Genomic DNA, 115,343 nt, shown 5'->3' on the forward strand with positions numbered 1-115,343 from the left:
CGAAAATTACTGCATTGGTATGTAGGGGACGCAAACGCCCAAAATGTGAGTAGGGCTGGAAAAAATCGTTGAGTTCCGGCCACATAAGTTGGGCGGCCAAGAGAACCCCAACACCCATACCAACGATCCCCCATACAACAGTCATAATCGTAAACTGGCGTACGATTTTGTAGTTGTATGCTGGCGGCTCAATTGCCAAACCATTGCTCATAATAGTGTCCTATTAAGTGTGAAGTGCAAAAATTGAATGAAGATGGGTACAGCGAGAAACATGCCGCCCCCCACAGTACTAAACCGTAAAAACCACAATGTGAAGAATTATAGGTGTTGAATCAGGTGCTGGCCTTGATTCGAGTCAAAATAGCCGTGCAATACCGCTAAACCACCCGAGAATAGAGTCTTAATGTATTCCATAAAAAAAGGCGCGTTATCCGGCTAACGCGCCTTTTAAAAATTACTCAGCGCAAATAATCACAATTACAGAAGCTTACGCCCCTTCTGAGCAGCAATACGCATGCGCAAGGCATTAAGCTTAATAAAGCCCGCCGCATCTTTTTGGTCGTATGCACCGGCATCATCTTCAAACGTCGACATGCGCGCATCAAACAGACTATCGCTAGAACGACGACCAACAACACTTACAGAACCTTTATACAACTTTAAGCGCACATCACCATTAACCGAAATCTGGCTCTCGTCGATTGCAGTTTGCAACATGTGGCGCTCTGGGCTCCACCAATAACCGTTGTAGATAAGCTCGGCATACTTGGGCATAAGTGAATCTTTAAGGTGTGCCACTTCGCGGTCAAGCGTAATAGACTCTATAGCTCGGTGCGCGCGCAACAAAATTGTTCCGCCTGGTGTTTCATAACAGCCGCGAGCCTTCATACCCACATAGCGGTTTTCGACGATATCGACACGACCAACGCCGTGAGCGCCACCCAACTTGTTCAAGGTTTCGAGTACGGTTGCAGGCGACATGGCTTCGCCGTTAACGGCTACAACATCACCTTTTTCAAAGGTTACCTCGATATATTCCGGCTGATCTGGCGCCGCTTCTGGCGATACTGACCAACGCCACATATCTTCTTCGGCTTCTGTCCAAGGGTCTTCGAGCATATCGCCCTCATAGGAGATATGCAGCAAGTTTGCATCCATAGAATAAGGCGACTTCTTGCTTGCCTTGGCGTAATCGACAGGAATGTTGTGATCTTTACAGTACGCCATCAGCGTTTCACGACTGGTAAGATCCCACTCGCGCCAAGGCGCAATCACTTTAACGCCTGGTTTTAAAGCGTAGGCGCCGAGTTCAAAGCGCACCTGATCGTTACCTTTGCCGGTCGCACCGTGAGAAATTGCATCGGCGCCAGTCTCATTGGCAATTTCGATCAAACGCTTAGCAATAAGCGGCCGAGCTATAGACGTACCCAACAGGTACTCGCCTTCGTAAATCGCATTGGCGCGAAACATTGGGAACACAAAATCGCGTACAAATTCTTCACGTAAATCTTCGATATAAATTTCTTTAATTCCCATCGCCTTAGCTTTGGCGCGAGCAGGCTCGACTTCCTCACCCTGACCGATATCGGCCGTAAAGGTCACCACCTCACAGTCATAGGTTTCCTGCAGCCACTTAACGATAACGGAAGTATCGAGGCCACCAGAATAGGCAAGGACAACTTTATTGATGGATGATTTTTCAGACGACATGAGTGCTCCACAGCTGGAAACGCCAGCGTTTGCTAATTCGAGAGAGAATTGGCCGCAAGGGCCGGTGGCGGATTTTAAAGGTATGGGCTGCCAAGTTCCAGCGCTTTACGGCGATTCACTTTCGGCAAGGCTGTTTTTCGGGATTATTTTCCGAATAAAGGGGAATAACGGTACTTGCAAGGTGTTGAGGTGAAAACCTGTGCTTACTTGGGTGGATCCACCCCCGCCATACTATTTGCGGGTTTAGTGTTCGGCTGCGAGGCTTCTAACTTTTCTAGGCGTACGGTTACACGACGATTTTTCGAACGCCCATCCCAACTACCATTCGAACTAGCTGGGTAGCGCTCACCATGCCAACGTATTACCAACTGCTCGGCAGGAATGCCCTTGCTAATCAGATATTGACTAACAAGCTCTGCCCTAAGCTTACTGAGCTCCAAGTTATCGGCGCGATCACCAACCGTATCGGTATGGCCGTCGATGTAAAATTTTTGGATCTTCGGGTCGTGCTTAACCAGTGTCACTATCTTATCCAAGTGACTCCGAGCGGTTGCATTTAAATACTCGGCATCACCGTTGCGAAAATACACGGCTGTTCGTCTAAGCTGATCAAAATTGGCAGGTAACAGTCCGGCCAAACAGCTCAAGTAGTTACTATATTCGTGTCTAAAACCGATCGTCGTGACCGCCAGTCGAGCTTCGGGCGACTCTCGATACCAAGCTGGGTTGGAGATTTCGATTTCTCTACCATCGCTAAGGTGCGACAACATCAGCTCGGCCCGCTTTGAGCCCAGCCACAACGGACGAGTGCCCTGCTTCATGGCCACCGCACCTAAGTTGATACTTTCCTGTTTGGGCCTCCAAACCGGCGTTCGCGCCACCATAGCGGCATCGCCTGCAGCAAAACGTGCCGTCTTAGATCTAAGATACGCCCCAGACGCTTCACCTGCGCGGGTACGAAATACAATATCGCCAAATAAGGGCACGGGTTGCTCAAGGCGGCATTCAAATACCGAGGACACCGTTTTCCATTCGCCAGGGTTAATTCCGGTGGTGTAGGTTGTGGCTTGCAACAGCGGAGTCGATACCAATAGCACCACGCCGAGTAAAAACCGCACGGCGATGTTTTGATTCTGATTGCGTTTTTCAGTCACTTTTCCAATCACGTAGCGATCTCTAATTCTAGATGTAGGTTGGATTTTCTCGGTCTAAGCCTGCGAGACCTCTATCTTCATACTGTCGGCAAACTTGAATGAAACTTTAGATCTCTCTCGTACCACCCGCTCATCCCCCACTTTCAAGCAGGACAAGGTCGCTATTACCCATAGATTGTCTCTTAGTTGTGATCCAGCCATGCATCCGATGCCAAATTCCGGTAGCATTCACACCTATCCTGCCGCAAATCCACGCTTAGCCATTACTTCGCATTGGTTTCTGATCGGCCTTCACTCCCCAACCCCATTCGGACGACCGTAACCCGCCGCCATGACAACCGAGATACCGCAAAACCTAACCTTAATTAAGCCCGACGACTGGCACATACATCTTCGCGATGGCCAAGCTCTTAAGACCACAGTTCCCCACGCGGCAACACATTTTGCGCGAGCCATCGCCATGCCAAACTTGGTGCCGCCCGTTACCAATGCCGAACAAGCGCTTAGCTACAAAGCCAGAATTATTGCGGCTCGGCCACCCGGCTCCCAGTTTGAACCGCTGATGGTTCTGTACCTTACTGACCTCACCAGTAGCAAGGATATACGTGATGCCCATGCCGCAGGGGTTGTCGCCTGCAAACTTTACCCCGCCGGAGCCACCACCAACTCCGATTCAGGCGTCACCGATATTCGCAACATTTACCCCGCGCTAGAAACCATGCAAGAACTCGGAGTTAAGTTTTTGATTCACGGTGAGGTTACCGATAACAATATCGACATCTTTGATCGTGAAGCGGTTTTCCTAGAGCGCACACTCCAAACTATCGTCACCGACTTCCCAGCACTCAAGGTTGTGTTGGAACACATAACCACGGCAGATGCAGCAGCGTTTGTGCAAGAATCTGGCCCCAATGTCGCCGCAACGATTACGGCTCACCACTTGCTATTTAACCGCAACCATATGCTTGCCGGTGGGATTCGACCACACTACTACTGCCTGCCTATTCTAAAACGCAGCACTCATCAGGCTGCACTTATTGAAGCCGCGACCAGCGGTAGCCCTAAGTTTTTCCTTGGTACAGATTCCGCTCCTCACGCCCGCCAGAAAAAAGAGGCCGCGTGTGGCTGTGCTGGCGCCTATACCGCGTTTACCCCGCTGGAACTCTACGCAGAAGCATTCGAAGATGCGGGCGCGCTAGACAAGCTCGAAGGTTTCGCCAGTTTGTATGGCCCAGCTTTTTACGGCCTAGCGCCAAATACGACTAAGGTAACCCTGCACAGATTGAGCTGGCGCGTACCCGAAACACTCGCCTACTGCGATGAAACCTTAGTACCACTGCGTGCGGGCGAAACACTGCGCTGGAAATTGATCTAATAAAAAGAGCTTGATGTGACAGAAACAAATACTGAAGTCAGCAACACCGAAATAAAACCCGCCGCGGAAGCACCGGCGAAATCACCGCTCGCTCAGCGTTTTCGTGGTTTCTTACCGGTTATTATCGATGTTGAAACCGGCGGTTTTAACTGCGCGACCGATGCTCTATTAGAAGTGGCCGCAGTAACGCTGCGTATGGACGATGACGGACTGCTCCACCCCCACGAAACCTTCGATTTTCATGTAGAACCCTTTGAGGGCGCCAATATCGAGCAGGCGGCACTAGACTTTACCGGCATTGACTTGGAGTGTGAGAACCGCGCTGGCGTGCCGGAAGACTATGCCTTGGGCGAGATTTTTCAGGCGGTACGTAAAGCGGTTAAAGCTGAAGGCTGTAATCGAGCCGTACTGGTGGGACACAACGCACATTTTGATTTAGGCTTTATTAATGCGGCGTCTAGTCGCTGTGAGATGAAGCGCAACCCGTTTCATCCCTTCTCCTGCTTTGATACCGCGAGCCTTTCCGGTTTAGTGTTTGGTCAAACCGTATTGGCGAAAACCTGCATGGTAGCGGAAATTGAGTTTTCTAATCGCGAAGCCCACTCGGCCGCCTATGATGCCGAAAAAACGGCAGAACTCTTCTGTTTGATTGTTAACAAATGGAAACAGCTGGGTGGCTGGCCACTTTAGACTCGCTAGTCGTCTTCATCCAAAAACTGATCTGCCCGACCTCGTAACTTGCGCTTGTGGCGAATCGACTCAAACGGGTCGGTTTTTGCTGCGGCCGAAGGCACTTCGTTTGCTCGACGACTCTGAAATGTGTCTCTGCCAGCCATCTTCGCCCGCTTTTCCACCTCGACCTTAGAGCGCGTTCGCGCCACAACGAAATAAAATATCGCCGTTAAGGCAATCAGTAAAACCCACTTAACCACGTAGGACAACGCCAAATACCTATCCACACCCGAGTTTTTCACGTAGTCCAAATAGTCGCTATGTAATGTGGCAACCATAAAGTAGCTGGCAAACAGCAGCGCAACAGCGACTATCAGACGACTGTAGCGCTTCCAAATTAATGCGAGAAAAAATGTATTAGCGATAAATTTCACAAGGCTACACCCAAAAACTCAGACCAAGCGCAGCCAGTAGTGCGTAGATGCCTTTAGACTTAAGTTCACTGACCAGTTTATCTTCTTCATCCTTTACCACGGCCTCTAAGGCCACCTCTGATAAAGCTTCGGGCTCTTTACCGCTGGCATAAATTCGTGCGCGAGCGCGACTAATCGCTTTATCTCGCAGACGTACACGATATTTGTCAATTAAGGTTTCGTAGCGTTGTTTTATGGCGTTCATAGTTATCCAGTGGTTCCGCTGCCATTATTACAGCTTGACTTGTCATTTTAGGGCTAGATTCACAGCGAAGGAACCTCTAGATTGTAAATCGCCCTAGGAGCACGAACTCCCCGATACAAGTTCATAGCGCCTTAGATCAAAGCTTAGACCCAATTTCAGACGAAAAAAAACCGGCATAAGCCGGTTTTTGACAACGCTTTGAAACTTAAAGTTTATCGGCGTTTTCAGAAAGATAAGCTGCAACGCCCGTAGGGGAAGCATCCATACCTTTATCGCCGTCTTTCCAGCCAGCTGGACACACTTCACCGTGCTCCTGGTGGAAGGCCAATGCGTCAACCATACGCAACATTTCGTCAACGTTACGACCTAAAGGCAAATCGTTAACAACCTGATGACGAACCAAACCGTCTTCATCGATCAAGAACGAACCACGGTAAGCAACACCGCCTTCAGATTCTACATCGTAGGCCTTACAAATAGCGTGCGTCATATCGGCTACAAGGGTGTACTTAACTGGGCCAATACCGCCATCATTAACAGCGGTGTTGCGCCATGCGTTGTGTGAAAAGTGAGAATCGATGGAAACACCGATCACTTCTACACCGCGCTTTGCGAACTCGGCGATGCGATGATCGAAAGCCAATAATTCAGAAGGACATACAAAAGTGAAGTCCAACGGGTAGAAGAAAACAACCGCTTTCTTACCTTTCGTGGCTTCCCCAAAATTGAAACTGTCTACGATTTCACCGCTGCCCAATACAGCTGGTGCTGTAAAGTCTGGTGCAGATTTACCGACTAAAACGCCCATGGTTGTCTCCCTGGAAGTGAGTTGATGTTGTCGTGAGATGGATACCCGCGTTACGCGAAACTGTGACTGACCGCCCCGCTTTGTACAAAAACAATACAATCAAAGCAATGCAATTAATAGCGAGCGGTAATGATACACGCTGGCAGACCGCATTTTCATTAAATTTCTAAATAACTTCAATAAGATCACAAACGATAACGCCCTACTTATTCACATAACACCAATTTGGCACTCCTTTCCCTGAAAAACGGACTATGAATCTAATTGACAATCATTCTTGTTCGCAGTAAATTATCCATTATTCATAAAGGTAAGCGGTGCAGCTGGAACGTCATCACCTTATTGCGCCGTAACTAGTAGGTCACACACCACGAGTAACACACTATGTACGTATGTTTATGCAAAGGTATTACCGACACCCAAATTCGTGACGCCGTAGACAACGGTGCCGAAAGTTTGCGTGCCGTGCGTAAACAGCTTGGCGTCGCCAGCCAGTGCGGTAAATGTGCCTGTCTCGCCCGCGAAGTCATCACTGAAACACTCGCAGCAACAGAGAATAGCAGCCAAGGGTTATACTATTTAGCAGGTTAGTTTTTATTCAGTCATTCCCCGTAGTGCCCGCCAGTCAAAATACCGCTGTCACCCTAAACACCTACCGTTGGATCTGCCTCGTGACGTTTGACAAACTTCACGCCGGTGCGCACACTTCCCCCCATCCCCCACCCCTAAAACAAGGAGCGCTCCTATGAAAGGCGACGCCAAAGTTATTGAATTTCTGAACCTTTCCCTCAGCAATGAACTGGTTGCCATTAATCAGTATTTTCTCCATTCCCGCATGTACAAAGATTGGGGCCTAAAAGAGCTGGCCGAGCATGAATACGAAGAGTCCATCGATGAAATGAAACATGCGGACAAACTAATTGAACGTATTTTGTTTCTGGAAGGGCTGCCAAACTTGCAAGATCTAGGTAAGTTAATGATCGGCGAAAACACCCAAGAGATGCTCGCCTGTGATTTGAAGCTTGAGCTAAAAGCGATTCCAGATCTGCGGGACGCCATCGCTTACTGTGAAACTGTACGTGATTATGTATCACGCGATTTGTTTCAGGAGATACTCGATGACGAAGAAGAGCACGTCGACTGGCTAGAAACACAGCTCAGTCTTATCGAGAAAATTGGAATTGAGAATTACCTGCAGGCAAAAATGAGTAGCTAATCGCTATCAACACTATTTCTAACGAGTTGTTAGAGGTAAAGTTAACCGAAACTGGCTGCCCCCGCCTAAAACCGAGGTTGCAGCCAGTTCGCCTCCCATTACGGTTGCAAAAGCCGAGCAAAGCGACAGCCCCAAGCCAGATCCTGTGCCCGAAAGTCTACCGGTGGAGGTCTGCTTGAATGCTGAGAACAGCAAACTGACTTCGTCCCGCGCTATTCCTGGTCCAGAATCAGACACCTCAAACCTTAAGGTGTTTTGCTCAACCCACACACGCAGTTTGATTTGCCCCTTAAGCGTAAATTTTACGGCGTTTGATAACAGGTTTATCAAGGTTTGCTTAACTAAGCGAACATCGAGCTCACAGTGTTTAGGTAGATTATCCGCATACTCTGTCATTAGCGCCAAGTTCTTTTCTTCACAGGAATAAACGAACAAACTCACCACATCGTCTACCAGCTCACGAATTTCAGCCACTTCTAAATTGAGTTCAATTTCCCCCGACTCCAGCTGAGTGAAATCCAAAATATCGTTCAACAGCGACAGCTGGTGCCGTGTGGCGCTGGTAATGGTGTCTAATTTTTTATTTTGCGCGTCGCTAAATGTTTCTTTACGCCTCAGTAACTGTGTCACACCCAAAACGATATTCACGGAGTTCCGACATTCGTGACTGACTCGGCTTAGCATATGCGTCATAACATCGTTGGCATGCTCTAACGACAGCTGCTGCTCGTGAACTTGCTGCAATAATTTATGAGATTCAATTAACCGACGAGCGCGCGCCAATAGTTCGTCGATGGCGAGCGGCTTGGACACATAATCGCTCGCGCCGATACGAAAGGGTTCAACGCGCTGCGCCTGAGATTGATAGCTAGACATTACCAGAATCGGTGTACTGGCTTGAGCGCGTGACTGGGTGCGGATACGGCCGATAAGATCCAACCCTGTTAGCTCTCCTTCGAGGACCACATCGGTAATAATTAAGTCGAAATCTTCCGTCTCAAACAATGCTAAAGCCGAATGCGCGTCGGCGCAGATTTTTACTTGTAAACCAATTCTTGAGAGTACCGCTTCCACCATTCGCTGTTGTGATGGCGAATCCTCGACTAACAACACCCGTCCCTCTATCGGATGGCGGGCTCGAGAAAAGTTATGGATAAACGCTTGGAAATTAGGCAGCTGCTGCAAACTAAAGGTTTCGTTAAAGCCTGAAGCAAAGGCTTTTTCGATAAGCGCCGGCTGTGAACGCTCGGTAATCAGTAGAACCGGGCACTCTTGCCATTTAAGCTGGCCACGTATTTCGCGGCATAACTCAAAGGCAGAACCGTCGTCAAAGTACTGCGCAAGGCACACCAGATCAAACACCCCCGCATCCAAAAGCTTTCTTGCACCCACCAAGTCATTAGCATAATCATGATGGCAGTCATACTCACTGCACAAAGATTTTAGCTTCTCGATTACCTCACCGGCTGCACCGCCAAGAAACACCCTCACTATGTTTTCCTTATTTGGACTAGAGCTGGGCAGAAGCCAAGCTATGACTAAGCCAGAATCAACGAATACATAAAGAATAGCAAAGCGTCGCGCGAAAGCAGGTTTAATTGCTGAGCTAAGGCTCAAGTACAGAATTAAGGTTAAATTGCGGGGTACAGAACGGTGTGGAACTAGTTAGACGGTGGGGAACTGCTGAGCATCTCGGCAACCGCTTGAGATAATGAGTTTAGGCGAGCGTTACTCGGTAGATATTGAAGTGCCACATTGAGTTCGGCCTGGGCTTGCGCAGCGCCCTCGTGTCCCATTAGCTGCCAAATATGGCTGGCAAAAGCATCGACTAAACGCACCATACCCTCACGTGCAATGCGGTTGTCTTCATCTCGTTCCAATACATTAGTGTAATAATGGTAAGCGGCGTCACCAGCCGGAATAAAGTACGCCTCCTCATCCATTCGCGCCTGCGCTTTTTCTAGGTCTCGCGCAATGGCTCTACGTGTCCACTGAATCGCGGAGATCTTTTTGTTGAGCGCCAGTGCGTCGGAATGATTCGGAGCAACCTGCAACAGTTGCTGTAATTGCTGCTCTGCAGCCATCAACTGGTTGGCGCGATAACGCTCGCTGGCCTGCACAAACACCATCGCAAGTGCATTATCTACCCCTGCCAAAGCCTCGGCGTGTTGGGGCTCTATGGCTAGTACCGCTTGATATTGTTGAATCACATTTGGCGTTTTCGGGTAAATCAATGAGCCATCTTGCAGCAATGATTGCGCTTGACGCAGGTACTTATCAATCAGTACCCGTTCATCCACCCAACTCTCCAACGCCGCAAACTCAGAGCCAGACCATGAGGCAAACATCGGCTGCAACTGGCGTAAACGGGCCTTCGCAGCAGTAAGGTCCCCCGCCTCGGCAAGATCTCGCACCTTGCCAAACTCGTTAACTTTAATGAGGTCTAGAGCTTCTTGTGCTTTTAGCTCTTTCGGAAACTCGGCCAACAAGGCGCGATATGCCGCCACCAAATCCCCCAGATAAGTACCGTCTTGCGCGTATAAATTGTTGAGCGTATGGATTTTGGCGTAATAGTGCTCAGTTAAGGTGTTGATGTTCGCAGCTGCGGGGGCTGGAGAAGTGGCTTTGACTGAGGGTTTAGTCGCTGTGGGCTTAGGCTTAATAACCGCGCTCGCCTCTCCGTTATTGGTGCTTGTGCGATCTGTAACCTTGCTGGGGACTGGATTTTGCGCTTTCGGTTTTGGATTCACAGCAGATGAATCATTCGAAGCATCGCTATCCGGCTCGAATAGGTTACGCGTCCAACTCATCGCCGACCCGAAGGTATCCAGCACCAGGTGACCACTCTTTTCGATCCAAGGCTTTACCAATGCCGGTTGATACTGGTAACCCACCCAACCAAAGGTTGCCACGATAACGGTCAATAACAGCACGTAGGGAATAAAGCTGCGCCCAGTATTTAAACCGGCATCCTGATCGTCGTAAACAACGGTAATTTTCTCGCGGCCGCCACTATAGTTGAAGCTCTCATCTAGATCACTTCCCCCGCGCATTGGCTGTGTTATGGCGTTGCGGTCGTTCGCTGGACGAGCCGCCTCGGCTGCATTCGAATCAGCGTAAGCGATAGATTGCTCAAGTAAACGGACATCAAGCCGCTCGAGATCTGCAATTAATTGTGCCGCCACCTGATAGCGTGACTCGGGCTTTTTCGCCAGTAGACCGTCTAATATAGGCTGTAATGCACCCATTCCATCAGGTAACAACGGCACCGGTTCGGTAATGTGTTTAATGCCAATAGCGACCGCCGACTCAGCATCAAAAAGCACTCGGCCGGTGAGTAGCAAATAGAACACAACCCCAAGGCTGTAGAGATCGGAGCGGTGGTCCACCTGCTTGCCCTTCGCTTGCTCGGGGCTCATGTAATGAGGAGTACCGATAGCGGTACCCGTTTGGGTCATACTCTGGTCGCTTTCCGCCGCACGAGCAATACCAAAATCCATCAAGATGGCGCGCCCGTCCGAAGAGTTAAACATTATATTTTCGGGTTTAATATCGCGGTGCACGTACCCTTTACTACCGGCATAGTCGAGTGCCCGTGCGATATCGATAATGGTATTAATTTTTTGTTTTAGGGTAAGAAATTTGCGGGCTGTTTTTAGATCGTCGCCCTCAATGTATTCCATTGAGAGGTAGTAGATTCCCTCGTGTACCCCCACATCGTAAACGGTAACGATATTCGGGTGGGCCAATTGGCTAACAATACGGGCTTCGCGGAAAAAGCGCTGGCCAAAAGTATCATCTTCACCGAGCGCGCGTGACATTACCTTGAGCGCAACCTGCCGCTCAAATATTTCCTGCTCGGCTAGGTATACCGTGGCCATACCGCCTTTACCAAGCGTGCATGCCAACTTGTAGCCAGGGATGGTTACTGCCATTCAGTAATTCCGCGTATTTAGAGTCGGTTTAATCGCTGCCTCAAGATCGTACTACTTACTGGTGCGACTTTTTTTGCGACCTGCTTTGTACCATAAATATAAACCACTTACTGCCAAAACCATAAAAATGCCGGCGACCGCATCCATTAAAAAAGGGCCTAGGCGACCCAAAAATCGGCCTGCGTGTAAGTCTTGAACAAGTCGCGCCCATGTAATATTAGTCCCCAGGTAAGCGCTCGACATCAATTGTTTTAACTCCTGAGAAATAACCACAGGTTGTGGCCACTTTTCCGACGTTTTTGCCAAGTTACGCCAATCCAGGCTATCGAGGTTCGCCCAGTAAGACGCGTTTGCTGTTTTTATACACAGCCCGCGAGCATCAGACTCACTATTGAGTTCACTGGATAATTCAGCACTATCGGTTGTTGCCCCGCATGTCTGTGCGGCAATGATCGGTGTTGGCAGGCCCTGTAATCGCGATACCGATTCAACTAATTCATATTCAGCCGTATACAGCAGCAACTGCTCGGCACACACCACAGCAATAAGGTCTTGCAGCGACACAGCGCCCACTAACGCGGTGTCGCAGCGCCCAACAGGCTCGCCACCTCTGAAGATTTGCGTCCCCAGCTGGCTGATAACCACGTCAAGCCTATGTTCTGAAGCATGCTCTAGCTGGAAGCCGACAGCCTGCGGAATCGAGACGCCATACAACTTGAGTAATAGTGGTGAACGAACAAACTGTTTGGAAAGACTTAGCTGATCGCTATGATTTAACAGAACGCCCGTTACCGATAAAAACACGATACATAACGCGCTAACAATACCGACTCGTCGATGCCAGAGCGTAACTAGGCGTTTGTAGGAAGATTTTGTACTGCGAGAATCAGAAGAAGCAGCCATAGATTAATTAACACGTGAATCTTATCGGAAGAATACCACCAAACCGTAACAATGGGCCTGCGTAATTCTAGTTTGCTAGCGCCAAATCATGAAGATAAAGCGCTAAGGTTGCGATTTTCTTTACTGCGCGCACCGACAGTGTTGCACCGGTTATACCGTCGATGGATTTGTTCAAATCGAGATTTTTTTGGTCTTGGGTATTCTCTTCATTGCGACTAAGTGTTGCGGCAACAAATTGATCGGTAAAAAAGCCCTGTTGAACTTCTCCGCCACGGCTCTCTCGATAGGCCAAAATTTGCACCTGCTCAATAGCCCCGTTGTTTACGACAACACCAATGGTGATTGGCTGTTCTTTGCCGATTTCATCTAAAATCCAAGCGGTACGCTTAGTGTCTCGCCAATAGCGAATACGCAGCGTTTTTATTTGGTAATCCAACTGCGAATCGATTTCTGCTTTGCTGGCTTTGTTTAACCACAGTGTTTTCACCACTGGCGGAGTACTAAAAACGCTCGCAATAAAGTTATTGGCGGCGCTAGCCTCAGTTTGCGGCACCATATCGGCTTTCACTATAAGGCTCAGCGTCGCAAACAACAGACCTATGACTATAGCTCTCAACTTGACTGTGACTATCACGCGAAGCGCAAGATTCAGAGTATCTGAGCCGTTTAGATTGCAGCCTTTAGCGACTTCTGTTGTGATTGCCATTATTCTCTTCGTTGCACAGCCCTTGGGGCTAAAAAAGCCCTGAGGGCATTGTCGACGTTAGTATTGCCGTCTGATTTAAGGAGGGGATACTAATGCAAACGAGAATTAGTATCAAATAGATCTCGTCGATTTCAACTTCGCTCGATTGTCACTAGATTCACCTAGCCGGAAACTCGAGCCAACATAGTGTCGCATTCCCGAATCAGCATAGGTCGATTCGCTTCTCCGCCACTGGAGAAACGCTGTTCTAACGCCTCAATACCGCGGTCAATATTCTCTTGGAGATGGAGCGGGACCATACCTTCAAGCGTTCGACCACTAGCTACAAGGGTATCGACCGCTTCAATGGCCGCTTGTTGCTTCAGGTGAAAAGCATCTGTTCGAGCACGTAATTGTGGGCTGCGACCGTAGCCGATCTGATCGCATAAACGGCTGTAGGCAAGTGCCTGCTCGGCAATAACATAGGCGCTAACCGCCTGCTCGGTCGCTATCGATTGGGTTGCATCGCGTCGAGCCGCAACCAGGTCTGCGGCACTATCGATATCGTAATCCGCATCGTACAGCGCCAGCGCTTGTGTGGTTACAGCCAGTTGGGCCGCTTCGGCATCTAAATAGGCATCGACTTTTTGCGCTGCGCTCTGTTGCTGCTGCGCCATAATTTCGGCTAACTCCCCGGTAAGCAACTGGGCAACGTCTGAGCGCCCATTAAAGGCCGCGTAGGCCGCAGCAGACATGTCTTCAATACGAAAGTTTTGGTCCACTCCCGCGTCAACCAAAAAGGCGATGGTGTCGATATTGGCGTTGTTTTGCAGCGCAATCTTCAACAGATTATCGCCGTTGGCGGTGGTGGCCATTAATGAAAACCCCCGCTCGCGCATTTTTTCCAGCAGGGCTCGATCAAAATTGGTTGTCGCAAGTAATTCCAATAGGTTTTCCGGGCTTCCCAAGCCGCGTCCGGCCGATAAAATCGCCATAGCCGCCACAAGGTTGTCGGTTTGAAACGCTTTGGCAAGCGGGGTTAGCTGGTTTGCATCAGTTACATCTAACGCTGCGCCCGCTTTTATTGCTGCGCCTAACAAGGCCTGCTGGCGTGCGGCGATAACAAGATGTACCAAATAATCGCCACGCTCATCAGCAAGATTAATATCCGCGCCTCGGCGCTGAAGCACCTCGACCTTGTCTGGCATTAAGCGTTCAGCTTTATAGCTCGCCAATAGTGCGCCACTACCGTAGTGATAGGGTAAGACTTGAATCGCTAGATACGCCCCTGCCGCGAAGATGACCAAACCAATCACAAGCGACACCGCTAGTGCGCGCGTTTTTTGTTTACGCACGCCCCAATAAAGTTGCTCGTAGGGGTTAAGAAAGGAGTAAACAATCGTACCTATACCCACGACTGCCCCGCCCAAACCAATCGCTAAGCCTGGCCAAAACAGGGTGTTTAAAAGTCGATAGGCAATAAAGGCCGAAACCAGAATACCTAGTAGCGGCAGAATTAGGGCCACCAAAGGAACCCTGGTGCGCTGAGTTTTGGGGAGGCTACTAGGGAGTAGCTTTTCTAACAACTGGACACAGCTTGCGCGAGCGCGACTATCGTGAAATTCGATTAGCTGACGCCCGCCCTTCCCGTCTAGAAGTAAGTCGATACTGCGCCCGTCGTGCAGCCAATCGATGCATCTTAGCTGTGCAAAGGTAATGACCTTTACGGCGTGCTTGCCGAGAACTCGAACAGGATTGATACGTTTAGACAGTGCCAGCTGTAATTTATCGACCTGCTCCGGCGCACAACTGCCAATCAAAATTCCCGTTTTTGCCAGCACCACTAAGTTGTCGTGTTGCAACGTGGTATTTAGCCAATATTTCATCTTATAAAGCCCTGAAAACGTCGTTTATTATTTTTATAGAGTCATACCACGCTGCGGCTTAGTGTTTGCTAGCGCAAATTTTGATACTGGATAAAACAATAGAGGCAGGCAAACTCTTTTGGGTAAGCGCGAGCGCTGTTAGCCGCGCATTATTCCACACAAGCGGAGAATTTACTCAACTTGAGAATCAATCTGGTTAACGTTTTCGAGGGATACCACGCGGTGCTGTGCCGCGTGGCGAACTCTGTCACAAAGTGAATGGCCAAGCGATTGCTTGGCCAAGGGTTGCAAAATATTGCTAAAGATGGACTACCGTTACTGTGAATTACAGGTTGATGGCGCGATACAACTACGATTGTTTTCCCAGCCCCAACCGCTCTGCGTGGTTTCACACATAGGGTATGAGGTACCGTACCAATTACAGGTTCCACCGCCACCCGACGAGCTGCTTGACGAACTACTTGAGCTAGAACTCGACGAACTGCTACTCGACGAACTGCTAGAAGAACTGCTCGAGCTTGAAGAGCTGGAGGAACTCGATGAGCTGGTTGATCCGCCAGTTGAAACGACACCGTAGGGAGCAGGCTGACCGTTACAGGTAGAACGACCAATACAGCTTTGCGAGTTTTCCCAGCCCCAACCGCTTGAACTGTTATTACACAAGGGATAATTGCGTCCGTACCAATTACAAGCTTCAGAGCCTCCAGCCCCAGAGGAACTGCTACTTGAAGAACTGCTACTTGAAGAACTGCTGGACGAAGACGAGCTAGAACTGCTGCTGGACGAAGAACTAGATGAACTTGAACTACTACTAGAACTACCGCCAGATCCACCCTCTAAAAACGCGTCCATTATAGTGGTAGGCCGACGGGTATTTGGGTTCCAAGCCCCCATAGAATAACCTTTCCAATCATAGGATTGCGGCTCCCAATAAAACACCCCAATACCGCGACCATTGTTAACCTGACGCACCTTGCTAATAACATCGGCGACTATGGCTTTGCCCTCGCTGTGATCCCAAGGTACACCCACCTCGGCAACCATAACCTCAGTGTTATAACGCGACACCATATCGTTCAAATTACTTAAGCAGCGACTATTGGCGGTACGCCAATCCATATTTTCAGCGTGCGTAGGGTAACTTGAAGCGCCGACGACATCCCAACTGGCGCCATTATCTCGTAGGCCGTCGAATATCCAGCGAAACAAGCCGTTGTCGTGACAGTTGGAAATGTGCACAACCACTTTAGCGCTGGGGAACACCTCTTTCACGGCATCGTAACCACTATTCACCAACCAGGCGAAGTTACGCATATTGGTAGAAGCGCGGCCGTCTTCCCACAACATACCGTTGTTGGTCTCATTACCTACTTGTACCCACTCAGGTGTGATCCCAGCGTTTTTCAATGCGGTTAGAGTGTCGTGAGTATGTTGCCAAACAGCCGTCATCAGCTCATCAAACGAATAATTACGCCACGCGCTCGGCTTGTTTTGCTGGCCAGGGTCGGCCCAGCTGTCGCTGTAGTGGAAGTCGATCAAAATCCGCATACCGGCAGCTTGAGCACGACGTGCCTTGGCAATGGTATCGGCAGTATTGTTCCAACCGCCGTTCGGATTAACCCAAACGCGCAAACGAATCGAGTCCATACCGTGATCTTTAAGAATACTGAAAAGATTCTGCTCGTTCCCTTGGTCGTTGTTAAAGCGATAGTTCGAGGCCTCCATTTCCGTTAGCCAGCTGATATCGGCACCCTTGGTAAATGCTGCTGCACCCACCGAGCCGAGTGTTAACAAGCCAAGCGCCAAGCCGGCTGCTATCCACCGAACGCCGGAAGACCTTATTGATGTATTTTTTCGGTTCATGATGAACACCTTTCGTGTCTGTAGAGATAAATACAGGTGCTGCCATAGGTGGTAACCAAGCAATAAGCTCAACACTCGTCACCACCCGCGATCCTGCGCGTTATTGTTATGTTGGTAGCATCTAGCGCGGTTTATACAGCCTTTAAGCGGCAATAAAAAAACCGACGAAAAATTCACGAGTAGACGCTATTTAGCGAGGGTTTACTAAAACAAGGAAAACGTTTACCCTACGCATTAGTTGGATTATAAGCATAAAACTAGCGCCTGTTAAGGTAAACGTATAAGTCGTACTGTGAAGGCGTTCAAAGGATTGCGGTTAAGCTCGGTTTTAACCTATCTAACTAGATACCAAGCCTAACTAAACCGTGCGCCATATTAGCCTGCAGTTACCGACACGGCAGCAGCAATCAATAGCGCAAACACGCCAGCAGTGGCTTCACCGCTGACTACAATAAATAGAATGAGAGCACGAGGGGGACCCCATGCATAAGAATAAACACATGACTTTCGCCAACACCCACGCCAGCCGATGCGTTTTGGTCGCTACCTTAGGCCTCTGCGGCGCGGCATTAAATGTTCACGCTCAGCAGGCCGACGCGCCGCAAGATTCATCGCCAGCGGTGGAAGAAGTTATCATTCAAGGCACCTACCAAAAAAGCCTGCGCTCAGCGCTCGAACTAAAGCGCAATTCCGATAGCGTGATAGAAGCCATTTCTGCAGAAGACATAGGCCAGCTGCCTGACACCTCGATAACCGAAAGCTTAGCCCGCCTCCCTGGCGTCGCCCAGGATCGCGATCGCGGTAACGGCAGCCAAATTTCAATTCGCGGCATGGGCGGCCAGCTGGGCTTAACCACCCTAAACGGTCGCGAAGTGGCGACCGTAGAAGAAGACCGCAACGTTCGCTACGACCAGTTCCCCGCCGAGCTGATTAACGCCGCGCAAGTCTATAAGACACCGCAGGCGAAGATGATTGAAGGCGGGCTTTCCGGCACGGTAAATCTCGAAACCATCGCCCCTCTTGACTACGACGAGCGACTTATCGCGGTTAATGTGCGCGCCTCGCTTTACGAACAAGGGCAAGATATAGACGATGCCTATAACAGCGGCTTGGGCCATCGCTTCAGCCTCGCCTACATCGATAAATTCGCTGACGACACCCTAGGCGTGGCCGTGGGAATCGCGGGCCAAAGTCAAGCCATCGCAACCCAGCGCGCCGAACTATGGAACTATGGCGACACCTGGCACAACACACAGTGGAACGATACCGAAGGTAAAAACTTTAACGCCCCTTGGGGCGGTGCCGCTTTAGTGCGCGGTGGTAAAGACTCGCGGATCGGCGCTATGGGCGTGATCGAATGGGAACCCAATGTCAACTTCAACTTAAACTACGACCTGTTCTATTCAAAGCTAGACATAGACGAAGAGCAGCGCGGCTTTGACTTCAATATCGACTCAACCTACGAGCGCCAGTGGCTTATCCAGAATTCAACAGCGACCGGTTTCAGTAACTCCGATGCCGATGCCGAGGATGTATTGGCCGCAAATGTGGGATTGAGCTCCCTGCGCAGCCTTAACGAACAATTCATTCAAACCGATGAGCTACTTAGCCAAGGCTTGACACTTGCGTGGACACTGGACCAGTGGACACTCGGCGCGGATCTATCTCACTCACAAACCAACCGCGACCGCCGCTGGCACTCGCTGCGCACCAGCAATAGCTCCAGCGATATGCGCGGAACCTTTGCCGGAAACAGCGATGACCGCATGACCTTTGCACTCGATGCAGGTATCGATCTCACTGACCCCAGCCAAAACGCGGTTGAATCCTTAACGGTTCAACCCTTGGCATCAGGCAAGGACACCATTACAGCTATAGACCTGAGTGGCACGCGCGAGTTTGACGATGGCTTTTTCACTTCGTTGGTGGTCGGTGCACGCCTATCCGATCGCGAAAAATCCCTCGACGCGCAAATTTGGGACCAACCAATATCACAAAACGCGGGCGAGCCCATTCCTGCCAACCTTGTTATCGATTCAGGTTCATCGAGCTATTGGTCTGATTTGCCGAGCTACATGACCCTCGACCGCGAAGCGGCAATTGCCTACTACTTTGGTTCAATTGCCAACCCCGCAGTTGGCGACAACGATGACCAGCTTGCCAGTTGGCGCGTAACCGAAAAAATTAATGCCGCCTATGCGCAATTAAATTTTCGCAGCAACTGGGGTTCCGTTCCAGTTAGCGGTAACATCGGTTTACGCGCAGTCGAAACCAAAACAGGCGCACACGGTAGTCAAGTGCTATCGACAAGTGTGTGGGTAGAACAGCCCGAAGGTTCCGGCACTTGGGTAGAAGTACCCGCCTCCGCCGAAGCTGTCGACTTCTCCCATAGCTATACCGATATTTTACCCAGCTTAAACGTCAGCTTTGAGCTAACCGACGCAACGATGGTGCGCTTCGCTCTGGCAAAAACCATTGCTCGTGCGCCACTCGACTTCCTCAGCCCTGCGGTCGACATAGGTCAGGATCAATGGGCGCCGAACCCCGGCGAATCCGGTTCTGGCAACCCAAAACTCGAACCCTTTCGAGCCAATCAATTAGATTTAACCTATGAGTGGTATTTCGGCGAGAGTAATTCACTTGCCGCAACCCTCTACTACAAAGACATGGATACCTACATCGCGCGCCAAGCTGGTGCCGAAACCATCACCGTAGACGGCACAGACTACAGCTTATCAATGCCGGTTAACGGCGAAGGTGGCTATATTCGCGGCTACGAGTTGCTATATCAGCAATCGTTTGATTTTCTACCAGGGGAATTCCTAAAAGGCTTAGGCGTATACGCCAACTACGCCTATGCAGAATCGGATATTCGCCAAGGCACACCGCTTAACGCCGAACCTTTTGGCTTAACCGGTTTATCAAAGCATGTAGGTACCGCAACCTTGTGGCACTATATGAATGGGTTTGAAAGCCGGCTTTCGTATAATTACCGCAGCGATTTCCAGCGTGATATCAACCGCGTAATGGGTGAGGAAGGGGTAAACTCGGCCGAGGGCTATTTTGATCTTAGCCTCTCTTATGAGATCGACGAGTCCCTAAAAGTGATGCTGCAAGTTGGCAACTTAACCAACGAGCCCTATCGCGTTTACGGTCTTGAGTCGAACAATGCTTCGCACATTAACAAGTACGAAGAATTCGGCCAACGCTACAGCCTAGGCTTTAGCTGGAAGCTTTAATGCCGTTAACGAATTACTTAGTATGCTATTAACTTATTTCAGCAGGCTGTCGATTACATTAGCCATAACAGCAGCGATCACCTTATCGCTCTAGATTTTAGCTAAAGAAGTAATCGATTTATCGGCCGGGAAACCGGCCGATTTTTTTGATGACGCCAGACTCAAAAAGTTATCCCGACAGCAACTATAGTCAACCGCTGTTATGTCCAACTGCGTTGTGCTAAGACGATGTAAAACCAACATGAAACACGACTATGACTACTTACAACAAATGTAAACTCAACACAGTATTGTTAAATTTAACTAGGCCGTTAATCGTCGCTAGCGCCTTATCTATTTTACTGAGCGCTTGCGGTGCGGGCGGCACACGTCAGCAAGATGCTAACGCTAATAGCCCCAACACAAACGTTGAAAATACAAACACCAACAACGCCGGAACTGAAACAACACAAATTAGTATTCCAACAGACAAGCCCTTTTATCTAGGTGCAGATTTGTCTTATGTAAACGAAATGGAAGATTGTGGCGCGAGCTATCAATATCAAGGTGAAGCCATCGACCCCTACCTGCTGTTTGCACAAGCAGGCGCTAATATCGTTCGCGTAAGATTGTGGCATACACCGGCTTGGACAAATTACTCAACCTTGGCCGATGTTACTCGCACGATTCAACGTGCCCATGCCGCCGGCATGCAAGTTCTACTGGACATCCACTACTCCGACACTTGGGCAGACCCAGAGAAACAAATAATTCCAGCCGCGTGGGAACATTTATACAACGACACCGACGCACTTGCCGCAGAGGTGTACCAATACACCTACGACACCCTACAAAGCTTGCAAGCAAGTGACAGCCTGCCGCAAATGGTACAGGTAGGAAACGAAATCAATCGCGAAGTTATGCAGCTGCCCAACAATAACAGCAATGAAAATAATGACACTAGCGAGCCAATCAACTGGGCCCGTAACGCCACTTTAATAAACAGCGGCTTGCGCGCTGTAAGCGACTACAATCGCAACCACAATACAGTGCTTAACCGCGTGCTACATATTGCCCAGCCAGAAAATGCCTTATTATGGTTCGATGCCGCATTTGCCGCGGGCGTTACTGAATTCGACACCATCGGTTTAAGTTACTACGCCCAGTGGTCCAGCTATCCAATAGAACAAGTTTCCAATGCAATAGCCACACTGCGTTCAAAATTCAGCAAACCCGTAGTCGTTGTTGAAACCGCCTACCCTTGGACACTCAATAATTTTGACGACGCGAATAACGTGCTCGCCGAAAATGCATTAGTCGACGGCTATTCCGCCACGCCGGAACATCAAAAAAAATACCTGTTCGACCTACTCAGCGAAATTGTTGACGGTGACGGTAGCGGGTTAATTTATTGGGAACCCGCATGGGTTAGCACGCAGTGCAAAACTCAGTGGGGAACCGGTAGCCACTGGGAAAATGCCAGTTTCTTTGATGCCAATAACAACAATGAAGCACTGCCCGCGTTCGATATTTTTTCGATAATACGCAGCGCTCAACAATAAATTTTGACCTTAGCGAAAACTTTATAATATGACTATTTTTAAAACTGCTTACCGCCCGCTGTTCCCCCTACTAGCATTACCTTTGATTACGCTATCACTAACGCTATCCGGCTGTGGTCAGTCGGAGCACAGCGCAGGGAATACGAAAACCGACATTAGCATCAACAGTCAGAATAATGCGGCGAATATAGATGAAAGCAATTACATTGCTCGCCAGAATTTCAATAGCGGCTGGAACTTCTTTAAAAGTTCAAGTGCTGCCACACTAGAAGATGCACTCAACCAACAGGAATGGCAGCCCGTAAACCTTCCGCACAGTGCCAATATCGAACCGCGCATTGTTAACGATCAATGGCAAGGCGATGCCTGGTACAAAAAAACTATTAGTTTCAACCCGAACGCAGAAAACTGGAAAGGCAAGCGTATTATTCTCGACTTTGAAGGCGCAATGACCATTGCTGACGTTTGGCTAAACGGTAAGAAAATTACCCACCATAAAGGCGGATACCTACCCTTTTCGGTTGACCTTAGCGAGCACTTAACAAGCGGCGACAACACCCTGTATGTGCAGATCGACAATCGCGACAACCAAATTACCGGGCCTAAGCCACTAGCTCAGCTCGACTTTAATATGTACGGCGGCCTCTATCGCAATGTTTGGCTACGGCTCGAAAACCCTATTCACATTAGCGACCCAGTTGCCGCCCAAACAGTCGCCGGCGGCGGAATTTTTGTTCGCTACAACAAAGTAAGTAACGCACTCGCTGAACTAGACGTTCAAACACACCTTCGCCTGCACTCGGAAAACCAACAACTAACGACCGGGCAATCAATAACCGTTGAACAGCGCTTGACCTACAAAGGGTTAGAAATTACTGCGAATAAACAACAACTCAATATTAGCGCGGCAATGCTAGACAATGGCCAACTGACCCTAAGCCAAACGCTTACAGTAGAACAGCCACAACTTTGGTCCCCGTCTACGCCCAACTTGTATCAATTGCACACACGAGTGTTGGCCGGTCAAGACGTCAGTGATATCGAAACAACCGAAATTGGTATACGTGAATTTAAACTGGTTGATGGCAAACTTTACATCAATGGTAAACAGCAGTTTTTACGCGGCGTAAACCGTCACCAAGAATACCCTTACCTCGGCTACGCCATGTCCGACGCCGCACAATTTCGCGACGCCGAAAAAATAAAAGCGGCGGGTTTCGATTACGTTCGCCTATCTCACTACCCGCATTCAAAAGCCTTTATGCAAGCCGCAGACCGCCTCGGCTTGGTATTAATTGATGCGATTTTGGGCTGGCAATATGTCAATCCCGATCCAGCCTTTAGCGCACACGCGGTACAAACCTGTCGCGACTTAATTCGCCGCGATCGCAATCATGCCTCGGTTCTCGCCTGGGAGTGCTCACTGAACGAATCGGCAATGGATGCCGAACTCGTTGCACAATTACATAACGCGGTACACCAAGAACTCCCCGGCACACAAACGTTTTCCGCTGGCTGGCAAGAGCCAGGGTTTGATATCTATCTGCAAGCGCGACAACACCGTCTAGGCCACGAGCTAAAATCAACACTCCCCTACGTGGTTTCAGAATATGGCGACTGGGAATACTACGCAATGAATGCCGGCTTAAATCAAGACAGCTGGGGCGATTTGCTGCAGGAAGAACGCTCTAGCCGGCAGCTATTAGGTGCAGGCGATAAACGCCTGCAACAACAAGCCGCCAATATCAGCGAAGCCCACAACGACAATTTCAACACCCCCGCATTTGCCGATGGCTACTGGGTAATGTTCGACTACAATCGTGGCTACGCCGATGACTTAGAAGCCTCTGGCATTATGAGTATCGAACGACTGCCAAAATTTAGTTACTACTTTTTCCAGAGCCAACGTGACGGCAGCGATTTTAGCGGCCCTATCGGGCCCGGCTATATGGCATACATCGCCAGCCACTGGACGCCGCAATCGGCAACCCGTTTCAAGGTGTACAGCAATGCCGATAAGATTGAGCTCTATCTAAATGGCGAGCCGATAGCCACGGCAGAACCAGATCGCAAAAGCTATCCAAATCTAGCCCACGCTCCGTTTAGTTTTGATCTGGACGCCTTCACCCCAGGAACGTTAGAAGCACGTGCGCTGGTCAAGGGGGTCGAAGTCGCACGCCACAGCGTTTCTACCCCAAAGCCAGCGGTTGCCATTAAGGTGTATAGTGAACACAGCTCACTGGCAGCGCAGCCGAACGATACCCTTTTTGTGTATGCAGAACTGATCGACAAACAGGGCGAAAACAGCCACGAGAGCAATCGTAAAGTTGAGTTTAAACTAAGTGGCGATGCGGAATTAATATCTCCAGAGACAATAGCAAGCGAAGATGGTATTGCCACAGCATTAGTGCGACTCGGAAAAAACCTAGGCTCGATTAAAATCGAAGCCATCGATTTGGACTCCGGCGCCCGCGGCCAACTACAGTTCGATTAATGACGTGATACTTATATGGGCTTGAAAAAAAGCCTCAGGAAACTACGTCTCAAGAAACTAAGCCTCAAAAAACTAAGCCTCGGCAAATTTAAAAACCTATGTCGCCAATAAAAACAACTCGTGATCACCGGCGACACAGCAACAATCTGCCTAGAGTTGCACTAGGCCTAGGTTACTTTAGTGTATTTTTTGCGGGGCAAGGCATTCCCATTCTCGCCGTGCCCTACTACCAAATGACCCTCGGAGTTGATCCGTTTTGGTTGAGCGTCGCCATGGCGCTACCAATTCTTATTGGCGCTCTGTTTGCGCCTTTGGCGGGCTACCTATCTGACCACACCCATTCACGCTGGGGCCCTAGGCGCCCTTATATTTTTTGCGCCGCAGCTGCCTTAGGGCTTAGTTACAGCTCAATATGGATGGTGCCGGTCAACTGGAACGGTGTTGCACAACTGGCTTATTTTTCCGGCGGTGCCATGCTGTTTTATATCGCCAATGCATTTTACACAGTCCCTCTCACCGGCCTTACCTATGAGATGTCGGACAACTCAGATAAACGCACCGAGCTAATGGCGTTTACGGCTTATTTTCTAAAATTCGGCTCGCTGATTTATCAATGGGTTTTTCCGCTAGCGCAACTTAGTATTTTCACTAGCCTTACTCAGGGTGTGCGCTGGGTTGGCGGGCTGCTCGGCTTGGCTGTGTTTTTCTTAATCGGGATAATTCCGGCGCTGGTTGTACGTGTTCCCTTGATAACTAAGGCCCTAACACAAGAAGGATCCAGCGCGTACAAAACGTCGCAGGCCTTATACCACCAACCGCTCAAACACCGTCTGCAAGCGAGCTTAACTGCTGTAGCCCAACAACCGGCAATTAAACTATTGATTGCACTTATCATTTTACAAATGGGTGGCGCAGCTTACGCCGCTAGCATGGACTACTACCTGCTGGTCTATTTTGTATTCGATAGTAATCTAGCCGAGGCGGCCGCAGCCAAAGCCGTGCTCTCCACCGCCTATGCATTGATGAGCATAATTTACCTTCCAATCATCAGTTATGCCGCCAAAAAGTGGGGCAAGCTAACAACACTGAAAGCGGTATACCTGTTAACTATGTTAGGTGCGCTGGCAAAATGGTTTATATTTACCCCCGGCGCGGGTTACAGCATTGTCGTCGATGCTGTTTTTTGCAGTGCAATCTGGTCGGCTATGGTAGTGCTAGTACCGGCTATGATGGCTGATATCAGTGCGAAACATACCGCAACACATCAACAAAACCGCGCCGGCTTATTCGCATCAGTACACAATTGGACCCTCAGTATTAGCAGCCTAGCGGCGCTATTATTGGCAGGAATAAGTTTAAAGCTCATGGCATTCGATGCCTTGCTTACAGAACCGCAACCAGCAACAACATTGTTGCAAATGCGTATTATTTTAGTGGTAGGTACATTTGTATTTAGTGCGCTGCCTTGGCTTCTGTTAGTGTATTACCAACGCCACCGAGCAATGGTTACACAAATCTGGGAGCCTGGCTCAACAACCTGTGTTAACGCTAATTTTTAGCCCTACAGTGAAATTTTCTTAGTTATGGTAACAATTAAAGATGTCGCCCGCGTTGCTGGCGTCTCCACAGCAACAGTCTCCCGCGTTGTTCACGACGGCGGCCAAGTTGGTGACGCCTGCCGTGCGCGGGTTAAAAAAGTAATTACCGAACTCGGTTACCGCCCCAATAGCAATGCGCGCGCGCTGGTTAGCAAGAGTAGTGAAACCATCGGAGTTGTCACACCAAAGCTGTCGATGACATTTTTCGGCTGTTTAGCTGCCGGAGCCGAAACCACCGCGCGCGCAAAAAACTTTAAACTCCTAATGAGCAACTCCTTGTACGAAACGCAATCCGAACTGGACGCTATCTACTCGCTACGCGAGCACAGCTGCGATGCTATTGTTTTGCATAGCGAATATTCCGACGAAGAGACACTTATTAAATTAGCGAAAGATATTCCCGGCCTCGTTATTATCAACCGATTTATACCGCAATTGGCAAATCGTTGCGTGTGGCTGGACAACGAAGCCGGGGCACGGAAAATTACCGAATATCTACTCAGTCACGGCCATAAGGATATAGCCGTGGTCACCAGCATCTACGCCAACAACGACCCCGCCACACGCTTAAACGGCGTAACCAAAGCCTTAGCGGAAGCAGGTTTAGAGCTCGCCAAACACAATATCGAATCGGCCACCGCTAATATGCGCGGCGGCGAAGATGCCGTAAAAGCATTGCTGGAAAAGGGTTGTAAATTTACCGCTCTGATTGCCTATAACGATTTAATGGCAGTAGGAGCGATGAACGCCCTACAAGACGCTGGAATAGATGTGCCTGGAGAGGTATCTGTGGTTGGTTTCGATAATCTATATGTAAGTAAAGCCTGTCGTCCCAACTTAACAACAATGGAATACCCAATTGAAGAAATGGCAAGTTACGCAGCTAATCTAGCGATAGAATTAAGTCAAGGCGGAAACCAAACGGCAACCAAAACACACTTATTCGTACCCTCGCTTGTCGAACGACAATCCGTAGCACTAGCGCGATCCACTTAAATTAGGTATGGCGCTAACTGCGCCTGATCCATTTTCCAATAACGTTACAAAATCTTGGTGAGCCAACGGACGGCTAAATAAGTACCCCTGAAATAACATACAACCAGCTTGCACTAACGCCCGTTTTTCTTCTTCTGTCTCGACACCTTCGGCAACTATCGAAATACCCAAGCTTTGCCCTAGTGCAATAATGGTTTCCACTACCGCACGGTTACCTGCGTCACTATGTAAATCTCGTACGAACACTTGATCTATTTTTAACGAATCAACCGGAAAGCGGCTCAAATATGCCAGTGATGAATAACCGGTACCGAAATCATCAATAGAGATATGAATTCCCAAAGCTGACAGCCGTGCAATTTTAGTCACCATATCCTCGGTGTTTTTAATTAACGCACTCTCGGTTAATTCTATTCCCAGCAAGTTCGCCGACACCCCAGTGGCATTGATAATGCCAATCACCTCCTCGACAAAACGAGGCTGATTAAACTGTACGGCACTTACATTAACCGACAGTTTCTCAAAGTCATTATCAATAATTCCGCGCACTTCCATTTCACGCAAATGATTACAGGCTTCCGTTAAAATCCAGAAACCTAACTCTAAAATCAACCCGGTTTCTTCTGCAACGAGAATAAACACTGCTGGCGAACAGTCTGCGTGATACCAGCGAACCAGTACTTCGGCACCTACGCATGTACCCGCGTCTGTATATTGTGGTTGATAGACTAGATAAAACTGGTCACAACGCTTCACGTCAACCTGCAACTGCTTTTCTATCTCCAGGCGTCGTTCTAATTCTTCCGACATACTGCGATCATAAATAACAAATTGATTAGGGCCGCGAGATTTTGCAATATACATCGCCGCATCCGCATTGCGCAAAACGGCATCGGCATCCATAGCGACCTGAGGATAAAATTCAACACCGATGCTTGGAGTTATCTGCAAAAGGTGCTCATTTGCTTTGATAGGCAAAATAAAGACTTGCTGAACTTGCTGCAATATCTTCCGCAGGCACACTTTGGCGTCCGCATCGCTACAGCGCTCTGGCGTTAAAATAACGACAAATTCATCACCACTTAAACGCCCAACAAAATGCTTACGGCCAACCACAGACACCAGCGCGTTCGCTACTGCACATAAAAGTGCATCACCAACGGCATGACCAAGCGTATCGTTGACTGACTTAAAACGATCCAAATCGACAAAAAGTACCGCCCCCATCTTTTCAGTAGCCGCAGCATGGTCAATAGCCGTTTGCAGGTGTTTGAGCAGCAAACGGCGATTAGGCAACTGGGTGAGCTCATCGTGATTTAGTTGGAAACGTATTTGCTGTTCCGCTTTATCCCGCGCAGCTATAGCTTGAAGGAGTTGTTCGTGCTCAATTGAGGCCTGACAACTGACCGTTAATCGTTGAACGATGGGGACTAACAAATTCAAAATAGTCTGATCAAGCGGTTGCTGCATTCGATGTAATGAAAGTAAGCCAAAATCGCCTAAATTAAAAAAATACACGTACTCAGAATCAGTATTCGCTGAGGGGGTACGCTGGTGTACGCTATAACTGGAATTTGCAGCGCGCAACTTACTAAACGTATCGTTAATGATGCTTTGATCTAAACCGAACTCAGTAACAGGTAAATTTAAGAAAGATGTCAGCAGCTCATCATCGGCCTGTACCGACAAGTTTACCGTCTGACGTTCGCTGCTATAAAAGTACGCGTGTATTTCCGCTAAACCTAAACGCCGCATACACACTCTAGAAAAGTGTTTTAACATTGGCCGCAACAGCAAGTTCAACCCTATCGCCATACCTAATTCATGCTGAATAGAAATTAGCTGCAGAGTATTTTTCATGTTAAAACACCGCGATAACCGTAGATTTATTTAGAAGATGTATCGCGCCATTACGGCTCGTGCTTATCTCGCCAATCGTAAGCGCTCCAAACGCTATGCTTTCAGGATCTAGCTGCGCAATAATAGCTTCCAACTCCTCATGAAAACTCTCCCCCATAAACAAACAACGGCTAATACAATCAAAAATAACTGTCGTAACATTGGCCGAATCATTGCGATTGTCCTTGCGGCAAGAATTGATCGCATAGGCAGCCGCATCGGCAGCAGAATTAACCAGTCGCTGACGATCACTTTCGAGAATATAAACCGTCGTATTTTGAGGGATTTCACCAACGCAGATAAGATTGTTTCCTTCTGCTCGCAACGGGTCTCGCACCACAATATCGCCATCAGGCCCTAAAATACCCAACGGATAATTTTTAGCAATTTCAAAAAAATCCTGCTCCGCAAACCGTAATGTTGAATGGCGTTCAACTTCTGCGCGATAGACTTCATAGGCCGGCACGTAATTTAAGGTACTCAGGATGTTCGCAGTTGAACCTGTAACAAGGTAGGGGCCATCGAGGATTTCCCAGCCATGGCGAACGCCCGCTGAGTGCCGAATGTCAAAAGCGGCCAATACCGCAGCGTCAGCGATAAGACCTCTATTACTAAACAGTGCTGGCTGGCGCTCAAAACTTAGCGAGCCACACCCCCCACCAAACATCGCCGTTCCACGACCTAAATTGTCGTAGAGGCACTCGGTTAGCAATTCAATATTATTGGCTAAGCCGTCAATTAAGGTGATGATTGTTTTCGCGTTTGACAGTTCTGATTCCGCCGACAGCAAACATCTCTCAACCGTTGCGCTATTCAGAGTAGAAAGAGAATCGAGAATAACAACATCGCAGGAAAACGCCAAACCCAAAACTAGCGTACCTTGGGAACGGCACTCACCGGCAACGATTATTCTTGGGAAAATACCGCCGAACAGCGGAACTTTAACGGCTTGTAAAACTGGATCAACTCGGTCTTTATCCCAGCCGTCAGCATCTGTAGCGAGGATGAAAATACTTTGTGCAGATGCCGCTAAGCAATGTTGAATGGCGGCCTCCAAAGACACCGCCGTAGGTGTTTCGCATTCTTTAGACGCCAAGACCAGTTGCATGGGCACTCTCCCTGAGGCCGCTAAAAAATACAGCGGGGACCACGTCAGATTTACCTTGTTAGCCGAGAATCGAGCTGTCACACCGCTGGCAGAGGCTTTCCTGCCGCTGGGCCAAGCAGCCCTTCACGATCCCCGTTTTGGTGCAAGTATGGACTAGGTTTTAACCATTTGCACTGTCATCAATGGTGTCTACGAGCGTCTTCAACTCGCCTTTCTCGCTCATATCCATAATGATGTCGCAACCACCGACCAATTCGCCGTTAACCCAAAGCTGCGGGAATGTTGGCCAGTTAGCGTAAACAGGAAGGTTCTGACGAATTTCTGGGTTAGATAAAACATCAACGTAAGCAAAACGCTTTCCACAAGCCATCAACGCTTGTGACGCCTTCATGGAAAAACCACACTGCGGGGCACTGGGTGAGCCTTTCATAAAAAGGATGATCGCGTTCTGCTCGATTTGCTGCTTAATGGTGTCCATGATATCCACAGTGATAAAACCTCGTACTGTTGAGTGTTAAAAGTAAAATATTAAAAGCTACACATTATAAGTGCTGCGACTACTGTCCAATACTTAAGCTGCCTAGCTAAACCTGAGCTTATTAGTCAGGTATTGCCGGCCATTGTAACGATTTCCGATTCTACTGCCTACAACAACCTACCCAAGGCGCTGACCGCACCAGCAAAGGTAGAAATTTCGAACGGTTTTAGGCGTACAGATTAGCTACCCTAATTTTCACTCAGTAGTCCCCAAAATGGTGCGACTGCAAGCATTTTACAAACCAGATGTTTGTTTATAGAATGACCGCCTTGTACAGGCAGCTATCGCTGCCTGTTTTGTTTTTGGAGCACTGAATGACCGTGTCGGCACTTATGAATACTTATGGAGAAAGAACTACCACGCTTACAAAAGGCGACGGCGCCTATGTGTGGGACAGCGAAGGTAAGCGCTACCTCGACGCACTCTCGGGTATCGCCGTGTGCGGGTTAGGTTACAACCATCCTGCCGTAACTCGCGCTATTTGCGAGCAGGCCGAAAAGTTAATTCACTGCTCTAACCTTTACCTTATCGAGCCCCAACAGGCACTCGGCGCCCTGCTGGTAAAACTCTCGGGAATGGATAAAGTATTCTTCTCTAATTCCGGTGCAGAAGCCAACGAGGCCGCGCTAAAAATTGCGCGCAAGTACGGCCAGAGCAAAGGTATCAGCAATCCGGAAGTGATCACTACGGTGAGCAGCTTTCACGGTCGCACCATGGCAACCCTATCTGCCACGGGCAATGACAAGGTAAAAGCAGGTTTTGAGCCTTTAGTAGAAGGGTTTACTCACGTTACCTATAACGATCTTGAGGCTATTCGCAAAGCGAGTACCGCCAACACCGTCGCTGTTATGGTGGAACCAATACAGGGCGAAGGCGGAGTGAATGTGCCAGCCAGCGATTACCTCAACCAACTGCGCGCACTTTGCGACGAAAAGGGTTGGCTGCTAATTTTGGATGAAATCCAAACCGGGAACGGCCGTACTGGGAAATTTTTTGCCTACCAACACAACGGCATTTTGCCCGACGTGGTCACTACGGCGAAGGGGCTTGGCAATGGTGTACCTATCGGTGCCTGCCTCGCTCAGGGCCAAGCTGCCGAGGTATTACAGCCTGGCAATCACGGTTCAACCTACGGTGGCAATCCGCTAGTGTGTAACGCGGCCTTAGCGGCAACCCAAGCACTAATAGACGAGCAACTCATTGAGCGCGCTGCGAGTCTTGGCAACTCAATGCTCGAAGCTTTCAAAACAGCCCTAACCAATACAGCGATCGTCAAAGATATTCGCGGCAAAGGCCTGATGATTGGGATCGAGCTAAGTAAGCCCTGCGGCGAACTGGTAGCTGCAGCGAAAGAGAAAAACCTACTTATCAATGTCACCGCCGGCAATACGGTTCGATTGTTACCTCCGCTGATTATCAGCGATGCGCAGGCTAGCGAAATCGTCTCCACCGTAGTCGATTTAATTCTAGAATTGCAGTAATTCAACAACCGTAATTACAAGGGCTAGCGCAACTAAACGCGCCTAGCCCCACTACTGCTATTCCAACAAGCGAAGTAAAACCTATGGCACTACGACACTTTCTAACACTGCTAGACCTATCCCCGTCAGAGCTTAAAGATATTATTGACGACGCCATTAAACAAAAGGCGGCACTGACAACGCGCACGAGCTACGAACCATTTCGCAATCGCGTCTTAGGGATGATTTTCGAGAAATCGTCAACTCGAACACGAGTGTCATTTGAAGCAGGAATGTCGCAACTTGGCGGTAGTGCAATCTTTTTATCGCCCCGCGATACACAACTGGGACGCGGTGAACCGATTGAAGATTCCGCCCGCGTGCTATCGCGAATGGTCGATATGATTATGATCCGCACCTTTGAGCACGAAAAAATCGAGCGCTTTGCAGCCTACTCGAAAGTGCCGGTAATTAACGCGCTTACCGACAGCTATCACCCCTGCCAGCTACTCGCAGACATTCAAACCTATGTCGAACATCGCGGTAGCCCACAGGGGAAAACCGTCACCTGGATCGGTGACGGCAACAACATGTGTCACTCCTACATCAATGCGGCGCGCTTGTGTGATTTTGAACTTCGCATTGCCTGCCCAGAAGGCTTTGACCCAGATCCAGCACTTGTCGCCGCCAACAAAGACCGTATTCAGATCTTCCGCAGCCCAAAAGAGGCCGTCAAAGGCTCCGACTGGGTGGTTACAGACGTATGGGCCAGCATGGGCCAAGAAGACGAGCAGAGAGAGCGTGAGGCTCGCTTTAACGGCTATCAGGTGAATCATGAGCTGATGAGTAATGCGCACTCCGACGCCGTGTTTATGCACTGCTTACCTGCGCATCGAGGAGAAGAAGTCAGTCACGAGCTAATGGAAGATGAAAAAGTTGCCGTGGTCTGGGACGAAGCCGAAAACCGACTACATGCACAAAAAGCATTGATGGTATTTTTAGCCAATCAGTAACGGCTATTAGATCCACAAAAAAAGGGGCTTAGCCCCTTTTTTTGTTATAACCTGTTATCGGTTATTCAAACCAAACCTCTTGCCACTGATATTCACAGGTTTCGAAGTAGAGATCGCAAAGCTGCACCCCCACATACAGCTTTTCCGGCACGCGTAACATTAGGTCACTAATACTTACTACGCCCACCTCATCACCGCTGTCGCATAGCACCGTAAAGCCCGGCGTATATTGGCAAAAGAACACGCCGTCTTCATCACAAGCCAAGTCCAAGCCACAAAGCTGATCATCGACAAACAACGCCCCATCAAAACTGGGGCGATCATTAATATAAAGTTCAGCCCAGTAATCATCCCACGCCTCTGCACGCCAAAATAGCTCGAACAGACCATCATCGATGTAAGGGTCAATACTCAAATGCTGAATTGGCGTATCTGCAGAACTGTCACCGTAACTATCAATCAATTCTACGGATAACAACTCGGGGGCAAACGGATCATCCCAGCCATCGGCTGCATGGTAACTGCTATCAGTTTCGTAGTAACTGGTATCGTAATGGTCGTCGTGATATCCAGCCTGAATACCGACTTGCGCCTCGCCACAACCAGCCACAAATAAAGTGGTCATAGCGACTAATGCGAGCCGAGCGAGGGATAGGTTGTTGCGAAAAAATACAAATTGCTGATTCATTGTTCTGCCTCCGTTTTTTTAGCTTGAGGAGATAGTGCTCCACAACGCCTGAACAGCATCTGAATGGAAAATTGCAATCAGACCACGTCTCCAACAAAGGCTATAAAAGGTTACCAATTTAAGTTAAAAATATTATATCTATGTGAATTATTAGCCGCTTCCAGCGAGCCCCCATAAACACTCGCCCGAGCGGTAAGTGACCACTTATACACAGAATTATCCACATATTACACACAAGAAACGCGCAGGAACTCATTCTTGCATCGACAGCAAAATCGCATTATCTTGTATCCAAATTCTGACTTACCCCTATATATGGTGTTTTTCACGACCGACCTACATAAATTCGGCGCGTGGCGCAAGGCCAAAGTAAGGTTTATCCACTGTCAGTCTAGGCATATAGCCTAGTTCGTGTTATCGCGCTGTATTGCTGGCGTTAATACGTACCGCGGCTAGTTTGGCGATAGCACATTATCGGTCGCTTAAATACCGGTAATTGGCCCAAGCATCGTCAGCTACTTTCGTCTTCCAAGGCTTTAAAAAAAGCTAATAAAAAGGCCATCTTCTTACATTTTATGTACACCATTAGCACCTCATGAGCAGCACGCAATAGCTCAACAGATAAGAATTACAGACGAGAACCACAAGCAACAACTACGGACGACAGCGCTAATGTGAGCCACCCGATTGAGCCACAAGCGACTCTACTTCCGTTGCCAAATACGAGCGAAGGCGTCACATACCCCTAGGGTATTGCACACTCTTACAACTTTACATTTACATCGAATTTCCTGAAGGACTAGCGGGCTAATTTTTATGCAAACTACCGAAAACCCAGTATCTCAATCACCGGCGGCAGCGCCAGGACCACAAACCGATCCGCGCAAAACAGCCGTATCGGCAACCGCTCCGGGGCAGCTTCGCGTCATTAAGCGCAACGGCACTGTTGTTAGCTACACCGACGACAAAATTGCCGTTGCCATGACCAAGGCGTTCTTGGCAGTAGAGGGCGGCACAGCAGCCGCATCACGTCGTGTACACGAAATGGTTGAGACGCTTACGCAACAAATTTCCGCAACTTTTAAGCGTCGCATGCCTTCTGGTGGCACTATCCACATCGAAGAGATTCAAGACCAAGTCGAACTCACGCTTATGCGTACTGGTGAGCACAAGGTCGCCCGAGACTATGTAATCTATCGAGCAGAGCGCGCAAAGTTACGATCAGAAAAAGAAAAATTGAGCCGCGCAAACGTCGAGTTCCCCACCATCAACGTTACCCAGCTCGACGGCAGCATTGCGCCGCTAGATGTCAATCGCTTGCAGACTATCGTCTCCGAGGCCTGCGCAGGGCTAAAAGGTGTAGATGCAGAAACGATTTTAAAAGAGGCAACCCGCAACCTCTACGAAGGCGTTTCTTTCGACGACGTGAATACATCACTGGTTATTTCCGCTCGAACCCTAGTAGAAAAAGAGCCTAACTATTCGTTTGCCACTGCTCGTTTGCTGCTTGATAAGCTGCGTGCAGAGAGCTTGAACTTCTTAAATATCGCTCAGACGGCAACCTTAGCTGAAATGGGCAGCTACTACGCTCAGGCCCTACCCGCGTATGTTAAACGCGGTGTCGAACTTGAGCTCTTGTCGCCAGCCTTGCTGGAGTTTGATCTAGAGTTGCTTGGGCAGGCACTTATCGCCGAGCGCGATCAGCAGTTTACCTACCTCGGCTTGCAAACCCTTTACGACCGCTACTTTATCCACAGCGACGGCGTGCGCATTGAATTGCCGCAAATCTTTTTTATGCGCGTAGCCATGGGTTTGGCTGAGCGAGAAGACAACAAAAACGCTCGCGCTATTGAGTTCTACCGCCTGCTATCTTCATTCGATTACATGAGTTCAACACCAACCCTGTTTAACGCAGGAACCTTGCGTCCACAGCTTTCTTCTTGCTACCTGACAACCGTACCCGATGACCTCCATGGTATTTATGGCGCCGTTCAAGATAACGCCATGCTGTCAAAATGGGCGGGCGGTCTGGGCAACGACTGGACTCCAGTACGCGCACTAGGCTCTTACATCAAAGGCACTAACGGCCGTTCTCAGGGTGTAGTGCCGTTCCTTAAAGTCGCTAACGATACCGCTGTTGCGGTAAATCAGGGCGGCAAGCGTAAAGGTGCTGTTTGTGCGTACCTAGAAACTTGGCACCTCGATATCGAAGAATTTCTAGAGCTACGTAAAAACACCGGTGACGACCGTCGTCGTACCCACGATATGAATACCGCTAACTGGGTTCCAGACCTCTTTATGAAGCGTGTATTTGAAGAAAAAGATTGGACCTTGTTCACGCCTTGTACCGTGCCAGACCTACATGACTTAATCGGCAGTGCATTTGAAGAGCGCTACGAACATTACGAGCGTGAAGCCGCCGCGGGTAAGATCAAACCTTACAAAAAAGTGAAGGCATTAGATTTGTGGCGCAAGATGCTCGGCATGTTGTTCGAAACAGGCCACCCATGGATTACCTTTAAAGACCCTTGCAACCTGCGCAGCCCGCAGCAGCATGTAGGCGTGGTTCACTCATCTAACTTGTGTACCGAAATCACCCTTAACACCAAAGCAAATGAAGAAATTGCTGTTTGTAACCTTGGCTCAATCAATCTTGCTCAGCATATTGTCGATGGAGTACTAGACCAAACCAAACTGCAGCAATCCATAAACACTGCAGTACGCATGCTCGATAACGTTATCGATATCAACTACTACTCGGTGGAATCGGCCCGCACATCAAACATGCGTCACCGCCCTGTCGGTCTTGGTATTATGGGTTTTCAAGACGCTCTCTATAAAATGCGAATAGCCTACAGCAGCGATGCAGCGGTTGAATTTGCGGACCGCTCTATGGAAGCCGTTAGCTACTATGCCATCTCCGCCTCCAACCAATTGGCACAAGAGCGCGGTAGCTACAGCACCTTCCCAGGCTCTTTATGGAGCCAAGGTATATTGCCAATCGATTCCATTGAGTTGCTAGCGCAAAACCGCGGCACGAAGTTTATAGATCAAGATCGCTCACAAACTCTAGACTGGAACAGCTTGCGCGAAACCGTTAAAGCGACTGGAATGCGCAACTCAAATATTATGGCAATTGCGCCCACCGCAACTATTGCCAACATCACCGGCGTTTCACAATCGATCGAACCGACTTACCAAAACCTCTACGTTAAATCGAACCTTTCTGGTGAATTTACCGTAGTGAATCCCTACCTCGTTCACGACCTTAAAGATCGCGGCCTGTGGGATTCGGTAATGGTTAACGACCTCAAATACTACGAAGGTTCACTGCAGAAAATAGATCGAATTCCAGATGACTTAAAAGTGCTCTACTCTACAGCGTTTGAAGTAGAGCCGCGCTGGATAGTCGACGCCGCTAGTCGTCGCCAAAAGTGGATTGACCAGGCGCAAAGTTTGAACCTCTATATCGCTGGCGCCGACGGCAAAAAACTTGACCTGACCTATCGTATGGCGTGGTTCCGCGGTTTAAAAACCACCTACTACCTGCGCGCGCTTGCCGCAACTACAACCGAAAAGTCGACCATCGACACAGGTAAACTCAACGCGGTTTCCTCTGGCACAGCAGCTCCAACTACCGCAGCCGCACCCGCAGCAGTTCCACAAGCCTGCTCGCTAGACGACCCGGATTGCGAAGCCTGTCAGTAAACAAAGCACCACTTTTTGTGAGCTATTGTTGCGCAAACTTAAAGAATCCGTGGGGGAGATTGTCTGTTGCGCGAGGGGCTAATTGGCCCCTCGCCTCAGACTCTAAACTAATTTTCGAAAATTTTGGTGAGCACTTTTAGCGTGCCACCACCTAAAACTGGGAAACCATTATGTTAAGTTGGGACGACTATACAGACGACACAGCCAAGACCAAGACGGCGCCAGCACCTTCACCGAAGGATGATATTTCACGCGAAGATGTTCTCGCACAGTTGCAACAATCCGAGACCACTACAGAGACAGAAGCTAGTGCCCAAACAGCTACTCCAACGAGTGCTGTATCAGAATCTGCGGTCGCGAATTACCAAACAGAAGCAAGCAGCGCCACCTCAACTGACGAAGTAGTAGGAGACCTGGACGCAATTGCGCTAGCACGTCGGGCAATTGAAGAACTCGATCCAACGCCAGGCTTGGCCGACCTAGACATGGGCGCCGCGCGTATTGAAGTTGACGACAAGCGTATGATCAACTGTCGAGCCGACCTTAATCAACTGGTTCCATTTAAATACGAATGGGCTTGGCAGAAATACCTCGACGGCTGTGCCAACCACTGGATGCCACAAGAAGTCAATATGACCGCAGATGTCGCCACGTGGAAAAGTGAAGACGGCTTAACGGATGATGAGCGCACCATTATTATGCGTTCGCTAGGTTACTTTTCAACGGCTGACTCGCTCGTTGCCAACAACCTCGTTTTGGCTATTTATCGCCACATCACTAACCCCGAAGCTCGCCAATACCTGTTGCGCCAAGCTTTTGAAGAAGCGATTCACACGCACGCCTACCAGTACTGTATTGAATCTCTAGGTATGGATGAAGGCGAAGTCTTTAACATGTACCGCGAAGTCCCATCTGTAGCCAAAAAAGCCGCATGGAGCATCGCCCACACCTCCGGCTTGAACAGCCCAGACTATAAAACTGGAACCCCTGAAACCGATCAAGAACTACTGCGAAACCTAGTCGGCTTTTACGTAATCACCGAAGGTATTTTCTTTTACTGTGGGTTCACCCAAATTTTGTCGATGGGACGCCGCAATAAAATGACCGGTGTAGCGGAGCAATTCCAATATATTTTGCGTGACGAATCCATGCACTTAAATTTTGGTATCGACGTTATTAACCAGATCAAGCTCGAAAACCCGCACCTTTGGTCAGACGCGTTCCAAAACGAAGTTAAGCAAATGGTCTTAGAAGGAACCGAGCTGGAAATTGCCTACGCACGCGACACCATGCCGCGCGGCGTATTGGGTATGAACGCGGCAATGATGGAACAGTACTTACACTTCATTGCAAATCGTCGCCTCGCCCAACTAGGGCTGAGCGAAGCATACCCCGGCGCCGAAAACCCATTCCCTTGGATGAGCGAAATTATGGACCTTCGCAAAGAAAAGAACTTCTTTGAAACACGGGTAATTGAATACCAAACAGGCGGCGCTTTAAGCTGGTAGCTATAAGACCAGACGAGGGCCGCCACAAAAAGCGGTGGCCCTTAAAAGCGGATTTTAGTCACGACTATCTATAAAAGCCGTGCGCGAAAAAAGGCTCCAGATTAACCGTCACCTTTATCAAGGTCTCATCTTCTGGGCTGTTGTGACAGAAAACTAGATGCCAGAAAGCCCTATCCAGTAACAAGAAAGCCTTGAAAAGGCACATAAAGTAGAGAGACACGCAGATGAGTAACAACAAAATCAGCGCAGATATCACCACGCTGACTGACACAGATACACTCGATGCACAAGCCGAAGCGGCCGAAATACTGATCGCTATGCGTGATTTAAACAAAACTGTCAGCATACTCAACAAGGCCATTGTAAAGCTGCAACATAAGGTGGAACATCAACAACGCTTCTTCGATACTCAAGATACTATTCACGTTGCGAAGATTTTGCACTAAGCTTGGCGCGTAAAGCGCGGTTGCACCGCAATCCATCAGGATGCCCCCATGACACCTACAGAGCGATTTATCCCGCGCGATCTAGCGGGAAATGGAACCGATTACAGGGTTCGGAAAACACTTACCGCCCCAGGCTCTCGGCACCGAATTCGGCTCTTTTCAAAATTGCTCCGTAGCTTGCGTGACAATGTCAGTAGCCTGCACCCACACGCAGCACTGCCCAGTAGCTGGATGATCCGCTGCTTAGTACAAAGTATTGTCACCAGGTCGCCCCTACAGGTTGAGACTCCGTCGCTAAGCGGTTGGGACGAACCTTTAGCAGAATTACTTCGTTCCCTATGCAATCAAATCAAATCCGGCGAGACCGCAGACCTGTATGAGCTAGACGGAACCACCCCCCTCTTCCCAAACAATGAATCGTTCACGCCACTACAGGCCTACCAATTTGCGACTCTTGCATTAAAGCAATTACATGCCCCGAACTAGTAACAATCACAAATGCGTCTCACGCCAGCCAGTCATACCTGATTAACCGCTCATAAAGCCAGCATCACTCGAAGAGTTTCAACAGGAAAAACGCCAGTATTACTCCTATACTCGAAGGGACGATCACCGAAGCGCCCAGATTAATCAAAGACAGTAATTCGTATGACCAAAGTTCTCGTAGTAGATGATGTTGAAGACAACATTATTTTACTCACCCTAGAGTTGGAAGACGGCGGATTCCAGGTGATTCCAGCGCGCTCTGGCTATGAATGTATAGAGGAGTGCGACAAAGACGCACCCGATATCATTTTACTCGACAACCATATGCCCGGCATGAGTGGCATTGAGGCACTCGAAAAACTAAAAGCCAACCCCGTTACCGCAGAGATTCCCGTGCTTATGGTTTCTGCAGACTTCTCCCATCAGCAAGTGGTAAAAGCGCTAGACCTTGGTGCTCATGACTTTGTTAGCAAACCCATTGACTACCCCGTACTAGCCGCTCGCATGCGTTCAGCCTTGCGCTTAGTCAATGCGCGTGAAGCTCTCATTAAAGCCAATGCCGAACTTGAGCACCTCGCCACCCGCGACTCGTTAACTGGCGCTTACAACCGACGCCAATTTTTTGTCCTTGCAGATGTTGAAATGTCCAAGGCAAGGCGTCAAGCGCGCGACCTTTCGGTACTTATGATCGATATTGATTACTTTAAAGTTATTAACGATCAGCATGGCCACGCTGCGGGCGATCATGCGTTGCTTGAAATCACCGAGCGTATTAACGCCGCTGGACGCGCATCGGACATAGTCGCACGACTTGGCGGTGAGGAATTCGCCGTCTGCTGTCCCGACACTGACTTGGTTGGAGCTAAAACCATAGCCGAACGGATTAGAGAACGCTGTAAAGACGAACCGATTATATGTTTTGGGAAAGAACTTTGTATTACCGTGAGTATCGGCCTCTCTCAATTAGATCCCTTAGATGCGGGGTTTGATGCCCTGCTCCAGCGGGCCGATAAGATGTTATACAAAGCTAAAGAAAGTGGACGCGATCGTTCCGTCGCAGGCTAGCATCACAGTACCGCTCTCTTAATTACCCTTAATTCCAGCCGCCAAGCTCCCTCAACAAAATTGACTAGACCAAAATTGCTCGCGCGCCATATGGACAATGTCCTACAAGCTTCCCAGCATCCTCGACTATTTTCTCCAGCGGTTTTTAGCGAGAATACTCATCAACAAGGACGTACTGCAGGATGCACTGGTGGCCAAGGTTCGGTCAAAGGATGCGCAACAACCGTGCTAACACGGATGTAGTCATGGATGTACAAGTGGCCAGGACGGTCAACGGATGCGCTTTATAAGGGATATGAGGAAAGGATAATCCTCAAGCAACGGAAATTGCACTCCACCGGGGCGGTGGCATAACAAAGTTTAAACAGGGCGTAACACACAAAATGGCAACTAGCTGACTATTCGGCTAGTTGCTTTTTTTATGCGTCTTCCCTAGTAATTGAAACATCAGCAATTGAAACGTCAGTAACTGAAACACCAACACGCTGCTCCAAAGCCAGCCGCAGCAATCCCGCAACCGACATAGAATCGGTGATCTCGCCAGCTAACACCATCTCCACCGCTTCAGCCAGCGGTAGCTTGCGTAACGTAATATCCTCAGTTTCCTCCAACTGCTGAGTACCTTCAGACAATCCACTAGCAACAAACACCACACCAATCTCGTCACTAACACTATTTGAATGATGAATGGTGGTGAGTTCACGCCAGTGGTCGGCGATCAGGCCAGTTTCTTCCTCTAACTCGCGCTGCGCCGCCACCAACAAGTCCTCATTTAGCGGCGCTCCCCCTTCAGGGATTTCCCAGGTGAACTCATCCAACGCATACCGGCTCTGCCGCACCAACCAAGTATTACCATCGCTATCAATTGGAATAACACCCACAGCGCGATTTTTAAAGTGAACTAAACCGTAAATACCGTCGGTTCCAGCCGGCGTTATTACCTCTTGGTGACTGACTTTTATCCACGCATTCTCGTAAACATCCTTAGAATGACGAAGCTTCCAGCCACCTACTTTTTGTATTGTCATAATCTGCCCAATTTACCGCTATTTCCGGTTAAAATACTTTGCCCACAGGGGGCGGGGTTGCTACTATTGCCGCCCCGTCAAAACTGGCCAAATAACAGGCAGTTTTGCCTTTCGGTGACGCCCCCTTCAAGCAGCCGTCACCCCAATATTCAGCTCGGAAATCAATGTATGCCAAATTCGAAGTCTTTGGAAGAACTAGTCGACGCCAGCGAATTTACTCGACGTCACATAGGCCCGAATGCGCAGCAAACCAAGGCTATGCTCGAAACCCTCGGCATCGACTCCTTGCAGCACTTGATTTCAGCTACCCTTCCCGCTGCGATACGAACCGAAAGTACTAAGGTTCTACAAGAACCCTGTAGCGAACACAGCGCGCTTGCAGAGTTAAAAGCCATCGCCGCCAAAAACAAATTGTTTAAAAGCTATATAGGGCAAGGCTACCACCCAACCTATGTGCCGAACGTTATTTTGCGCAATGTTTTGGAAAACCCCGGCTGGTACACCGCCTACACCCCCTACCAACCGGAAATTGCCCAAGGTCGCCTAGAAGGCTTGCTCAACTATCAACAAATGATTATTGAGCTAACCGGAATGGATATGGCAAATGCCTCCATGCTAGATGAGGCAACCGCCGCAGCCGAAGCTATGGCAATGGCTAAACGTGTCGGGCGTAAAAACCGATCCAACCACTTTTTCGTCGACAAAGACTGCCATCCACAAACCATCGCCGTGGTTGCCACTCGCGCAGAGCACTTTGGTTTTGAATTAATTATTGGCGACGCCGCAACAGATCTTCACCAGCAAGAATTCTTTGGTGCGCTACTGCAATACCCCGGCTCGCAAGGGGAAGTTAAACACCTGCAACCGCTTATCGACACAATTCACGGCAAAGACGCACTTGCCATTGTTGCCGCCGATATTATGGCCCTAGCATTGTTGCAGTCGCCAGGCTCTCAAGGAGCCGACATTGTTGTTGGCAGTAATCAACGCTTCGGCGTGCCCATGGGTTTTGGTGGCCCACATGCGGCGTTTTTCGCATTTCGTGAGGCTTACAAGCGTTCTACCCCCGGTCGCATTATTGGCGTTTCTGTCGATGCTCGCGGTAAAACGGCGTTGCGTATGGCCATGCAAACTCGTGAACAACATATTCGCCGCGAAAAAGCCAACTCCAACATTTGTACCTCGCAGGTTTTACTCGCGGTAATGAGCGTGTTTTACGCCATGTATCACGGCGGTTCCGGCATCAATAATATTGCGCAACGCATTCACTTGCTCACCAAGATTCTAGCCCAAGGCATAGTCTCGCTTAACTACAAGCTACGCTATCAACACTATTTCGACACCCTCTGTATTGAAGTTGGAGACCAACAGCAGGCACTGTTTCAGCGCGCTCAAAATGCCGAAATCAATCTGCGTTGTGTCGGTAAAAATGCTCTGGCCATTAGCCTCAATGAATGTACCGACAGCGCCGATGTACAAGCGCTTTTAGCGATTTTCGCTGCGGGCGATTCACCACTAGACTTCGCCAGCCTCGAAGCTAAAGCGCAGCAGCACACCGCTATTGCCAGCGAACTGTTGCGCAACGAAAACGCGCTGCAGCACGATATATTTGAGCAATATCATTCTGAAACCGAAATGCTACGCTATTTAAAGCGTTTGGAATCACGTGATATTGCCCTAAATCACGCCATGATTCCGCTCGGCTCCTGCACCATGAAACTTAATGCTACCGCCGAAATGATTCCGGTAACCTGGCCGGAGTTTGGCAACCTCCACCCCTTCGCACCTATTGAACAAGCACAGGGCTACGCCGAACTATTTGAGCAACTGCAAACAATGCTTAAAGCCTGTACCGGCTACGACGCGATTAGTCTGCAGCCTAACTCAGGCTCGCAAGGTGAGTATGCAGGGCTCGTTGCAATCAAAAAATATTTTGAAAGTCGCGGCGAAAACCAACGCAATATTTGTTTGATTCCTCAATCTGCACACGGCACCAACCCCGCCTCAGCACAAATGGTTTCCATGAAGGTCGTTGTCGTGAACTGTGATGAACAGGGCAACGTCGACCTAATCGATTTGCAAGCCAAGGTAAACCTACACGGTGAAAATATTGCCGCAATTATGGTCACCTACCCGTCCACTCACGGGGTTTTTGAAGAAAACATTAAAGACATTTGCCAGCTAATTCACAGCATTGGTGGTCAGGTTTATATCGACGGCGCCAACATGAATGCACTGGTTGGCCTCGCTGCACCCGGAGAATTTGGCGGCGACGTGTCTCACTTAAACTTACACAAAACATTTTGTATTCCACACGGCGGAGGCGGCCCTGGCATGGGCCCTATCGGTGTCAAATCTCACCTAGCACCGTTCTTGGCGAGCCATCCACTGCAAGACGTTGCCGGTACAAAACCCGAAAGCGGCACCGTTTCGGCAGCGCCGTGGGGTTCAGCTAGCATCTTGCCCATTAGTTGGATGTATATTCGAATGATGGGTAATAGTGGCGTAAAACTGGCGACTGAATACGCCATTTTAAATGCAAACTATATTGCTCAACGTTTGCAAAACCACTTTCCAATTCTGTATTCAGGCAAAAATGGCTATGTTGCACACGAGTGCTTGTTAGATTTACGCCCTATGAAAGAAACCAGCGGCGTAACCGAAGAAGACATAGCCAAGCGCTTGATGGACTTTGGCTTTCACGCCCCGACGATGAGTTTCCCCGTTGCGGGCACTCTCATGATTGAGCCAACGGAATCCGAAAGTCAGGCCGAGTTAGATCGCTTTTGTGATGCGATGATTTGTATTCGCAAAGAAATCGAGCGCATCGAACAAGGCGACCTACCAAGCGACGACAACCCACTGTGTAACGCGCCGCACACACTCGACGACATAATGGGTGACTGGCAACACAGTTACAGCCGCGAAGAAGCCGCTCGCCCTCTGCCCTATTTGAAAGCACACAAAGTTTGGCCAACGGTTAACCGTATTGATAATGTGTATGGAGATAGGAACTTGGTGTGTTCTTGCGTAGGAATGGAAGCTTATCGGGAATAAAGTAGCCTATAAATAACCCAGAGCACACTAAGTTGTGGGCTCTGGGTACTTGCTATTTATACGCTCTATTTTTCAGCTCTTATATCGAAGAACCTATTTAACAACCTTTTCAACCGTTGCACTTACCTCCGCTTCTACGCGGCGGTTTTGTGCCCTGCCTTCTGCTGTTTCGTTAGTCGCAATAGGCTGGTCTTCGCCGTAACCCGTTGCGGATACACGGCTTGCATCAATACCAAATTGCTCAATAAGAATACCGGCAATGGCATTCGCACGGCGCTGTGAAAGGCTCTTGTTGTAACCCGCATCGCCACGGCTATCGGTGAAGCCTTTTAGCTCTACGTTTGCCACTGGGTACTCACGCATAAAGTTGGCAACTTTGGCAACGTCGTCTAGAGAGTTACTAACCACCACATCGGAATTGTTAGCAAACTTAACTTCTAAGGCTACGCTGACACTTTCTTTTAATAGACGGTAGCAACCGCGTGCATCTACCTTAGCTCCGGCTTCGGTGTCTGGACATGCATCCATAGCATCGGCAACACCGTCGTTATCCATATCGCTATTCATGTCCACAACAATAGTACAGCCAGCGGTATCAACGCTGTCGCCCGCAGGAGTACCAGGACAGGCATCGGTGCGATCCAAAACGCCGTCGCCATCGCTATCGGTTTCAACTGCAGCTTTTTTCATTTCACCACCAGAGCCACTGCCGCCACCAAAGTAGTAGCTTAAGCCGATATTAAGTGCGCCCTGCGTTTTTTCCATATCGAGCAGGCGAATAGCGCGAATGTCTGAGCGTAAAGCCCAGTTATCACCTATGGCTTGTTTAAAGCCCGCACCAAGATTAACCATACCCTCGGAATTATCTAAAGCACTGTTGTCGTAGGAAAAATCGGCATTGCCGCCGCCCAACAACAGGAACGGACGAAATCCATCGTCACCATTAAAATGATATAAAACATCGAGCCGCGCCTGGCTAATGGCTGCGTCGTCATCTGACCCAGTAAGGTCGGCATCGGCTATCAAGTAGGCTAGCTCAGCGCCCCAACCCGATTTAAATTCGTAGCCTGCAGCCAAAGTAGCGGACACTGCCTCGGTTAAACCTGAACCGGCTGGTCGCGATAGCGCTCCAATCATGGGAGAAATATTAAACCCAGACTGCTCTTCTGCGGTGGCAGCCACACTTGAAGCTAGCGTTGCTCCCGCAACAATATTAAGAACGGTTAAATTGATGAGCTTTTTGGCAAAACTTCTGCGTGAATTCATGGATCATACCCCCGAGGTACAAATTAAAAGACGGATTCAGATGAATGGTGGAAATGTATAAATACGTGGAGAATACTGGAACATTTAAAGCGAGCGGTGCAGTGACTAGCAATCCACCGATTAGCGAAGTATACGCCAATGAAAATATCGAAAGATGAAATAGACGAAACAATTAACAAACAGTTAATTTGTTCCGCCTTTTTTTCACCCTTACATCGCGTAGAACGATTTTAAATGCTGACTTAAGGTTCGCGGCATTGTTGTACGCTTAGTTGTTGTAATTCACTCGCTCGCTAACGACCTATAGCTAGGTGATTTAACTATTCGCTCAGCTAACTTACGCGCGGCCAAATAATTACCTTGTGCACTTAGATGTCCGGCGCCGATAAAGAGATGTTCGGGTTTCAGATTAACCATTTTCGACTCGCCGTAGAGTTCAATAATATCTACCCCACGGTCCGATAAGCTAGACAACACTTTGACATAATCCGAGCTTAAGTGACTCTCTTGAACATCCTTTTCGAGTGGTTTTGAAATGAGCATAAAACGGCCGCCATTCGCTTCCACCGTTTCTTTAATCAACATAACAATATCAACGGTTAATTGAATTTTTTCTTCCCACGTTTCTAGCGGTGGCCCGGCTGGCTTCTCTAGACAACCAAGCTGTCTCTCAATGGCTTGTTTCGGGTTACTGTCGTCATCGCCCCAAGCTGAGAAAAGTGCGGTGTTTAAACTGCGATTTTTGAAATAGCGCGCCACATTGGATTCGGCCAGATCGAAGGTTGAACCAAACAGCTGCAGCTTTGGCAGCTCCCAGTTAAATTTATTTTTTACGATAAAGCCTATGTTGTCGGCTGGCCACCCAGATGCTTTGGGCGGTGGCACATTAGAAACGCAAAAATTGCCATCCTTTTTGTACATATAGGGCTTTTGCACTCCCCAAGCTTCTGACGACGCCGTCTCCCAAATATCGTTATCCGAAAAATAGGTGAGCACAACAATATCGGGCTGATAACGCAAGCCCTCGCTGATAAGACGAAGGTATGATTGGTCGACGCCATAACCGGTTGCGCCAAAATTCAGAACCTCCACCTGGCCAGCCTGCAGCTCAGTGTTAATGACCTTGGCGGTAAACTCTGGGATTGTTTCATGATCTGAAACTGCCCAGCCCCAGGTTTGCGAGTCGCCGATAAAGGCTATGCGGCGCACACCTTTAGGCTTGGTATAACCCAGTGCGGCCCCTCTCAAGCCCTTGCTGTTATGGGTGATAGTCTTGCCCATAAATGTTTTCTCTACGGCCGGAATACCGGCATAGCCATAGACGGAGTGATATTGGAAAAAGTCTAATCGCTCTTGGTTGGGCACACTCTCAACCGACTCAATGGTTGGAACCTCGATCGGAAAGAACTTGTTCATTCCGTAAAATACCAACTCTACAAAAGCGGCCATTACCACGATGGTGACACTAAAAAGTAAGGCATTTGCAGACATACTTAAAAGCGAATGTTTAATCTTAGCTACTGCGCTTGCGGGTCTGGTTTGTTGTGAATCCTGATACTGTTTCGAGTCCTGAGGCTCTTGTTGTTGATGTGTCATCACGTCCCTCTTTTATTATAATTTTTACATCGCTGTTTTTATCTGGCAGCTATGACGCCATAGCCTATGTAGATATCGTCTGTTACTAGGTTAAACACTCCACTTCGCACAAAATAAACGAAAATGATAATCCGCAACCCGGATATAAAACATGACGCACGTCACAAACAAAACCACGCTTTATTTGGTTTGAAATAACATTGCCCGCCTTCATTCCATTTGCGTTTCAGCGCGTGCAAAAGCACCAGCAGATGCAATTCATCCCTGCTGTCGCTAGTGACGCAATACGTTAATGGGCGTATTTATTTACCCCTATGACGTATTCCAAACCATCTCGCCGCTAAAGATAATAACGGCCAATAAGCCACTTAAAATTAAATTCACTTGGCTGCCGACAGCGCTCACACAAGTATCTGGCAGCATCACTTTTTTTGGAGACAAGTTATGAGGCACGGCGATATTTCTTCAAGCCCCGACACCGTCGGCGTTGCGGTCGTGAACTACAAGATGCCACGGCTCCACACCCATGAACAAGTTCTTGAAAACGCAAAGAATATTGCCGAAATGCTGAAGGGAATGAAACGTGGTTTGCCCGGCATGGACTTGGTGATTTTCCCTGAATACAGCACCATGGGCATTATGTACGACAATGATGAAATGATGGCCACGGCAGCGACTATTCCCGGCGCAGAGACCGACATCTTCAGCGCGGCTTGCAAAGAGGCCAATACTTGGGGGGTATTTTCGCTTACCGGTGAGCGCCACGAAGATCACCCCAATAAAGCGCCGTACAACACCCTGGTGCTGATTAACAACAAGGGCGAGATAGTACAGAAATACCGCAAATGTATTCCTTGGTGCCCAATTGAAGGCTGGTATCCAGGCGATCAAACCTATGTGAGCGAAGGCCCCAAGGGTATGAAGATTAGCCTGATTATTTGTGATGACGGCAACTACCCAGAGATCTGGCGAGACTGCGCAATGAAGGGTGCCGAACTTATTATTCGCTGCCAAGGTTATATGTACCCCGCCAAAGAACAACAAATCATGATGTCTAAAACCATGGCGTGGGCGAACAACAGTTATGTTGCTGTTGCCAACGCCACGGGGTTTGACGGCGTCTATTCCTACTTCGGTCACTCGGCGTTGATCGGTTTTGACGGTCGCACCTTGGGCGAATGTGGAGAAGAAGATATGGGCGTACAGTATGCGCAACTTTCGGTAAGCCAAATACGCGATGCCCGCGCCAACGATCAGTCGCAAAATCATTTATTTAAATTGCTACACCGTGGCTATACCGGCATTCACAACTCCGGCGACGGCGACCGCGGGGTAGCAGAATGCCCGTTCGACTTTTATCGCAGCTGGGTAATGGACGCAGAGAAAACGCGAGATAATGTCGAGGCAATGACGCGCAGCACGATTGGCGTAGCAGACTGCCCCGTCGGTAACCTACCTGTTACCCCCAAAGAGCGAAGCGCAGAATCCTGAATGAGGAGCTAAGATCGAGAGCTTAGCTCAATGACTGTGACGGGCACTCAATTCGGCCATTTTATCGGAAACCGAACCGAAGACTGAGATAACACAACAAGCCAACACTTGGGCCGATAATAGCCAATGCCATTTATCAATGAACGTTTGAAAGAAAATCAGGAATTGAGCGCGCGCGAACAATACCTTAAAGCGGCGGCACGGGGTTCCCGATTTAAGTTTGACCCTGCTCGGGTAGCGGCAAAGTTACGCGCGAAAATTGTCGGCCAAGACGCAGTAATGAGCGCGATGGAAGATATGCTCTTCCAAATAAAAGCCGACTTCACCCCCGCCAAACGACCGCTGTCGGTTAACTTTTTTCTCGGCCCAACAGGTGTAGGTAAAACGGAAACGGTACGCGTACTGGCGGAAAGTATTCTGGGGGATGCCGAAAAGTGGTGCCGAATCGATATGAACACACTCGCGCTGGAACACTATGCAGCAGCCTTAACCGGCTCTCCGCCAGGCTATGTAGGCAGTAAAGAAGGCACAACACTGTTCGATGAGGAGGCCATAAAAGGAAGCTTTAGTATTCCTGGCATTGTCTTGTTCGACGAAATCGAGAAGGCCAGTAACGAAGTTATTCGCGCACTGCTCAATGTCTTAGACACCGGAAAACTGATCCTCTCGGCCGGTAATAAAACAATCGACTTCAGTAACTGCATTATCTTTATGACGAGCAATATTGGCGCCCAAGAACTGCAGCAACACCACCAAAAAGCGGGGCGTAACTGGCTAAAACGGCTAGGTTTTAAACTCAATGAAAGCGAAACAAGAAGTGAACACAAGATTCTGCAGCGCGCAATGCAAAAAAAGTTTGACCCAGAGTTTATAAACCGACTGGACCGTATTATTGCCTATAACTATTTGGCGACCGACAGCCTAGAACTTATCTTGGATATTGAACTCACCAAGTTAAACAAACGGCTAGAACGTAAAAATGCGGTATTGATATTAAACCAAGCGGCGCGCAATCAACTTTATAGCTATTACAATCAAGACTATGGGGCTCGTAATCTAGCACAACAAATGCGCATCAAGCTGGAGCCGCAAGTCGCTAGAGCAATTTTAGAGCATGATACCAAGGAGCGATTTACGGCGGGATTCTGCGGCAACGCGTTTGTAGTAGAACCTACTGACGAGCGCAAGTGAAAATCATTTCAGCAGTTAGGTTAATGGGCTTCGTTTAACTATCATCTACGGGTGTAGCGGTGATTAAATTTCACCGCATGTAATCGCTTCGCCGACAAAAACATCCCCCAGCATAACATCGCCTTCGTTGCCATCGGGGATATAAAAAGATGCGTAATCGCTCTTATCCGCCTTTCCGTCAAAGGATTCACCATCCTTTAAATTTCCGATGAGTAAAATGCGTGCAGTCTCTTGCCGCAACACTTTACCATCACGATAGATGGTATATGTCTCTCCATTTTGGATACAACCTTGAGAGACAGCACCTGAAAGTGCCAGCCCTTTTAATATTAAACCCTTTAGCACTTCAACTTTATCAACTGTCATTTCGAACTTGCGCTCGCTCTCCCCGCAAGCGGAACACAATAAAACTATAATTACACTGAGCACTAGGTTTTTCATTTGCGTTTTTCTATATAGTTGATTCGCTACTTTATTCTGCAAAAATACTCTTTAAACTGCCACACCGTAACTAAAATACTGTAGCAATCATTTTCAAACTTGAGTTCTCGCACAACGTCACCGCGCTGTTGATGGAAATATTTTATGCGGATGGTGTTTTCAGCGATTACGCTTATGTCCGCATTAATAAAATTTGGGGATTCTGGCTTTTTATTGGAAAAGTAAGTCGTAAAAGCGTCGTAGCGAAATTCGTTTACCAATTCTCCAAAAAAGTTATCTCGATAGTTTTTTCTTTCTGCTTCTGGAATGACCGTCATGGCCTCCATACTTTTCAACGTCATTTCTTCATTGGATTGAAATGCGCCGATATAAAAATCCTGCTGCTGAGCTATTGCTATAGGGGCTATAAAAACAAACAGTAAAACGTATATATATTTCATACAAGTATAAAAATTTAGGTAAGTTGGCCCTGATGGCATGATGTTTAAAACCATACCATCAGGGAGTGTTTTTTAGTTACAACTTCCAACAGTTGTCCACGAAGCATCGCTGCCAGGAACAGTGGATGTGTACCAATTGGCTTGATAAAGGACATTTTGATAAACCAACTGATCACCAGAGTTTGCGTGATTGTTAGTACCACCAGACCAGTCTTTCGCCGTCCAATTTGGGTATTCGTTCACGCCGCTACAATTAGCGCTGCCGCCACCTGACGAGCTTGAACTTGAAGAGCTGGAACTAGATGAGCTCGAAGAACTTGAACTGGAAGAGCTGCTTGAACTTGAAGAGCTAGAACTTGAAGAACTGCTTGAGCTAGAAGAGCTAGAACTTGAAGAGCTACTGCTACCACAAGAGCTAATCACGCCGCCGCTACCGCTCTGGCTTTCACAAGTAGAGCGACCGATACAGCTTTGGCCATTCTCGTAACCCCAACCACTCGTTTGGTTTTGACATAGTGGACGTGGATCGTCTTGATACCATTTACACTGGTCGGTACAAGTACCACCAGAAGTACTAGAAGACGAACTTGAGGATGAGCTAGAAGACGAACTTGAAGATGAGCTTGAAGAACTGCTGGAGCTGCTAGTACTAGAACCAGAACCAGATTCACTAACAGTAACATCCGAGCTACCGCCGCTTTGATAGCCTTCTGTAGCCATTACCATGTAATAGAACTCAGTGCCCATATTTAGACCCGCGGCCTCCCACGCATCAAAGTGAGCACCAATATCGATGGTACCGCTAGTACGCTTGTTCTCACGAACACTCCAGTACTGATAAAAAGTAGCTGTACCGTCAATAGAAGGCTGATTTACCCGCTGGCTGCGACCAAGCTGATAGGTACTGCCATCAACGGTTACTGAGCCGTAGCTATCGGCGCCAGAACTTGGGTTGTAATTCACCCAATTTTCAACAATGTAATATTCGACGAGGGGGTTTCGGGTCCAACCATAAAGTGCCAAATAGCTAGTGTTGTTTGCACTGTAGCTACCCGAATAGGTAATGGTCTTCCGGCTACCAGGGTTCCAACCATAGCCACCCACCCAGTTATTGGTCGAGTTGGTCCAGCTAGATGTATAGCGGCCACCAGAAAATAGCGTCATGGAAGCATCGCCGGAATCTTTCCAAAAGGTATAGAAATAGCCGTCGTTGTCACCTTCTTCGTTTTCAGAGATGGTTACTTGTGCGTTTGAGCTAACAGAAAACAGGGCTGCCGCCACCGATAGAAGAGTAATGGGTAGCAATTTAGCTAACCCCAAATACCCGGACTTTGTGCCAGTTACTTTCATTATTCGATCCTCTTACTAGAATTATTATTTTACCACCAGCCTCATCTAAGACATTGAAAGCAATAGCCAAAAGGTGATTAAAAGGTGGGGATTAGAGCCTTGTCAAAAATGATTTACTGCCCTGATTAAAAAGGGAGCGGCGAAAAGATTTAGGCTTGTAAATTTATTTCGCTTGACTCACCCGCCCTTCAACTTCCACTAAGCAGCTTGGTTATTATCGTTTACTGCCGCAATCCGGGGAACCAGTAACGGTTATTATTGTGCACCAAGTATCATATTGTCAATTTAACTATAAGGTATAAGATTAAACACGAATATAAATATTCTTTACGCGAGGAGAAATAAACGGCAGAGAAGTACGCCGAAATATGATCAGGAGAAAGGCTCGCGATTTTGGGAGACCCAATAACTATGTGCGCCGTCTAGCATAGCCAACAAGACGTCGCTCGATAGATTGGGGAAGGAGCAAAAAAGGCAGCCCCAACCACCTTCCGCTAGCAAACCTTAGGCTAGATTCGCTTTAGCAATTCTTGCTTCTTCGAATTAAACTCATCGTCCGTTAATGCGCCGGCTTCACGCAAATGTGAAAGCTTTTCGATTAGGCTTAAAATTTCTTCCGTTGAAGCAGAACCCTTTGCAGGTGAGCCGTTAGTAGAACCTTGGTTCGAGGTTGGTGTGTTATTTTGGTTGCTCTGCGAAGACTGGTTTTGATTGCTGTTTTGATTGTTAGATGACTGGTTCTGGGGCGCTGCAAAATTATTTTGGGCAACGGGAGGAAGGCCGGCACCGGAAACAATCGGCAGATTGTTAACTGAAACCGTACCGTATTGACTGCTAAAAGTTAACGACGTATCGCCACCTTGCTGCTGGCTAACACCACCAATTTGATGATCCAGCGTATCGTAAACCGTTACATTGCCAAAACGCTCAACAGCTAAACGATTAGGGAATACCGCATAACGAATATCGTTCTGACCACCGCTGCTAAACGGTGCACCAAGATCTTGCGGCCACCACTGATTGCTGCCCGGCGTGCCAGCAGGAATAACAGGGAAGACTTGCGTATTCGCAATCGCATTGGACAATTCACTACAAAGATTATCGACGGTGTTTTTTAAACCATTGTTAAACATATCCCCTACCATGGTCATGCCGCCCCGCATCCACTGCCCCCCACCGCCCAATTCCGGGCAATTGAATTGCGCCATGGTGCCTCCGCCATTGTTCACAGCAACTAACATATGGATGACAGCCGCTTCACTCAAGTTATAGCGCTGCGCAATATTGGTAACTAAATTCTGACCTTGGGGTGTTAATTTTTGCATGATGCATCCTCCGTGGATGAAAGCGGCCGACTACAGAGCCATGGCCCACTTATACAGTATATTGGGGGCAATTGCTGGGTTTCCATATGGAAGAATTAAAATTGAAGAACCTAACTATAAAAACACTAAATTGGGGCATTATTTAACAGGTTTTAACCGCCCGAACCCAACATTTACCCTTGCACCCTGCACTCTAGCCAAGAACACAACCTAACCGACTAAAACTCCAGTCCGCGATCATTGATCAACCAATATAGTTAAAAAGGCACAGAGATATAGTATTTTTGACCATATACTTATGGTTTTTACGACAATATGCTTATGGTTCAATTGACAATATCCTGCTAACCCCCTATAAATATAGGCCTTCGAGGCGTCTGCAGTTTAAAAATAACAGTATTGCAAAATGACGTTCGATTACATTTCCTGCTGACAAAAAAAGCAGGTTAAGCCTTCCAACAACCCCTCCTCCCCTATTGGTGGTATTGGTTGAGCGGTTATTTACGGAGAATAATAATGAACTTTAAGAAGATACGAGGCCTTTACCTAAAGGCGAGTTTAACTGCACTGGCAATGGCGGCCTTCTGTGCCCCCACGGCCAACGCACAAACACTTACCTCCAACCAAACGGGCACCATAGACGGATTTTATTATTCGTTTTGGAAAGACTCCGGGGACGCAACCTTCGGACTCCGCGGCAATGGTCGTTACACTTCTCAGTGGAGCAACAGCACCAACAACTGGGTGGGTGGTTTAGGTTGGAATCCAGGCGGTCGCAAAGTTGTTAGCTACTCCGGCAGCTACAATGTCAGCAACTCACAAAACTCTTACCTCGCCCTATACGGTTGGACTAAGAACCCGCTAATTGAATACTACGTAATAGAAAGCTATGGCTCATACAACCCCTCAAGCTGTAGCGGCGGCACGGACTACGGTAGCTTTCAAAGTGATGGCGCCACCTACAATGTGCGCCGTTGTCAGCGCGTTCAGCAACCGTCTATCGAAGGTACCCAAACCTTCTACCAATACTTTAGTGTGCGTTCACCCAAGAAAGGCTTTGGGAATATTAGCGGCACTATCACCGTTGGTAACCACTTTGATTTTTGGGCGAGTAAAGGCCTAAACCTAGGCAGCCACGACTACATGGTGCTGGCTACCGAGGGTTATCAAAGTACCGGTAGCTCCGATATCACCGTATCGGAAGGCACGGGTTCTGGCTCTACATCTAGCACCTCTAGCAGCAGTTCTAGCAGTTCTAGCTCTTCTAGCAGCAGCTCTAGTTCTAGTGGCGGCAACAGTGGTAGTGGCGTTACCGTTCGCGCCCGCGGCGTTGTTGGTGGCGAGCACATCAACTTGATTATCGGCGGCAGTACAGTCGCCAGCTGGAACCTCACCACAAGCAACGCCGATTACAATTACACCGGCAACGCTTCTGGCGATATTGAAGTTGAATTCGACAACGACGGCGGCGATCGCGATGTGATTCTCGATTACATCTATGTGAACGGAGAAACGCGTCAAGCTGAAGATATGGAGTACAACACTTCAACCTACGACGGTTCATGTGGCGGCGGCTCTTACTCCGACACTATGCACTGCAACGGCGTGATCGGCTTTGGTTTCACCTACGATTGCTTTAGCGGAAATTGCAACAGTGGTAGCTCGTCTTCAAGCAGCTCTTCTAGTAGTTCGTCTAGCAGTAGCAGCTCTACCGGTGGCAATAGCTCGTGTAGTGGTTATGTCGGTATCACCTTCGATGATGGTCCAGGTTCTAACACCAGTACTCTTATCAATTTGCTAAACCAGAACAACCTTACACCGGTAACCTGGTTTAACACCGGGCAAAACATTTCCAGCAACCCTAACCAGTTCTCACAACAGCTAAGTGTTGGCGAAGTTCACAACCACAGCTACTCACACTCGCACATGCTTAACTGGGGCTACCAGCAAGTACGCGACGAACTGAGCCAAACCAACCAAGCCATTCAAAATGCTGGCGGTGCGACTCCGACCCTGTTCAGACCGCCCTACGGCGAGACAAACTCCACCATTAACCAAGCGGCTCAATCACTAGGCTTGCGTGTTATTACATGGGATGTGGACTCTCGTGACTGGGATGGCGCTAGCGCTTCAGCAATTGCCAGTGCGGCCGCTCAGTTACAAAATGGTCAGGTAATCTTGATGCACGATGCCAGCTACAACAACACCAACAATGCGATTGCTCAGATTGCCTCGGGCTTACGTTCACGTGGTCTGTGTGCTGGTCGAATCGATGCATCGACTGGTCGCGCAGTTGCGCCGTCTGGCTCGAACAGTTCTTCTTCAAGTAGCTCTTCAAGCAGCTCGTCTAGCTCTTCATCAAGTAGTTCTTCTTCGAGTAGTTCTTCTAGCTCAAGCGGCGGAAACGGCGCCTGCCAATGCAACTGGTATGGCAGCCTATATCCAACTTGCCAGAACCAAACTAGCGGCTGGGGCTGGGAGAACTCGCAGAGCTGTATTGGCAACAACACCTGTAACAGCCAAAATTCCGGTAACGGCGGCGTAGTGTGTAACTAAGATTAAGTAAGAAGCTGAGGTTAAGTGTAAAACTATGCCATACGTATAGCTAAAGTGGGTTTAACATTACAGCGTTAAGCTACACCCAAACTTAAAGACTCGGCATATAAAAAAGGGGCGGATTTTCCGCCCCTTTTTTTTCGCTCTTTATACCTTTCCCCCTGTTCATTTTCACGACATTTCCATACCAGCCCAACTAATCGACTAAAGTATTTCAGAAACTAGTTAAGAGAAAAAAACTATCGAAAAATACCGTTTTCATCAAGCTTATCGCCATATGTAAGAGCACAGTACAGGCTATTTACTTATATGCTTATAGTTCGATTGACAATATGGTCACGCACCTATATACACTCACCTTCGACGTCGCCAAGCCGTTTAAATAATAACAGCACAGCTTTATGGCGCTCGATCAATATCCCCTGTTTGCAACGAACAGGATCAGCCTTCCAACAGCCCTCCTCCTCTATTGGCGGTATTGGTTTAGAGGCTATTTCTGGAGAACAATAATGAAACTTTCGAAGTGTTTTAAAAAACTTAACAAGGTTGTAACCGGTACCAAAACTGTCGTCACTGTACTCGCTTGCGCCGCCGCTTTATGTGTGTCTGGCGTCAGCGCCCAAACCTATACTTCTAGCCAAACGGGCACCCACGACGGCTACTACTACTCGTTCTGGACTGACGGCGGTGGCTCGGTATCCTTCACGCTTAATAGCGGCGGCGGCTACAGCTCCAGCTGGAGCAATGTTGGCAACTGGGTTGGTGGTAAGGGCTGGCGCACAGGCTCACGCAAAACCGTAAACTACTCAGGTAGCTATAGCGCGAGTGGTACAAGCTATCTAGCGCTCTACGGCTGGACAAAAAATCCACTAGTTGAATACTACGTGGTAGACAATTGGGTGAACTACAACCCAAGTAGCGGCGCAACTAAACTCGGTACGATTAATAGCGATGGCGGCACCTACGACATTTACCGCACACAGCGTGTTAACCAGCCATCGATTGAAGGTACTGCAACGTTTTATCAATACTGGAGTATTCGTCAACAAAAGCGTAGCAGCGGTACTATCACTACCGGTAACCACTTCGATGCTTGGACAGCGGCCGGTTTACAGCTAGGTAGTCACGACTACATGATTATGGCGACCGAGGGTTACCAAAGTAGCGGTAACTCAAGCATTACCGTAAGCGAAGCTGGCAGTGGTAGCTCTAGCTCATCATCTAGCTCAAGTTCGTCGAGCAGCTCTAGCAGTAGCTCAAGTTCGTCGTCTAGCAGTGGTGGCCAGTGCACCGAGCAGTGTAAGTGGTACCAAGATGACCCACGTCCTATATGTCAAAATCAAGCTAGCGGTTGGGGCTGGGAAAACTCACAGAGCTGTATCGGTCGCTCGACTTGCGAAAGCCAAAGCGGAAGCGGTGGTGTAATCAGCAGCTGTGGCGGTAGCTCGTCTAGTAGCTCCAGCTCATCGAGCAGTTCTAGTTCGTCATCTAGCTCTAGCTCATCGAGCAGTTCAAGCTCATCGTCTAGTTCGTCTGGCGGTGGACAGTGTCAATGCAACTGGTATGGCACTCTTTACCCGAGCTGTCAGAGCCAAAATAATGGCTGGGGTTGGGAAAACTCGCAGAGCTGTATTGGCAATAGCACCTGCAACAGCCAAAATTCCGGTAACGGCGGCGTAGTGTGTAACTAAGATTGATTGCTGCTCCTGTGTAACTTTAGTGGGAGCAACTAAAACAAAACGGGCGAATCATTATTCGCCCGTTTTTTATGGCGGGAAGAAATAGCGAGTGTAAGGGAAGAGTTGAGGGAGATAACGCGTTAGCGGACAAGCCAACCCATTAAGACTGCTTTAAAAGGCTAGCTTTAATTTAGTAGGTATCGTTTTCGGTACGAACATTTATAGTCGGATTTCCATCAAACTCCGACGTAAGATCTGCCGTAATATCAAAGATAATTGGCCGGCAACAAACTTGGCAATCTTCAATATACTCCTGACACTCCTCTAGCACCTCGACTACTACGTTGATTTGTTCTCCGCAGTAGGGGCAACTAATACGTGTATCTATAAGTTCGCTCAATTTTTACTCCAAGGTAATTGATGCTGCGTTAAGGCCTGATCCGGCTACTGGTCAAACAAAAAGCACGGCAACCAAACTAAAGCCTAGTAACGCCACAACAAAATTTACGTACATCCCCCACTTTGCACCATAGCCCTGCGGGAACTCGGCTGAATTAAGGGTTTTCAGTAACGCTGAAAATTGTCTAGATGAGTAAATAGCTGAAAAGGACCCGAGACAAATAAACGACAAACCCACCCAGAATGCAAAGCTAATCGATAGGCCATTCTTACCTTCCGAGTCAAGAAAGCGTATCAATAGTCCCGAGCGCTCAATTAAAAAACCAAATGCGATTAACGCTAAACTCGTTCTATTCCACGCTAATAGTGTTCGCTCTGCAGCAAACAAAACTCTTGGGTCACTCAAATTTGACATAAGATTTACACTTCAAAATGTAAGTACACCGTTAAACTAAGTAGCAACTAGCGTTACGGTGTAGGTTTACGGGAAATACTCAGCCCTTAGAAACCCTCGAGCACTATCTTACCGCGCGCGGAACCACTTTCAATACGAGCGTGCACATTACGAAGATTCTCTGCGTTTATTTTTCCGGCAGTTTCGGTAACGGTAGAACGGATTTTACCGCCATCTACCAAGGTAGCAACCTCGTTCAAGATCTTACCTTGTGTCGCCACATCTGGCGTATCAAACAGTGAGCGGGTAAACATCAATTCCCAGTGCAATGAAATCGCCTTCATTTTTAACGGCATAATACTGAGGTCGCCCGGATCATCGATTAATCCAAACCGCCCTTGAGGAGCAATGAGTTCCACTATATCACCGTAGTGCTTATCGGTTTGAGTAGTAGAAAATACAAACCCCGGCGCACCAAGACCAAGCGCCTCAATTTGCGGCGCAAGCGGCTCGTGATGGTCGATCACATGGTGTGCGCCACAATCTTTTACCCACGCCTTTGTTTCTGCGCGCGAAGCTGTCGCAATTACCGTCAAGTCTGTTAGCGCACGCAATAATTGAATGGTAATCGAACCAACACCGCCGGCACCACCAATAACCAATATAGTCTTGCCCCCTTGCACCGTCGGACGCATAACGTCAAGCCGGTCAAACAGTATTTCCCAAGCGGTAATCGCGGTTAGCGGTAAAGCGGCAGCTTCCGTATCACTTATGCTGGTAGGCTTGTTACCAACAATACGTTCGTCTACCAAGTGATATTCACTGTTCGTTCCTGGGCGGTTGAGTGCCCCAGCGTAAAACACCTCGTCGCCGGCTTTAAAGCTTTTAACTTCGGGGCCAACGGCTTCAACCACACCTGCCGCGTCGTAACCCAGAACTTCCCAGGCGTCAGGCGCCGGCTCTCGGCCTTGACGCAATTTTGCATCAACAGGGTTTACCGACACGGCGCGGATCTTAACTAATAGATCTCGCCCCTCGGCCTTCGGCTTATCAAGGGTAATATCGACGAGGGCATCGTCTCGATCAACAGATCCCGCTTTGTTGTAGGCTACGGCTTTCATCATTGTCTCCAATTAAATTTTTGTCATTTCATTAAGATTAAACGCCACCACCGCACCATCGGTTGCTTTCATATACTCCGCAAGATGGCTGTTGCTCATATGCTGCTGCCAAAGCTCTCGACTTTGCCAAACTTCATAGAACAAAAACACGGCGGAATTCTCGTTGTCCTGATGCAGGTCATACTGAATACAACCACGCTCTTTTCGGGTGGGCTCGATTAGCTTTAGTAACTCAGACCTAACCAGCTCTACCTGGTCAGGGTTGGCCTCAATTCGTGCCACAATGGTTAAACCCTTGTTCATCATACTTCTCCGCCTGTGGTGGTTTAGGTTGCACTGATTGTCGTTGTGCTGATTGCACTCAACGTGCAGTGAGAATAGACTATATAATCATATAAGGTAAGTACGTACATTTTTGTTATATAGTATCCTTTTGTATACCATTAGTTTGCATAATGCACAGGAGATCGTTGATGACACACGCTCGATATGACTGCAACGAAGGCTGTCCAGTAGAAGCCGCACTAGAAGTGATAGGAGGAAAATGGAAAGGCATTGTGCTCTACCATTTGCTAAGCGAGACGATTCGCTTTAATGAGTTGCGCCGTTTAATTCCTGAAGTAACCCAGCGAATGCTAACCAAACAATTGCGAGAGCTAGAAGCCGACAAATTAATCCTGCGCAAAGTCTACCCAGAAGTACCGCCAAAAGTGGAGTATTCCATGTCTGAATACGGAAAAACCCTCGCGCCGGTGATTCACGCTTTAAAAGACTGGGGCACTAAACATAAACAAAAACAAAAAGCTTAAACCCTATATACCCTGTTGCACACTTTTCTGTAGCACCAGAATATACCAACGCACAAAACTGCGATTACCAAAGCCGTTACCGCAATGTCTGCGAGGGAGTGGTATTGCTGATAAAGCATTAAAATGACATAGGATATAAACGAGCCGATAAGAGGAATTTTATAGCTGCGATGTGCATCCACCAAAAAAACTATCAACACTAACGCTAGCGCTGTGTGGGTACTGTAATCCAAGCCGTCCATTTTAGGCCAAAGCAAAAAAACCTTATCCACAAACATAACTAAATACACAATAAAAATGAGTGACAGCAATAAAATAAATCGAGCTGCGCCCGCGCCAACAGATCGCCACAAAATCCTAACGGGAAATAGAATCGAGCCTAGCGACAACAACGCTAATATTGGAATATACAAATCTGCGATGTAATCAAGTTGTTGGTAGGACATAGTCACGCCTCTTTCCCCATGGATTAAACTGGCTCAGCTAGCGCTGGCCGCTCACGATTATTCCTTTGCGTATTAAGCGACCAACACTTCCGATACGCTGAATATTTTCCGTTCCCCCTGCATCCCGCCCGTACCCGATCAATGCTTGCCCTTGTCAATTTAGAACGCATAAAGTTAAATAGTGCCCTTAATCGGTGGAATCCCCACTTAAATAGGCAAGTTACACAGAATAATAAACAGCGTAACAACAGCAAGGATTAGCGAGTATGAGATATTATTTAATTCTATTAACCCTGTTTTGGCTTAGCGCCGCACAATTGCAGGCCGCTCCACTACCCGTAGAACACTTCGCCAACCTGCCCGACGTAAGCCGCCTTGCGCTGTCCCCTAGTGGTACTAAGCTTTGTGCGATTGTTCGGATTGACGTTGGCGAAACCAACGGCACAGGGATTCAGGTTACGGACTTATCCACGTCGAAAAAAGACTTTGTTTTGTTTAGCGATAATAGTAAATACTTTATTGGCAACGCCCGCTGGAAAGACGACACCACGCTGTTAGTGGAAACGTGGTATCCCTCAAAACGAGACACGTGGACCGGCCTAAGTCAAGCACGCTACGAAACCCGTGAGCTTCGTCTGCTAATAATAAACACACAAACGGGTGAAGTAAGCAGCCCGTTCAAGAAATCTTACCTAAAAAAATACAAAGTTCTACCCAATGTTCTCAGCCGAGTAGTAGACACTCTGCCAAACGACCCCGACCACATTCTTATGTCTATACCAGGCCTTTACCGCAACTATGCATGGTATCCGGTGGTGACTAAGGTCAACATCAAAAATCAAATGAATAAAACCTTAAAAAAATCCGAAGAAAGAGTTTTTGGCTGGGGCACTGACCAACAAGGGCGCATCCGCTCATCTTATTCACGCGTTGACGAAATTATCACGAGTCGCGTAAAGGATATTAAAACCGGCGAGTGGCGTGAACTTTGGCCTTACGCAATATTTTCTGACGATGAGGTCGAGATACTCGGCTTTGATAAAGACCCCAATATTGTTTACATCAGCGCCTATCAAAATAACTTTAAAGCTATATTTAAGGTTGACCTTCGCGATAAAGACCTGAACCGAGAATTAGTTTACTCGGAGCCAAACTATGATGTAAGCGGCTATCTTGTTCACTCGTTAAAAGATGATCGTGTACTCGGTATTGGCAGCGCTCAAGAAACCGGCACAAAATTTATCGACCCAGAATTTAAAGCCCTGCAGGAAAGTATCGACAGAGCCTTAACGGCAAGTCGAAACTTTATTTACTCTATAACAAAAGATGAAAATAAATATTTAGTGTACTCAACAGGGCCAAAAGAATCTGGCAGCTACTACCTTGGAACTCGTTCCCCTGCCAGCTTGAAAGCGGTCGCCTATCGCTACAACAAACTTGTACCGGATGTTCTGAGCGATGTCGAACGTATCGAATACCAAAGCCGCGACGGACAAACTATTGAAGGCTATTTGACCGTACCAAGAGGCGCAAAACCCGAAAACCTACCCACTCTAATGTTCCCGCACGGTGGGCCAATGGCTCGTGACTCCAATAGCTTCGACGCTATGGCGCAATTTTTTGCCAACCGTGGCTATGCGGTGTTACAAATGAATTTTCGCGGGTCTGCAGGCCAAGGCATAGAATTTAGAAATTCAGGGCTGAAGAAATGGGGCAAAGAAATGCAGGACGATATTGAAGACGGCGCCCTTGCACTTATCAAACGCGGTATTACCGACCCAGAAAGAATCTGTATTGTCGGTGCGAGTTATGGCGGTTACGCTGCCCTTATGGGCGTTGTTAAAACGCCAGACAGATACCAATGTTCGATAAGCATCAACGGCGTTAGCAACGTGTTCGACCTAGTTAAAGACAATCGCTCCTTTAGAAGTGACTATAACGTAGTAGACGAGCAAATAGGCAATGACAACAAAACCTTACGAGAAATATCTCCGGTGAACTTTCCTGAAAAAGTCAAAGTTCCAGTATTGCTTATCCACGGTGTTCTAGATCGACAGGTTGACGTTAAACACAGCCAGCAAATGCATGAAGCCCTGAAAGCGGCCGGTAAAAACGTCACCTATATCGAGCAGGACGGAGAAGATCACTACCTGTCAAATGAGGTGACGCGAGTACAGGCATACCAAGCGATGGCGGATTTCCTAGGCCAGTATTTACCTGTAGACAACTAGTTTCAAAAGTCCTTTTGGAACTTAATAGTGGCGCTACCCCAGCACTGGGATAGCGCCACTACCCGGTCACGCAAAAAGTCTTTACAGCTACTTAGACTTAGATGCCCACACCGCTAACCGATGACGCATAGTTTGTTGCGAAAGCTGGTCATTTGGTAAGGGCTGAATGATTTTGTCATGCACCAATAGCCGATATATAAACTCAATTTTTTCAGTCGCAGAATCGGTAGGTTCAAACTCCACCACCCCTCTGGCCTCGCCGTACTTTACCCCGTCGGCAATCGCTTTTTTAACAAGCTCTTTCTCGTTTTTAAGTTTTTTCATTTTTGGATTCGCTCACTTTCTATTCTGTAGTCAACTAACTCGTGTGTAGAATTTTTTGTACACACTGCATCGGTGCACCGAAAATCATTTGCAAGCCGAATAAAAATAAAATAATACCGCCACCGAGCTGAAAAGAAACAAGGCGGATGCCCATCGCACTTAAAATAAATTGCCCAATCACAATCGAACCGATTAATACGGCTCCCGCGTAAACAACTGCTTTAATCGCCGTACGGCGACGATCTGCGGGCGTCAACGAACTCGTCAGCGCGGCAAATACTGCCATTGTGCCAATGGGATCTATCGTAGCCCATATGATTATGGCGTCTTGAATAAGCTTGTCTATCATCAACGCTACCCTGTTAAAGCTCTACATCACCGCCATTATAGGGGCGAAAGCGCACTTCTTGGGCCCGTCAGTAGGCGCCCGAGTGATAAGAAAATAATATATGTTTGTTATCCGTTATTGTCTTGGCTCTTGGGTTCGCCTGCTTTAGCTTCCTCCGGCTTAGGGTCTTCGGCTTTTTTAACCCGTATTTTGTTTTTGCCGACCATTTTATTATTGAGGCTTTTCATAGCGCCTTTAGCCTCACCAGGCTTTGGCATCTCCACAAAGCCAAAGCCTTTTGATATACCCTTGGCCTTATCAAGGACTATATTGCAAGATTGGACACTGCCAAACGGTTGGAATAAGGCGTTCAATTCTGCTTCTGTGGTAGAACGATCTAAGTTACGTATTAATAATTTCATATATATTCCAAAAAGGGCTGTGCATTAGTGGTGAGCCTTAGTTCGCATAACACGGCTAAACTGAGCCACCCCGTGATTATAGAGCGTCAGACATGCACATAGAATAGCTAATACCTTCATTTACTTTGGTTTCGACCCCTAATTCCACGCTGGATGGTACCCACAACCCGTGCAAATCATTGTTTCCTATGCGAGCGCCGGAGTTGCCCTAGGGAGCCAACTATACACCCTCCTGCAAAATCACCTTAGTTAAGGTACAACAGCGATATAGCCCGAACATCACTCAGAAATACGACTTAGTTTATCTTTAGCCGTCTTATACAGCTCCTTAGTTACGCTTTCCGCTTCACTGGCAACCTCACCTAAATCTGCAGCGATTTGTTGAGACTTATCTAGCGAAACATCTAAGTAATTCTTGAATTCGGCGTTTTCTGGCTTGTTTACAAACTTAGATACTTGCTCGCTAAAGTAAGTTTCGCCAATGCCAAATACAACCTTAATATCCTTTGTGTATATTATAAATATAAACAGTGATGTGGTTATTGGTAGAGCGAAATCAAAGAGAAATCGGTAATTACCTATAAATATCAACCATAGATCCACTAATTTAGGCCCACGTAAAAATTCGTTATTGTCCGTGATTTTTGACTCATTCCGCGACCGTAGATAATCAAATAAAAGGTTGTGAGCGTACTCAACAAAAGAATAAAGGGCGAAAAATGCCAGTATTCCTTTGGCGGCCTCATTTATTTGATCGTTACTGGCTTTAAACATTGCCGCAACGTCCAAATTAAAATTTTCGATAAGGAAAACAAGAAAAAATGCGAAAAATAGATTTCTTCGATGCGCCATGCTTTGGCTAGAAAGTGATATTAAGCCGATACGCCTAAATAAAAGTAATACATACAGTATAAAAACAATGAATGCCACCGCGTAATAATACCGAGGGTCAAGATTAGAAAGGTATACATAGCCAGCTTTGCCTACACCAACGACAATTAAAATTACTACAGCGGGGATACCGATAAAAACAGCCACCACAATACTTAAAACTATACCAACCCCTAACAACCCCAACATCAAGAAGCCAGCATGCTCAAGCCAACTTCTCCAATCTACTCTTCGAAACCACGCTTTTAATGATTCAACATCCATTTGCTTTAATTCCCTTTTTTAAAACATGTTAGCCATGATCGAAACTTTTCAAACTACAACATCAAAATCAGAGAATGCCATCGGTATAACGGATAGCGCGAGCAGCAATGCCATCAATATATTGAAATAGTGGATACGCTTGCCCGAACCTAAGAACCGCTGTAGACCTTGACCTAAGATCAACCAAACGGCCATGCATATAAAGCCCATTAAAAAATAGACCGCAATAATTACCGCTACACTTAATTTGACGTTATCGGGGATTGTGAACGCGGCGAGCGCACCAACGGCAATGACCCAGGCTTTTGGATTTAACCATTGAAAGGCCGCCGCTTGTAAAAACGTAAAGGGTTCTCTTATTTTTTTGGCGGCGCTCGGGTTTCCCGCATTGCCTATCTTCCATGAGAGATAGAGCAAATAGGTGATACCGAGAACTTTCAGATACAGATAGGCACTTGGATACTCCGCAAATAAAGCACCGATTCCAAAACCTACCACAGCGACCATAACAGGGAAGCCAATGCAGATACCAAAATAGTGAGGCAAAGACCTTCGTATTCCATGATTTAAACCCGACGCCAGCAACATCATATTGTTGGGGCCGGGCGTAATTCCCGCCACAAAGGTGAATGTTATTAGCGACAAGTAGTATTCCATACAAGGGCTTCACTCTTTGGCTATCGGCAAAACGCCACTCTAATCTACTGGTAGGCTAGCACGCGCGAAACTAACATGCCAAGCCCCCTCTCTAGACAGCCAGACAAACTCCCAACATGAGCGCTACCTAATATCGACAATAATTCTATCCACTATCGTTAACGCCGTTGTCATATTTTCAACGTTGGTGTCAATTAATCCATCTTGACCAGAGTGATGGCCATGACCAACTATGCTCATGGGATACAGTGTTGTAGGTGAGCTAAAGTCGATTTGGGTACGATAAATTACCGAAGGTTGCGCGCTAAAACCGTCACCGGAATAGACTTCATCATCCGGAAACCTATCACTAGAATAATATTCGTTAAAATCAAACGACTGATTTATTTCGAAAAACACATTGTATTTATCTGTGCTCTGATCCTCTATCTTTTGTGACATCAGGTAGTTGTCTAGTACCGTAGCACCGGTGTACGCATCCAAACCAACACCTTCACCGCCACTACTATCACCACCGTTCAAACCGTGGCGATTTATCTTATGTAAGAAAACCGGTAATGACTCCGGCCTAAACTTATTGTTATTGGCGCTTTCATCGTATTGCTCTGAGAATAGGCTCTCAAACTTAAACCCTATATTATCAAATGGATTAGATTTCAATATCGTCGATTTGTCGGCCAACCAAACCTTATTATTGAACGAATTTGTAGCTACGCTGCCAGTTACAAATAGAGGCTGAACAAATGATCCGTCCAATTTTTCAACCCAAATAGCATATTGTGGCCAATGAAATGAACTACCCACTTTAAAATCAATTTTTATATCTCGACCAAATGAATCCCCGCCTACATCCAACAACTTATAATGGAAACTAGACACACCCTTAATTGCGCTATCGTCCGTCAGTCGTAATTTTGTACCCCATTGATGAAACGCTTTAAACGGTTCAAACTCGATTATTGCCAGCACCAAGAGACCAGTCGAAAATACAATAGCGACCAAAGAAGATAAGGCATACTTTGAACGGAGGACAAATAAACTTCTTGGGGAGAGATACTTCTTAAGTGGACCATAGTTGTTAACAGCATGCCAAATAGCAAAACTTAGAAAAATAAAGCCTACAACAGTATGAACAGTAGCTACTTTATTACTATAACGACTTATGAACATTAGAATAGACGTTGTCAAAATGACAAGCGAGGTTAAGAATACAACTACGGTAATTACAGTTCGACGACTTATAGAGACACCCATCACTTTCATTCCCTGAATAAAATAATCTCATTGGAGGTCGAAAATGATAATTAAGTTCAACTTTTTATAGGTGTTCGATTAAATGTATTTAAAAATCCACAGAGTTAAACTCATATCAACAGATGAAATCCCGTAACATTAAAGCAATTAATGCGTTTAATAATTGAATCCTAATATATTTATGCAATGTATGATGTATATAAATTGCGCGACATATGACCTCGCGACCTACAATATATTAAGCGGGGAACTCCCCGCTTAGACTATCGATAGCCCACCTATTTAGAGCAAAATCCTTCAGTTCTTTACTCGTAAAATCCAACGGTAGTGATAAGTGCATCGCTAAACTTGAAAATATCGTCTATCTCTTCAATAGGATAGCGCGTCTCTTGTTTATCTACATTAAATATACCGATGTACTTTTGTTTTGCATTAAAGTGAAGACGACAAATAGGCTTTCGATTGTTGTCGTCGAGTAAAACACCGAAGTAGCTCTGAGTGTCCCTAGCGATAATCCGATCCACGCTAACACCCTGCCTTACAATCGCTTTGACCACGTTGAAGGCGTCTTTCTCATCATCGGTTGTTACTACTTTTGATTCTTCCTCTCCAGAATATTCGATAGCCTCTGACTCGCCTGCATCTTGCTTCATTTCTGCAAGCGCAGATTTAACATCTGGTCCCATCGCAGACTTTAAACGCTCATTGATACTGTCGTTTAGGAATTGCTTCAATGCTTTCACTGTTATTTCATGAAACTGTGCTCGGACCTTAGCCGTAAGAGGGCCCTCATAAACTCTCGAGGCAAAAAACTTAACGAAGTCCTCTTCAGGCTCATCGAACTGCTGATGCAGTAATCTCTTAATCTGGCTTAGATACTTAAGCTCGCCAGCAGCATCTACTATAGAGTCCACATCAAAAGACGACTTAGTTAACTTTTTAACCTCAGGAACAATATGGTCATCTATATCCTCTAGGTCTAGAACTAAAAATGGCTTTTCATCCATTTTATTCGGTGCATCAAGATCGGTATAAAACTGATATACCGTCCCGTTAGTCAAAATTGCAATCCTTGCATTCGTAACCGAAAAATATCGAAATAGTTGACTAGCATGCTTAGATGCCAGCTTTTCCCCATACTTTTTACACTCAATAAGTATCTGTACTTCTCCATCCTTAATTAAGGCGTAATCAACTTTTTCGCCTTTTTTTGTTCCCGTGTCTGCCGTAAATTCGGGGATGACCTCACTAGGATCAAAAACATCGTAACCTAATACGGAATGTAGAAACGGCATAACTAAAGCGTTCTTAGTTGCCTCTTCGGTTACTAAACTCCCTGCAACCTGTGTAGCTTTTTTAGATAGTCCCTGTAACCTTTCTATAAAGTCCATTATCCCTCCAAATTATCTTTGATTGTCACTTAATTGAATTAGTCCTACCTTGCCTAAAGATAAGATTCATCTACCCCTGCGGCTACGGACCTATACCCAACACAATTAACCTACCCCTAAAGCATCGCGTAATAACATCGCCCAACCACTTCGGTGTATCCATTATTCTCATTCGCAATTAAACGTCCCTAGCGCTATTTTTAGCTGCGCCACAAGCTTTTGTAACAGTCCAACAGCGTTGATTCAAGTTTTTTTTCTTACATAAAAAAGCCAAGTTCTCGGCTCGGCGATTTACGGCGTGTTCGATAGTTAGGTGGCCAACGCAAAAAGGGCCCAAATGGGCCCTTTATTATTACTGCGCTTTCACACGCGTTGACGCATAACCTACTGAGCTGGTTCGGTTACTGCATTTTGGTCGAGCGTTACCGCTGTCTGCGATAGTAATCGGCCATTAACGGTTGAGCGCGTATTTACCGTAATACCTTTTTCAGCAAGGATTACACCTTCGAAATGTGCGTCTGTACCTATAGCTACACCGGTACCACCGCTAACTTGCCAGAAGATATTTTTAGCGAGCGCACCACCAGCGAGAAGGATACTGCTGTTGTCGGCTTGGGTTATATCACCTGCAATTTGAAATATCCAAACGTCGTTCGGCCCACCAGACAACGTTACGTCGGTAGAAATCAATACACCTGTGCCCCACTTATAAAGACCGGGTAGCAATGTCTCACCACTAATATCACCCTCATGCAGCTCGGTAAAATCGGGGGTTGTTCTGCCAGCTGCCTCGTTGTAGGCGGTGCCCATGTCGAGAACGGCATTCGCTACTAGAGTGTTGTCGGGTGATGTACCTTTATAACAAGGGATAACGCCACTACCGGTATAGCCTGCATCAGAGCCGTAGATCGCTCCCACAATTTCTGTACAGAAAACATTATCCATTGCCGCGCCTGTGATTGGGCTTGCACCAATGTCTCCGGTAATTGCCGATGTTGGAACGTTGGTAATACCTGTTTTACTCAGGATGACGAAGTCGCCCGCGGTACGAAGATTAACGGCGGCTGGGCCAACAGCTACTGAACTACCGGTGGTAAAACTCCATACAACATTGGCCGCAAGTGCATTGCCAGATAGATCAGTAATGCCTGTTGTAAGCGTTGCCGTATAAGTGGTGCTAGCAGTCAAGTTACTGTCGGGCGTAAAGGTCGCTACCTGATTGTCATAGCTCACTGTACCAGCAATTTGTATGTTGCTTTCACTTAGCATAAAGGTCGATTCATCTACAGTAGTGGGATCTAGCGCCTCACTAAAGTTGGCGCTAACACTGCCATTAAGTTCAAAACCCGTAACTGCATCCGCAGGGTTTTTAGAACTTTCGGTCGGCGGGGTGACGTCTACTGCAACTCCGCTGGTAAAGCTCCATACATAGTCTTCTGCAAGTGCAGTGCCTACAGAATTTGTAACCTCCATAGTCAATGTTACTGTGTATAGAGTGCTAGGCGTTAACGCGCTGCCAGGGGTAAAGATTGCAATATTCGATGCGGTATCAAAAGTCACGACTCCCGTTAATGCGGCTTCGTTTGCGCCCATGACGGTAAAGCTTTGAGCGTTAATCGTTGTGGCATCCATCGCCTCGCTGAAAGTGGCGGTCACTATGCTGTTCAGTGCTAATTCTAGCTCGGCATTAAGTGGAGTGGTTGCAGTAACCGTGGCAGAAACAGGTTCTGGCTCAGGCGTGGGTACGGGCGCATTGTCATTATCGCCACCGCATGCCGTCATAAGCATAGGAAGTAGGAATGCAGACACCCATAAATTTCGACTGAAATATTTTTTCCAGGTATTCATTTTTTTCTCCGAAGGGAAGTGTTTTATTGCAGACGTAAAGTCATAGCAATACCTGACTTGATAAAGTCATTATTCTCTGCGAAAGATTGTCTTTAAGCAGTACGAGACGACTCAATGTTCTCTACATTGTTTCGCGCTGTTAAATGATTGTGTGTGAGAGTTAAAGAGAGATATTGTCCACCTAGCACTCGGGCCTCAGGCGGGAGGGGGTAACCATCATGCGCCTTTATTGCGACAATAGGTGAATTATTTTAGCATAGCTTTAATTAATAGATTATCTACGACGTATTCTTCTGCTAAATGTTTTTTGTTTTTAAAAAAACATAACGTCTGCCGCTATAATCGACTAAGAGGCGAGAATTAGGGTCAAAAGCGAGCGAGGGCTATAGTAAGCGAGGGGGCGTTGGCGCAAAAGCACAGGGCTGCGCCGCCATTTTTACGGGGGATTTTTCTGAGCTAAATTCGATTTAACGCTTTCAACATACAGCGTCTTATTAGCAACATATCATTCTAGCGTTTCAAGCAGGCCATTTATTTCCACTTTCAGCTCATTGTCTTCAATTTTGTTAGCACTAACTTTAGCCGCCTGAAGGTTCTTTAGAGCAGCATCATTCAAACCCAGCTCCAATTGTAATCTCGCCATCGAGAATCTTATCGACGATATGTGGTCTTTCGAATTAATAGCAATAGATTTCTCAAGCGCTTTTTCGTATATCGCTAAGGACTCTTCTAACTCTTCGGTAAAGTCAGCGAGTGTTTCCCACTGCACGGGATGATCCTTATCGCTATTTTCGTTATCGGTACAAATCGCTTTTAATTCAGTATAGTGCGAATCGAATTTCTCTCTATTATTTTTATTGGCGGCCGCCATTAGCTTTTCTGCCAAACCGTGAACTGACTTATATATTTTGGTGTTCATAATCTCGAATTACCTTGCGCAATAGTATTTTTCATACATTAACCTTGTACTTCAAGTCACTCACTTCATCACCAGTGATACCTCGAAAGCCCCACTGATAAGGCGCTTGTTCTTTAATGACAATCTCCACATCCATCGGCGCTATAGCCAACTTCACTTCTATTTCTTGAAATAGAGATTTGATAAGTTTTTTTTGGGTTTCAACTTTCCGGCCAGCCATCATATTTATTTCAATGACAGTATATGAATCTGTTCTGCCTCCAGGGTAATAAAAATCATCAGCATCCATAGGTATAAAGCGATGTGCTCGCTTATCTTCGGGCATTCCCAAAACTGATTGCATACATCCATGAATCACATCGGACAGCAAGCCTTTAATTGGATTAAGTCGTTCCTTGATACCATATATTACAATCATCTGGATTTCCTGAAAAAAATAAAACCTCAAGCTGAGGTGTTTTTGAATACAACCGCCGCAGAGAGATATCTCGAATAAAGTAAAATATCAGCGTAACGGTTAGATTAACGACAAAAATTGGCCTTTTTACAGCGCGCAACTCAACTACACCAACACCTGTCGTGTCGTCGCTATATAGTGATGAATCTGCTCTTCAATCTTGGTTTCAATCATACGCTCTGGACGGCAGCCATTTGGGCACGGCATCTTTGGGGTTGTACCAAACAACCGGCAAATCAATGGCCGCTCGCCGTATACCTCGCAACCATTCGGCCCCAAGTGTACGCATGTAAGAGCTTCTAATGCTGCATCGTGTTCAGCGTCAGACTTGACCGGTAAACGCGACATTTCCTCCGAAGAAGTCGTAACCGGCCCACAACAATCGTGACAACCCGGTGTACACTCAAACGTGGGAATACGTTCGCGCAATCGTGCGATGATCTCTGGATTATTACTCACTTACACTCACTTTCATATAGCTCACTACCAGTATGATTCGATGTGTTTTTGACCCAATTAAATGCCATTTGTGTAGCGGTTCGTTCTGCAAGCGACAGGCTAGACAGCCTTGAGACTAAATGTAGACTCATATCGATGCCAGCCGAAGTTAATCGCTCACCAAGCAGATTTTTTTACTGGCCTTAGTTTTTATTATTTAACTCATCAAACTTAGCCGCCATAGTGGGGTTTCGTCGGGTTAGTTTTTTTATCGTTACATCCTGCGCTTTGTTATTAGCGAGACGAAGGTTCCGATCCGTACCTAACAGTGCATCCTTGGTTTTCTGCAGATGGTCAATTGACTTGTCAATCTCGTCAATTGCGGTTTGAAACTTCTTAGAGGCTAGGTCATAGTTCTTTGCAAATGCAGTCTTGAACTCATCTAGGTCATTTTCAAAGTGTGTTATATCGACACTCTGCGCTTTAACAAGCGCAAGTTCCCTCTTGTATTCAAGCGACTTCATCGCCGCGTTTCGAAGTAGTGTAATGATTGGCAGAAAGAACTGTGGCCGAACGATGTACATTCTCGGGTAGCGATGAAATACATCGACTATCCCAGAGTTGTAGAGTTCACTGTCGGGTTCAAGAAGGCTTACTAGTACCGCATACTCGCATCCCTTCTCTGTACGGTCCTTGTCGAGCTCCTTTAGAAAGTCCTCGTTCTTTTTCTTCGTTGCAGTAGTATCATTTTCATTCTTCATTTCGAACATAATGGAAATAATTTCCGTACCGGCCTCATCCGAGTCACGAAAAATGTAGTCACCTTTACTACCTGTGCGTGCGTCATTATCTTTTTCGAAATAGGCTCGGGGAAACGCCGTCGCTCGAATTCTATTGAACTCTGTATCACAGTGCTGCTCTAAGGTTTCGCCAACCATTTTGGTCGACAGTCGAGCCTTCATATCGCGGAGACGCTCAATCGCATCGTCGCGATCCTTAATCTGCGTCTCATATTTGTCTTTGAGTGACTTCTCGGAGAGTTGTTTTTCAAGCTCTGTTTGCTTAAGGCCGTTCTTTAATTCATCGCGTTCCTTCTCGATTGCACTTACTGCGCCGGTAATCGCGAGCGTCTGCTCGACCTGGGTCGCGTCGAGCTTAGCTTTTAAATTTTGAATTTCTTTGTCTTTAGCCGCGGCAGTCTCTTGCAGCTCCCTGGCGAACTTTGCATCAGCAAGTTCAGCAGCGGCTTGTCTATCACGTTTAAGTTGCTCTAGCTCGTTCGCAAGCGCATCCCTCTTTCTTTCAATCTCGCTGAGGGCCTCGCTAACAGCAAGTTTTTTACTCACTTCACCTGCATCTAATTTGGCTTTTAACGCCTGAATCTCTGTATCCTTCGCTGCCGCAGATTTCTGCATTTCACTACCGACTTCGCTCTTAGCAAGCTCTACCGCGCTGCGCTTGTCCTGTTCGGCCAACTCAAGTCGCTCGTGTAATTGTTGCTCGAATGCGCTATCGCGAACTTGCTTTAGGATGTCGGCATAACCGGCTTCGTCTATCTTGAAAGCTTTATCACAGTGAGGGCAGATGATTTCATGCATGTCTTAGTATCTCAAAATGCCAACACAAAAGGCTCGGCGTACATTATCAATTAAAATAGTGCCGATGATCTGGAGCGCTATGCTCTTATAGTATCCGGTTGTATTTTTCTTCTTTGCCAATACTCAGTACAGCTCAGCTAGCAACCGTTCAAAAGCGCCTTTCCGATCTACAGGCGTATAAGAAAGCATTCCGTATTCTTGCAAAATGGATAATAACTTTCTCGGTACAATATTTTCATTACCAACAATTTCCACATGCCCAGAATCGATACGAACACTCGTTATAGTGCTACAACTATCCATTTTAGGATGATGAATTTCAATCAAGCTAAAAAACATACGCCTAATATTTTTACAGCCTAAGGCCAGATTATAGTTATTTGGAACATTCGAGTAAAAATTGTTGCACCTAGCGCTTGGCGCAACGAATTATACTCCCTACACCATTATTCTTTATTACTGGGTCCATTCCAATTCAATAATCCCTACTTCCCCGTTTTTTTCATTCTTTGGCGAACTTTGTTCGAATGCCAAACAGCCGGAACAATAACAAGTACAGCAATTGCAGCTAAAACCCATAGATAGCTTTGGCCAAAGGTAGTCAAGTTGGCTATTTCGGCGGCTTGTTCGTTATTAATTTGTTTCGCGAAAGCAATAGGAGCAAGCGCGCCCTCTCGCGCAATGGAAAAACCCGCACTAACGGCGCTGTCCCAACCAAGAGACGAAAGCGAAGAATAAGCTTTGTAGCCAATTGCAGAAGCACCAAAGGCAATAACGCCAATGCCAACAGTACCGATACCGAACAAACCAAAGCCTACCGCACCAACACTAATTACACCAACTGAGATAATCCCAACGCTAATAGGTGCAATAGCAACTCCGCCCCACGCAAAAAGTAATCCGTAGGCTCGCTCCCCACCTGACACCCAGCCGAACACCGGTTTGTCGTTGCTTTCCGGCATGCCGAAGCGAAAATGGAGTAAGGGTATACCCAAGAGACAAACTCGGCTCTTGTATTCACGCTGCTTAGAGTCGATTTTATCATCTGGGCCTTGGAAGGCGTGGGGATGAAATAGTCGTTCTTGCGCCCTTAGGTTACGCGTTCGAGCCAACATACTAATGGTAAGAATGCTATAACCGGCAACGAACACAAAAACCAACAGTTGCGACGCACCGGCATAAATAGCGGCGCGGCCATAATCGCTCATCGCAACGTACTTCAGAGCGAACATACCCAACACATACACTATGGCGATTAACAAAAAGACCGCGCTAATCATGATGACATTGTGGCGCTCTCGCTGAGTTCGCGACTGATCAAGGCTTGCCCTCAAACCGAAGAACGAACTGACAATGCCAGATACCGAAGCTAGCACAACCAACATACTGGCCCACTTGAATAAAGAACCCGTTTTCAGCGCGCCCGAACCTAATACGGCGGCTTTTGCCGGAGGCGAAATACTGTTGATGGCTGCCATTACGACTAGAGTAAATGCGGTACCTTGCTTACTTTTCGCCAAGGTATCTTCTACAAATGTCACCATGGCTGCCTGAAGTAGCTTACGACCGCGGGATAAGCGTTGTTTCACTGCGTCATCGGAGAGGTCTAACTGGACCGCAACGTACTCGACAGAGCGGTGCTCTCGGTAAAACAAAATCAAAGGTTCGCGATAGGTTTCGGGCATTTTCTCTAAGGCTTGCCAGAGCAGCGCCTGCTCTTGAGCACTTATCGCCTCATCTTCAATTTTCGCATGCTCCGACGGCTCTCCCAGCTCATCCAATTCGTCCGCGTCCTTCACCGGCTGCTTTGCTTCTTTGCGACGAAAGTGGCTCACCTTAAAGCGCAGAATTCCGCACAACCAAGCCTTTAGCTTCTCGGGGTCACGCAGGGTATCGAGCTTATTCCAGGCTTCTACAAAGGCCTCTTGAGCGATATCTTCGCTGTGTTTGAAGTCGCCAATGGCTGAATACGCCAAGGAGCACAGCAAGCTCTGGTAGCGCGTGACAATTTCACAAAAGGCATCGCGATCACCTCCTACTGACGCCAATACTAGTGCGGAGTCTTGCAAATCGACTATCTGGGTTCGTTTTTTAAAAATGCTCATAGTTATTAATCACTTCTCCAAAAAACTATAAGTGCCCAACTTTTCGCAAAAGGTGACAGGATTATTTAAAAAAAAGCATTTAACACAGAATTTCTATCAAAAATGCCTAAATTTCAATTTTTTTGTCACCTTCTCGCCAATATTGGGTACTTACTTACTGTAACGGTCAACTGCACCGCAAGTGGCAGGCAAGACTGTCAACGGACTATAGATGGCCACCAGAATATAAATTTTACTTGGAGATTATTTGATGAAAACTCGCAACACAACAACTCACGTACTTAACGACAACCTTTCCCTAACCGCACTTCTCGCCTTTTCCCTAGCGAGCTTTTTTTGTGTGTTCTATTCATGCGCCAGTTTTGCTGGCAGCCTTAACGCGGCTATCGACGACTTTAGCGATATAAAAGATAACAGTTTAGGCATTCCGCGTCAGTTCATAAACGACAGCATCGCAGGTGGAAGTACAACAACAGAACAGCTAGTGTCGAAGGGTGTTATATACCTAACGGGCGAACTTATCCCTGCCCGCGGTCAACCGGGTTGGGCTAGTACGGTATTGCCCCTAGATGCCCAGAGCCTGCCTCAGGATGCCAGTGCATTCGAAGGTATTCGCATAGTCATTAAGGTCAACTCAGGCAGCATTTCTATTTCCGCCAACAGTACAGAAGTTACCAATTTTGACTACCACGCCGCGCTAGTACCGGTAGCCAACGATGGAGAATTCCACGAAGTGAAGATTCCCTTCAATTCAATGAAACGTGCGTGGTCGGAACAAGCTCCGCTCAACACTAAAACCATCAACAGCCTAAGTATCGTTGCCTTTAGCCTGCAAAAAAGCGCTTTTAATTTTGAGCTCGACGAGGTTAGCTTCTACTAGTTGAACAAAAGCTAATAAGTAATTTGGGCTTCCCTTCAAAGCCCAACAACCAACACCTATTACTCTATTAAACCAACCAAAATAACGACGCTATGAATATATCATCACAACAAAAAGATCGGCTCGACTATTTAGACGCAGCCCGAGCCTTCGCGCTCATCTTGGGCATTATCTTTCACGCTAGCATATCCTTTATGCCGATGTTTATCGGATGGGCGGTTATGGATATATCCACTAGCGCCATCGTGCCCCTGTTTATGTTGATCAGCCACTCGTTCCGCCTAGCATTATTTTTTTTAATTGCAGGCTTTTTTAGTCACATGACATTCCATGTCAAAGGTGTTCACACCTTTATAAAGTCGCGCCTAGTACGTATTGCCACGCCGTTTATCATCGGTTGGTTTCTACTACGGCCCCTGCTTGTGTCCGGCTGGATAATGGGGGCAGAAAGCATGCGAGGCGAGGCTAATATACTAAACGCCCTTATAACGGGCTTCGCCACCCTTAGCGACCTGCCAAAAGATCTACTTATTGGCACACACCTATGGTTCTTGTACTACCTGTTATTCATCAGCGTAGGTGTTGTGCTGTTGCATTATTTGGTTAGCCTGCACAAACCAATACAACAGAAATTAACTCAACTTGCCGACGCTACTACGCGCTGGATATGTAACTCACCCATTGCTATTTTTGCAGTCGCTATTCCCACGGCCGCTAGCCTTTGGTTTATGGATCACTGGGGAATGGATACGCCAGACAAAGCGCTTGTGCCACACGTTCCTGCGTCGCTAATCTACGGTGGCTTTTTTATTTTCGGTTGGCTGCTTCATCGTCAACTACCGTTAATAGAGAACTTTACACGCCTAACATGGTACAAGTTCACACTCTGCCTAGTATCCATAGTGGCCGCCTACTTGCTATCCGGTTTTGAAATGAAACTGGGTCAGTCAGGATACACTCTACTTAAATTTGGCTTTGTTATCAGTTATGCAATTATGATGTGGTCGCTCGTTTCGCTAACGCTCGGGTTGTTTAAACGCTACTTCGATCGCCAAAGTAAAACCGTTCGTTATGTGGCCGACGCTTCCTATTGGCTTTACCTTATTCACCTACCAATCGTTATTTGGCTACAAATCGCCTTTGCGGAGCTTCCGTTAAACTGGTCGATTAAGTTGATAAGCATTACCGCAATAACTATCGCAATTTCAATTGCGCTTTACGATACGCTGGTTCGTCCAACTTACATTGGTGTTATTTTGAATGGCAAGCGAAAAGCACGGATACTATTTAATCGCAAAAAGAGCATATAAAGTGAAGAGCTTGAAAGCTGGAAAAATCGAAAGCTGTAAAGTCGCACAGAAACTGCCAGCGTGACTGGCGACTTTTTTTGGCCGATGAGTTTTTATGAGTTCTCTGTGGGCCATTGTTTGATATACAAATCTTGCTTGGCGTAGGGGATTTCCACTCCATATTCATTAAACAATTTGTAAATGGTCATATGCAATTCATGAGCGATCCGGCCGCGATCTTCCGGTTTTGTGATCCAACACATTAAATTGAAGTCCAAACTTGATGCGCCAAAACCACGGAGCCTAACTCTAGGCTCTGGTGATTCGCACACTTCGCTATGCTCTGTTCCCGCTTTTAATAATAATTCGACTACTTGATCAGCATCGGAACCGTAAGCCGCGCCCACCACAATTCGAATCCTGAGATTTTGTGGACCACCACTTTCATTAATAATTTTAGCGTTGGCTATAACGCCATTGGGAATCGTAATTTCTACATCATCGCGAGTCAGCAGACGCGTACTGCGTAAGCCAATGGCACAGACTTTACCCCGCTCACCAGAATCCAGATTAATATAATCGCCGATCTTGTAAGGCGCATCGGCAACAATAAAAAAACCGGAAAACAAATTGGCCAGCGTATCTTTAGCTGCAAACCCTACGGCTAAACCTGCGATACCAGCAGAAGCTAGCCATCCTACCGGGTTGATACCCCAAATCATCAGCAGTACATAGCTGCCTATCATAATAGTGAACAGCTTACTGGTTAAATCGAACAATGGCACTGTGCGTGCATCAACCAATTGAAACCGGTTTTCACCACTCAAAGCGTGCAGCACCAGCGTTGATATTTTAATGGCTGCAATCATCCAGCTGGCAGTAATTATGGATAGGAATACTTTGATCAGCGCTATCCCGCCAGCAGGAAGGTTAGCCACAATAACGGCGAGCGATAAGCCTAGGAAAAAGACGGTGTTAAAAATAGGCTTACGTAAATCGGCCAATACGGCATCGTCGATTGCAGAATCTGTTAAACCCGTGACACGCCCCACCAGATTGACCAGCAAAGACCGAATAGAAACGGCTATAAGATAGGCGATAAGTGCAATTAATAGAGCGCCTAAGATGGGATACTGCAAAATGAGTTGCCAGCTAGACTGAGCCGATTCAGGCAACAACTGGCTGATACCCTGCATAGCATCACTTAAAAAGCTATCTAATTGTGGTGTTTCGTCAACAGTATTTATAGTTGTATTTGTATCAACCGGCATATGAGGCTCTCTTCATGGCAATGCTATTATTTGAAATTCTACAGCACAGCGGCTATTTCAGTCGATTTAGTTGATTGATTTTATAGTTATTAGCAATAAGTCATGTCGATGGGATCGAACATGCATGCAACGAGAATATTCTACCCCACCGCGATTGTATTCTCCGCATTCGATCAAGTTTACAACAGATACTTATATACTTTTTACTGAGACAGCAAACCCATTTAGCCCGCAAAAATCATCTGCTGTAAATAGACCCTAGAAAATAGATAACGTAATAAGAGTATTATAGAAGACGTTCCGGCTATAAAATTTTTACACCCAAGGCTGAAGCTTGACTCTATGCCTACCATCGTTAATCGCCTACCCCGCCACCTAAACACATCGCTAAATACTTAATTACGTAGCGAAAAAAAACAGCTGGCTTAAAAACTATCGTCTTACGCATAGACGGAAATTATATAAAAATAGTGAGTTTCGCCATAGTATTTTTTTACCTAAACGTGGTTACAATATAATTAATTTACTCGTTGACAATAGAATAGCGCCGCGCATTACAAAAATCGTAATTCACTTTGTAGAGCACTAACTTTTATCGCGCGCTTAAGCGACTGAACCTGACTATCATCTAATCTGATAGTTTTTCCTGTTTCCTTTAAAATTAACTTTTCAATACTTTCTTCCGTAACAGCACCGTCAATATAGACAACATTTATCTCCTCAGTGTCAAGTGCTGCAGAGCGTCCTGGCAAATATATCGTGCCATTATTAAAATCGACAGCGAATGCTATGACGCCCGGCACCAAGAAAAGAAATAGACCAATGGCATTTAGTACAACAATACTAGCATCAAGCTGACCGTGCATCTGTCCCTTTCGTTCTGGATGGATGATGGTCCCACACGCGGTCAATTGAAACACCATCGCACCAACCAACGATAAAACCATAGACTTTCGAATTTTAGAATTCATCATATATCTCCCAGATTATTAACAATAATAGTCGTAATAATTACATCCGCCACAACAGTGTTTAACCATTACATTGTTTCTTAATTACATCCTAATGCATTAATCAATCCGCGCCGCCCCCAGCCGCTGAACCACCTCGAAAATTCTATACTTGCAATGTAGGTAGAGTGACCGAACACATCATATTATCAAGTTCATAGAATGACCAAAAACATTTTTCTGCTTGATTACCGCCATTCAGCAACATACTCCTCTGGATCGCCCGCAGCAATACAATTCTTGTTCCGAAAGTAACACTGCATCATCAAAGTTTAAATCCGCCATATAGCAATGATGCGAAAGACACGTCAGCAATGGTTCCACCCGGAGGGCCCCACGAAAGAGTAAACAGAGAACACCCGCAAAAAAACATTCAGATTCGTTACCCCCCAAAATTGACATTGGAGACGCGATAAAGATCGCTATAAGGTCAACCCACTTCGCTCTTGAATTATTCTCCTCGCAATTTTTGAAATAGGTGAATTCAAGGCTTTTGTTGCTATAACCTCAGACCACGATTTGCTATGCCACTCAACAAATATTTCATTGATGGTTGCGTAGTCCTCGTCAGTTGGTTGCCATACAATGTCATCACCCGCCTTCACCTCACCTGGCACCAGCACTCTTGCATAAGCCCCAGGGCGTTGCGCAGCTACGAATTTTTTCGCGAAAAGGTTATCACCCATCTTTGTCGTAAACTGAACGCAGGGAACTCTTGGTGCGGTAACTTCTAAAAGCACTTGACCATTTATCAGCAGGCGGTCACCGACTCTCAATATGCCGCCATGAAAATCGGTTACGGTAAGGTTCTCGCCATAGGTTCCCGGCACAATATCCTTAGCTAACTGCGCTGCCCACCAAGCGTAATCCGCTGCACTATACAAATAGATTGCTTGGTCTTCACCACCGTGCACCTTCTTATTGACAATTGTGTCCCCTTCAAGCCCAAGCTCACCAAGCAACACAGCGCCCTCTCTAGGGTTTTTGAATATCCCCGTGGTAACCGCTTTTCCTCCCACCTGAAGTATTTGTGGGCTAGCGGTATTGACCGATAAAACTTTCATATGCACTCCCCAAAGCTACGATTTCTCTAAACTATCGAATACGGTTCCGTATTTGCTATTTTTTTATATTGACCACATTTTACCCGTAGTTTATTAGCACCAATTTATCAAGTGAGTTTTCCTATTAAACTCGGCATAAATTGACACTTTATCGTCGCGCCAATTCACATAGATTAATTCTAACTTATATATTGTTTTTTAATATCGCGCCACATGACAGGTGTGCCGTACCCCTCACCGTTTTCGTAAAATAATCACATAGCATGTGTGAAATATTGGCTATTTTGACGTATTTACTAAGGCTACCTTATGCAAGCTCACATTTTATTGCCTTTACCGAGATAGTACAGTGTGCAGCCCATACAATTAACGGAGCCAAGAATATGGATAATAAAAAATATTTACGAATGAAAAATGCGGCTACTATAAGCATTATGAGTATCGCACTTGCAGGCGTTGCAAATTTTAGCTTTGCTCAAAAAGACGATGTTGAAACGATAAAGTTTGAGGCTACACAGGTAAAACGACCTGAAATCACCCAGCAGCTCTTACCCGACGTAAAGAACATACGTGTATTCGAGCTTGAAAAGCCCACCGAAAATGGCTTTAACGCTGTAACTATGATTGAATTTGACACAAAGAAAAAACACGAAATCATAGAACAGGGTAGCTTTCTATCAATAGTGGACGGCGAAAAAATCGAGTTTAATGACCGCGGTACGCTAGCCGATATACGCGAGCGCGATGGCATATTTTCAGGGCTTTCTCGCATCGATTTTAAACGAATTGAACAAGATGAGTCTCGTCTCAAAGAAAATTTAGCGAAGCAAGATACGTTTGTTGTAAAGTCATTCAGCGGTAGAGTTGTTAAGTCCACTAGAAAAACTAGCCTGAACCAACTTCAGTTTGAATTAGAAGAACAACTTACGCAAGATAGTCTGCTAAATGCCTCCGAACTTCGCTTGGCTAACGGCATTATTGCCAGAAACAGACCTAGCCTTTCTGTTTTATTGCCATCTATCCCTTTTACCGCCGACGAGAATAAGGTTCTAGGTATAAATTCACCGTCGGTAGTTGCACACCCCGACTTCACCTATGACCCATGTGATACCGATAGCACTGGTAACGATCTCGATCCAAATGCCCCTTGGTCCTTCAAATCTTTAATGGCGAAACTAAATCAAGGAACAGGTTTAAGCGATCAGGAATTTATCCACGAGTGGTTGATGAACTGGCGTGCTAATGGCTCGGTTAATGGTTTCACGATTAATGCCCGCCCCAATATTACCGACTACTTCACCGGCTGGGATGGTGCAAATGCATCCACATTAGATATCGATAATCTGCCGTTCCGTTTATTGGCAGTTATGAATAGACTCGATCTCGCAAAAGTAAGTTACTTAAGTACAACACAGGGCGAAACACGTTTTGTATTTGGTCTGCTAAACCCCAACACCTGTACACCTGCAGGCGTATTTGATGAAATGACCGTAATCTTCGAATACGGTGATACCGCCAATAGCTGTAGCGCCATTAAAGATCGCGCTCAACAGTGGCTCGACCTTGATAGCCTAACCCCAGGCACACTGCCGTACATGACCGCCTTAAAGACGATCACCGATGACGTAACCGAACCACCCAACGCGCCAGCTACACTCAACCAGTTGCGCACCAACGATTTCGCATTCGATGGCCTGGGTGCGTTTACCTTACAATGGGAGTTGCGAGAATTTATTATTGATGGTGGTACTGGATTACTAGTACCCGATACAATTAAGCAAACGCCCGATGTAAGCTTCAGAACCGGCAACGCAACTACGGCATTGTTTATGGAAAATGAAGCCGACGATATTCTTTGCGAAACCCACGTTGTTACTAACAGCTACAACAGCTCAAACTTTTTGGGCGCTAGCATTGAATACCTAGGGTCGAGTTTTTGGAGTGGTCCAGTGAACCCCGCTGACTTACCCCCGTCCTATCCTGGCTGTTATCAATCGACGATCTCGGGTGTAGCTGGTGGGCTCCCCCTTTCTGCAGAGATTCACAGCGAAGTTCGCCACAAACTCTCTGTTAACACCTGCGATGATTGCCACGCACGCGAAACCAATACCGGTTTTACCCATGTCGATCCCGCTACTCGTAATTTCTCGGGCTTTATGACGGGTATTACCGTGAATGACCCCTTATTGGGAGGTGTCGGAAGCGGTGGTATCGCGCGGGACTTTGACGACCTTCAGCGCCGAGGCCAAATTGTGCAAGATTTTGCGACTAAGCAGTGCTCGGGTGGTTTGATATTTAATTCCAGTATTATCAGCGCTTCGCTGCCGACAATCTCTACTCACTAAGTTAATAAAGGCGCAGCAGTGCTGCGCCTCTTTCTACCATAACTATTTCGGTTTTGTCCCACGATCATTCCAGGACTACCGATTTAGTTAAAACAATCAGGCAACAGCCCTACACCCGACAATCTAGTCAATCAACCTAAAGCGTGTTGTATATATAATGATTAGTATGTGCCTTCACAGAATAGAAATATTGGAAAACCTACTCGTTAACGTTGAGAGTCCGGAATTAAATGCGTACCAATCTTACTGTTATTTAACGGATCAAATGGTGGCGCCCACTTTAGTATCAAACTAAACATACACACCAAGTAAGAGAATGACCGCTTACCCTGAGTAAGGTCATAATATTTTTTTGCGAAGAACAAAAAAATAGCCATAAAAAACACACAAATAAATATAATCACGCCTGTATAGTTCAACAAACCGAATCTATGCCCTTCCGTTTCCGTAAAAGCGACAAAACTCATTAAAAATACCGAAGCCAGTATAATTCCGCACAACATACCCACCGACAATATATTAAACATATTTGCAGGCCCAGCACTTATATAAGCCTTACCGTTATTTTTGGGTATGCGGCTTTCGTGTAGCGGCGAATTCGGTTCTGCGCCATATTTCGCTATATGATTATAGTTCTCGAATGCATCGTACCAACCACGATAGCACTGGGGCAACGCCCCCATCGCAAGATGCCGCTGAAGAATTAGAGTGAACGCCGTTGCTCGCCGTATGGACTCAATCTTCTGGGTATACACCAAGAGAAAGAAAACACTTAACACAATTGCAGCTGGCGGAATGATTTGATATAGAATGTTTATATCGCTCCCAGCCTCTGAAACGATTACGCCAACATACGATGAGACAAGACCAAACAAGATTGGAATTGAAAGCATTACAAGATGGAACTGACGGTCTTTTAAACCCTGAATGGTGCTCTGTAAGACATTGATATCATTCTCCGCAAGGGTTTTCTGTCGCTCAAATCGCTCGTGATTAGAGTCCTTACAGGACAGTGGGCGGGAAAGATTACGGTTCAGCCAACCTAGTTTTTCCGGTCGCTGAGAATTGCAAAACTTAAAATGGTATATATATTTATTTTCTCTATTTTTACTTATTTTCTGGCATATCGATCTAATCTTAATCTCTTTAAATTTACCGCTAGGTCGCTTAAATTCAAGATCAATCGCCCCATCGAAAACCTTGGAGCTATCCGCCACTTGCGACTCAACCGAGCAGCCATCTAAGCTCATCTCTAAAACTTTGTACTCAATACTATTAATTTTAACGACTTGCTCAATGCATTCGTGCCTGATCGATATACGTCGAAGCTGCAGTACGTTATTACCTCGCCATGTTCCATCTGTTTGTTCTATATCTTCAGTGATATTCATATCGCTCATCTTCCATATATGATTTTAATGATCAACATTGGAGCTAAATGATGGGACAACTAATCGCCACCAACTAGAAAATCCGCTAGCTTCTACCTAAGTACATTCCCATTAATGATTATTGTTCTCTCTACCGTTAAAATGTTTCACAAAATAACGTAAAGTTCAACAAATAATACAACCCACCCGCAACGTAATTCCAATTCATTCCGAAAACGTTCGCACATATAGCTAACACTTAAAACCTAACAACCTGCCGAACGATAAAAAAGGCCGCAACCATAGGAATAACACATCGATAAAGACGCGCCATATTTTAAGCTCCGCAACATATTTTTGACGCATCAATTAATCTGATTTATAAATAGCCGGTATTGTCCTCCTCTATATTTACGAAGTAAATTCATTTAGCAGGGATTCGAACATGAAACTTGCGACGCCAACTAGACCTGTTATAGCTTGATAAATTAGTGTATTTAAAATTATCGATATCTATGGACATCGCGTTAGTGTCTGCTCTATTTTATAAATGAGTGTGTGCGGGAGGGGAATCGATGGTAGGGAAATCACTTTTAGATCCTACATGAACTTACTAGGCCTAGCTGAACAAGGTTCTATACACCCTTTTTTTCGTCGAACAAGTTAAAAACCAGACCCAGGCTTTAATAGAAACGCTTTCTCCGCTGGCGTTGATTTTCGCCCAAGCACTTCGTTTCTATGGGGATAGCGACCAAACTTATCAATTATCGCTTTGTGCCTAAGCTCAAAATCCAGATTAGATTTTATCCCAAGTTTAGTAAATAGTGTGACGGCCTCTACGTGAACAATTGGAGACTCGCTATGCATAAATGGCATATACAAAAAGCTTCTTTGCTCCGCACTTAATTCAGAGTCAAAACCGTTTGATATTGAAAATTGCGATAACGCCAAAGCAAGCGGATCAAAAAGAAACGATTCAGGCTTACCTCTATACATATTTCGGGAAAACTGATCTAACACTATAATCTCGGCAAGACTACCCAGCGCGCCTGAACGCCATGTCCATAGTTCGCCGCGAGCGGCTTTTACATGAATTTCAGAAAACCTTGAACGAATGTCTTGATCAAATATTTCATCCTTCGCGAACCATTTACTCTTATCAATTTCGGAAAACCAAAATTCGATTATATCGTTGGAGGTCATACTTACTCCTAAGAATTTAACAGTCGCTACAACCGAGGCGGGAAGCTGTATTACTTGTAGAACTATTCGTAATACCCTCTTGCTCTAAGTACACTCAGCCTACGTTGTTTAGGTGTGTAGCGATTACAACAATACCTAACCGCTGTTCTTTTTCAACGCGTTGATGCGCTTCCACTACTTGCTCCATCGAGTAGATTTTATCTAAAGCGGGTTTTATTTTTTCCGCGTTAATCATGTCTTTTAGAGCGAGCAACTCTTCCTCTTTTTCACCTGCGAAGGCAAAAAATACAGACCTATCGGAAAACTTCGATGTTAGAAAAGACCTTAACATATCGGATATACGCGGGTTCCCCATCAAATATCGCCCAGTGGGGCTAAGCACTTTCATGAATCGGGAGTAGGAACTTTTGGCGACCATGTTAAAAATTACATCGTAGCTTTCGCCGCTATAGGTAATATCTCGCTTCGTGTAATCGATGAAATGGTCGGCACCGATACTGCGAAGCATATCTTCTTTAATAGGGCTATCAACTGCCGTCACCTCTGCGCCCATTAACTTCGCAATTTGAACCGCAAAGGTTCCAATGCTGCCTCCAGCACCATTGATTAAAACCTTTTCTCCTGAACGAACATTCGCTTTTCTCATAAAATGAAGGGCATTTAACCCGCCTAGCGGTACCGCCGCAGCCTCTTCAAAGCTTATATTGCGTGGCTTTTCTACAATAGTGTAGTGCGCGGGCAAACAGATATATTCAGCATAAGCACCCATCTTAAGTTGCGCCGCACCAAACACTTGGTCTCCCGCCTTAAACCTAGAAACGTCTTTGCCAATAGCTTCAACTTCACCCGAAAAATAACCGCCCAATATTGGTCGCCTTGGCGCTCGTACTCCCATCGCCAGCCGCAAGGGCAACCAAAACCACTTTACCGCGTAGTTAAAACTACGCATTTCACAGTCGCCCTTGGTTACCTCAGCCGCACGTACTCTTATTAAGACTTCGTCATCACCGGGGCACGGCTTTTGCACTTCTTCAACTTGGAGAACCTCAGGAGGCCCGTATTTTTTATATACCACTGCTTTCATAGATATCCTTGTTGGCTGCCCTTAATGACTAATAAACACGCGCTGAAAAGCGAGACCTGCTGCAATTAGTATTGTTAATTATCACAATTCAGCTGATGATGAGCGAAGCTTCTGTTCCCGTCTTAGTTGTAATAATTTATTAGAATACAAAAACCGCTAAAAATTTACTCTGTTGATAAAGCGGCTGAGGATTCCTCGATTGATTTAGCGCTTAGCATAACTCTTAAAACACCATTGTCGACATCTAAATCGGGATTATTCCCCACGGCCATATCCGTATATGTATTCAAATTAAACTCAATTATTGCACTGTCTATAGCTGTAGATTCCAACCACTTAACATCGGTTATCTCGCCTACATCGGTTAAGCGATATATATTGAACTCAGGGTATTCATCGAAAGTCGACACACTTAAATAGTATTGGTACTGGCAAACAGCGTGCGCTTCTACAAAGCAGCTTTCATTATATATCGGCGAACTGAACAGGCGTACTAGCAATTGCTTGTCGACGCTCTTCGAATACTCGTTAAGCTCAATAATTTCGCCATACGATATTGCTGCTTTAAGGTCGTTATCTAAAGTTGAGCACGACGCTAATAGGGCGACAATTAAAACTACAATGCCTTTCATTCGAGAGATATTATTTAATGGCATAGTATAATTCCGCGGCAGTTCTAGCCGTGCTGACCGAAAAAAATATTTGTTACGCGCGACACTTAAAAATGATCAGAAAAATTCTCCGAATAAAATGTCAGCTTACTCTTCGCAAGTCGGATCTGACTCATAACCAAGATAGTAATAGCCATCCCATATCTTAAACCGATTTTTTTCAACAGAAAAATAGATGCCTTCGGTGGTAGTGCAATATTCAAATGTTAAAGCGGCGGGATTGCCAATATCCACAAAGCCTATAGCCACACCAATCGAGCGCGAGCTTTTAACCGTATAGAAAGAGTACCCCGCTAAAGTATTGACATTTATTCGGTCATCTAAAAGCGCGTAACAATCCTCACCAGACTGCGCTACGCTTATTACACTCGCGGGTACCAATTGATTTTCCATCTCGAAATCAAATACAGTTATTTTTGTATTGCTCGCGAGGTTATCATTTTTTATTGCAAGACAGTTCCCGTGTAGCCACCCAATATTAAGGTCGATGTCAACTTTAGGATTTTTTGTCGGAATAGAACACGAAAACAAAATAGAAATTAACGTAAGTAAGACTAATAGCTTCATGTTACCGTCCATTGTACGACCAGTGTGGTGCGTCTGTTTTTAACTTTTTAACTCCGTAATATTTTCCAATAGAGTGTAATGCAGAGTTCGCGTTAACATTTTGGGTGTAAGCAACCGGAATCTCGCTCCCATCCTTCTTTTTAATCTTAATTACGCCCGCCCACCTAATAGTCATATCAATTGCCTTTCCTGCAATATGATTACTAGATAAAGACGGCGGATTTATACTTCTTGGGGGAACAGCCAAACCGAAGCCAATCACCATTTCCAGAGCCCCAGCCTTACTCTTAGCTAGATCACCGTAATCCCATTTGATATCCACCCCAACCATTTTATTGGCATCGGACGGATTACATTTTGACTGGGATATTTTCCAGCTCCAATGAAATAAGTACGCTCTTTTGTCGCTTCTTTTTGTCGTTGAAACATCAACCGTAGCACCTGCGTCGTTAAGAGCTTTTATGAACGCCTTAATACTGGCCTTAAAAACAGGATCAAGATCGTCTATTTTATTGCTATTTTTGGCGTGCGTATTTGCCCACGTCACCCAATACTTCCCGCTATTATTCGGCATAATTCATCCTTTAAATGTAAAAGCTTATATCTGTATTAGTTGAGCTGCGATGTACTCGTGTGTAGGTAATCTGATAAGAACGCCATTACTTCGTAATTTCGCATAGAAAAAGACTACTCGCAGCGCAAAAACTCACACTTTATGTCATCCATAACATAGGAAATAACTATCTCTACCGCAATAGATTTCAATTAATACTAGCTCATTTGTTTTTATTCTTATTCATCTCCGCGTTTGATCAGTCTCCGCCACAACTACTACCGCAACCAGCGCTACAACCATGACCTCCCCTGCCGCCAGGACCGTCGCTTGATGAGAGCCACTTTATTACTTTGTAAACCACGTAAACACCTACACCCCACTTTATCGCCATCATTATTTTCCCGTCAGACGAAAAGCTGCAGGCGGTTAGAAAAGTAGTTGTAAATAGCGCGAACATGCCATACCTTGCAAGATCTAATCGACTTTTTTTAGATGTTGGCCAATAACGTTCATTCGGTTTCCCGCCAAACTCCCGCTCATACATTAGCAAAGTGTTTTCATACTGTATTTTGTCGGCTTGCTTACTAGCGCTGGTCTGCGATGATGGGATGTGGTGAAAATCGAAACCAAGTACCTCTCGGCAGAAGTCGAGCCAGTAGGATTTAGTGAAAGTCATGTGTAAATGCCATACTTTATCAACTACTGTAGATGGAACAACTCTCGACGGACTAACACTAGCCAACCACACAAATTTTTTGTATTCCGAAAAAGCCTCTTTCGCGTACAACAAAGACCATGAATTTTCCGAAGTCAGTTTATTCCAAAAAATTTCAAAGTCACCATTGCTTTGCACTTCAAACTTTAATAGCTTTTCATCCATAATCGACTCCCTCTTCAATAAACTCTGCACTATCGTCTAAAGAGCATAAACACTTTAGCTCTTCGTAAGCCATTCCCCTACAATCTGAAAAGCCATTATCAACGCATTTGATCATTTCAACCAACCAATCCAAGGCCTTGATATAAGAAGCGGCCTTACCACTACCGTCTTTGTTAGTGGTAAATATATAGTTACTGAAGCTTGATTTGTGCATAGGCTTTCTCGTGAAATGTAATATCTCTCGAGACAAAGAGGACTACCGGAGAATTAAACTTAACACACCAAAGCCCCGACGCTCAACGCATTACAAACCATCACAGAGCACACACATCGATTCAATCAAGAGACTTAGGCCCAGAGACATGTTATTTATTTTTTAAGCTTTCACTGTATTCTATCGTTTCTTGAACGTACACAATATTCCGAACAAACAACCATTGATGGCATGCCGCCTCGCAAACCGTATAGTCTTTAGCTCTAAGATTCTGATCAGCCACGTAATGTATGGCATGAGGCAAGGCAAATAACAAAAAGACACTTCCAATAGCCACGCGAGAGAATATAGACGTTACTCGCTTACTCAACGGCTTCGTTAGCCATTGCTCCCAAATGATGGTAAACGCGAGATCAAGCATACCTATGCCAACACCAAGCATATAGTAAGAGCCTTTATCTACTATCACTAGGCCGCTGCCATTACCTCTAGCAGCAAATTAATACTATAAATAAACCACACAGTTGCACACGCGCCCCCAATAAAAAAACTATTGGGGTAAGAATTCGATTTAATAACGACGGTCTTACTCGATCTTCCATTTATCTAATTCTCGGTATAGGAGATAAGCAATCTTTGATATTATTTTGCACTCAACGTATGGCTAAGGTTCTTGCGGATGACACAGCGTAATCAATAACCTCACTTATAACTTTACTCGTAGTATTTAACGCTTTCTTTTTCTGCTCTTCGAGGTAGCGCTCAGCGTTATCACCCAGCTTATCTAGCCCCGCGACTACACGATCAGTAATACCAAAGCTGTTATCCGAGTACTCTATAGTTCGGCCTTAGATTACGGGACATTATGCAAACAATTACGACCGGAAACCCGGGAAATATATTGCAGGTGTTTTCTTGTCTCTAACCATTGCAAACATAACCTTTGCAAAATCCTTTGGATTACGCTCAAGGAGCGACAAACGATCGATATACTCGCTCAACATATTCTCAACCAGAAAATAGACCATATTGGCACCATTCAATTTGAAGCGCAGAATATTCCATAGTCTTGGGCTGGCAATCTGCAAGCGTCTGCTAGCTTGCGCCGCATTATTGAGGTGCCCCTGAGACCCTAGTAATGTAAGTAAAGATGCTCCCAAACCGCCTTTTAATGGTTTTGTTACCTTGCGAACCTTCACAAGGTCTCGTTTAATTCCAGGTATCTCTGCACTTTGCGCCATCAGCTTCTTTGTGACCACAGATGCAATGGCATAACTGAGTGCTAAGGCCATTCTTTTACCCAACTGTTTGCCAGTAAATCGTTGGCCCGGGTCATTAAGTAAGTTTACTGCCTTGGTTAAATCCTCTTGAGAGGTATGCTCTATAATCCCCATCGACAAAGCCTTAATAACCCATAAAGTGTCCATTTTATCAGGGAATTTTAGTGCCTTTTCTTTCAAGGTATCTTCTATCAACCACTCTGGAAGAACGCTGACATACTCGGAAACCACCGCCATTGCAATCTGCGATATGGGGTTATCCAATAAATTAATTTCAAAGGATACTAACTTCTCCAACACCACACTGGCGAAAGAATATGCAGCATAATTTTCATCACCAACTTTCGCAAAACTCTTTGCACCGGTTGCATGCAAGCCTTCAGCGGTGCGTTGAATACCGCCAGCAAGCCGTTCTACTTGGCCTATAGTCTGGTGTTGAGCGCCGTCGACTAAGCCAGCGAGCGCGGGCGAAATATTATCCAGCGGCTGCAGTAATTCACTTTTTGTGGAATGTCGTTTTAAGGAGCGATAACTGGGCCCATGACACCCGAAGCTGCACTCCTTCCAGACCTTAGCTAATTCTGACCCGCGAATAAAAAAATCTATATTGGAAAAACCTTGTGCTTTTACACCTTTCAAATATCGCTTAACGCCTAGCTCGCTAATTAAGGCACCATCGTAACCAGAGCTTTTCTCGCTCATAAGTTTACTCCTTGTGGATCGAATGAAATTCCATGTAAGAACGGAACAAGATTAGTTGTCGCTTGATACTCAATATCGGCATCGAATAGATGAAACTGAACGAACACTGGGTATGGCTTCGCCTGAAGCTGCAGAATAGTCGCTTCGTTTTTTGTCTCCCCCAAGCCAAGCTTTGTCCAGGTAAGTTTTATGCCCTTATAACCTGCAACACCTACTACCTCTCTCTGAAATTTTTTTACATCCTTACTGCTTCGTAAACGAAGTTGTTGCTCTAGATTATTCGCTAAATCTGGATAAGTACGCTCTTGGCTTTTATAGAAAAACAGTGTAATCCGCGACGCATCTTTTGTTTCAAATGCCACGGTACGGTCTGCGATAACACCAGCCTCATCATGAAGCACAGACCATTCGGCTGGGTAGATTATTTCCAAACCTTTATTATTATAGCGCTCGACAGCTACTGAATAAGCATGAAGGGGAACTTGTACTTTTTCTGGCACCCTTTCCTCACAGGAAGTTAGGCCTGCGAAGCCAGTCAAACATACCGCAAGGAGTATTAAGCGCCGAGCGCTATGTTTCATCGTGAACTCGTTATTCATGGTCGCATTTAAACCTCCGTATTATTTCCATTCGCAGCTCGTCCGACAGTAAGACAGCGGGCTGTTTTACAAACTAATTCTGCTACTTTTTTTTGGGGGGGGGGGCAGTAAAGGAAATGGAGTGGCGGTCCCTTTTGTTGACGAACTGAATAGCCTTATGTACACGTTCTAACATTTTCACTCCCTGTTTCGATTTTACTTATTGCCTAGAGAAATACGCCATCAGATCTAAGTGCATGTTCGAAAGTAGGAATCATACCCCTAGAAACACCGAAGTGAATTCGGCAACAACACCATATCCTGTTTGTCAAGCCCGAACGCAATAGTCGACGACGATATAAATTCACCCGACGAACTGGTTTCGTTAACTACCAACATACAGTCCCAAATATCGATTACTTCATCATTTCGAGACTGATGCTTTGAATCACTACAGCTAGTAGTAACAGTTGTTACATTTTCACTTTCATATGAAGTAGCCAACACACTAGCTAAATGATCTTTTAACTGGATATCTTTCTTATTTAAAGATACTGATACCATATCGCACAGCGGCTCGGTAGAAAGTACAACACTAGCCCCATCAAATAATGAAGCCAATACGCGCTCGCCGGAGGGCTTCTCACTTGTTTGCGCATTGCTTGTACAGCCCAACAAGCATAGTGACGCTATCAAAATATATTTCATATAAAGGTTCCATAGTAGCATTCCACGGTAGTCCCTGCCGTATTGTAAGCACGCGTACACTTTGCAATGTGCGACTACTAAAAACCACATTCGGTGCTGTTTTATTATTTACAATCTATTCCGGTCTTGACAGTTCCTCACTCCGAAAAAAGAGCTACGGAATTTAATAAAGTGAGCACCGCTCCAGGCAAATCCGAAACCATCATTAACCAGCAAAATGGTTCGCCGATAGAACGATCTAGTTTCGCTGTGTTTCCAAGTAATACCATTGTATTTACATACATAAATAAAGGCGGCTGTTCTTGCGCTTATTACTCCTAGAGCGAGGGAAGGCTAATGCCTGCACCACGTTAACAATATCCCAGCCACTCACATACTCAAGCCCTAGCGAATCCTTAGTCTTTTTGTTTTTTCTGAGATTTCGCACCATAACCTGTCCAAAAATCACATTGGGAATGCAGGCTAGTAACATTAATATAAAAACGAAAGCTAAAAGGCTTGAGAAAGTAATCATTTAACGCCTAGCGACTTATATCCCACGTTCACATCAATTTCCCAGCGACCTTCTCACATCACCATAACTGCCGTTATTAATTTTACACTCGGGTCTAGGGTTTCCATATAGTTTAAAGTATTGAAAAAATATATTCCTCTATGTACACCACGCGGCGAGGAGATAAATGGAAGGGAAAAACCCGCTTATCCAACACATCTATTCACCACTCACTACCGTCTATAAAATTAAATGTCATTTTATTAAGCTCTTGCACCTTATATTTTGTGGAAGTACCCGTAAAACACACACCACCGATTGTCGCTGCGTCAATGATATTTAAACTTTTGTCAAGCAGCTGTATATGGAGTATATCTTCGTCGGGTACATCATCGGCCATAAAGACAAGATACTTTCACCTACTCTAAGTCAAAGCTCTAGATAGGCCCCCTTAATCAATTGATCCGTATGCTTTTCAGCTCGTGATATAAGGCTTGTCCCCGAAGGCGTCGAACTGGTGCTGAATTCGTGATCAGTTAATATTTTCATTTATATCACCAAATCATACTTGCGCTAAAGGCTGCTAAAGCGCAACCTATAAAATCGCCTACGGTCAAAAAAGAACCTTAAGCCCAATTTTCGCCAGATAGTTGTAAGTCTCATCATAATATCTTCTAGGCCTAGTTTGGTCCTTATCATTTCCCTCTGGTACAACCACAATCATGCCCTGCCTCGCTCGGGTGAGTAGAACACGATACGCATTTTTCTGGTACATCTGGCGCTCTTCTTTTTTTATCCGTTGCCATTTGTTACCTCTAAAATAAAAATTGCTCCAACCTTATGGTGTGTATCTAAAATCCGCGTCCCAAACCAAGCATGCCCAATCTAACTCTAAGCCCTGAACATGAAATTCGGTCGCCACATCCTCCAAGTAATAAGACGAACGCACATGGTCTTTGCCATCCAAAAACCAATTAACGGGATTAACGGGTGCTTTAACGTGTATACCCAATGGCCGCAGCCGTTCCGCTTGAGAAGAAACAACAATGCCATATCGCTCGGAACCCCTTGCCTGCTCACGTAGCCACTCGCGCCCACGATCTAGATTACGGGTTAATACTATTGGGTAGTTTTCTGATAATTCTTTGAATGTGTCTTGCGCCTGCGACAACTCAAGGTCGAGCAGTTGCTTTACAAAAAGTGAAACGTTCTCGCTACGAAATGAGCGCATTGATGTTTTTAAATGCAATTGAGGAATCACAATTGATCCTTCGATAGAACAGTTGTCGCCGCTTGTATCGCCACCATATTCGCTATCGGTTAACTGGTCCGACGCGTAAATCTTCCAGCGAGGAAAAGACTCTTTAACTGCTTGCAACCAACCAAAGATTCCAGCTTCGCCCTTATTAATCTCCTGACCGCCACCCACCAAACAAACCACAACGGCCCAGTCTTTATGTCTATCCATGCAGGAGATTAAAAATTCAGGCTCGGATTGATCGAAATTTGGCTGCCCCTTTTTCATCTTCATAAAGTCTACGGTTTGGGATTTATCCCAAGCACGTTGCGCCTCATCGAAAAGCGCCACGTGCTCTACCGGTGCTTTTTCAAAATTGGCCAAGCCATCATCACGGAAGTGATGAACGTTTTGAATAAAAGCCTTTACTTCGCTTCGCGCAGCACCAACTTTTATTTTCTCGCCCTTTTCTTTAGCGCGCGCAACCTTATCTCGGGCCAACGCCTCTTGAAGGATTGAAACCAGAGGGCCATTACCTGACAAAAATACACTATACAACTCATCATCTTTGTCGATGTGCGCGGTAGCTATATTCAACCCGACCAAGGTTTTACCGGCGCCGGGCACCCCCGTGACAAAAACAATTGCTTTCTCGTTATTTGCCCTTGAAGAATTAATAATTTCTGCAACCGAGGCAGATGTTTTACTTAAGTTAATCGCGCCAGCATCACTACGGGATATATCGACCACAGAATGCCCATTGTAAAGTGCGAGCGTTGCCTCGATAATCGTTGGCGTGGGTTTGTAACCGCTAGCCTCCCAGTACGTAACGTTAAGAGTGGTGCCCGTAGCTAGTGCTAGAACACGAGAAATAACCTGCTCTAACTGAGCGCCATTACAACAAATCGGCGAAAATAGTTTATCGTTCGGTTGCGAGATTTTAACGCCTGTTTCACCTTTAAACTCCGTCGAAACTAATACCGGCGCCACATATGCATCATGACTGCCTTCATGAAAATTTCGTAAATCGAGTGCATAGTCCGTGACTTGATCACGGTCCGCTCCTAAAAATGAAGATGCTCCCACCTTAAATTCAACCACGAAGATAACAGCACCAATAATGAATAAGACATCAATACGCTTCCCCATTCTTGGGATTGAGTATTCAAAATAGATTTGACCAGTAGAGTTTTTGAGGATCGACTGCAGTAATTCTATCTGCCCTACCCAAGCATCGCGCTGAGTATTTAACAGTGTAAAGTTATGCTCTGCTACCATCTCACCGATAATACGGCTTGGTTGATCAGCACAGAACCTAGCAATAGTCTCTTTGTAATAAGCTCGATTCATTGGTTCAATTCACGATACAAATCATCTAACTCATCACTATTGAATAAGTCTATGCATTTTTTTACATTAAACGTTCCGGGTATAGAGCCCTGATATGTCCGACCAACAAACTCTTGTATAAGCGGTTCAGAACTAATAAACATTTCCACTGGCAAATTTGAGATCTCTAGATATGCACTTGCAGTATTTAATGCATCTTGCTTATCTTGCTCATTTTTCAATGTATAAGTTAAACACCGACTTAAGACCCAACTTTTATAAGTTGATATCTGATCATCCACATTAACCTCATCCTGTTTTGCACCTACACAAGATGCAAGAAGAATGACTAAAGATATCACCGCCAACCTCATATCAAGCTCCAAAGATAACCCTTGTCTGGTACAAACGGTCCATTCTCCGGAGAAGACATATAATGGCACGCATCAGAACAAGTCACGCCATTCCAGAGCGCCACATGTCCTCTTGCATTCGACCACCCACTACCAGAAAATACAATTATTCCCTTTTTACCGTAGAAGTCCGAATATTTCGGTGTCTGTATCGTCATGTCGGGCTTCCCGAATATTTCTTCAAGGTATCGGATCATATCGTTGACTCGATATTTATTTGAACGTGCCCTCCAATTTTTCTCCCTACCTCTCTCACTCCCACATTGACTTCAGAAAATAGAGCCCACGCTCTGATAAAATTTGGTCTTATTACTGCCATAACGAATCTTCCCTAATTTAATATTTTCATAAAAACTCTGATAAAGCGCTCCGGTTTTATACACTTTTTAACAGTGGTTTCCCTTGGGTACAAGGTTTTTATTCACGCCATAAAAAAGCCGAGCTTTCGCTCGGCCTTTTTAACTTGCTAACTTAGTTATTATTTTAAGGTTCGTAAACACTAGTCGCAGCTGGGGCGTTGTTGCCGGGTGTGCCTAGTGCAAAGCTGTTGTCGCTATTGCTTAGTAGCACTGCGGTTGGTTGTACGTATATGCCGTAGTTCCAGCCACCTATTCCTGCGGTTGCGCCTTGGCCGTTACCGGCGTTGCCGGTGGTTAGGGTGTTGTTGCTTAGGTCTGCGGAGGTGTCGCCAAGTAATACGATTGCTGCTGTTGGGCCGCCAGAGCCGCCGCCGCCTATGCCGCCATTTCCACCTGGGCCACCGGTGCCGCCGTTTCCACCTTTGCGGCCGCCGCTGTCGTAGCCGGTGCCACCGCCACCGCCGTCGCCGCCGGTTCCGCCAGAACCACCTAAGCCGCCACGGCCACCGGCTGCACTATTAAGTGTGGAGTCGGTAATGGTTAAGTAGTTTACGTCTATTACGCTTACCGCAAACGAGCCACCTGCACCACGTGCGCCTTTGCCGCCAGTACCACCGGCGCCACCTTCGCCGCCACCGCCACCACCGCCACCGTTGTTGGTGTCTATGCCGTTGCCGCTACCACCGCCGCCACCGCCAGCGCCGCCGCTTCCTGTGCCGCCGGTGCCGCCGTGTAGTGGAATGATTGCGCCGTTGCTATCAAAGCTGTCGGCCATGTCGGCATTGCTGCCGCCGCTGCCGCTTGCTGCGCGGGTATACACGGTGCCGCCGCTGCCGGCGGAAGTCCATTTACAGGTTAGCCAGTCTAGGCTTGCGGAACCAGCCGAGCCTGCGCTGCCGCCGCTTACGCTGCCACTTGCACCACCGGTGCCGCCTTTGGCTCCACCGGTACAAGCAACTAGGCCTGAGGTTGCTTTACCACCAGCACCACCGGTTTTGCCGTTGCCATTGCCGGTGCCGCCGCTACCGCCGTTTATGCCGCTGCCATTGCTACCTTTTTTGCCAGTTGCGCCTTTGCTGCCAGGTGTACCTTTAGCGCCATCGGCCCCTTTACCGGCGGTTAGTGTGCTGGAGCGAATATCTAGCTCTATTAGGTTGTTGGCTCTTACCGCGAAGCTGCTGCCGGCAATGTAGCTATCGCTTCCACTGCTGAGTAGGTCTGGGTTTATGGTGAGATCGGACCCGGTTAGGTAGACGCGGTCTAGCACGACTTCTGCGCTGTTGAATAGGTCTAACGCGGCGGACGATTTACTGCCGTCTACAGGTGCAACGCTGGTTACGCTTACGCCGCTATACCACACTTGGCCAACCGAGTCGGCTTGGCTTATGGCGATGGGTTGTTGCACAACGATGGGGGTTACTTGGGTTACGGCATCGCGTCGCCAGTTGTTGTCGAAGCCACCAAATAAGCTGGTGTCTGCGGGTAGCACTAGTGTGGTTAGGCTGCTGTAAACGCCGCCGTTGTCAGGTGTGTTGAGGTAAATATCACCGCCGTCTGCGGTTACAATTTCTATCGCTTTAGCGAGGGTTTTAAGGGGCGAGTCGGGCGTGCCGATGTTGTTAAAGTCGTGTCCTGTGTCTGGGTCTACAAACCAGGCGCTATCGGCATTTTTGGCGACTACAACGGTTACGGTATCGCTTGCGACGAGGTTTTGTGTGGTGTCGGTTACGTCTACTTCAAACTCTAAGGTTGTAACTTGGCTGGGTGTGGCGAAGGTTACCGCAGGGCTATTAGGTAAGGAGCCAACTGACACGCCGTGGGTTTGTGTCCACCGGTAGGTTAGTGCGCTGGCACTGGAGTAGTTTTCGGCTTCTACTCGCATGGTGATATTGGTGGCCATGCTTTCGAGGCGGTTATCGCCGGCATCTACAATTAACTCGCCCATTGGGTTGGTGCAGGCGTCGTATTCGGCGCTGTCGCTTAGGCCGTCGTCGTCGCTATCACTTAGTAATGGGTTTGCGCGCACGTAAACTAGGTTGTCGCCTTCATCACAGGGGCTTGCGGTTAGGTTGGTGCGCCAGCCGTAAAGCTCAAAGGCATCGTCTAGGCCGTCGTCGTCGCTGTCGGCTTTGTTGATGTCGGTTCCGTTTAAGTATTCCATGCGGTCGCTTAGGCCGTCCAGGTCGGTATCGGTTATGTACACCAAGTGCAGTACGTCACCTTTGCGGATAACAATGTCGCTGGCGTTGTAGCTGTCGCTAAGTATGTTGTACAAAACCGAATCGGTTGTGCCGGATGGTGAACCTACGGGGGTAAAGGTGTGGGCAACCATCCAATAGCTGTTGGTGTTGCTGTTGGCGGCAATGTTGCGTACCGATGTTAGGCCGGTGTGCTGGCTTTGGCCGCTAAAGGTAAAGTCGTTAAAACCGTATTGAATGTTTAGGTGGTTTTCCATTAGCTGACTAAACGAGAGGCTGTCGGTGTTACCTGTGTCTATGGCTACGTGGTAGGTTTCGTTGTTTAGGTTGCCGTAGTCGCCGTAATCGATTATGACTTCTGCGGTGCGCGTGCGAATATTTTGTGCGGCGTGGTTTAAATCTAAATCGGTACGTTTGCCGGTAATCGAAATATTTACCGGTTTTAGAACCAGCTGATTAGAGCCTTCTAAAATTCGACTAATTTCGTCTGGGTTATCTACGGCTGTGTATTCAAAATTAAACGGGGTGAGTTTGTCGTTGCTTAGGTTTTGTTGTGGCCCCAGTGGTGTTGGGGTAAAGCTAAGCTCGCCATCGTGGCGTAAGGTTCCTACCGAAATTAAATCGCCGGGCTTTTTGGGGTTAACCATGTAGGCGGCAATTTCCATATTGTTTAGGGTGTAACTGATGTCGCCGTCGTTGGCTAAACCCAGCAGCACTTTAATTTCACCACCTTTGCTGGTTACGGTTTCGGTGTTGATGGTTTCGTAGTACTGGCTGCTTTCTTGGCGATTTGTGGCTACGGTGGTTTCGTCCCAGTAGCTGGTGTCGGTAGTGGTGTCGTTATGTTGGTATTCATAACTAGCCTCTACTTTACCGGTGGTAATCGGGCCGCTTTTTTTCACTTCGCCGTTTACACCTACGGTGTGTTGCTCTTCTACGCGATGTGTATTGGTGCGGCCGCGCGAGGTGGTTACTTCCACTTCGGCGCTGTCGGCGTTGCTCATACCGCGAGAAACAGTGCCCGACTCGGTTGTAGTCGCCAACAGCTGAATAACCGGCGTGCCCATTTGCTGCATAAAGATGCGCGGCACATCGGCGACTAAGGGGTTAAAGCGTAAGTGGTTGCCGCCAAAGCGGTCCCAGTTGTCGACTTCTTCTTTATCGATAAAACCGTCGCCGTCAGTGTCTTGTACTAGTGGGTTGGTGCCGTATTGTGCTTCTAGCACATCAGAAAGGCCATCTGCATCCGAGTCGTCGGCAGTGGGTGTTGCACAGCTTACGTTTACGTTGGTAACTGCCGCTGTTGCTGTGCCATTGGCTGAAGCCACGCTACAAATTTGGTTGGGGCCAAGTGGCTGGGTTTTGATGGTTACGTTGTAGCTTGCGCCTTCGGTAATTTCGCTGGCGAATACAAAGGCGTTGTTGCCGGTAATGGTTAAATCGCTGCCGCCATTTAATTGCAATACCAAGCCTGCCCCCTGCAAACCCGAAGTTGCGCCGCCAATGGTGTAGCTGTTGGTGCCGCCACTCGTGCTTGAACTAGAACTGCTTGAACTAGAACTGCTTGAACTGGAACTACTAGAACTTGAGCTAGAACTGCCGCCACCGTCGCTAGTTCCACCCCCGCCGCCACCGCAGCCGGTTATGATCCCTGAAAGCAGCAAGGCTGCTGTGAGTGTTTTAATATCCATTTTCGCTCTCCATGTAATATCGCGCTGTGCAAAACGCGTTGCTATAAAGCCATTGATTAAGTGCGTTAATAACTTAACGTGTAGGTGAATTGGTTCGATGGCGATTTTATGGAGAGACTGTTTGGCGGGGAAATTATCAGATTTGATTCATACTATCAGCTGCGGTAATTGATTTTTTTGTTATTGTTTTTCAATTGCTTACGCCATCCTTGGCGCGAATTACAACAGTATTATTTGTTGTTATTTAAGCTATCACGTTAACTAATAGGTTCTGCAATGCCGTAGTCGCAGCCTTCTGGAAATTGCCATTGGCTATTTAGGCAGAAGCTGCAGTCGCCTTGAGCACGATCTAAATGCGGGGCACTAGGGTTACTGATGAGCGGGCTGCGCTGGTGTTCGTCTACTAAAGCCTGCTCAATAAGTTGATAGGGGTTTATATAGTAGGTCATTAAGCCGTGCCAAAACTCAGGCGAAAGTTGTGCTTGTAGCTCGGTATTTTCCGCCGAAAAGAATACACAGGTGGTCGATCTGCCAGGTTTAATTTCGACTTTGTTTTGCTGCAGGGTTTCTATATCCACCTTAAATTGCTGAGCGAAGTCGGCCCATACGGCTTTGGGGATTTGGCTTTGGGTATCAAAGTTGTCGCCATACGAAAAGTGCGGCGTAACAATGATGCGCGATTCTACCCGCTCGCCAGAGCCATCGCCTTTCGGCCAAGAAATAGTGTGGCGGTTATTACTGGTTTCTTTTAACAGTTCAAACACATCGCCCTGTTCTGGGCTTATATCAATTTCACCACCAATGCTTTTAAAGCCTTCGCTAAACATGGTTAGCGAGCTGGTGCTAACAATTAATACAACACGCGGCTGGCTTTGTATCAGTTGGTCCAGCATGTAGCGGTTACTGTTCACGCATTTGTGGCTAATCCATTCGGTAGGAATATTGTAGCGCGCGCCCCAACCGGGCGATGCGCAGCCAACCATGTCGTGCATGCTGACATCCTCCCCCATTGTAAGCTTGCAGTCGCTAAACCCTTGGCTGGCAAAATAGCTGTTTAGGTTGTGTAAAACCGGTTGCAGGCGTTCGTAGTAGCCGGTGGGGTTGGCGTAAACCGAAAGGCTTTTGCCTGGCTCGGATTTAACTTTTGCGGCAATCAAATCGCCTTTATTTAAGCTGTAATAAGGCACGGGGCGAGCGAGGTTTTCTACCGATTGTGACGTTTCAGTTATTTGGCTAGTGGCAATCAATTCGGGGGTATTAAGCTCGGCGGCATAAAATTCGGCGGTTTGAACTTCGCCGGCTTCACTGGGGGTTAATTTTGTTACGGCAGGAATTTCCCCAGTTGTTAAATCGTCCGAAGGGGCAACTAAGCCCAAAAAGTTGTCGTCTTTATTGGCGAAGATCATTAGGCGTTCTTCTGGCATCCAAGCGTATTCTTCTTGGCCAAGTAGTTCGCCGGTATTAAGGTCGCGAAAGATTAAACTCAGCCAGCGATGGGTGTCGCTGCGCGCGATTTCTACGCTGCAATCAAACTCGGCACGAATTTCCGAACCGGGAATAATCTGTTGTTCCATTACATTTAGGTCAAAGCTTTCTTGGTAAATGGTCGCGTGACGATAATAGTAGGCGTAGGTTGCCGGGTCGGAAAAGTGTGGGTAAGCCCAGGTAGTGGATTTTGCGCTGGCGAAAAAGGCTGTCATGTTTGGGTTTATACCAATGGTCATAATGGGAGCTTTTCTACACCCCCGCAGCACAGCGGGCTCGACACGCTTGTCGGGGTTTTGGCTTACATCGGTCCACAGTACCGGCGCATTAGAACCTTCAACAGCCGCGCTTGGGCCATCTTTTATCGCTTTCGGGTATTTTTCTACCCAGTCGAACGAGGGGTATGGGCCGTAGGGTGGTACAGCGCCCCAAAACCAACTGCAGTCGGTACAGCTTTTTACTTTTGCTATTAGCTCTACTTCTATTGAGTTATCGCTTTGAGTCGCCACGGTTTTCTCCCTTTTAGGCTTTTTATAAGGCTTTTAACTGGCTCTTTTGAAAATTCTTATTGTTGTGTTTTTACCATCTACTTTTTAATTGCTACTTATTTATAGTGGCTTATTTATAGTGACCCGTAAAAAACCATCTGTTTTTTTATTCGCCTAACAAGGCTGGCGTAGGGAAAACTCGCGAAAAACAATTTCGTTTGACGGTGCAGGTTTTACCTTTGCCCAATGCTTAGCGGCTAAGCGTAGGAAGCAATCTTCCGGCATGCTCGATACCAACATACTGCCAGAACATACCCATTCTTGATTGTGGCCATCGCGGTAGTAGCTGTTAAAAACAGTACCGCTACGCACTAAGCGTAAATAACCTGTGGCGTAGACATCCGGCAGTACGGCTTTGCTGCCATCGCCAACGCCTCGGCCGTATTTGTTATACATATTTACCGACGATGCCTCCCAGGCTTTATCGGGGTTTGGCTTTACATCTGGATCGTCGGTTTTTTGGTCAACACCAATTTTGGTAAGGTTGTAGCTGTTGTTCCAACCGCAACGAAAGGCATCGTTTTGATCGCGCTCGCTACTGGCGTAGGGCGGCGCGCCGTGAACATCAAAGGTGAGGTTTACGTTGCGGGTATTGAGTTTACTGTTGTTCATGTTGTGGTAGCCGGGGTCGATAGCGATAGCGGCTAGCTCAAAAGTTGTAGCTTGGTGGGGGTTGAGCACGGCAAAGGCCACGCTTGCATCGAAGTCGCCATTCAGTGGCAGAGTTAACATGGCGGCACCACCGGAATACTGTTTGCCTTCGGCAATACGAATAATAAAACCGTCGTGTACGCTAAGTTCAGTTTCTTGATTAATATGGGAGTAACCCGCTCGCCAGTAATTTAAATTTAACTCGCGGCCGGCAAAGTCTTCGCTAAAGGTTTCGGCCCGCGGGCGCAAGCGTTCCACAGTTGGCAGAACCCCCATAGTTAAGTAGCCCATTATTATTAAGCTGTAACGTGCCAAGGCCTTAACCGCTGCGGGGCTGGGAGCATAGGGCATTGTTGTGCTTTGAATATACCAATGTAGGTTAGCCTTTTCGGCTACGGCGCTTAAGGTTGCTAAATCTGTTCGGTTAAGTTGCATTAACTGTTCGATATTAACCAACAGCGCCTTGGCACCAACTTCCACAAGAACCTTAACAATTGCCGCAGTCACTTTTAACTCACCGGCGTTAATAATAATCGCGCTTTCCGGCAGGGTTTGTTTCGCTGCGGGGTTTGAACTTGCACCCAGCAAATACCGACACTGTTTTTCGCTGGCAATAACTTTACAGCGATGTACTAAGCCAAATTGGCCTAGTTGCGCCACCAGGTTTTGCGCAAGCTGTTCTATTTCGGGGTAGTCGTCATTTGGCAGCTGCAATAATAATTCGGCCCTGCGACCAAACATTGTTAGGGCATCTTCTAACAATAAAAAACGCAGTGCGGCTCTATCTTTAAGTTTGGTACTTTTCTTTACTTCTTCGGGTAGACGCAGGGCTCGCCACGGGGTGTCGTCGCCGCGAACACCTGTTGCTTGGCCGCGCTCGTCTAACTGCGTTGAACGAAAGCTGTAACCCGCATCGAGTTGTTGTAGCTCTCTCAATTGAAGCTGGCTCACACAGACGTCGTCGCCGCAATAATCCTGTAATTGGTTTGCCGGGGCGCAAACGAGTTCGCCAGTTTTGGTGGCGAAGATTTTAAGGTGCAGCCCATCAGCTCCAGCACCAAGTGCCGACCAGCAGGATTCAACGGTGCTTGCGGCGTGTGCCCAGCAGTCTCCGTTAGAGCCGTAAATTTTTAGTTGAGCTAGAGGGCTAGCATCAGTAGAGCCAAACACTGAGTGATGACGCATAGGTGGTCCTTTATAGGAGAAAATTTACGGCTGTAGTTTTAATGATCGGTATTTTGCATATCCATAAACCACTGCACCACGGTAGAAACGCGAGTTGGCAGTTCTGGGCTGTTACGGGAAACAATGTGAATGCGATTTAGCAGTGCGCCTTTTTGCTCATCTTGGTAAACGTGAAGTTTGCCATCATCAACAAGGTGTTGTACGCAATGCCGTGGGAATACGGCTATGCCCAAACCACCGGCTACCATATGGATAGCGCCTTCGATGCTGTTAATTTCACCGGCGTGATGCAGCGAGCGGTTGCTAATGTGTTTGGATTCCGGCATAAAAAAGTTTACCCAGTAATTAAAGTAAACACCCATGCCGGGGTAATTAATATAGCTGCGCTGCAAAAGGTTGTCTGAGCTTAGGTCTTCCACATCGGCGGCAGTCGCGCTAACCAGAATATATTCTTCGTCGCAAAAATCGCGATAGCTTAATAGTGGGTGCTCAACCTTTTCGGTTACAAAACCAAAATCAATTTTGCCATCGATTACCAAGGGTAGAATTTCATCGTTGGGCAGCAGCTGTACATTCAGTTCAAGTGATGGGTACTGCAAACGGCGCTCTAACAGCATTGGGAAGTGCGGCGACAACAAACAACTCGGCGGCATGGCGTAACCGACAATGCCCTCAACTAGCTTGCGTTCTTTATGCATGCTATCCATAAGCTTGGCTATGGAGTCGTTATAGGTTCGAATATAAGCCAGCAGGGTTTTGCCTTCGATGGTGAGCATTGTCGCTTTGCTGCTGCGCATAAATAGCGCTACACCTAGCTGCTCTTCCAGTTTGGAGATGTGTTGGCTGATGCCACTTTGCGTCATTGCCGCTTCGGTAGCGGCGAGGGAAAAGTTTTCGTATTCTGCAGCGGCTACGAATGCTTTGAAATATCTAGGGTCGAGTTTAAGAAAGTCTAGATTTGCGAGGTTCATAAGCCAGCTCCAATTTAGTTGTCGCGTTCTTCAACGCGACCTAGGATACCGCCAAGACTTCCCGAACCTCAAGACCAAGTTGCAGAGTTTCTGCCCATCGGGGCCGATAAGTGGGTATTTAATCTCAATATTCGTGATTTGCCGATAAACGCGAGACCGCCGCAAGGGCGTGGGCGCCAACAAGGTCTTCAACGCTGAAACATACATCGAGGCGATTAAAGCTGGTGAGAGAGATTTCCAGGGTATCTAGGCTGTTTAACCACACATCCATCTCGTCGCCACGTTTGTGTACAGCACCGCAAAAGGATTGCTCTGGCACTAACGGAATCGGATTTACGCGTAATCCAATGAGTACATTGTTTCGAAGATTTCCGAATTCGACGGCGCGAGTTTCTCCCGCTTGTATCTCGGCGTTAACGGAACCGTAGATACGTGAAACATCATTTCCGGCTTGAATATATAACGTTATCAACAGCGGCATTGCTGTTTGATTACTAATAAAACGGGTATTGATCAAACCGCCCTCCTACTGCTCGTATATCCTAGGTTTAAAAACCTTAGGTGGGTGAAACGTCCTTGTTCTGTCAACGTCCCTGTTGCGAAAACGTCCATGCCCTGCAAACGTCCTTGCTCTGAAACACTCCTGTGTTCACGGAGGTGAATATAAAGCTCTGACGGGAAGAAGCCTAATTATCAATTGAGATACCCTCCATCAAAATTGATAATTGCACTCTATTAATAAGGAAGGTATTAATTAACGAGACGAGTTGAATTGCCGTAATAAAATTTTGCAGAATACGTCGAACAGCCAACGGCACCAGTGCCGCAACCTAACCGGACCTAAATGTGAACAGAGCTGACTTCAGTGGTATACGCGTATGGCGGGGCTTTCGAGCGATGTCGCTATTAAATAAACGTGATGAGTTCGATATAAAAATTACAGAGATCTTTATATCGCAGACGGTGCAGCAAATGACACCGTTAGGTTTGCAGGCCTATTTTCCACTGCTTGTGCCGGCCGAATCAAATCCCCCGCCCACGAAAAAGCCTTTGCCGGACGAAATTGCCTTGGTGGTATACCCATCGAAAACGCAATACGACAAGGCGACCAAGACATCGGTCGCCGGTAAAGCCTATGGTTTGCTACATGCAACCGTCTTTAATTTTGATAAAAGTGCGGCGTTACCTGCAAGTCAAAGCGATGCGCCCTTGGCATGGCAAAGCCACGCAAAAACCTGGCAGTGGGATCAATCCTACCAATTACTTAATAAGCCTGTGGACTGGCATAAAGGCGAAACCTGGGTGTATTTGGCACGCCATGACGGGAGCCTTCGTCAGCAATTAAGAGCAACGATAGCGCGCTGGAGGCGTAAGCATGGCCGCTATATCAATGCTGCAATAGTCGCGGTGAGCAAAGACTATGTTATCTACTGGGAAAACCGGCCAAGCGGAAGCAACCAACATAGCTTTGTAGCCCAACTCGAAAACCTGACGACACAGACTGCGGTTCATTCTCAAGCGAAAATAATGATTGCCGACCCACTGTTCACTATGCCGGCAACTACGCCAAGTATAACGTCAGGTAAGCTTTTCGATTTGCGTTTGTAGCGCTAGAAAGGGATTAAATTGTTTTCTTGGGGGCCGCTAAACTGCGTCGCAGATAGTCGGTTGCATCACCGGGGGAAAGCGGGTGGGCAATAAAAAAGCCTTGCCCATAATCGCAATTGTAGGAACACAAAGCATCCATTTGTGCTTGGGTTTCGATTCCTTCTGCCACAACTTTAACCTTGAGGTTATGGGCCAGGGATATGGTCGCGCGAACAATTTCTTGTGCGCCACCAGCGTCATCGTCTTGATCAATAAGCGCGTCGACAAAACGTCTGTCAATTTTCAATACTTGTACCGGCAATTGATCCAAATAGCTCAGCGACGAGTAACCAGTACCAAAGTCATCGATCGCCAATTCAATTTGACGTTCGCGTAAAGCGCCAAGTAATTGGTTGACGTTGTCGGTGTTTTCCATCAAAGCCGACTCGGTAATTTCAAGCTTTAGCTCATCCCCGGAAACACCAAACTCTTCTAGAACACTATCAAAACGGTCGATTAAGTCTGGCTGACGTAATTGCAGTGGCGATAGGTTTACCGAGATGCTCGGCATTCTCGACGCGGGAAACTCCGCTCGCCACACATTTAGCTGCCGACAGGCTTGCTGCAATACCCAAAGGCCAATATCAAAAATTAGCCCTAAATCTTCGGCAACGGGTATGAATTTATCCGGCGGGATCATGCCTTTCTCGGGATGATGCCAACGTATTAGAACTTCGTAGCCATTTAGCTCACCACTTGCCAATTCTATTATCGGCTGAAACACCACGCTAAACTGATCCATCGCTAAAGCCATGTAGAGATCAGCCTCCATTTCCGCCAAGGCTAGGGTCTGCTCACGCATATGGGAGTCGAATAGCTGAAATAAACCGCGGCCGCGCGCCTTGGCTCGATACATGGCGATATCGGCATCGCGTAGGAGTTGGTCGGGTTTAGTATATTGCGGCTCGCTGATAACCATACCAATACTCACACGGAAAAACATTTGCGTTTGGTCCAGCACAAACGGTTCATCGAAGGTGGCCACAATCTCGGTAGCCAGTGCAATTACCTGCGCCTCAGACTCAATTTCATCGATAACGATTGTGAATTCATCGCCACCTAAGCGAGCCGCATGAATGCCATCTTTCATTAAAGTATTTAGGCGTTGTGATGCGGTAACCAAAAGTCGGTCGCCAAACACATGACCATGGGTATCATTCACCTGTTTAAAGCGATCGCCGTCCATAAAAAATACAGCAAAACGCGAGCCGGTCTCTTCGGACTCCCGTAAGAGTTGTTCGATGTGTTGCAACAACCAGGATCTGTTAGGTAAGCCGGTAAGCGCGTCGTGAAATGCCATATGGAATAATTTGGCTTCTGCTAAGCGCCGCTCTTCAACTTCAACAGACAGCTCTTTTGTTCGCTTCTCAACGCGATGCTCCAGCTCATAGTTAAGTTGGTTTACATGATTATTAGCATTTTCAAGTTCAGCTGTTTTCTCATTAACCAGGCGCTGCAGCTCCCGCTCGCGTATACGGTTTAGCCGAAAGCGCCAAAAGCTAAACAGATAAATACAGAGGACAGCCGCGATGACGAACAACAACCGCGCCCACCAAGTTTGCCACCAAGGCGGTAAAATAGTCAGTTGTAGTTTCTTCGACTCAGCCCCCCACACATAATCATTATTGGAACCTAACACCTCAAAGGTGTAGTTCCCTGGCGCTAGGTTGGTATAGCGTATTCGGCGGCGACTACTGTCCACTTCGATCCAATCGTCTTCAAGACCTTGCAAGCGATATCGATAGCGGTTTTTAATTGGCGAAACATAGTTAAGTGCGGTGAACTCGAAGGTTATATCGCGCTGGCTGTGTGGCAGCTTTAACTGCTTGGCATAGTCAATATTTCGATCTAAGTAAGGCGATGTACGCGCTTGCACTGGGGTTTGAAACAATTCAAAGTCCGTAAGATGGACTTGTGGCGCTACAGTATTTTTAGGCAGATGCGACGGACTGAAGTAACTCAATCCATCCGCGCCACCAAAGAACATATCGCCATCGCGGGTTCGTAGATGACTAAAGCGATTAAATTTAGAGCTCGCTAAGCCATCACGCTCGCCATAGGTATCAAAAACTAAGGTGTTGGGGTTAAAACGATTCAAACCCGCACGAGTCCCCAACCATAAATTGCCATCATTATCGGGTTCGACCGAAGTAACGAAATTATCCGCTAAACCATCAGCAACGGTAAAAAACCGTTTTTCGCCGGTATCGACACGGTAACGAATCAAACCTTTGGATGTCGCAATCCACAGAGTCTGCTCCGCGTCTTCGAACATATTAAAAATACCCTCAACATGAGGCAGGTCAATTTCGGTAAAGGTCTTGGCCTTGAGGTCAAACAGCTCTAACCCGCTATGCCCTCCAACCCAATACCGGTTGTCTCCGGCAGGCAGGATTTCATTAATAGAAAAGTTAGCTATACCCGACTCGTTGCCGGTATCTCCCGGAAAGTAGGCTTCGAACGTCTTGCTGACAGGGTCGTAAATTTGCAAGCCTTTACGCCACATACTCAACATCAAAGTACCCTTATCGGTTACAACAACACGGAATATATTGTTATTGGCGAGGGTTTTTGAATGCGGCAGTGTGGGGTCGCGAACGATATGTTCAAAAATACCCGTCTGGGGATCGAGTCGATTTAACCCACCAACCCACGTCCCCACCCAAATGTAGCCATCTTTATCTTCCGCCAGCGACAAAACTGAGTTCGAGCTAATACTTTGCGGGTTGTTGGGGTCGTGTCGATAATGGGTAAACTTGCCGGTAGTAGGATCTAACTTATCCAAACCTCCGCCGTCGGTAGCTATCCATATATTGCCGAGTCGATCCTCAAGTAAATCCAGAAGGTTATCAAAACCCAAACTATCCGCTTCTTTTTCACTGTGTTTGAAAGATATAAACTTTTCAAGATGTTCACTAATGCGACGGATACCGAAGTGTGCGACCGCAAACCAAACGGTTCCCTCTTCATCCTCATAAATATCGTTAACTGAGCCTGGGGGGAAAGAAAACTCATCGGCTACCGAGGGCGCAATATGGAGAAAGTCGTCAGTTTCAGGCCGGTAACGATGAACCCCCATTTTATCTGTACCGGCCCACATGCGCCCCTTAGAGTCTTCAAATACGCTCCAGAGAAAATTGGTAGCTAAAGACCCGGGGTTGCCATCGGCTCGATAATGCTTAACCTTTTGCGTTTCAGCATCCATAACGAGAATACCGAAGTCGGTCGCCATCCACAGATCGCCTTCGCTACTTTCACGCATATCGCGAATACTATCCCACCCAACAAATTCTATTGGCAGGGAAAATTCTTGCAGTTCGCTGGTTTCGGTATCGAACAAAAACAGCCCCGCATTACTGGCAACCCAGATTGCAGAGGAATTTTTGTGGGGCGCTATCGCGGAGATAAAGTGAGCGCGATCGTGAGGGAACTTGGGAATAATGAGCTTTTCGGTGGCAACATCGAAACCGCGCAAACCGAAGCCTTCACCACCAAACCAGATAACCCCATCGTCCCCCAAAGTGAGCCCCCAAATGGTGGCGCCATCGGTAAGATTGTACGACGTAAAGGTTTCTGTTTCGGGGTGATACTGACTGAGTGACTTGCCGGCAGCCCAGAGATTGTCATTTTTATCAATTAGCAGAGCAATTACGACATTCGCACCAATTGATGTGTCATCGTTTGGGTCGCTGGTAAAACTCTTCAAGTTGTAACCATCGTAGCGCTTCAAACCATTATCGGTGGCAATCCACAGGTAACCGCTCGCGTCACGGATCACGCCGTAAGAAAAGTCACTACCTAAATCGGCTTCGATGTAGAGCGGGTGCGCGTTTATTTTACCTCGGCTCAAAGCATAGGCTTGGCAAGCGAGCCCCAAACCTATTAAGAGCGTGAATACTGTGACCAGTCTTCCCACATTTTTCTTATTAAAATCAATGAGATTAAGCATTACTTGAGTGTAGCTTGGAACGCTGGCACGTGCCACGACAAATAAAGGTGAAAGGACATAAAAAAAGCCGCAAGAATGCGGCTTTTTAGGTTGTTACTAGACCTGATTGTTAGCGACTTTTTCTAGGCACCAACGAAACGTTGTAGATCTTAGCTTCGCGCGCGGCATCGGCTATGGCTACATAGACTTGAGCGGTTGACAACTCGTCCGCCATAACCACAACGCCACCCTCTGGGTTTTCGGCGCTCTTCTGGGCGATCAGGGAGCGTACAGAGCGGATATCGACACGACGCTGATCAATGAAGATCTCATCGTTTGAGTTCACCTGAATCAGAATACTCTTGCTTTCTGCATCTGGTGGTGGCGGCTGGTCATTGTCTTCAGGAACATTCAATCCGAGCGACTTTTCCTTGATGAAGGAGGCCGTTACGATAAAGAAGATAAGCATGATGAACACCACGTCAAGCATTGGCGTCAAATCAATCTCGGCCTTATCTTCCGCTTTTACTTTCTTTTTTCTACGACTCACGATTTATTCTCCGAACTAGTTTTGTGATCGCTGCAAATGAGGAAGCCGGCAAGGGCCATGCTTCGCTGTACAGCTAGACCACCTCTCCCCACTACTGAAAATGGCAGCTAGTAGGTTGTAATCTGTACGTTCACTATACTCTCAAGCACCCAAATACAGTCATAACTATAGCGGTTAGGCTAGTCTAATACCGCCAACTTAGCCACCGTGCTGAGACTCAGGGAGGCATTCTACATGAACTTTTGGCGCCCTGCTCGAAATTAATAGGCGAAACAACGAAGTCCTCTTTAGCGCTTTTACCTCTGAATTCTACACCAACGGTATTCCCCCCCCGTCGAAAGGCAGATGCAGCTGCCGCCCACCAACTTTAACCTGCTGAAGGCGCACACCGACGCCAATCAGCCTTACCGGCAAAGTCCCCTTGGCCCGCAAGCCTTCGAGAAGCTGAATAAATTCACCGTGGGAGAGGCCTTGCGACTCTCGCTTTGCACCAACATCTACCCGCAACTCGGCTGATGACTGACTGAAGTCATTAAATTTTAGCTTTATAAACTTACCGCTCACTCGGTAATCAGGCATTAGCGGTTGCAGGCGCACTTCTAGTGTCGCCAATAAATTCAAAAGCTCGGTGTGTAATTGCTGAGCGCCATCCAAATCCTGCGAGTACGTTTGTTCAACGCTCAATGATTTACGCCCTTGCCTTGGTAGAACGCTGGATTCATCTTCTCCGCGAGACATCGAAACCAACCTTTGCGCAAACGCTCCAAAAGGCTTTAGCCGTTCCAACTCACAGTTCTGTACATCCTCGCAGGTATAAAGACCCACTTTTTCCAACTTAACTAAGGTCGCAGGACCTACTCCAGGCAATTTTTTTAACTGTAGTGCGGCAACAAAATTGGAAACAGCATCTGGAGCGATGGTAAACAAGCCATCGGGCTTACGCCAATCACTCGCAATCTTGGCAAGAAATTTTACCGGTGCCACACCAGCAGAAACAGATATGCCTACCTCCTGCAAAACCCTGCGTTTGATTTCGCCAGCCAACAACGTTGCGCTCCCGGCAAACTCACCGCTACCGCTAACGTCTAAAAAAGCTTCATCGAGGGACAGAGGTTCGACTAAATCAGTAAAATCCTGAAAAATTTTAAACATTTGCAGAGACGCCTCTCGATAAAGAGGGAAATTGGGCTTAATGATCTGCAATTCAGGGCAAAGTTTCTTTGCGTGGGCCGACGCCATAGCCGAATGTACTCCGTAACGTCGCGCCACATAGTTACAGGTAGCAATTACACCCCGGCGAGATGCATCCCCGCCAACGGCAACAGGAACACCCGCAAGTTTATTGTTTTCCCTAATTTCAACGGCAGCATAAAAACAGTCCGCATCGACATGAATAATCTTTTTCACACAACTTGACCAAAATAATAATTAAAAAGACACCGTAAGCTGTATTAATATACAGGAAACATCATTTTCTAGGCACGCTTTTTTATCCTAATCTGCCGATGCTAATTGCCCCCCAATAAATATAACGCGGAACATTTTCCCGCCAAGCTAAAGCCCACTCAATTCACACCGACAAAAACCCTATTTGGAATTACTTTCGAGATCCTCACGGCCTTTTTTTATTAAAATAATTGGGCTTTTTTTTCTTTTTTAGGGCAGGAAATATTTTTTCAGGCCTTCAAAAAAAAGAGGGTCCTAAATCCGTAAAAAACATCGCCGACCTGCCTTTTTTTTTAATTTGTTTACAAAAATCTCTTTTTTGATTAAAAAAACCTAAAAATCGATTACAAATCAATGAAAAAACTTGAATTTTTCTTGTTATTTCGTAATGTAGTGCTACAACTTTCATGAACTACTTCAAAAAGGTAAAAGGTACTGACTATGGCCGCTAAGAAAGCAAAAGTTGTAGACTCTGTTGCGTCTATCGAGAAAGAACTGGTAGCGCTTAAATCCAAGCTTGCAGCAGCTCGCTCTGCTCAAGTTAAATCTGTTGAAAAAGACGCTAAAGCAGCAGCCGCTACTGCCGCCGCAGCAGCTAAAAAAGCCGCCGCCGCTAAAGCAAAAGTTGCCGCAATAGCTAAGAAGAAGAAAAGCGCCGCGCAAGCCAAGCAATTGGCAGCCGCTCGCGCCGCTGCGAAGACTGCAACCTCCGCAGCGACAGCCTCTAAAAAGGTATCTACTGACGCAAAAGCGGCTCTGTCTAGCGTGAAGTCAGAAGCATCTAAAGCTGCATCTCTTGAAGCGTTTGTTGCTAAAGAGCAGGCGTCTTACCTTAAGAAGGTAGTTGCTGCAGAGAAGAAAGCTGCTGCCAAGGCTGCTATTAAAGCTAAAGCCGCCGCTAAAAAAGCTGCAACCGCAGCAAAGGCCAAAGCCAAGAAAGCTGCTGCAGCTGAAAAGGCTCGTGCAAAGAAGGCCGCTACCAAGGCTAAGGCCGCAGCTAAGAAAGCCGCGACCGCAGCTAAAGCTAAAGCTAAAAAAGCAGCTCTGGCCGCTAAAGTTAAAGCAAAAAAAGCAGCAGCCAAGGCTAAAGCTAAGCCTGCCGCTAAGAAAGCCCCAAAAGCAGCTGCTAAAAAAGCTCCAAAAGCAGCAACA

Annotated in this window: 93 protein-coding genes and 3 pseudogenes (2 of these 96 cut by a window edge); 29 read left to right on the forward strand and 67 right to left on the reverse strand. The window is 46.8% G+C overall.

The genetic code is table 11. The annotated features are described in order from the left end of the window. On the reverse strand, window positions 1-211 hold the beginning of the coding sequence (ccoN, locus tag IDZ20_RS12805) for a cytochrome-c oxidase, cbb3-type subunit I (protein WP_188151824.1). Its footprint begins 1,247 nt before the window's first position; only the first 211 of its 1,458 coding nucleotides appear in the window; the start codon lies at window positions 209-211; the stop codon falls past the left edge of the window. A gap of 266 nt (window positions 212-477) precedes the next feature. Next, window positions 478-1,710: an argininosuccinate synthase gene (locus IDZ20_RS12810; RefSeq protein WP_188151825.1), complete on the reverse strand. Its 1,233-nt coding sequence runs from the start codon at window positions 1,708-1,710 to the stop codon at window positions 478-480. On the opposite strand from IDZ20_RS12810, the gene IDZ20_RS12815 reads away from it, so the two are divergent. Beyond that, window positions 1,688-1,903: a hypothetical protein gene (locus IDZ20_RS12815; RefSeq protein WP_188151826.1), complete on the forward strand. Its 216-nt coding sequence runs from the start codon at window positions 1,688-1,690 to the stop codon at window positions 1,901-1,903. The two genes, IDZ20_RS12810 and IDZ20_RS12815, sit on opposite strands and share 23 nt — an antisense overlap. Before the next feature lie 10 nt (window positions 1,904-1,913). Here the strand turns inward: IDZ20_RS12815 and IDZ20_RS12820 are convergent, their stop codons facing one another. Beyond that, on the reverse strand, window positions 1,914-2,864 hold the full coding sequence (locus IDZ20_RS12820) for a flagellar protein MotY (RefSeq protein ID WP_188151827.1): 951 nt from the start codon (window positions 2,862-2,864) through the stop codon (window positions 1,914-1,916). A gap of 343 nt (window positions 2,865-3,207) precedes the next feature. On the opposite strand from IDZ20_RS12820, the gene pyrC reads away from it, so the two are divergent. Next, window positions 3,208-4,239, forward strand: coding sequence for a dihydroorotase (gene pyrC / locus IDZ20_RS12825; RefSeq protein WP_188151942.1), 1,032 nt, complete (start codon window positions 3,208-3,210; stop codon window positions 4,237-4,239). Between the two features lie 51 nt (window positions 4,240-4,290). Further along, window positions 4,291-4,929: a ribonuclease T gene (gene rnt / locus IDZ20_RS12830; protein ID WP_188151943.1), complete on the forward strand. Its 639-nt coding sequence runs from the start codon at window positions 4,291-4,293 to the stop codon at window positions 4,927-4,929. Between the two features lie 5 nt (window positions 4,930-4,934). Here rnt and IDZ20_RS12835 read toward each other — a convergent pair whose 3' ends face one another. The 3 genes from IDZ20_RS12835 to IDZ20_RS12845 form a co-directional block, all read right to left on the reverse strand. Further along, on the reverse strand, window positions 4,935-5,345 hold the full coding sequence (locus IDZ20_RS12835; protein ID WP_188151828.1) for a hypothetical protein: 411 nt from the start codon (window positions 5,343-5,345) through the stop codon (window positions 4,935-4,937). Window positions 5,346-5,349: 4 nt separating this feature from the next. After that, on the reverse strand, window positions 5,350-5,589 hold the full coding sequence (locus tag IDZ20_RS12840; RefSeq protein ID WP_188151829.1) for a hypothetical protein: 240 nt from the start codon (window positions 5,587-5,589) through the stop codon (window positions 5,350-5,352). 205 nt (window positions 5,590-5,794) lie between these two features. After that, a complete protein-coding gene (locus tag IDZ20_RS12845) occupies window positions 5,795-6,397 on the reverse strand; it encodes a peroxiredoxin (RefSeq protein ID WP_188151830.1) in 603 nt (200 codons plus the stop codon). A gap of 384 nt (window positions 6,398-6,781) precedes the next feature. On the opposite strand from IDZ20_RS12845, the gene IDZ20_RS12850 reads away from it, so the two are divergent. Both IDZ20_RS12850 and bfr read left to right on the forward strand, forming a co-directional pair. Continuing rightward, complete coding sequence (locus IDZ20_RS12850; protein WP_188151831.1) at window positions 6,782-6,988, forward strand: bacterioferritin-associated ferredoxin; 207 nt, start codon at window positions 6,782-6,784, stop codon at window positions 6,986-6,988. Between the two features lie 154 nt (window positions 6,989-7,142). Then, window positions 7,143-7,613 carry a bacterioferritin gene (gene bfr / locus IDZ20_RS12855; protein WP_188151832.1) on the forward strand — a complete coding sequence of 157 codons (471 nt, stop codon included), beginning with the start codon at window positions 7,143-7,145 and terminating at the stop codon, window positions 7,611-7,613. A gap of 18 nt (window positions 7,614-7,631) precedes the next feature. Here bfr and IDZ20_RS12860 read toward each other — a convergent pair whose 3' ends face one another. The 6 genes from IDZ20_RS12860 to IDZ20_RS16525 form a co-directional block, all read right to left on the reverse strand. Beyond that, window positions 7,632-9,104: a hybrid sensor histidine kinase/response regulator gene (locus tag IDZ20_RS12860; RefSeq protein ID WP_188151833.1), complete on the reverse strand. Its 1,473-nt coding sequence runs from the start codon at window positions 9,102-9,104 to the stop codon at window positions 7,632-7,634. Window positions 9,105-9,274: 170 nt separating this feature from the next. Next, the gene (locus tag IDZ20_RS12865) at window positions 9,275-11,548 is read right to left on the reverse strand and encodes a serine/threonine-protein kinase (RefSeq protein ID WP_188151834.1); all 2,274 of its coding nucleotides are present in this window, start codon (window positions 11,546-11,548) and stop codon (window positions 9,275-9,277) included. Window positions 11,549-11,599: 51 nt separating this feature from the next. Beyond that, complete coding sequence (locus tag IDZ20_RS12870; protein WP_188151835.1) at window positions 11,600-12,451, reverse strand: PepSY domain-containing protein; 852 nt, start codon at window positions 12,449-12,451, stop codon at window positions 11,600-11,602. 67 nt (window positions 12,452-12,518) lie between these two features. Continuing rightward, window positions 12,519-13,157 carry an FMN-binding protein gene (locus IDZ20_RS12875; RefSeq protein WP_245792318.1) on the reverse strand — a complete coding sequence of 213 codons (639 nt, stop codon included), beginning with the start codon at window positions 13,155-13,157 and terminating at the stop codon, window positions 12,519-12,521. Between the two features lie 161 nt (window positions 13,158-13,318). Next, entirely contained in the window at window positions 13,319-15,022 is a 1,704-nt protein-coding gene (locus IDZ20_RS12880) for an ankyrin repeat domain-containing protein (protein ID WP_188151836.1), read from the reverse strand. A 315-nt stretch (window positions 15,023-15,337) separates the two neighbouring features. Further along, window positions 15,338-16,885: a glycosyl hydrolase 53 family protein gene (locus tag IDZ20_RS16525; RefSeq protein WP_188151837.1), complete on the reverse strand. Its 1,548-nt coding sequence runs from the start codon at window positions 16,883-16,885 to the stop codon at window positions 15,338-15,340. 482 nt (window positions 16,886-17,367) lie between these two features. Between IDZ20_RS16525 and IDZ20_RS12890 the strand changes: the two genes are divergently transcribed. From IDZ20_RS12890 to IDZ20_RS12910, 5 genes are all read left to right on the forward strand, one after another. Continuing rightward, window positions 17,368-20,124, forward strand: coding sequence for a TonB-dependent receptor (locus IDZ20_RS12890; protein WP_188151838.1), 2,757 nt, complete (start codon window positions 17,368-17,370; stop codon window positions 20,122-20,124). Between the two features lie 254 nt (window positions 20,125-20,378). Next, complete coding sequence (locus IDZ20_RS12895; RefSeq protein WP_188151839.1) at window positions 20,379-21,665, forward strand: glycoside hydrolase family 53 protein; 1,287 nt, start codon at window positions 20,379-20,381, stop codon at window positions 21,663-21,665. 28 nt (window positions 21,666-21,693) lie between these two features. Then, window positions 21,694-24,159, forward strand: a complete 2,466-nt coding sequence (locus tag IDZ20_RS12900; RefSeq protein ID WP_188151840.1) for a glycoside hydrolase family 2 TIM barrel-domain containing protein — start codon at window positions 21,694-21,696, stop codon at window positions 24,157-24,159. Window positions 24,160-24,257: 98 nt separating this feature from the next. Next, window positions 24,258-25,718, forward strand: a complete 1,461-nt coding sequence (locus IDZ20_RS12905; protein WP_188151841.1) for an MFS transporter — start codon at window positions 24,258-24,260, stop codon at window positions 25,716-25,718. Window positions 25,719-25,742: 24 nt separating this feature from the next. Next, on the forward strand, window positions 25,743-26,753 hold the full coding sequence (locus tag IDZ20_RS12910) for a LacI family DNA-binding transcriptional regulator (protein ID WP_188151842.1): 1,011 nt from the start codon (window positions 25,743-25,745) through the stop codon (window positions 26,751-26,753). Here the strand turns inward: IDZ20_RS12910 and IDZ20_RS12915 are convergent. From IDZ20_RS12915 to grxD, 3 genes are all read right to left on the reverse strand, one after another. Further along, on the reverse strand, window positions 26,736-28,613 hold the full coding sequence (locus IDZ20_RS12915) for a putative bifunctional diguanylate cyclase/phosphodiesterase (protein WP_188151843.1): 1,878 nt from the start codon (window positions 28,611-28,613) through the stop codon (window positions 26,736-26,738). The genes IDZ20_RS12910 and IDZ20_RS12915 overlap by 18 nt on opposite strands. Window position 28,614: 1 nt before the next feature. Then, the gene (locus IDZ20_RS12920; RefSeq protein ID WP_188151844.1) at window positions 28,615-29,760 is read right to left on the reverse strand and encodes an FIST signal transduction protein; all 1,146 of its coding nucleotides are present in this window, start codon (window positions 29,758-29,760) and stop codon (window positions 28,615-28,617) included. A 160-nt stretch (window positions 29,761-29,920) separates the two neighbouring features. Next, window positions 29,921-30,247, reverse strand: a complete 327-nt coding sequence (grxD, locus tag IDZ20_RS12925; protein WP_281250575.1) for a Grx4 family monothiol glutaredoxin — start codon at window positions 30,245-30,247, stop codon at window positions 29,921-29,923. 365 nt (window positions 30,248-30,612) lie between these two features. Between grxD and IDZ20_RS12930 the strand changes: the two genes are divergently transcribed. Further along, on the forward strand, window positions 30,613-31,779 hold the full coding sequence (locus IDZ20_RS12930; protein ID WP_188151845.1) for an acetylornithine transaminase: 1,167 nt from the start codon (window positions 30,613-30,615) through the stop codon (window positions 31,777-31,779). Window positions 31,780-31,862: 83 nt separating this feature from the next. After that, window positions 31,863-32,771: an ornithine carbamoyltransferase gene (argF, locus tag IDZ20_RS12935; RefSeq protein ID WP_188151846.1), complete on the forward strand. Its 909-nt coding sequence runs from the start codon at window positions 31,863-31,865 to the stop codon at window positions 32,769-32,771. Between the two features lie 61 nt (window positions 32,772-32,832). Here the strand turns inward: argF and IDZ20_RS12940 are convergent, their stop codons facing one another. Then, window positions 32,833-33,459 (reverse strand): hypothetical protein, encoded by a 627-nt coding sequence (locus tag IDZ20_RS12940; RefSeq protein ID WP_188151847.1) that lies wholly within the window; start codon window positions 33,457-33,459, stop codon window positions 32,833-32,835. Window positions 33,460-34,275: 816 nt separating this feature from the next. Here IDZ20_RS12940 and IDZ20_RS12945 point away from each other — a divergent pair. The 5 genes from IDZ20_RS12945 (at window position 34,276) to IDZ20_RS12965 (ending at window position 40,672) form a co-directional block, all read left to right on the forward strand. Beyond that, window positions 34,276-37,167 (forward strand): ribonucleoside-diphosphate reductase subunit alpha, encoded by a 2,892-nt coding sequence (locus IDZ20_RS12945; protein ID WP_188151848.1) that lies wholly within the window; start codon window positions 34,276-34,278, stop codon window positions 37,165-37,167. A gap of 170 nt (window positions 37,168-37,337) precedes the next feature. Continuing rightward, the gene (locus IDZ20_RS12950) at window positions 37,338-38,675 is read left to right on the forward strand and encodes a ribonucleotide-diphosphate reductase subunit beta (protein ID WP_188151849.1); all 1,338 of its coding nucleotides are present in this window, start codon (window positions 37,338-37,340) and stop codon (window positions 38,673-38,675) included. 224 nt (window positions 38,676-38,899) lie between these two features. Continuing rightward, complete coding sequence (locus IDZ20_RS12955) at window positions 38,900-39,121, forward strand: hypothetical protein (RefSeq protein ID WP_188151850.1); 222 nt, start codon at window positions 38,900-38,902, stop codon at window positions 39,119-39,121. Between the two features lie 48 nt (window positions 39,122-39,169). Continuing rightward, window positions 39,170-39,607: a hypothetical protein gene (locus IDZ20_RS12960; RefSeq protein ID WP_188151851.1), complete on the forward strand. Its 438-nt coding sequence runs from the start codon at window positions 39,170-39,172 to the stop codon at window positions 39,605-39,607. 162 nt (window positions 39,608-39,769) lie between these two features. Next, on the forward strand, window positions 39,770-40,672 hold the full coding sequence (locus IDZ20_RS12965; RefSeq protein ID WP_188151852.1) for a diguanylate cyclase: 903 nt from the start codon (window positions 39,770-39,772) through the stop codon (window positions 40,670-40,672). Window positions 40,673-41,091: 419 nt separating this feature from the next. Here IDZ20_RS12965 and IDZ20_RS12970 read toward each other — a convergent pair whose 3' ends face one another. Then, window positions 41,092-41,700, reverse strand: coding sequence for an NUDIX domain-containing protein (locus IDZ20_RS12970; RefSeq protein WP_188151853.1), 609 nt, complete (start codon window positions 41,698-41,700; stop codon window positions 41,092-41,094). 168 nt (window positions 41,701-41,868) lie between these two features. Between IDZ20_RS12970 and gcvP the strand changes: the two genes are divergently transcribed. Further along, complete coding sequence (gcvP, locus tag IDZ20_RS12975; RefSeq protein ID WP_188151854.1) at window positions 41,869-44,757, forward strand: aminomethyl-transferring glycine dehydrogenase; 2,889 nt, start codon at window positions 41,869-41,871, stop codon at window positions 44,755-44,757. 93 nt (window positions 44,758-44,850) lie between these two features. Here the strand turns inward: gcvP and IDZ20_RS12980 are convergent, their stop codons facing one another. Together IDZ20_RS12980 and IDZ20_RS12985 are read right to left on the reverse strand one after the other, a co-directional pair. Further along, entirely contained in the window at window positions 44,851-46,023 is a 1,173-nt protein-coding gene (locus IDZ20_RS12980) for an OmpA family protein (protein WP_188151855.1), read from the reverse strand. 282 nt (window positions 46,024-46,305) lie between these two features. Next, window positions 46,306-47,619 carry an SGNH/GDSL hydrolase family protein gene (locus IDZ20_RS12985; protein ID WP_188151856.1) on the reverse strand — a complete coding sequence of 438 codons (1,314 nt, stop codon included), beginning with the start codon at window positions 47,617-47,619 and terminating at the stop codon, window positions 46,306-46,308. Window positions 47,620-48,063: 444 nt separating this feature from the next. On the opposite strand from IDZ20_RS12985, the gene IDZ20_RS12990 reads away from it, so the two are divergent. Then, on the forward strand, window positions 48,064-49,110 hold the full coding sequence (locus IDZ20_RS12990) for an aliphatic amidase (protein WP_188151857.1): 1,047 nt from the start codon (window positions 48,064-48,066) through the stop codon (window positions 49,108-49,110). A 126-nt stretch (window positions 49,111-49,236) separates the two neighbouring features. Beyond that, the gene (locus IDZ20_RS12995; protein ID WP_188151858.1) at window positions 49,237-50,301 is read left to right on the forward strand and encodes an AAA family ATPase; all 1,065 of its coding nucleotides are present in this window, start codon (window positions 49,237-49,239) and stop codon (window positions 50,299-50,301) included. Window positions 50,302-50,364: 63 nt separating this feature from the next. Here the strand turns inward: IDZ20_RS12995 and IDZ20_RS13000 are convergent, their stop codons facing one another. From IDZ20_RS13000 to IDZ20_RS13015, 4 genes and pseudogenes are all read right to left on the reverse strand, one after another. Then, on the reverse strand, window positions 50,365-50,784 hold the full coding sequence (locus IDZ20_RS13000) for a hypothetical protein (protein ID WP_188151859.1): 420 nt from the start codon (window positions 50,782-50,784) through the stop codon (window positions 50,365-50,367). Next, window positions 50,769-51,182 (reverse strand): hypothetical protein, encoded by a 414-nt coding sequence (locus IDZ20_RS13005; RefSeq protein WP_188151860.1) that lies wholly within the window; start codon window positions 51,180-51,182, stop codon window positions 50,769-50,771. The genes IDZ20_RS13000 and IDZ20_RS13005 overlap by 16 nt, the downstream gene beginning before the upstream one ends. A 78-nt stretch (window positions 51,183-51,260) precedes the next feature. Next, a pseudogene (locus tag IDZ20_RS13010) lies at window positions 51,261-52,532 on the reverse strand (glycoside hydrolase family 11 protein); the annotation flags it as partial. A 509-nt stretch (window positions 52,533-53,041) separates the two neighbouring features. Then, the gene (locus tag IDZ20_RS13015) at window positions 53,042-53,857 is read right to left on the reverse strand and encodes an SHOCT domain-containing protein (RefSeq protein ID WP_188151862.1); all 816 of its coding nucleotides are present in this window, start codon (window positions 53,855-53,857) and stop codon (window positions 53,042-53,044) included. A 516-nt stretch (window positions 53,858-54,373) separates the two neighbouring features. Here IDZ20_RS13015 and IDZ20_RS13020 point away from each other — a divergent pair. Next, window positions 54,374-56,413 carry a glycoside hydrolase family 11 protein gene (locus IDZ20_RS13020; protein ID WP_188151863.1) on the forward strand — a complete coding sequence of 680 codons (2,040 nt, stop codon included), beginning with the start codon at window positions 54,374-54,376 and terminating at the stop codon, window positions 56,411-56,413. Between the two features lie 509 nt (window positions 56,414-56,922). Further along, window positions 56,923-58,104, forward strand: coding sequence for a glycoside hydrolase family 11 protein (locus IDZ20_RS13025; protein WP_188151864.1), 1,182 nt, complete (start codon window positions 56,923-56,925; stop codon window positions 58,102-58,104). A 178-nt stretch (window positions 58,105-58,282) separates the two neighbouring features. On the opposite strand, the gene IDZ20_RS13030 is transcribed toward IDZ20_RS13025, so the two are convergent. The 4 genes from IDZ20_RS13030 to IDZ20_RS13045 form a co-directional block, all read right to left on the reverse strand. Continuing rightward, window positions 58,283-58,492 (reverse strand): CPXCG motif-containing cysteine-rich protein, encoded by a 210-nt coding sequence (locus tag IDZ20_RS13030; protein ID WP_188151865.1) that lies wholly within the window; start codon window positions 58,490-58,492, stop codon window positions 58,283-58,285. Between the two features lie 51 nt (window positions 58,493-58,543). Next, a complete protein-coding gene (locus tag IDZ20_RS13035) occupies window positions 58,544-58,906 on the reverse strand; it encodes a YidH family protein (protein ID WP_188151866.1) in 363 nt (120 codons plus the stop codon). Between the two features lie 86 nt (window positions 58,907-58,992). Beyond that, the gene (locus IDZ20_RS13040) at window positions 58,993-60,006 is read right to left on the reverse strand and encodes a zinc-binding alcohol dehydrogenase family protein (protein ID WP_188151867.1); all 1,014 of its coding nucleotides are present in this window, start codon (window positions 60,004-60,006) and stop codon (window positions 58,993-58,995) included. A 12-nt stretch (window positions 60,007-60,018) separates the two neighbouring features. Next, window positions 60,019-60,312: a putative quinol monooxygenase gene (locus tag IDZ20_RS13045; RefSeq protein WP_245792320.1), complete on the reverse strand. Its 294-nt coding sequence runs from the start codon at window positions 60,310-60,312 to the stop codon at window positions 60,019-60,021. A gap of 167 nt (window positions 60,313-60,479) precedes the next feature. On the opposite strand from IDZ20_RS13045, the gene IDZ20_RS13050 reads away from it, so the two are divergent. Further along, window positions 60,480-60,815, forward strand: coding sequence for a winged helix-turn-helix transcriptional regulator (locus tag IDZ20_RS13050; protein ID WP_188151868.1), 336 nt, complete (start codon window positions 60,480-60,482; stop codon window positions 60,813-60,815). Here the strand turns inward: IDZ20_RS13050 and IDZ20_RS13055 are convergent. Further along, a complete protein-coding gene (locus IDZ20_RS13055) occupies window positions 60,812-61,261 on the reverse strand; it encodes a hypothetical protein (RefSeq protein ID WP_188151869.1) in 450 nt (149 codons plus the stop codon). The two genes, IDZ20_RS13050 and IDZ20_RS13055, sit on opposite strands and share 4 nt — an antisense overlap. A 266-nt stretch (window positions 61,262-61,527) precedes the next feature. Here IDZ20_RS13055 and IDZ20_RS13060 point away from each other — a divergent pair, with 266 nt between their 5' ends. Beyond that, a complete protein-coding gene (locus IDZ20_RS13060; RefSeq protein WP_188151870.1) occupies window positions 61,528-63,492 on the forward strand; it encodes an alpha/beta hydrolase family protein in 1,965 nt (654 codons plus the stop codon). Between the two features lie 87 nt (window positions 63,493-63,579). Here the strand turns inward: IDZ20_RS13060 and IDZ20_RS13065 are convergent, their stop codons facing one another. The 13 genes from IDZ20_RS13065 to IDZ20_RS13125 all read right to left on the reverse strand — a co-directional run bounded on the left by IDZ20_RS13065 (window position 63,580) and on the right by IDZ20_RS13125 (window position 76,388). Beyond that, entirely contained in the window at window positions 63,580-63,816 is a 237-nt protein-coding gene (locus tag IDZ20_RS13065) for a DUF5062 family protein (RefSeq protein WP_188151871.1), read from the reverse strand. Window positions 63,817-63,850: 34 nt separating this feature from the next. Further along, window positions 63,851-64,165 (reverse strand): MarC family protein, encoded by a 315-nt coding sequence (locus IDZ20_RS13070; RefSeq protein WP_223144965.1) that lies wholly within the window; start codon window positions 64,163-64,165, stop codon window positions 63,851-63,853. A 107-nt stretch (window positions 64,166-64,272) separates the two neighbouring features. Next, complete coding sequence (locus tag IDZ20_RS13075; RefSeq protein ID WP_188151872.1) at window positions 64,273-64,566, reverse strand: RNA recognition motif domain-containing protein; 294 nt, start codon at window positions 64,564-64,566, stop codon at window positions 64,273-64,275. A 279-nt stretch (window positions 64,567-64,845) separates the two neighbouring features. After that, window positions 64,846-65,721, reverse strand: a complete 876-nt coding sequence (locus IDZ20_RS13080) for a hypothetical protein (protein WP_188151873.1) — start codon at window positions 65,719-65,721, stop codon at window positions 64,846-64,848. Between the two features lie 48 nt (window positions 65,722-65,769). Continuing rightward, complete coding sequence (locus tag IDZ20_RS13085) at window positions 65,770-66,366, reverse strand: LysE family translocator (RefSeq protein ID WP_245792322.1); 597 nt, start codon at window positions 66,364-66,366, stop codon at window positions 65,770-65,772. Window positions 66,367-66,501: 135 nt separating this feature from the next. After that, window positions 66,502-67,548 carry a hypothetical protein gene (locus tag IDZ20_RS13090; RefSeq protein WP_188151875.1) on the reverse strand — a complete coding sequence of 349 codons (1,047 nt, stop codon included), beginning with the start codon at window positions 67,546-67,548 and terminating at the stop codon, window positions 66,502-66,504. Window positions 67,549-67,937: 389 nt separating this feature from the next. Then, entirely contained in the window at window positions 67,938-69,023 is a 1,086-nt protein-coding gene (locus tag IDZ20_RS13095) for a type I restriction endonuclease (RefSeq protein WP_188151876.1), read from the reverse strand. Between the two features lie 384 nt (window positions 69,024-69,407). Continuing rightward, complete coding sequence (locus IDZ20_RS13100) at window positions 69,408-70,871, reverse strand: ice-binding family protein (RefSeq protein WP_188151877.1); 1,464 nt, start codon at window positions 70,869-70,871, stop codon at window positions 69,408-69,410. Between the two features lie 505 nt (window positions 70,872-71,376). After that, on the reverse strand, window positions 71,377-71,790 hold the full coding sequence (locus tag IDZ20_RS13105; protein WP_223144966.1) for a hypothetical protein: 414 nt from the start codon (window positions 71,788-71,790) through the stop codon (window positions 71,377-71,379). A gap of 31 nt (window positions 71,791-71,821) precedes the next feature. Continuing rightward, window positions 71,822-72,208, reverse strand: a complete 387-nt coding sequence (locus tag IDZ20_RS13110) for a tautomerase family protein (RefSeq protein ID WP_188151878.1) — start codon at window positions 72,206-72,208, stop codon at window positions 71,822-71,824. 144 nt (window positions 72,209-72,352) lie between these two features. Then, complete coding sequence (locus tag IDZ20_RS13115; protein ID WP_188151879.1) at window positions 72,353-72,706, reverse strand: YkgJ family cysteine cluster protein; 354 nt, start codon at window positions 72,704-72,706, stop codon at window positions 72,353-72,355. A gap of 182 nt (window positions 72,707-72,888) precedes the next feature. Next, the gene (locus IDZ20_RS13120; RefSeq protein WP_188151880.1) at window positions 72,889-74,283 is read right to left on the reverse strand and encodes a DUF2130 domain-containing protein; all 1,395 of its coding nucleotides are present in this window, start codon (window positions 74,281-74,283) and stop codon (window positions 72,889-72,891) included. Window positions 74,284-74,768: 485 nt separating this feature from the next. Further along, on the reverse strand, window positions 74,769-76,388 hold the full coding sequence (locus IDZ20_RS13125; protein ID WP_188151881.1) for a sigma-70 family RNA polymerase sigma factor: 1,620 nt from the start codon (window positions 76,386-76,388) through the stop codon (window positions 74,769-74,771). A 250-nt stretch (window positions 76,389-76,638) separates the two neighbouring features. On the opposite strand from IDZ20_RS13125, the gene IDZ20_RS13130 reads away from it, so the two are divergent. Next, window positions 76,639-77,268: a CIA30 family protein gene (locus IDZ20_RS13130; RefSeq protein WP_188151882.1), complete on the forward strand. Its 630-nt coding sequence runs from the start codon at window positions 76,639-76,641 to the stop codon at window positions 77,266-77,268. A 92-nt stretch (window positions 77,269-77,360) separates the two neighbouring features. Then, window positions 77,361-78,578: an acyltransferase family protein gene (locus IDZ20_RS13135; protein ID WP_188151883.1), complete on the forward strand. Its 1,218-nt coding sequence runs from the start codon at window positions 77,361-77,363 to the stop codon at window positions 78,576-78,578. A gap of 92 nt (window positions 78,579-78,670) precedes the next feature. Here the strand turns inward: IDZ20_RS13135 and IDZ20_RS13140 are convergent, their stop codons facing one another. The 3 genes from IDZ20_RS13140 to IDZ20_RS13150 all read right to left on the reverse strand — a co-directional run bounded on the left by IDZ20_RS13140 (window position 78,671) and on the right by IDZ20_RS13150 (window position 81,902). Then, the gene (locus tag IDZ20_RS13140) at window positions 78,671-79,828 is read right to left on the reverse strand and encodes a mechanosensitive ion channel family protein (protein ID WP_223144967.1); all 1,158 of its coding nucleotides are present in this window, start codon (window positions 79,826-79,828) and stop codon (window positions 78,671-78,673) included. A 554-nt stretch (window positions 79,829-80,382) separates the two neighbouring features. Next, window positions 80,383-80,802, reverse strand: coding sequence for a hypothetical protein (locus IDZ20_RS13145; RefSeq protein WP_188151884.1), 420 nt, complete (start codon window positions 80,800-80,802; stop codon window positions 80,383-80,385). A gap of 458 nt (window positions 80,803-81,260) precedes the next feature. Continuing rightward, on the reverse strand, window positions 81,261-81,902 hold the full coding sequence (locus IDZ20_RS13150) for an MOSC domain-containing protein (protein WP_188151885.1): 642 nt from the start codon (window positions 81,900-81,902) through the stop codon (window positions 81,261-81,263). Window positions 81,903-82,285: 383 nt separating this feature from the next. On the opposite strand from IDZ20_RS13150, the gene IDZ20_RS13155 reads away from it, so the two are divergent. Beyond that, complete coding sequence (locus IDZ20_RS13155) at window positions 82,286-84,247, forward strand: hypothetical protein (protein WP_188151886.1); 1,962 nt, start codon at window positions 82,286-82,288, stop codon at window positions 84,245-84,247. Between the two features lie 206 nt (window positions 84,248-84,453). Here the strand turns inward: IDZ20_RS13155 and IDZ20_RS13160 are convergent, their stop codons facing one another. From IDZ20_RS13160 to IDZ20_RS13255, 20 genes and pseudogenes are all read right to left on the reverse strand, one after another. After that, the gene (locus IDZ20_RS13160; protein ID WP_188151887.1) at window positions 84,454-85,638 is read right to left on the reverse strand and encodes a hypothetical protein; all 1,185 of its coding nucleotides are present in this window, start codon (window positions 85,636-85,638) and stop codon (window positions 84,454-84,456) included. A gap of 642 nt (window positions 85,639-86,280) precedes the next feature. Further along, window positions 86,281-86,820, reverse strand: coding sequence for a DUF924 family protein (locus IDZ20_RS13165; protein ID WP_188151888.1), 540 nt, complete (start codon window positions 86,818-86,820; stop codon window positions 86,281-86,283). A gap of 94 nt (window positions 86,821-86,914) precedes the next feature. Then, window positions 86,915-87,904, reverse strand: coding sequence for an NAD(P)-dependent alcohol dehydrogenase (locus IDZ20_RS13170; protein WP_188151889.1), 990 nt, complete (start codon window positions 87,902-87,904; stop codon window positions 86,915-86,917). A gap of 164 nt (window positions 87,905-88,068) precedes the next feature. Next, complete coding sequence (locus IDZ20_RS13175) at window positions 88,069-88,560, reverse strand: hypothetical protein (RefSeq protein ID WP_188151890.1); 492 nt, start codon at window positions 88,558-88,560, stop codon at window positions 88,069-88,071. Between the two features lie 102 nt (window positions 88,561-88,662). After that, window positions 88,663-89,142: a hypothetical protein gene (locus IDZ20_RS13180; RefSeq protein WP_188151891.1), complete on the reverse strand. Its 480-nt coding sequence runs from the start codon at window positions 89,140-89,142 to the stop codon at window positions 88,663-88,665. Window position 89,143: 1 nt separating this feature from the next. After that, a complete protein-coding gene (locus tag IDZ20_RS13185; protein WP_188151892.1) occupies window positions 89,144-89,716 on the reverse strand; it encodes a hypothetical protein in 573 nt (190 codons plus the stop codon). A 238-nt stretch (window positions 89,717-89,954) separates the two neighbouring features. Then, window positions 89,955-90,578, reverse strand: a complete 624-nt coding sequence (locus IDZ20_RS13190; protein WP_188151893.1) for a glycine-rich domain-containing protein — start codon at window positions 90,576-90,578, stop codon at window positions 89,955-89,957. Continuing rightward, entirely contained in the window at window positions 90,571-90,792 is a 222-nt protein-coding gene (locus IDZ20_RS13195; RefSeq protein ID WP_188151894.1) for a hypothetical protein, read from the reverse strand. The genes IDZ20_RS13190 and IDZ20_RS13195 overlap by 8 nt, the downstream gene beginning before the upstream one ends. Window positions 90,793-90,943: 151 nt before the next feature. After that, window positions 90,944-91,261 (reverse strand): hypothetical protein, encoded by a 318-nt coding sequence (locus tag IDZ20_RS13200; RefSeq protein WP_188151895.1) that lies wholly within the window; start codon window positions 91,259-91,261, stop codon window positions 90,944-90,946. Window positions 91,262-91,667: 406 nt separating this feature from the next. Continuing rightward, on the reverse strand, window positions 91,668-92,774 hold the full coding sequence (locus IDZ20_RS13205) for a cellulose-binding protein (RefSeq protein ID WP_188151896.1): 1,107 nt from the start codon (window positions 92,772-92,774) through the stop codon (window positions 91,668-91,670). Then, the gene (locus tag IDZ20_RS13210; protein ID WP_245792323.1) at window positions 92,771-93,373 is read right to left on the reverse strand and encodes a hypothetical protein; all 603 of its coding nucleotides are present in this window, start codon (window positions 93,371-93,373) and stop codon (window positions 92,771-92,773) included. The genes IDZ20_RS13205 and IDZ20_RS13210 overlap by 4 nt, the downstream gene beginning before the upstream one ends. Before the next feature lie 261 nt (window positions 93,374-93,634). Continuing rightward, a complete protein-coding gene (locus IDZ20_RS13215) occupies window positions 93,635-94,060 on the reverse strand; it encodes a hypothetical protein (protein WP_188151897.1) in 426 nt (141 codons plus the stop codon). A gap of 1,106 nt (window positions 94,061-95,166) precedes the next feature. Continuing rightward, window positions 95,167-97,140, reverse strand: a pseudogene (locus IDZ20_RS13220) (DUF2075 domain-containing protein). Further along, window positions 97,137-97,505 carry a T6SS amidase immunity protein Tai4 family protein gene (locus IDZ20_RS13225; RefSeq protein WP_188151898.1) on the reverse strand — a complete coding sequence of 123 codons (369 nt, stop codon included), beginning with the start codon at window positions 97,503-97,505 and terminating at the stop codon, window positions 97,137-97,139. Before IDZ20_RS13225 ends, IDZ20_RS13220 begins: the two are co-directional and overlap by 4 nt. Then, window positions 97,490-97,759, reverse strand: a pseudogene (locus IDZ20_RS16530) (T6SS effector amidase Tae4 family protein); the annotation flags it as partial. The pseudogene IDZ20_RS16530 and the gene IDZ20_RS13225, both read right to left, overlap by 16 nt. Before the next feature lie 256 nt (window positions 97,760-98,015). Then, on the reverse strand, window positions 98,016-101,780 hold the full coding sequence (locus IDZ20_RS16445; protein WP_188151899.1) for a thrombospondin type 3 repeat-containing protein: 3,765 nt from the start codon (window positions 101,778-101,780) through the stop codon (window positions 98,016-98,018). 257 nt (window positions 101,781-102,037) lie between these two features. Then, window positions 102,038-103,774, reverse strand: coding sequence for a hypothetical protein (locus IDZ20_RS13240; RefSeq protein ID WP_188151900.1), 1,737 nt, complete (start codon window positions 103,772-103,774; stop codon window positions 102,038-102,040). A gap of 153 nt (window positions 103,775-103,927) precedes the next feature. Beyond that, on the reverse strand, window positions 103,928-105,649 hold the full coding sequence (locus IDZ20_RS13245; protein ID WP_188151901.1) for a hypothetical protein: 1,722 nt from the start codon (window positions 105,647-105,649) through the stop codon (window positions 103,928-103,930). 38 nt (window positions 105,650-105,687) lie between these two features. After that, window positions 105,688-106,620, reverse strand: a complete 933-nt coding sequence (locus IDZ20_RS13250; protein WP_188151902.1) for a LysR family transcriptional regulator — start codon at window positions 106,618-106,620, stop codon at window positions 105,688-105,690. A gap of 124 nt (window positions 106,621-106,744) precedes the next feature. Further along, complete coding sequence (locus IDZ20_RS13255; protein ID WP_188151903.1) at window positions 106,745-107,137, reverse strand: hypothetical protein; 393 nt, start codon at window positions 107,135-107,137, stop codon at window positions 106,745-106,747. A 380-nt stretch (window positions 107,138-107,517) separates the two neighbouring features. Here IDZ20_RS13255 and IDZ20_RS13260 point away from each other — a divergent pair, with 380 nt between their 5' ends. Continuing rightward, window positions 107,518-108,228: a hypothetical protein gene (locus IDZ20_RS13260; protein ID WP_188151904.1), complete on the forward strand. Its 711-nt coding sequence runs from the start codon at window positions 107,518-107,520 to the stop codon at window positions 108,226-108,228. Window positions 108,229-108,241: 13 nt separating this feature from the next. Here IDZ20_RS13260 and IDZ20_RS13265 read toward each other — a convergent pair whose 3' ends face one another. The 3 genes from IDZ20_RS13265 to dinB all read right to left on the reverse strand — a co-directional run bounded on the left by IDZ20_RS13265 (window position 108,242) and on the right by dinB (window position 114,152). Continuing rightward, the gene (locus tag IDZ20_RS13265) at window positions 108,242-112,216 is read right to left on the reverse strand and encodes an EAL domain-containing protein (protein ID WP_188151905.1); all 3,975 of its coding nucleotides are present in this window, start codon (window positions 112,214-112,216) and stop codon (window positions 108,242-108,244) included. Between the two features lie 109 nt (window positions 112,217-112,325). After that, window positions 112,326-112,745 (reverse strand): ExbD/TolR family protein, encoded by a 420-nt coding sequence (locus tag IDZ20_RS13270; protein ID WP_188151906.1) that lies wholly within the window; start codon window positions 112,743-112,745, stop codon window positions 112,326-112,328. Window positions 112,746-113,054: 309 nt separating this feature from the next. Next, on the reverse strand, window positions 113,055-114,152 hold the full coding sequence (gene dinB / locus IDZ20_RS13275; RefSeq protein WP_188151907.1) for a DNA polymerase IV: 1,098 nt from the start codon (window positions 114,150-114,152) through the stop codon (window positions 113,055-113,057). Between the two features lie 480 nt (window positions 114,153-114,632). On the opposite strand from dinB, the gene IDZ20_RS13280 reads away from it, so the two are divergent. Then, window positions 114,633-115,343, forward strand: the 5' portion of a protein-coding gene (locus tag IDZ20_RS13280; RefSeq protein WP_188151908.1) for a hypothetical protein. Its footprint extends 129 nt past the window's final position; the window shows 711 of its 840 coding nt (coding positions 1-711); its start codon is at window positions 114,633-114,635; its stop codon lies off the right edge, out of view.

Source organism: Teredinibacter waterburyi (assembly GCF_001922985.1).
Lineage (GTDB): Bacteria > Pseudomonadota > Gammaproteobacteria > Pseudomonadales > Cellvibrionaceae > Teredinibacter > Teredinibacter waterburyi.

Bases quoted from the DNA above. Each gene is read 5' to 3' on its own strand.
- IDZ20_RS12815 (WP_188151826.1), top strand. From the start codon at position 1,688: ATGGATGATTTTTCAGACGACATGAGTGCTCCACAGCTGGAAACGCCA.
- IDZ20_RS12810 (WP_188151825.1), bottom strand. From the start codon at position 1,710: ATGTCGTCTGAAAAATCATCCATCAATAAAGTTGTCCTTGCCTATTCT.
- IDZ20_RS12840 (WP_188151829.1), bottom strand. From the start codon at position 5,589: ATGAACGCCATAAAACAACGCTACGAAACCTTAATTGACAAATATCGT.
- IDZ20_RS12845 (WP_188151830.1), bottom strand. From the start codon at position 6,397: ATGGGCGTTTTAGTCGGTAAATCTGCACCAGACTTTACAGCACCAGCT.
- IDZ20_RS12850 (WP_188151831.1), top strand. From the start codon at position 6,782: ATGTACGTATGTTTATGCAAAGGTATTACCGACACCCAAATTCGTGAC.
- bfr (WP_188151832.1), top strand. From the start codon at position 7,143: ATGAAAGGCGACGCCAAAGTTATTGAATTTCTGAACCTTTCCCTCAGC.
- IDZ20_RS12865 (WP_188151834.1), bottom strand. From the start codon at position 11,548: ATGGCAGTAACCATCCCTGGCTACAAGTTGGCATGCACGCTTGGTAAA.
- IDZ20_RS12870 (WP_188151835.1), bottom strand. From the start codon at position 12,451: ATGGCTGCTTCTTCTGATTCTCGCAGTACAAAATCTTCCTACAAACGC.
- IDZ20_RS12875 (WP_245792318.1), bottom strand. From the start codon at position 13,157: ATGGCAATCACAACAGAAGTCGCTAAAGGCTGCAATCTAAACGGCTCA.
- IDZ20_RS12880 (WP_188151836.1), bottom strand. From the start codon at position 15,022: ATGAAATATTGGCTAAATACCACGTTGCAACACGACAACTTAGTGGTG.
- IDZ20_RS16525 (WP_188151837.1), bottom strand. From the start codon at position 16,885: ATGAACCGAAAAAATACATCAATAAGGTCTTCCGGCGTTCGGTGGATA.
- IDZ20_RS12890 (WP_188151838.1), top strand. From the start codon at position 17,368: ATGCATAAGAATAAACACATGACTTTCGCCAACACCCACGCCAGCCGA.
- IDZ20_RS12895 (WP_188151839.1), top strand. From the start codon at position 20,379: ATGACTACTTACAACAAATGTAAACTCAACACAGTATTGTTAAATTTA.
- IDZ20_RS12900 (WP_188151840.1), top strand. From the start codon at position 21,694: ATGACTATTTTTAAAACTGCTTACCGCCCGCTGTTCCCCCTACTAGCA.
- IDZ20_RS12905 (WP_188151841.1), top strand. From the start codon at position 24,258: ATGTCGCCAATAAAAACAACTCGTGATCACCGGCGACACAGCAACAAT.
- IDZ20_RS12910 (WP_188151842.1), top strand. From the start codon at position 25,743: ATGGTAACAATTAAAGATGTCGCCCGCGTTGCTGGCGTCTCCACAGCA.
- IDZ20_RS12915 (WP_188151843.1), bottom strand. From the start codon at position 28,613: ATGAAAAATACTCTGCAGCTAATTTCTATTCAGCATGAATTAGGTATG.
- IDZ20_RS12920 (WP_188151844.1), bottom strand. From the start codon at position 29,760: ATGCAACTGGTCTTGGCGTCTAAAGAATGCGAAACACCTACGGCGGTG.
- IDZ20_RS12930 (WP_188151845.1), top strand. From the start codon at position 30,613: ATGACCGTGTCGGCACTTATGAATACTTATGGAGAAAGAACTACCACG.
- argF (WP_188151846.1), top strand. From the start codon at position 31,863: ATGGCACTACGACACTTTCTAACACTGCTAGACCTATCCCCGTCAGAG.
- IDZ20_RS12940 (WP_188151847.1), bottom strand. From the start codon at position 33,459: ATGAATCAGCAATTTGTATTTTTTCGCAACAACCTATCCCTCGCTCGG.
- IDZ20_RS12945 (WP_188151848.1), top strand. From the start codon at position 34,276: ATGCAAACTACCGAAAACCCAGTATCTCAATCACCGGCGGCAGCGCCA.
- IDZ20_RS12950 (WP_188151849.1), top strand. From the start codon at position 37,338: ATGTTAAGTTGGGACGACTATACAGACGACACAGCCAAGACCAAGACG.
- IDZ20_RS12955 (WP_188151850.1), top strand. From the start codon at position 38,900: ATGAGTAACAACAAAATCAGCGCAGATATCACCACGCTGACTGACACA.
- IDZ20_RS12960 (WP_188151851.1), top strand. From the start codon at position 39,170: ATGACACCTACAGAGCGATTTATCCCGCGCGATCTAGCGGGAAATGGA.
- IDZ20_RS12965 (WP_188151852.1), top strand. From the start codon at position 39,770: ATGACCAAAGTTCTCGTAGTAGATGATGTTGAAGACAACATTATTTTA.
- IDZ20_RS12970 (WP_188151853.1), bottom strand. From the start codon at position 41,700: ATGACAATACAAAAAGTAGGTGGCTGGAAGCTTCGTCATTCTAAGGAT.
- gcvP (WP_188151854.1), top strand. From the start codon at position 41,869: ATGCCAAATTCGAAGTCTTTGGAAGAACTAGTCGACGCCAGCGAATTT.
- IDZ20_RS12980 (WP_188151855.1), bottom strand. From the start codon at position 46,023: ATGAATTCACGCAGAAGTTTTGCCAAAAAGCTCATCAATTTAACCGTT.
- IDZ20_RS12985 (WP_188151856.1), bottom strand. From the start codon at position 47,619: ATGACACATCAACAACAAGAGCCTCAGGACTCGAAACAGTATCAGGAT.
- IDZ20_RS12990 (WP_188151857.1), top strand. From the start codon at position 48,064: ATGAGGCACGGCGATATTTCTTCAAGCCCCGACACCGTCGGCGTTGCG.
- IDZ20_RS12995 (WP_188151858.1), top strand. From the start codon at position 49,237: ATGCCATTTATCAATGAACGTTTGAAAGAAAATCAGGAATTGAGCGCG.
- IDZ20_RS13005 (WP_188151860.1), bottom strand. From the start codon at position 51,182: ATGAAATATATATACGTTTTACTGTTTGTTTTTATAGCCCCTATAGCA.
- IDZ20_RS13015 (WP_188151862.1), bottom strand. From the start codon at position 53,857: ATGCAAAAATTAACACCCCAAGGTCAGAATTTAGTTACCAATATTGCG.
- IDZ20_RS13020 (WP_188151863.1), top strand. From the start codon at position 54,374: ATGAACTTTAAGAAGATACGAGGCCTTTACCTAAAGGCGAGTTTAACT.
- IDZ20_RS13025 (WP_188151864.1), top strand. From the start codon at position 56,923: ATGAAACTTTCGAAGTGTTTTAAAAAACTTAACAAGGTTGTAACCGGT.
- IDZ20_RS13035 (WP_188151866.1), bottom strand. From the start codon at position 58,906: ATGTCAAATTTGAGTGACCCAAGAGTTTTGTTTGCTGCAGAGCGAACA.
- IDZ20_RS13040 (WP_188151867.1), bottom strand. From the start codon at position 60,006: ATGAAAGCCGTAGCCTACAACAAAGCGGGATCTGTTGATCGAGACGAT.
- IDZ20_RS13045 (WP_245792320.1), bottom strand. From the start codon at position 60,312: ATGATGAACAAGGGTTTAACCATTGTGGCACGAATTGAGGCCAACCCT.
- IDZ20_RS13050 (WP_188151868.1), top strand. From the start codon at position 60,480: ATGACACACGCTCGATATGACTGCAACGAAGGCTGTCCAGTAGAAGCC.
- IDZ20_RS13055 (WP_188151869.1), bottom strand. From the start codon at position 61,261: ATGTCCTACCAACAACTTGATTACATCGCAGATTTGTATATTCCAATA.
- IDZ20_RS13060 (WP_188151870.1), top strand. From the start codon at position 61,528: ATGAGATATTATTTAATTCTATTAACCCTGTTTTGGCTTAGCGCCGCA.
- IDZ20_RS13065 (WP_188151871.1), bottom strand. From the start codon at position 63,816: ATGAAAAAACTTAAAAACGAGAAAGAGCTTGTTAAAAAAGCGATTGCC.
- IDZ20_RS13070 (WP_223144965.1), bottom strand. From the start codon at position 64,165: ATGATAGACAAGCTTATTCAAGACGCCATAATCATATGGGCTACGATA.
- IDZ20_RS13075 (WP_188151872.1), bottom strand. From the start codon at position 64,566: ATGAAATTATTAATACGTAACTTAGATCGTTCTACCACAGAAGCAGAA.
- IDZ20_RS13080 (WP_188151873.1), bottom strand. From the start codon at position 65,721: ATGGATGTTGAATCATTAAAAGCGTGGTTTCGAAGAGTAGATTGGAGA.
- IDZ20_RS13090 (WP_188151875.1), bottom strand. From the start codon at position 67,548: ATGTTCATAAGTCGTTATAGTAATAAAGTAGCTACTGTTCATACTGTT.
- IDZ20_RS13095 (WP_188151876.1), bottom strand. From the start codon at position 69,023: ATGGACTTTATAGAAAGGTTACAGGGACTATCTAAAAAAGCTACACAG.
- IDZ20_RS13100 (WP_188151877.1), bottom strand. From the start codon at position 70,871: ATGAATACCTGGAAAAAATATTTCAGTCGAAATTTATGGGTGTCTGCA.
- IDZ20_RS13105 (WP_223144966.1), bottom strand. From the start codon at position 71,790: ATGAACACCAAAATATATAAGTCAGTTCACGGTTTGGCAGAAAAGCTA.
- IDZ20_RS13110 (WP_188151878.1), bottom strand. From the start codon at position 72,208: ATGATTGTAATATATGGTATCAAGGAACGACTTAATCCAATTAAAGGC.
- IDZ20_RS13120 (WP_188151880.1), bottom strand. From the start codon at position 74,283: ATGCATGAAATCATCTGCCCTCACTGTGATAAAGCTTTCAAGATAGAC.
- IDZ20_RS13125 (WP_188151881.1), bottom strand. From the start codon at position 76,388: ATGAGCATTTTTAAAAAACGAACCCAGATAGTCGATTTGCAAGACTCC.
- IDZ20_RS13130 (WP_188151882.1), top strand. From the start codon at position 76,639: ATGAAAACTCGCAACACAACAACTCACGTACTTAACGACAACCTTTCC.
- IDZ20_RS13135 (WP_188151883.1), top strand. From the start codon at position 77,361: ATGAATATATCATCACAACAAAAAGATCGGCTCGACTATTTAGACGCA.
- IDZ20_RS13140 (WP_223144967.1), bottom strand. From the start codon at position 79,828: ATGCCGGTTGATACAAATACAACTATAAATACTGTTGACGAAACACCA.
- IDZ20_RS13145 (WP_188151884.1), bottom strand. From the start codon at position 80,802: ATGATGAATTCTAAAATTCGAAAGTCTATGGTTTTATCGTTGGTTGGT.
- IDZ20_RS13150 (WP_188151885.1), bottom strand. From the start codon at position 81,902: ATGAAAGTTTTATCGGTCAATACCGCTAGCCCACAAATACTTCAGGTG.
- IDZ20_RS13155 (WP_188151886.1), top strand. From the start codon at position 82,286: ATGGATAATAAAAAATATTTACGAATGAAAAATGCGGCTACTATAAGC.
- IDZ20_RS13160 (WP_188151887.1), bottom strand. From the start codon at position 85,638: ATGAATATCACTGAAGATATAGAACAAACAGATGGAACATGGCGAGGT.
- IDZ20_RS13165 (WP_188151888.1), bottom strand. From the start codon at position 86,820: ATGACCTCCAACGATATAATCGAATTTTGGTTTTCCGAAATTGATAAG.
- IDZ20_RS13170 (WP_188151889.1), bottom strand. From the start codon at position 87,904: ATGAAAGCAGTGGTATATAAAAAATACGGGCCTCCTGAGGTTCTCCAA.
- IDZ20_RS13175 (WP_188151890.1), bottom strand. From the start codon at position 88,560: ATGCCATTAAATAATATCTCTCGAATGAAAGGCATTGTAGTTTTAATT.
- IDZ20_RS13180 (WP_188151891.1), bottom strand. From the start codon at position 89,142: ATGAAGCTATTAGTCTTACTTACGTTAATTTCTATTTTGTTTTCGTGT.
- IDZ20_RS13185 (WP_188151892.1), bottom strand. From the start codon at position 89,716: ATGCCGAATAATAGCGGGAAGTATTGGGTGACGTGGGCAAATACGCAC.
- IDZ20_RS13190 (WP_188151893.1), bottom strand. From the start codon at position 90,578: ATGGATGAAAAGCTATTAAAGTTTGAAGTGCAAAGCAATGGTGACTTT.
- IDZ20_RS13195 (WP_188151894.1), bottom strand. From the start codon at position 90,792: ATGCACAAATCAAGCTTCAGTAACTATATATTTACCACTAACAAAGAC.
- IDZ20_RS13205 (WP_188151896.1), bottom strand. From the start codon at position 92,774: ATGAGCGAGAAAAGCTCTGGTTACGATGGTGCCTTAATTAGCGAGCTA.
- IDZ20_RS13210 (WP_245792323.1), bottom strand. From the start codon at position 93,373: ATGAATAACGAGTTCACGATGAAACATAGCGCTCGGCGCTTAATACTC.
- IDZ20_RS13215 (WP_188151897.1), bottom strand. From the start codon at position 94,060: ATGAAATATATTTTGATAGCGTCACTATGCTTGTTGGGCTGTACAAGC.
- IDZ20_RS16445 (WP_188151899.1), bottom strand. From the start codon at position 101,780: ATGGATATTAAAACACTCACAGCAGCCTTGCTGCTTTCAGGGATCATA.
- IDZ20_RS13245 (WP_188151901.1), bottom strand. From the start codon at position 105,649: ATGCGTCATCACTCAGTGTTTGGCTCTACTGATGCTAGCCCTCTAGCT.
- IDZ20_RS13250 (WP_188151902.1), bottom strand. From the start codon at position 106,620: ATGAACCTCGCAAATCTAGACTTTCTTAAACTCGACCCTAGATATTTC.
- IDZ20_RS13260 (WP_188151904.1), top strand. From the start codon at position 107,518: ATGTCGCTATTAAATAAACGTGATGAGTTCGATATAAAAATTACAGAG.
- IDZ20_RS13265 (WP_188151905.1), bottom strand. From the start codon at position 112,216: ATGCTTAATCTCATTGATTTTAATAAGAAAAATGTGGGAAGACTGGTC.